The sequence below is a fragment of the Pseudomonas sp. TMW22090 genome, assembly GCF_022496665.1.
Lineage (GTDB): Bacteria > Pseudomonadota > Gammaproteobacteria > Pseudomonadales > Pseudomonadaceae > Aquipseudomonas > Aquipseudomonas gregormendelii.
On the sequence record NZ_SCFH01000004.1, the window covers coordinates 281,685 to 393,742 of the forward strand.

Below are 112,058 nucleotides of genomic sequence, written 5' to 3' on the forward strand. Positions count from 1 at the left end.
GCAGCGGGTTGATCTGGGCCTGAACCCGCAGCTCACCCAACTTGCCGCCGACGAAGTTCAGGTCGGTGTCGATGCGCTTGGGAGTCATTTTGCTGGTGAGCAGCAAGGCCTGGTACGGGAAGTCCAGCCACTGATCCTTGTCGCGCACTCGCAGTGTGCCGCCACTGGCATCGATGCTGATCTGGCCATTCGGACCGCTGGCCGGCAGATCCAGCTGCAGGTCGGCGTTAAGCGCGCCTTTCCAGGCGAAGTCCTTGGGCAACCACTGCGCCAGGCTTTCGATCGGGAACTGCTTGAGGTGATAGCGCAGCTTCGGCTCGGGCATCAGGCGCTGGTCTTCACCGCACAGGCTGGCCGGGCCGGACCGCCAGCAATGGGCGCCGAAGTTGATTTTACCGTCGGCCAGGCGTTCGAGCTTCGCCGGGCCTTGCAGCCTCCAGTCCTGGCCGCCGGCCTGGATATCGCCCGTGGCCAGGCGTCCGCGCCAGTTGCCTTGGTCCAGCGCGCCGTCCAGACCGAGGGCGAGCTTGAGCTGCGGGCCTTGCAGGGCAAGGCTGAGTTTCTGCTTCTTGATGTCACCCTGACCGCTTGCCGTCAGCGTGCCCAGCGCGGTATCGCCAGCCTGGATGCCGCTGCCCTTGAGGTCGATTTTCGCCCGCTGCGCACTGTCCAGGGTCGCGTCCAGGTTCAGGCTTTGCAGGCGATTGTCCTGGAAAGCCAGCTGAGTGCCTTGCAGGCCGAGTTTGCCTTGTGGCGCCTTGAGTGTACCGGCGACGTCCACCCGGCCGTTGAGCTGACCGCGCAGTTGTGGCCACAGCTGCGCCAGACGCGGCATCTTGATATCGATCTGACCGGCGAGTTTCTGCTGCAGGCTGCCCTTGCCATTGATGCTGTTGTCGCCCAGGCGAATCTGCAAGGCACTGAGGTTCCATTGCTCGCCGGCGCCATCGGCCTTGGCCTGGATGACCGCAGGTTGACCACGCAGCTTGCCCTTGAGGTCGAGGTCGGCGTTAAGGCTGAGCTTGTCATTTTTCATCTCACCGGTACTGCGCAGCGGGCCGGCCAGCGTGCCCGGCAACTCCGCGACCCAGTACGCCGGATCGATTGCCGACAGATCCAGCGCGGTATCCCAGGCGATGCCATCGGCAAATTGCAGGTTCAGGTGTCCCTGGGCCTTGCCCTGCCCGGCTTCCAGCTGGATTTGCTGCAGGTAGATTTTACTCAGGTCGCCTGCGAACGGGCTCTGCAGGCTGAAGGCACCGGCCGGGCCATCCAGCGCAGCCTTGAAGTGCCCCAGGTATTTGCCGTCGGTGTAGGAGACTTCGCCGTTGAAGCTGCGCAATGCGACTTGTGGCTCATCGATCAGCGGATAGACGCGGTGCCAGGGGAAGTCCAGCCAGTCGATCTTGGCATCGGCGCTCAGGCCTTTGCTCCAGTCCAGCTGGCCGGTGAGTTTGAGGTACTGTTTGTCGTTTGCGCTCAGGTCCAGACCGGCAATCTGCGCGCCCTGTGCGTCGACCTTGCCTTGCAGCGCCAGGGCGACCGGGCCTTGTTCCGCCGGCAGCGTAGCCGTGCCGAGGAGCTGGTAGCCGTTTTTCAGGTCACCGGCGCCCGAGAGTTCAAGCCTATTGAGTTGCAGGGTATCCGGAAGATCCGCGCTGGCCTTGAAGCCGTCCGCCGTAATGCGCACCTTGGCTGGCAGGTTCTCCACCAGCGGCTGCAGTTCACCCGTCAACTGCCCGTTCAGATAGCCGCTGCTGTCGGCCTTGAGGTTGAGGGTTTTGAGCAGGTCTCCGTCGATTTTCAGGGCCAGGGCCCAAGGACCGGTGCCAGGCGCGGGCAGCGTCAGGCTGCCTTCAGCGGTCAGGGGCCAGTTGCCGCTGGGTTGCAGCAGGCCGGACAGATTCAGGCTCAGTTCGTCGCGCTGCAGCTTGACCGAGTCAATCTTCAAGCCCTGGGCGGTCCAGTGGGCGGCCAGTTGCAAGCCCCTGAGTTCTTCGCTGCCGTTGAACAGCAGGCTCCCGACCTTGACATCACCCAGCTCGATGGCCAGCGGCAGGTCCAGGTCAGGCAGGCTGATTGGCCCGCTGCTGTCTTGGTCGGTGCCCGGTGGAAACTGCAGGCTGACCTGCTCGGCCTGCAACTGCTCGATGCACAGGGTCCGGCGGGCCAGGCAACCGGGTGACCAGGCGAAGATCGCCTTGCTCAACTCTACCCGGCTGCTGTCCTGCTGCCATACCAGGTGATCGGCGCTCCATTGACCGCCCAGGCGACCCTGGAAATTGTCCACACTCAAGCCCGGCACGAAACCCAGCGTCCAGCGACTGCCCGCCGCCGTCCCAAGCATGGTGGAAACAGCCAGAATAATCAGCAGCAACAGGCCGAGGATGGCCAGCAGCGTTATCTTCAAACCACGATTCACAACTCGGGCCCCATGGAAAAGTGCAGTCGAACACCACCGTCGTCATCCAGCGCGTGGGCCAGGTCAAGGCGGATCGGCCCCACCGGCGAGATCCAGCGCACGCCGATGCCGACGCCGGTCTTGAGGTTCGGCAATTCGAGCTTATTAAAGGAGTTGCCCTGATCGACAAAGGTCGCCACCCGCCATTTTTCGGCGACCGAGTATTGGTACTCGGCACTGGCGGTGACCATGTACCGGCCACCAATCCGGTCGCCCTCGGAGTTTTCCGGGGACAGGCTCTGGTAGTCGTAACCACGTACGCTCTGATCACCCCCGGCGAAGAACCGCAGCGACGGTGGTATCGACTTATAGCCGTTGGTGGCGCTGCCGCCGACCTGGACCCGGCCAAGGAAGCGGTGTTTGTCGAATACCGTGGTCAGGCCTTTGACCAGCGCCGTGCCGTACAGCAGGTTGTTGTCCGAGCCCAATCCCTCCTTGGCCACCTTGGTCTCGAATTGCAGGCGATAGCCGTTGTGCGGGTCGATGCGGTTGTCGCTTTTCAAATAGGAATAACTGACCCCGGGCATCAACAGGGTACTGAGACCCGAGTCGTCGCCGAGTCGATATTCCTCGCGCTGCCACTTCAGCGACACCACGCGCTGCCAACCGCTGGGCAGCTTGCTGTGCCACTCGGGACCTATGGTCAGCAGCTTGCTGAGTGAGTCCTTGTCGGCGATTTCTTCGCTCTGGTAGCCACCAGCGAAACGTAGCTTGTCCGTCAGGGGCGGGTCCAGGGGGATGTCGTAGAAAATCCCGACGTTCTGCCGGGGTGCCGATATTTCGGTTTCCCAGCCGTAGCTGTGGCCCTGGGGATTGACCCAGTGACGCGTCCAGTTGGCTTTGACCCGCGGGCCGACGTCGGTCGAATAACCCAGGCCCAGTCCCATGGTGCGCGGCTTGCGGGTGTCGAGCTTGACGTCGACCGGGATCACATTGTTTGTCGAAGCGGTGGGGGCTGCATCGACCCGCACACTTTCAAAATAGCCACTGGACTGCATCGCCTGATTGAGTTCGGCGATCAGCTCGGAGTCGTACGGAGCGCCTTCCTTGAAGGGCACCATGCGCCTGAGCAAATCTTCGTCGAATGGCGTGTCGCCCTCGAAACTGACCTTGCCCAGGGAGTAACGCGGGCCGCTCTGGTAGACCAGATCGATATCGGCTACGCCGGCTCTGGGGTCGACCGACAGAGTCTGGCGGGAAAAATGCCCACTGAAAAAACCGAAACGCGAAGCCTGGTTCTGGATCAGGCGCTTGGCGTCTTCGTAATTGCCATGGTTGAGCACTGCGCCGGTTTTCAGCGCAGCACTTTTGGGAACACGAAAGGATTTCAGCGACGCCGCCGGTCCTTCGACTCGAATAGTGACATTGCGCAGGTGAATCGGCTCACCCGGATCGACGTTGAGAATCAGCCGAGGGCTCTTGCCGCCCTTCACGTCCGTCTCGATCTGCGGCTGGTAATAACCCAGGGCCTGGGCAGCCTTGCGCGCCTGCTCCTCGGCACCGCGGCTGAAGCGCAACAAGGCTTCTTCGTCACGATCGCCGAGGCTGCCGATATAGCCCTCTATATTGGCCTTGAGTTCATCGTTGGACGGTTTGACCCGCACATCCAATTCACTTTGCGCCAGCGCTGTGCAGCTGGTTATCAGCATCAGCACGCTACTGGTAATTCTTCCTGGAAACTTCATAGGCGCGGATGCTATCACGAGCTTGGGAGCGTGATAGAGCCTGGTTTGCGCGCAAAGTTCGTCCTTTATGCGGTGGCGGTTTGCAGGACCTGGGGGTTGGCGTGAAAAAATACGTGCTCACGTACCGGGCCAATAGCCACTTCACCGATCTCCTCATAGCCCTGGCGCTTGTAAAATTCCAGGTAACGCGGGTTGCCGGTGTCCAGCACAACGCCCTGGGAGTTCTCATCGACGGCGCACCAGTTGTGCACAGCCTGTAACAATTGTTCGCCGAAGTGCTTGCCCTGAAATTGCGGATGAATACCCAGCAAGGGCAGCAGGTGCACAGAGTCGGACGGCACGCACGCCATGACCGCATCGTGGTATTCCAGGTAGCGGCGGGTGCAGCGGAACCCGGTGCTGAGGACCATGCGCAAACGCCATGCCCAACTTTCGGTGATCCCCAGGCGACGTTGCGGTGGCGCGATCAGGGCGATGCCAATCAGGCGATCGTTGACCAGCAGGCCAATGGCGGGCAAGTCCTGGAGGAAATGCTGCTTGACCAGCTCGCGCACGGTGGCGCGCACTCGCTGCTCGTAGCCGGGACGTTCGGCTTCGAACAGATAGCTGAACGTCGGCTCGTGACGGTAGGCCTGGTACAGCAATGAGCGGGCTTCGCGGGAGTAACCACTGTCGAGCATGTGGATATCGGCAATGGCGGTCGAGGTTTCGGGCATAACGGCAAATCTCCCCGGGGCACCGCTCAAAATGGCGGCGCTCTTGTTGGTACGAGCCTCTGGGTGCGGGCACAGTTCCTTGCTGGTTTGAAAACAGCAGGTGCGCTGGGTCTAACAAGGTATAGACCAAGTGGATCGCAGGTGTGCGCGGGGCTCGCCGCCCCGCGAGCCGCAGGATGGACAAGTACAGCCGAAAACACACCAACGGCTGGCCCCTGGAAGGCATGTCAGTTAGCATCGCCCTTTTGCGCCAGGACTGCCGACCATGAAGATCGTCTCCTTCAACATCAACGGGCTGCGTGCTCGCCCGCATCAGCTGGCGGCGCTAATTGAGAAGCATCAGCCCGACGTGATCGGGCTGCAGGAAACCAAGGTCCACGATGACCAGTTCCCGCTGGCCGACGTGCAAGCGCTGGGGTACCACGTGTATTTCCATGGGCAAAAAGGCCACTACGGTGTGGCCCTGCTCTCTCGCCAGGAACCCCTGGAGCTGCACAAAGGTTTCGCCACCGATGACGAAGACGCCCAGCGCCGATTCATCTGGGGCAAGTTCGCTGATGCCAACGGCGTGCCGGTGACGATCATGAACGGCTACTTCCCACAAGGTGAAAGCCGCGATCACCCGACCAAGTTCCCGGCCAAGGAACGCTTCTACAATGACTTGCAGCATCTGCTGGAAAGTCAGTTCAGCAATGAGCAGCCGGTTGTAGTCATGGGTGACGTCAACATCTCCCCGGAAGACTGCGACATCGGCATCGGGCCGGACAACATGAAGCGCTGGTTGAAGACCGGCAAGTGCAGCTTCCTGCCGGAAGAGCGTGAGTGGATGGCGCGGTTGAAGAATTGGGGGCTGGTGGACAGCTTCCGGCACCTGAACCCGGACGTGGCTGATCGCTTCAGCTGGTTCGATTACCGTAGCCGTGGCTTTGAAGATGAACCCAAGCGGGGGCTGCGGATCGACCTGATCATGGCGTCCCATGGCTTGTTGCCACGGGTGAAGGATGCGGGTGTGGACTATGAATTGCGCGGGATGGAAAAACCGTCGGATCATGCGCCGATCTGGCTTGAGTTGAGTTGAGTTGAGTTGATATTTAAAAGATCGCAGCCTCGTTTCACTCGACAGCTCCTACACAGCTCCTACACAGCTCCCACGCAGCTCCTGCACAGCTCCTGCGTACGCTGCGATCTTTTGAGCTGTCATCTTTGTGAAACCCTACTGACTTAATCTGCGGGCACTTCCTTTGCTCTTGTAGGGTGCCAGCATGCCGCTGCGCGTATTGTTCCTGTTGCTGCTGGGCATTGTCACGCCCGTATCGGCGCTGGCGGTTGCGTTACCCCTGCCCGAGCACGGCCCGGTATTGCGCATCCAGGGTTCCAACACCATCGGCGCAGCCTTGGGCCCGGCGCTGGTCGAAGGGCTACTGCGCGAACAAGGTGTGCTCAAGGTTCATCGCGAAGCGCCAGGCAAGACCAACGAAGTGCGCGTCGTCGGCGAAACCGCCGAGGGGCGTCGGGTGGAGGTCGAGATCGCCGCGCACGGTTCCAGCACCGGCTTCACTGCGCTGCATAGCGCCTCTGCCGACCTCGCCGCCGCCTCGCGCCCAATCAAGGACAGCGAACTCGCCAGCCTGCAATCCCTGGGCGACCTGAAGAGTGCCGGCGCCGAGCAGGTCATTGCGATCGACGGCCTGGCGATCATCCTGCATCCAGACAATCCGCTGAAACAACTGACTACCGATCAACTGGCGCGCATCTTCAGTGGTGACATCCGGACGTGGGAAGAAGTCGGTGGCAGCGGCGGGACGATCCATCTGTATGCGCGAGATGATCACTCCGGAACCTACGACACTTTGAAGGAACTGGTCCTCAACGGTCGTGGGAAAACCCTGAGCACCAGCGCACAACGCTTCGAGTCCAGCGAGCAATTGTCGGACGCCGTCAGCCAGGACCCTCAAGGGATCGGGTTTATCGGTTTGCCTTACGTGCGCCAGGCCAGAGCCGTGGCGATTGCCGACGGTGCCTCCCAGGCGATGCTGCCACTGAACAATCTGATCGCCACCGAAGACTATCCGCTGTCACGTCGACTGTTCCTTTACCTGCCGCCCAAGGGCAACAATCCCTGGGCACAAGCGTTGGTGAAATTCGCCCAGGGCAGCCAGGGCCAGGAGATTGTCGCAGCCAACGGGTTTATCGCGCAGACCGTCCAGGCCATGTCGGTGATACCCAATGCGTTGATGCCAGAGGAGTATCAAACCCTCAGCCGACATGCGCAGCGCCTGACCGTGAATTTTCGCTTTGAAGAAGGCAGCGCCACTCTGGACAACAAGGCGCGCCAGGACTTGTCGCGGGTGCTGGATTACATAAAACAGCGCGACAAGGCCGATCGGCAGGTGACACTGGTGGGATTTGGCGATGCCAAGACCGACCCGGCACGCGCCGACCTGTTGTCGAAGCTGCGGGCCATGGCGGTGCGGCGGGAGCTGGCCAAGCGCGGTGTGGTGCTGCGCGAGATCCGCGGTTTTGGCGCGCAGATGCCCGTGGCGGCGAACAGCGCGGATGAGCGACGGATCAGGAATCGGCGGGTTGAGGTCTGGGTTTACTGAATGTAACTGGAATCTGTCACAGCCCCCGTGGCGAGCTGGCTTGCTCGCCACGGGTTTTTCGACCGGCTTGAGCCATTAGCTCAGCAACTTCTCCAGCTGCGCCGTGGTGTCCACTGCGCCCATCGTCTTCGCAGCATCCAGCGCCGATACGCCATTGGCATCCTTGGCCTTCGGATCAGCGCCTTTGCTGATTAGATAGTCGACGATGGCAACTCGGTTGAACATGGCCGCCATCATCAGCGCGGTACGGCCGTCGAAGGATGAGCCTTCGACTTGCGCGCCACCGTCGACCAACGCGCTGACCACGGCCAGATCGCCCTTGAACGCGGCGCCGGCAATCGGGCTCTGGCCATTGTCGTTGCGGATTTCCGGGTCGGCCTTGTGCTCGAGCAGCACTTTCACCGTGTCGACATGGCCATGGTAGGCCGCAAGCATCAACAGGGTGTCACCCTTGTGGTTGCGCAAGTTCGGCGGCAGGCCTTTGGACAGCAATGCGGCCATCATGGCCGCATCGCCCTCGCGCGCCTTGTTGAATACCTGTTCGGCGAATTCAGCAGCTTCTTCGGGGGTCATCTGGCGGCTTTGGTCTGACATGGTGGCTCCACTTTCTGTGTAAGTGCAAAGGGCGACAGTTTCCCGAGCAGCCTGGAGACTGTCACTTCTTTTTTCTGATCAAGGGTCATAGCCAGATTCAATAACGGTGTTTGCCATCATGAATCTCGGCCAGCACCTGTTCAGTCACCTGCACATAGGTGTGAGTTCCCGGCAACCAGGCATAGATGGGATCGTCGCCGGTTTTACCGGGGTCAAACCCTTCGTCCTTGAGGCGGGTCTTCTGGTACTTGAAGGTGCCGGTGGTTTCCATTTTCACCTTCACCCGCAGGAACAACGGTACGGCATACGCGGGCATCTGTTCGCGGGCGAATGCCAGCAGCTCACTGAAATCCAGGGTCGCCAGGGATTCGGCCGGGGTGATCGCGGCCATGCCGGCACGGCCATTGGTGTTGTGTATTTCCACCCCGTAGGCCACCGCCTCGGAAATATTCGGATGCTGCAGCAGGATGTTTTCCACCTCGGTGGTCGAGACGTTCTCGCCTTTCCAGCGATAGGTATCGCCCAGTCGATCGACAAACTGGGCGTGACCGAAGCCGATGTTGCGCAACAGGTCGCCGGTATTGAAGTAACGGTCGCCCTTTTCAAACACGTCGTGCAGCACCACCTTTGCGGTCTTCTGCGCGTCGGTGTAGCCATCCAGTGGCGCCTTGTCGTCGATTTTCGCCAGCAGCAACCCTTGCTCGCCTTTGGCAACCTTGCGCATGAACCCCTTGGCGTCACGCAGAGGCTGGCCACTGTCGTGGTCGTAGGCAGCCAGCTCCCAGGACATCAGAGAAAAACCTACGGTGTTGTCGAAGTTGAGAACGTTGGTGAAGCCGATATTGCCGTCACTGGCAGCGTACAGCTCGCAGATGTGCGGCACCGCAAAGCGAGTCTTGAATTCAGCCCAGGCGCCGGGGCGCAGGCCGTTGCCGATCATCTTGGTGACCCGGTGCTGGCTGTCTTGGGCAGTGGGCGGCTGATCGACCAGGTAGCGACACAGTTCACCGACGTAGCCGAGGGTGGTCGCACGGTATTTGCGCACATCATTCCAGAACTGGCTGGCGCTGAACTTGCGGCGAATGGCGAAACCTGAGGCGCCACTGATGGCCGAGCCCCAGCACACACACAGCCCGGTGGCGTGGTACAGCGGCAGGGTGCAGTAGACGATATCGTCCGGGCCCATGTTCAGCGCGATCGTGCCAAAACTGGCGGAGCTGCGCATCCAGCGACCGTGCTTGAACACCCCGGCCTTGGGTAACCCGGTGGTGCCTGAGGTGTAGATGTAGAAGCAGGGATCGTCGCAGAATACCTGCTGGCTGGTCACCGGGTTTGCGCTTGGGCTGTCGGCGATGGCCGCCATCAGGTTGATGAAACCATCGGGCGCAATGCCCGGGTGCCGCCAGGTGTCCTGATCCGCTACGAACCAGGTGCGGGCGGGCTCCAGCGCCACGCGCTCGCGAACAGCGGAGAACGCCGGCACCAGTTCTTCGCCGACAATGATCGCCGCAGGCGCTACCAGGTTCAGGCTGTGCACCAGGGTGTCACGGGTTTGCGAAGTATTAAGCAGCGCGCTGATCGCACCCGCCTTGGCCACCGCCAGGATAGTCACCAGCAGTTCCGGACGATTCTCGATGAACACCGCCACCACATCACCCTTGCGGATGCCCTGCCCGCTCAAATGGTGGGCCATGCGATTGGCCCACTCGTTCACCTGGGCGTAGGTCAGGAGCACATCGCCCTGAAGCAATGCCGGGCCGTCGGGATTGCGCAACGTCGCTTGCTCGAAGCTCCAGCCCAGGCCACAGGACTGGGTTGGATCCTTGACGTTGGCAGCTTTCATGCCCCGGACCACTCGTGGCAGGGCCTTGGCGATGGTGGGCAGTTTGCGCAGCATCATGCCCCAGGTAATCGTGTCGTTCAGCGCGCGGCTCATCGTTACTCCCGTTCGATCTTTTTATTGTCGGGTGGTGGCCGAAAGTACGTGAGTGATTCAGGGGCTGTACACGCAGTTTTTGCAATGTTTTGTATCCGCATAACAGACCGGCGACAACGTGAGCCCGGTTTTGGCGATTGGTTCCATTGAAACCGCACGAATCTCGCAAAATGCAGGATGCACGATGGCCTTTCATGCAGATTGCACGAAAGCAAAAATTGGCTGATTTTTTATCTTATTGATTTATAAGGATTTTATTATTTTCAAATGCTGGCACAAAGGGTGCAACTACCTCTCCATGCTTGCCAATCAAGTGCTAACGGAGCTGATAGACATGAGCCTGATCCAAGAAAAATTTACCTCCCTGTTCTCCAACTTCGAAGTGAACACTCAGCCACGCCCCGACGGCGGCATCCTGCTGACACTGCGCAGTCAGGAAGGCAAAGTCTTCAAACGCTCGATTTCCTACCAGCAACTGCATGCTGGCGACCAATTGTCCTGGGTGATCAGCGCGATCCGTCGTGACCTGGCTGAGCAAGCCAGCGAGTTGCCACAGATTTCGATGCTGCAAAGCCAGCAACGGTTCGCTCTGCCGACTTATCATTCGGCGTAAATTGTTGCTGGGCTGCAAACAGACAGGCCGTGAGAGCTTTCGCTTCACGGCCTGAGTTGTTTCTGGTGTTTGTAAGGCTAAACACGCCCCTGCCTGACTCCTTAGACGCGCCCTGTAGGAGCGAGCTTGCTCGCGAAAAACTACCAGGCGCCTTGGCCACTCAGGCTTGCCGCGTCATCGTTGACGACCATCGCGAGCGAGCTCGCTCCTACAGGCAATAGTCTATCCGGAGACTGTTTAGTATCTGGTCGGATCGATGCTCGCGAAGCTGTCGACAGTCACGTGACCAGTCAGCGTCCCGCCTTCACGTGCCAGGCCGCAGGTGGCCATGCCGGCTTCTCGCGCCGCGTCCAGTTCCTCGACGATATCCGACAGAAACAGAATTTGCGCCGCTTCAAGGCCAATCGCCTGGGTGATGCGCTGATAAGACTGCGCCTCACGCTTTGGCCCCGAGGTCGTATCGAAGTAACCGCTGAATAACGGCGACAAATCCCCTGCCTCCGAGCAGCCGAAAATCAGCTTCTGGGCCTGAATCGAGCCTGACGAATAAACAAAAAGTTGAAAACCCGCCTGATGCCACGTCTTGAGCGCTTCAACAGCATCCGGGTACACATGCCCCTGCAACTGCCCTGCCTTGTACCCCTGCTCCCAGACCATCCCTTGCAACGCCTTCAACGGCGTGGCCTTGCGGTCTTCGGCAATCCAGCCCAGGAGTATCTCGATGACACGCTCGACATCCGCCTGCGGCTCATGGCTGTCCTGGCGCACTGCATCCAATTGCTCGGCCACATCGGCGCGCCCGGCCTGTTGCCGTACGAAATCCGGCAGGTGCCTGGCCGCATAGGGAAACAGCACGTCGAACACAAAGCTCACGGCGCTGGTGGTACCTTCGATGTCGGTGAGGATTGCTTTGATCGGCATCGGCTCAGTCCTCGAGTCGCGGGAAGCGATTGGCGATGTCTTCGCCGGTGAAGTTGGCCACCCAGCCTTCAGGGTTATTGAACAGGCGGATTGCCACGAAGTGCGGATGTTCGCCCATGTCGAACCAATGCGCGGTACCGGCCGGCACCGAGATCAGGTCGTTCTTCTCGCACAGCACGGCGTAGACGTAATCGTCGATGTGCAGGGTAAACAACCCGCGGCCGGCGACGAAAAAGCGTACTTCGTCTTCGCCATGCCGGTGTTCGTCGAGGAACTTGGCGCGCAATTCGGCCTTCTGCGGGTGATCGCTGTTGAGGCTGATAACATCGACCGTCACGTAGCCTCGTTCGGTCATCAGCTTGTCGATCTGCTCCTGGTACGCCGCGATCACTTCTTCCTGGCTGGCGCCGGGCTGGATCTTCGCCGCCGCTTGCCAGCGGTCGAAGCGCACGCCCTGCTCGGCCAGGGTCGAAGCGATGTCTTCGAAATGGGTCAGCACCTTGTTCGGAATGTCAGGGCTTGAGACGTGGTAAACGGACAGGCTGCTCATCAGGGCAACTCCTTAACGGTTCATGCGTTACGGTTGGAGAGCGAGCGCATCTTCAACTCGCACTCAAACAAAAATTCGAAGGCCTCGATCTGCCGCAACGCGTCGCTCATGCGCGCGCCCCAGGTGTAGAGGCCGTGGCCGCGAATCAGGTATCCCACGCAATCAGGGTGCGCCTCCAGCCAAGGCTGAACCTTGGCGGCGAGGCGCGCAATGTCCTGGTCATTGTCGAAGACAGGCACGCGCACCCGGGATTCGTGGGTCGATACGCCACTGAAGGCTTTTTGCAATTCGTAATCTTCGAACTCGATGAAGGCTTGCGGCGTCAGGCGCGACAGCACCGTGGCGTTCACCGAATGGGTGTGCAGCACCGCGCCGATGTCCGCGCGCCAGCTGTAGAGCTGGGTGTGTAGCAGGGTTTCGGCGGAGGGTTTCTTGCCCGGTTCCAGGCTGTTGCCCGACAGGTCGGTGGCCAGCACATCGTTCAGGCTCAACTGGCCTTTGTGCTTGCCGGACACAGTCAGCAGCGCCTCGGTGGGCGACAGACGGGTCGAATAGTTGCTGCTGGTGGCCGGCGACCAGCCGCGGCCATAAAGAAAACGCCCGGCATCGATGATTTCCTGGGCGAGGTGTTCACGGGTAAGGCTCATGGCCGGTCCTCTTGCATGCGTGTGGCTATGATAACGGCAGCGGCGAAGGCTGCGAGACTGGCGATACTAAAGGTGAACGTGGCCCCGAGGGCATTCCAGCTGTAGCCGGAGTACAGCGCACCCAATGCGCCGCCAGTGCCAGCCAGGGCTGCGTACAACGCCTGGCCCTGCCCTTGCTGGCGCGCACCGAAACTACGTTGCACGAATTGGATGGCAGCGGCATGAAAACTGCCGAAGGTGGCCGCGTGCAGCACCTGGGCAAACAGCAGCACCCACACATATTCGGCGAACGAGCCCAGCAGCACCCAGCGCAGCGCCGCCAGCAGAAAACTCGCCAACAGCACCCGGCGCACGGAGAACCGCGCAAGGATCTTGCTCATGCCCAGGAACATCAGGACTTCGGCCACCACCCCCAATGCCCAGAGCATGCCGATCAGGCCACGGCTGTAGCCCAACTGCTCAAGGTGCAGGGTGAGGAAGGTGTAATACGGGCCATGGCTCAGTTGCATCAGGCCCACGCAGGCGTAAAACGCCAGGACGCCCGGGCTGCGCAGCTGTTGCAGAAAACCGTCGCCGGCGATCCGCTCGCTCTGCACCGGCTCGGCATTGGGCACCCACAGGCTGCTGATCACGATCCCGGCCATGATCAGCACCAGCGCCAACGGATAAATGTCCAGGCTCAGCCACTCGAACAAGCGCCCCAGCGCAACGACGGTGATGATAAAACCGATGGAGCCCCACAACCGGACCTGGCTGTAGCGCGAGGTCTGGCCTTTCAAGTGCGCCAGGGTAATGACTTCGAACTGCGGCAGCACCGCGTGCCAGAAGAACGCGTGCGAGGCCATGACCATGGCCAGCCAGGCGTAGGTCTTGCTGACGAAAATAAGCGAGAACGAAAGCAGCGTGCAGACCGCACCAAAGCGCACGATCGCCAGGCGCCGGCCGCTGTAGTCGCCCAGCCAGCCCCAGATATTGGGCGCCACGCACCGCATCAGCATCGGGATGGCCACCAGCTCGCCGATGCGCGCGCTGGAAAACCCCAGGTGATCGAAGTACAGCGCCAGGAACGGCGCCGTCGAACCGAGCAAGGCGAAATAGAACAGATAGAAACTGGAAAGCCGCCAGTACGGGAGTGCCGCTGTCGTCATCAGACAGCAGCGGCCATGAGGCCAGCCATTAAAGCTGACCCAGCACCGGCGTGCTCACTCGCACATCGGCATTCTGCCCACGGTGGCGCAGCAGGTGATCCATCAGCACGATGGCCATCATCGCTTCGGCAATCGGCGTGGCGCGGATGCCCACGCACGGGTCATGACGGCCCTTGGTAATTACATCCGCCGGGTTGCCGTGGACGTCGATCGAACGGCCTGGCGTGGTAATGCTGGACGTCGGCTTCAACGCCAGGTGCGCAACGATCGGCTGGCCGGAGGAAATGCCGCCCAAAATGCCCCCGGCGTTATTGCTGAGGAAACCTTCGGGGGTCATCTCGTCGCGGTGTTCGGTGCCACGCTGGGCGACGCTGGCGAAGCCGGCGCCGATTTCCACACCCTTGACCGCGTTGATGCTCATCAGCGCATGGGCCAGCTCGGCGTCGAGACGGTCGAAAATCGGCTCGCCCAGGCCTGGCATCACCCCTTCAGCAACCACGGTGATCTTCGCGCCGACCGAATCCTGATCGCGGCGCAACTGGTCCATGTAGGCCTCCAGCTCCGGCACCTTGTCCGGGTCCGGGCTGAAAAAGGCGTTGTCTTCCACCGAATCCCAGGTCTTGAACGGGATCTCGATCGGGCCCAGCTGGCTCATGTAGCCCCGAATGACGATACCCTGGGTCGCCAGGTATTTTTTCGCGATCGCGCCGGCCGCCACGCGCATCGCGGTTTCACGGGCAGAACTGCGACCGCCACCGCGGTAATCGCGCTCGCCGTATTTGTGGTGGTAGGTGTAGTCGGCGTGGGCGGGACGGAACAGATCCTTGATCGCCGAGTAGTCCTTGGACTTCTGGTCGGTGTTGCGAATCAACAGGCCGATCGCACACCCGGTGGTGCGGCCTTCGAACACGCCAGAAAGGATTTCCACCTCATCGGCTTCCTGACGTTGCGTGGTGTGACGGCTGGTGCCGGGTTTGCGGCGATCGAGGTCGCGCTGCAAATCCTCCAGGGAGATTTCCAGGCCCGGCGGGCAGCCGTCGACAATGGCGACCAACGCCGGACCATGGCTTTCGCCAGCGGTGGTGACAGTGAACAGCTTGCCGTAGGTATTGCCGGACATGCAGGACGCTCCGTGAATTGAACGTGAATACGTAATGCGCGCCAGTATACGCAGGCTACCCAAGTAGTTCATCCTCGAACCTTATGGGTGCCCGCGAGTCCAACCGGCACCTTTGTGAATGATGGCGTGATGATGCTGCGAGTTCTAGCCTTGAGCCTTACCTTGTTTACCGGATTTGTGCAGGCCACTGTCCTGCAACGTCCCATCTCGCTGGACACCGGCAGCGGCGAACTGTTTGGTTCGTTGTTGTTGCCAAAGTCCGACACCCCCGTGCCCGTGGTGCTGATCATTTCCGGCTCCGGCCCGACCGATCGCGACGGCAACAACCCCGACGGCGGGCGCAACGACAGCCTCAAGCGCCTGGCCTGGGTGCTGGCCAAACACAACATCGCCAGCGTGCGCTACGACAAGCGCGGCGTTGCCGCGAGCCTGCCCGCCACCCCGGACGAGCGCAATCTGTCAGTGGAGGGCTACGTGTCCGACGCCCAGGCGTGGGGGCGCAAGCTCAAGGCCGACCCGCGATTCGGCCAGTTGATTCTGCTGGGGCACAGCGAAGGTGCCTTGATCGCCAGCCTCGCCGCGCCCGATGTTGATGCCGCGGCGGTGATTTCCATGTCCGGCAGCGCCCGGCCAATTGACCAGGTACTGCGCCAGCAATTGAGCAACCGTCTGCCTGCGCCCTTGATGTTGCGCGCCAACGAATTGCTCGACAGCCTCAAGGCCGGCCACACCGACGACAACGTGCCGCCGCAACTGCAGGTGATTTTCCGCCCGAGCGTGCAGCCGTACCTGATCTCACTGTTTCGCCAGGATCCGGCAGCGGCGTTCGCCAAGCTGGCGATGCCGGCGCTGATCATCCAGGGCAGTAACGACATCCAGGTCGGCGTCGGTGACGCCAAGCTGCTCAAGGCGGCCAAGCCGGACGCCGAACTGGCACTGATCGAAGGCATGAACCACGTGATGCGCATCGTACCCAACGACGTGAAGCGCCAGTTGGCGTCTTACAAGGATCCGAATTTGCCGCTAGCCGCGGAGCTGGGCTCACGCATCATCGGGTTTATTGACGGACTTCGTGCCAGCTAAGCGCTATTGACCCTCCAGTCCTGCAGAAAACGGCCGATAAGCCGGTGTCGCCAGCATTAAGCCTGGCGACACGCCGAGCTTGGACAGGACCTTGCCGTTATGACTGACACCCCGACTTCACCCGCCACCGCAGCTGAACAGGACGCGCCCCCAGCGGTCGAGCTGCCGTGGGCGGACGTGCACGCCGAGCATCGCCAGATGCTGCGCCTGGCCCCCCTGCAGACTGATCGCAACACCGGCGGACGACCGCTGCGCTTTGTCGAATTCGGCTACGCCGAACGTCATGACAAGGAACGCAGCCTGATGCGCATGAGCATCACCCTGCCCGGCCAGCGAGTGCGCAAGGAGCAGAACCTGCTGGATGTGTGGGTCGATCACCAGGACAAAAGCGTGCACTTCGGCCCCGACAGCGGCTTGCAGATAGAACCGATGAATCGTGGCGTCGGTCGCTTCATGGCGACCCACGGCATCACCTGGCTGAAGCAACGCTGGCCCGGGTACAAGGTCAACGGCCGCGATCTCAATAACAAGGACGCGCTGAACGAAGACACCCGCCTGCGTCGTGATGACTTCCTCAAGGGGCACGGTTTTGAAGTGGTCTATGCCGATGCCCAGCATCTCAAGGGCAGCGTCAAGGAGGTGCCGGTCGGCGACCTGAAGGCGCAGTGGAACAGCGAGAAGGTGCAGGTGGTGGAAATTCTCGAGGCGGCGCAGATGCTCCAGCAGGCCGAGCAGAACCTGGCCGAGCAGGAGGTCAAACTCAAGCAACACGAGGAAAAGGTCAGCAAGTACCGGCGCGAGGACACGGCGCTGCGCTTTACCATCTCATGCCTGGTGGCATTTGCGGTGTTTCAGGCGGGGTTGTTGATCTGGATTGCTACGCACAGGTAGGGCTTGGGGGCTGTGGTGCCGCCATCGCTGGCAAGCCAGGCTCCCACAGGATTCCCGTCGCTCCGATAATGACTGAGCGACACAAAAACCCGGGAGCCTGGCTTGCCAGCGATGGCGTCCTCAGGTTTTCCTGTCGCTCCGATACTGGCTGAGCGACACAAAAACCTGTGGGAGCCTGGCTTGCCAGCGATGGCGTCCTCGGGTCAGACGCGGGACGCGAATAGCGCCTGATGCTCCCGGCACTGCTGCGCCGTCAACATGAACACCCCGTGTCCACCGCGCTCGAAGTCCAGCCAGGCGAAATCGACTTCCGGGTACAACGCCTCGACGTGCACCTGGCTGTTACCTACTTCGACAATCAGCAACCCCTTCTCGGTCAAATGCTCACCGGCTTGCGCGAGCATGCGGCGCACCAGGTTCAAGCCATCGTCGCCGCAGGCCAGGCCGAGTTCCGGCTCATGCTGGTACTCGTCCGGCATGTCGGCAAAATCTTCGGCATCGACATAAGGCGGGTTCGACACGATCAGGTCAAAGCGCTGCCCTGGCAACCCATCGAACCCATCGCCCTGCACCGTGTACACGCGCTCATCGACGCCATGGCGCTCGATGTTCTGGTTGGCCACTTCCAGCGCTTCGAAGGACAAATCAGCCAGCACTACCTCGGCGTTCTGGAATTCGTAGGCGCAGGCAATGCCAATGCAGCCGGAACCGGTGCACAGGTCGAGGATTCGTGCAGGCTCGCTGCCCAGCCATGGTTCGAAACGTTTTTCGATCAGCTCGCCAATCGGCGAGCGCGGGATCAGCACGCGTTCGTCCACGATGAACGACATGCCGCAGAACCAGGCCTCACCGAGCAAATAGGCAGTGGGAATACGTTCTTCGATGCGCCGTTTGAGCAACCGCTGGAGGTTGACCAACTCGTCATCTTCCAGGTTGCAGTCGAGGTAGCTGTCCGCCATTTCCCACGGCAGGTGCAATGCACCCAACACCAGTTGACGAGCTTCGTCCCAGGCGTTGTCGGTCCCATGGCCGAAGAACAGATCCTCCCCATGGAAGCGGCTGACGGCCCAACGGATATGGTCGCGCAGGGTACGAAGTCGGGAAGTGATCACGGGGGCAAACTCTCTGAAAAAACGACTGGCGATTCTACCAGCCAAAACGCCCTGCGACGACGCCGTAAAAACATCCCGGCAAATGTAGGACTTTTCTGTTTTTATGCCAGGTCAATGAACAAATTGTGAGTATTGACAAGGCTGCAAGCCAGTAAAGACGGCATCTGCGATGGTAGCGATTCACAGAAGCGCTCAGCCAGAGGACAATGTCGCAAAAGCCCCACCCGAAGGAGCCCCAGAATGTCCGTTCCAAAAACGATGTTTCAACTCAGCGGCCGCGGTTATGCAGCAGCCAATCTGAGTCATGCGACCCTTGTCATCATCGATGCCCAGAAGGAATACCTCAGTGGTCCCCTGGCCCTGAACGGCATGGATGCTGCCGTCGCGAACATCAAGCAACTGGTAAGCGCTGCCCGCGCCGCCGGCCGGCCGATCGTGCATGTGCGCCACCTTGGCACCGTGGGTGGGCTGTTTGACCCCCAGGGCGAGCGCGGTGAATTCATTCCGGGCCTGGAGCCCCTTGCAGACGAAACCATTATTGGCAAATTGCTGCCAAGCGCGTTTCACGGCACCGAACTGCTGGAGCGCCTGCAGAATCTGGGCTCGCTGGACCTGATCGTATGCGGCTTCATGAGCCATTCCAGCGTCAGCACCACCGTGCGCGCGGCGAAGAACCTGGGCTTTCGCTGCACCCTCGTCGAAGACGCCTGTGCCACCCGCGACCTGCCCTACAAGGGCACAGTCCTCAGCGCCGAACACGTGCAGCAGACAGAAATGGCGATCATGGCGGACAACTTCGCCACCCTCGCCCTGACTCACGAACTGATTTGACCGATGCCTGACGAGCGGTGCATATCGCCGCTCATCCGCAAAAGCCTCTCGTTTGCTGTAATTGTCTTAGCCTCAGGAACATCCCGGTCAACTCCCGGTCGAAGGGCCGATACCCATTGAGGAAGGTCGGAATGAAGTTATCCGATGGTTTTGACGCTCGGCGCCTGCGCCCCAAAGGCCAGAGCAACTGGCGTTTTCGTTTTGGCGCCGCGTTTGCTGCGCTGCTGGCCACCTGCGGCGTGCTGCTGGCGATGGCCGGCGCTGCCAGCCTGCTCGGCCGCCCGCCCGCACTCGGCGAACTGAATGCAAGCCCCCTGGGCTCGACGATCATCCTGGTTGTCGGGCTGTTCGTTTTATACCTGGGCGTATGGTTGTGGCGCCGCTGCCGTCGTCGCGCGCGGCAATCACGGGAACTGAACATGTCGCCGCACCTGATGAAAAAACACGATTGATGCAAAGGCCCGCCTGCTGACGGGCCTCAATTGTTATGGCTCAAGCCCCGACTTGGGTAAACTGGCCGCCCTTCGCGGAGGCTGACATGCAAGACGACGATTTTTCCCTGTTCAAAAGTGCGATCCAAGGCGTCAAGCCGATCAAGCACGATCGCGCCGAAACCGGCAAACCCAAGGCTGACCGCGCGCAGATCGCCAAGCTGCGCCAGGCCGCCACCGTGCGCACCGATGCCACCACCGTTGACGGCCTGTCCGACCAGTTCGTGATCGACGTCGGCCCCGAAGACGAGCTGATGTGGGCCCGTGACGGGGTGCAGGAAAGCCAGATGCGCAAGCTCAAGGTCGGCCAGATCCCTTTCGAAGGCAGCCTCGACCTGCACGGCATGACCGTGGAAAAAGCCCGGGAAACCCTCTGGGCCTTCCTCGCCGAAGCCACCAAGTTCGAAATCCGCTGCGTGCGCGTCACCCATGGCAAAGCCGTGCGCCTGGACGGCAAGCGCCCGATGATCAAAAGCCACGTCAACACCTGGCTGCGCCAGCATTCCCAGGTGCTCGGCTTCACCTCGTGCCAGGCCCGACACGGCGGTGCCGGAGCGGTTTATGTGATGCTCAAGCGCACCATGATGGAAGGTCGCGACGAGTAAACCTGTCGCTTCACGCTTGCAGCGCCGTGTCCGCCACCGTACCCTTGCCCTTTGCGTAGAATCCCACAGGTAGTTTCATGTCCCTGGAACAGAATTACACCGCGATTCTAAAGGGGTAAGGCAAAGTACTAATAGTCAATGAATCCGGGCACTTACCTACTCAGGAGTACCCGGTTTTGACCTGCTTTACATGGTCATTGGTACAAAAATTGGTACAAGCCCCTCCCTTTCTCTGGCGTCCTGCCAATCGCTCACATCTCTTTCATACTGCCCCACCCCTAGGGACTCGAACGTCCTCATGCCCCGAACTATTGCAACCGGCCAAAAGCGGTCGCTAGGCTCGACAACCTGTACGATCCATTAGGAAATCACTAGGCATGGAATTCAAAGCGCTTTCGCTACCCCATCTCGAAGAGCTTTCCACGGAAATCTTGGCGAGCACGGACATTAAATTCGTGAGAGAGAAGTTGAGCTTCCTGCTCGATTATTACCAAGTGATCAACTACGAAATGAAATATGATCGGGCATTTTGGCGGGCTCGAAGATGCCCGACCGACACAGGCTTTGAACACGTCGGTGAACTGGACCACCCTCCTTTGAAATATACTGTCGCTGGCCGACTGAATGAGAAAAACGCCCCCGTTCTCTATTTGTCATCCAACCTGATGTCCACTTTCGAAGAAGTAGGAGCCTCTCCGGGTGATTTCTTGCATGTGGCCGCGTTTGAGCAATTGCCTAACCAATTGTTGAGATGTGCAATGATCGGTGAGATCACCCATGTTCATCGCTGGGGCTCAGGATTGACCTCAGAGATGGTTGGGCAATTGATTAATAAGCAGCTGAATCAGATGCCCCATGATTTCGGAAAGAGCTTCGTTTTCACTGACGCATTTCTTTCCGCAATTCTCAAGGACAGATCAGCCCGACAAACACAGTATCTTCACTCAAGAACGCTTGCCAGCCTTCTCTTCCAGCGCAATCCTAGCATTGATGCCATCGCCTACAGTGGGGTGGCCTCCGAGGCATCAAGAAACTATGCGATCAAGCCAAAGGCAGCTGAGAGAACCTTGCGGATCTCGGCGAGCTTCGTCATCAAAATCATAAAAAAATACAAGTATGGAATGTATGATTTTGAGGTACTTCAGAACGCTAAGGGGGTTGAGTCAGATGGCCGCATTATCTGGTAATGTCAGTTGTAGGTAGCGAAATGAATCGCCCCAGTTTATGTAGACGCCCGACGGCCGTTTATGACCGACTCCTGCCTATTGCTACCTATAAGTCCCGGCCAGAAGCTGTCGCCAAGGGCGCTCCAATAGTCCTGGAGCGAATCCTGATAATACTCTCACCCAGAATTAAATACTTATATTAACGACGCACCACTCTTTTTCATTTCCAGTAATCGTTCCGCCAATAGCGTTGGCCACGGTCTCCCAGAGTTCATGTTGCTGAATGTGCCACTGGGTTGGAACTGTTTGGATGGTGGTGTCGAAGACTATAATTTCCCCTCCGACATCTAGCCAGCGGGCAGCCTGAGAAATCACGTTTTCAACATGTTCGGCCATAATCTGAGATTTCTTTCCGCCTTTATTAATGGCTGACACACCAATAACCTGGCCAAATAGGATGTAGTCATACTTCTGGTTAAGATTAGGCCAGGGGCTACAGATATCAAAAATGTAGCTGGTATGGCTAGACCATTTTTCATCGAGATGTAGGTCGGCACAATGAATTGAAGAGCGAGATATTCCATGTGTATTTATTAAGTATTCTTCATAGTAGCCTAGCCCTATGCCGACAGAAAGCAATTTAGATCCATTTTTAATGGCCTGTATGACGCTAGGCTTCAAAACCGTGTATCTATTATATTGCTGCAAATTAAAATCAAGGTAAGACATTTTTTTTCTCGAAATATTTACCACTATTATTTCATGAGGTTTATAGGTCGTAAAGTGCTGGTCGCTCTGAAGTGATATTTGAATCAATAGCCGTCGATGCCTCAGTCCGGATGACGATTATGGCTGATCTCTGGCATTCATCAATGGCAGATTTGGGTCGAATGCGGACATGGATTACCTCGTTGTTAGCGATTCGATCGCTAGCACCCAATGCTGGGGACTGTATCGACTTAACCTATTTATTTCAAACGGATAAAACCCATTTCAAAGGGGGCAAAACATCCCCTTTTTGTGCTTATGCAAACGGAAAGACGCGGCCTGCAGGGGAGGTTTTGCACAAGGCGTACAATTTCTGCGAGGTGGTATATGCTGGCGCAGCCCGGATCACCCCACACCATCAAAAGAAGAAAGGACTCAAGAATGACTAACGCAGAACCTCTGAAATACATTGAAACCGTAAATGCGTATTTAGGGGACGACGCACTTTCAAAATTGGAGCCCTTGACCGGGGCCGACGCAGCGTTAATCGGAAACCTTATTCAGTCCTTCAATTTTCTGGAGTTCAATCTCAGGCGCTCAATTGAGGTTTTTGCTCATGCTGGTCTGATACCTGCTTTGAAGAAAAACCCTCACACTTCAGAGCTTGCTCAGACTGTAAAAGCGGGTGTAGCTGACATGGGGCTCGATGCCGCCACCGCTAATGTGATCTGTCAATCGATCGATGACATTGAATTGCATCGCGATATACGTAACCACCTAGCGCACTGGGCTGCGAAGCGCGTCAAAGGCCATGACGCGTTGTATTTGATGTCCTTTGATCAGAAAGATGCCATTCGCAGAACTGGTTCCAAAGGTGATCATCAGACAATCATATATTGCATAATGAACCTAGCAGACCTTCGCGGGCTTTTGCTGCGTATCTCTAAGCAAGATGCTTGGCTAGCCGAACTCACGGCGCAATGGTTCATTAAATACGCGGTGTAGCGCTACCCGGCCGTAGGGAAAAACTCGCCGGTAACTTCCTGCGGCAGGAACCACCATGTCAAGGTGACCCCGAAATCAGCGCAACCTATTGATATAGAGAGAGAAATAGCTAATTTAAGATAGAAAAAAACCGCTACATACCACCATAAGAATCAATAACTTAGCGTTGTATATTCCTACAGTAGTGCCCCCTTCCCAGGCGTTCTGCGAATCCAACACCAGCCCTTTGCCCCTTTGCACAGATCACTTTTCCAGATGCTACGCGACCACTTCACGGAGGTTTCGCGATGCCAAACTCGGACCTGCACCCTTCCCTGCTGTTCAAGATCAACGAAAACCAGCTCGCACTGGAGGCCGCCATCATGGAGCTGATGCTTTGGGTCGGGCAGCGCGGAGCGATCGCGGTCGGTTGAAATGTCTTCGGCGATTTGGAAACCATCACTAAAAACGAAGAATTCATCAAGATGACGCTCGCGGTCATGATGGCGCCGGAGTGACGCTCCGATAATGGTTTGGACCATCTAATCCCGAAGGCCTTAGAGATAAACACCTACAGAAAGCATAGTTTTTCAGCGTACATCTTTCGAACCACGCTCTTGCACCTTCCCGAACATAATTGGTCGCCATTGGCAAATTTTTCGTCAGTGGGTGTCGTTACAAGATTGCACCGACACAACATTCACTCAAGGACTCAAAGACGGAAAGCTCCGCCCCCTAGTTAAGGCAACGGAGCTTTGATGTGCGTCACTGAAAATGAATATGGAATCGAACCCCTGTATCAGGTAGCCGCTGTTGATTCTACACCTTCGACTTTTGGAACCCAGATGGCGTCCTCCAAGCTGGAAATGAAAACATCTAATGAAACAGAAGAAGCTCTAACATTAGTGTATATTTCGTCGAAATCCAGATGTGAAACCATGCTATGTGTTTCAGCCTCTCTCTTTCTATATAGCCGCCCAACCAAGCCATAAATCTGTTTCAACTTGCCAGTTGGATGCGCCACTTCTGTCTCGATACCACCACTGGAAGGGTCGAAACCAAGCTCCGCTTGGATTCTCTCCAAGTTGAGAGCGGGATCTACTCTTTCAAAATGAGTATATTCACTTAAGAACCAGGCCTCTACCTCCGCCACCGCTAAGAAAATCTGTATATTCTGATTCGGAAAGTTTAATCCTCGGCTTAGGCCAGCTTCAAATCTCTCTCGTTCGTCAGGAGTTTTCGGGTACAAATCTTGAAGCCCCATGATTACTTTGAAATCTTGAGATTCCAAGAGCTCTCTTCGCTCTAAAATCGAGCTTTTGACTGACCCGTCTCCTCCACAATTAACGATCATTACCAATACAGATGCGACATCTTCTGGCGGTCCTTCACTTCGAAGCTTACTCAGCGCTCCGCCACGATGGATCCATAGATCAACTCTTGCGACTCCATAACCAGCTATTTCAGTAACTAGCTTGTGGACAAAGTGTAACTCCGTTTGCCCCTCAACAAATATTGCAATTTTCCTCATACAGCACTACCCTTGGAGTAATGCTCACCAGAGAAAAAGTCAAAATTACTTAAGCCAGAATATGAAAAATCTTCAAATATTTCCTTTGCATTGTGAATATTTATCGCCTCCACGACTCCGCCAACTCTAGTGAGCACGGTCCAATACTTCAATGAGACGTAGTTCATTACGTACCTGTCATTGGTTGACATAATGAGCTGGATATTGCTTTGCAGACACTTACTCACAAGCAACCGAATTAAGTTCCTAGAACGCTCATGATCTAGCCCTTCACCAATATCATCAATTAACAACATTGGACTATCCCCCAGCTTCGGGACACGCCCCACCATCGCGGCCTGAGTCCAAATAACACTTGCGTTGAATTGAATCAAAAGTGCTAGCGCCCTATACATACCTTGAGAGAGGTCCCCTTGCCGAACATACAAATCAAGACCTTTTTCCCGAACCGCAATAGAGAGGGCAGCTATACCATTTAAATTAATCTCAGCCATCGGTATCAATGCAATATCTTCACACGGATATCCAATTTCCGCCATATCATTTATAACTGAACGTTTTAACGCATCGCCAAAACGCTCACTGGTCCTTAAGAAGACTCCACTTACATCCTCAGGCATCAAACTAAAATCGAGTATGGATGAAGCGTCTAGTGGGGGTTGATTCCCCATAGTTAGATTGCCTCTACCAAATTCAGTACCGAACCTATACGTGCACGCACCTCTTCCCCAGCGCTGTAAACTTTCGAACTGCGGATGCTGAAAAGGATCACTTCTAACCACAGCCATAAGTTGCTGCGGCTCAACTTTATACCGCACGCGCTCCGCGCCTTTCTTCTTTAAAACGAACCCCTCACCTGTTTCATATCTTTCCATTACAACTTGATTTTTAATTGTGAATTTTTCATGAACTACACGCTGAGACTTATAGGACAAATAATAAGCTTGAGACTCGACAGCTTCTCCTTTATAGCGCTCAAACTCCGCCTCCCAAGCCGCACTATTAAATGCAGGAATGCGAGCTGCTACCGAATGCGCGAGGGATGAGATAACATTGATAACTCTTGTCTTACCTGTGGAATTTTTACCAACTATCAAATTAATCGGCCCAAGGTGTAAACCTCGAATCGACCAGAACATATTTGTGCCTTTATGCTCGCTATACTCAATTTTTTTTAAAAACATAAATTTCCCTAATTGTATGTTTCATAAACACCTCATTTGATACCAAATCGCCACTGTCGTCTACCCCGTTTAGAGCCCGGCTAAGGCAACGTTTACACCCTTGACCCAGGACAGGTGGCTCTCAATTCACAATCATCAACTTTTTGCTAGCCTTAGCATGACCTTGACGCTGATCGTTAGCGATGTCACGGATATACATCGTGTCCCATCCAAACATCGAAAATACGCCGATGATGCAGCAGTGCTAGCGGGATTTGGCTACAGACCACGCATTTCAACGGTGCGCAAAGACAATTGTCTAAAACCCTTGCCCGACTTGGGCGCGTTCTAGACCAATGAAACCGAGCAAGGCCGAGTTAGTTTTAGACAGCTTCTCAATCCAGCGGCGTCCTGCCACACCCTAGCAACCCATGCTTGCAGGGGCGCTAAAAAGCTTTAAAGAACAGTCCATTGGAACGGCGCCCACTGCAATCAATGCCTGACCATGACTAACTGTGTTTTACGAATCCCCGCAAAAGTCCCTGCAGGGTTTCGACAAGAAATCCCCTGCATCCCGGCGTCATGCCGACCGAACACAATCCCGCCCCCTACGGCTCATCGCATCACGCTCGCCCAATCCAGCCTCCTGGATTACTGTATATACAAACAGCATCCGAAAGGCATCACCGTGAACCCGTACGACATCGAAGACACCAGCGACTGGCTCGGAAGCCCTACTGAGCTCCAAACCCTGAAGCATTACGCGGGCATGCTGGAGGAAGATATCGAGGCGCTGAAGCTAGAGCTTCGTGCAGCCAAAGGAAAATATCACTGGGCTCATCACAATGAACGATGAATTGTCCGCCGACCTCCAAAGAAAGCGGACTTGGATCGCGAACCTCGAATCGGAGACCACCGTTCAGTTATCTGATATCCGGCGCCTGAATCAAATTCTTCACCAGAGAGAAGTCGTCATTCGCGAGCTGCAGGCGCTCAAGCTGAATCACAGGAGATGATCATGTGCGGAAGACTCACCCAGTATCGCGGCATTCACGACTTCGTTGAGGCGCTCGCGTTTCCGAACCCGCTGATCAACAACACCAGGGAGGAGCCGTTCGAACGCTACAACGCAGCGCCGTCTACTCAGCTCGCCCTCTTCCACCAGGAAGGTGAGTTTCTGCGCGCTGATATGGTTCGATGGGGGAGGCGGCCGCACTGGGCGAAAGATCGCGCGGCACCAATTAATGCCAGGGTCGAGAAAGTCGCTCAACGCCCATTCTTCCGCGCTATCTGGCCGCGCCGGGCAATCATCGCGATCGACAACTGGTTCGAGTGGGTTGATGAGGGCGGACCGAAGAAGCAGCCCTACCTCATCCGGCACCGCGATCAGTCGCCGATCCTTTACGCTGCAATCGGCCAATACCCGAACGTAGAGCATGAGCCAGGTGAGCATGACGGCTTTGTCATAATCACTGCAGACAGCGCGGGCGGCATGGTGGACATCCACGACCGGCGCCCGGTGGCGCTCACGCCCGAACTTGCCTCCGGCGCCTGGCATCAGGTGAAGGTCGCTGCATGAGACGCGCTCGAGTACAGCAGCGCCGACGACAGACATGGCTGGATATACCGGCCCAGGAATTGAAGAGGCAGGCCATGGCCAAGAGCAACGCGGAGATTCAGAAGGCCAAGCGCGCCAAGGAGAAGGAACTGCTCGATCGGATCGGCGCCGAGGAGCGCACGCTGATCGTGTCGAAGGCATTGGATGATGCCCTTAATATTCTCGGCGACCGTCATGAATTCGAAGAATGGCAAGAGACGTTATCGACCTTGCTGATCAACCTGGCAAAGGCAACGTCCTACGAATCGGCCAAGTTCGCCAGCTTGTCGCGACCTGAAATAGTCGTTACAGAAAAGCAGTCGCGACAGCTTGAAACCTTCGCCAAGACTGGGGTCGAAGCTTAATACGGCTTTAGCTATTGCTTTGAGATTTCCTCAAATCGTTGCCAGCTCAATTCACATACCCGGCACTGGGTGAGGACTTCCATGCGCATGCACGCAAACTCGTGTTCTTGAAATGCTGAAGCGGTGAAGGCCCGCTCAACAACGAATGCGATCGTGTGAATGCTGCCGGTCACTCCCAGAAAACTGTCGACGAGCTCATAACGTCCCAATTCGTGAGCGGGTATTTGACTTAAAGAATTCTTCGACATGTTAATGATTTGAGAAAATAAAACTTTCCAGCTTTCCTCGATTACTGGCCAAGAGTTGTTCGACTCTAAATGTTTGCCGAAAGCCATTGCGTTATGAGCTGCGTTTTGAATGACAGCGTAAAACGCTTTGGCCCTCGTCCGATCATTTTCTTTGCGTACCTGGATTTGTTTCCTGATCTGTTTGTTTCCAATCAGGAATGCGGCCCAGATTGAAGCAATTGATCCAAACGCCTGAACCCAAGACGCCAGTCCCGGGTGCGCCTCAATCCAGCCCAACATGGCTGACCAATCCATTTCTACTCCTTGATCCGACCTCATGCCGGGCCGAACACAAATACCCCACTTCAACGAATAGTGCCATCCAGCTTGGCCTCGGCCACTTATAAAAATTAAATCTAATCAGCCCCATGTTTAGCCTGAATCAATTTGATTAGGTCATCCATATCCATTTCTTCAAAATCAGCATACGCCAAATGACTATATAGCTGTTTGACATCTGTGTTTTCAGAAAGCAATGTGAAATCCAAGGTTTTCAGTAACGAATATTTCTCAACGTAATAACGAAGACCATGACCTTGAGTGGTCATGCAATTCATAAACAAACACGCAACCTCGTTACTACTTAATTGCGCCCTTAACATATTTGCATAGTCCCGCTGCCTTCTATACAACCTAAGCGTGCGCCTAAGCTCCATACCAACTACCGCTTTCCCTGTGATATTCATCGAAGACTTACCAAGACCATCAATATATTTCATGATTTGATAGAGATTTCTAAAATAATGACCAACACTGGCAACATGATTATCAAGAAATAGCTGACTATTATCAGTCAATATTTTCAACTTCATATCTTTATCAAGATAATCCGCCCCCAACATTTTGGTTGGGAAGTATTTACGGACTGCGTAGGAAAAGGCATCATCACCAGTATGTGTATTATATTGATTGCCAGAAGCTAGAGTTATCTTTGTCGCGATAGCGAGCCTAGAATGCACATCAAGCAACCTAAAGAATACCGACTCAAAATTTTGAGTTTCGAAAATCGCACTTTGCTTATTTTGGATTATGTGAGCATCTCTCGCATCTTTTCTTGCAAGCGACAACTCCTCACGCTGCAAAGAAAGATTATATAGTACTGCCACAAGCGCGCAAAAACTCAAAAGAGGATTGAGCACTCCGCCGATAAAATCTCCGACTTGCCCCCAATACTGTGCAGATTCAGCATTACTTATTTTTAGCAGCCAGATATCAAAACCAAACTGAAAATGAGCAATCACCAATCCTCCAACTACCAAGGAGAACGCCAAGGCAAAAATCCCCAGAAGATATATGTAATTAGCTTTTCCCCGGTCCATCAGTGTGGGTTTGGATCTAGCTCTGACTGCGTACACGGAAACTTCCCTTCACACTAAATCAAGCATCTTACAATCAGAGTGCCACTATGACCATCACCTACGGAAGCGTTTGCAGCGGTATTGAGGCCGCGACCATGGCTTGGCATCCGCTCGGGATGCGTGCCACCTGGTTCGCCGAGATTGAGCCATCCCCAGCGCGGTGCTGGCCCACCACTACCCAGACACGCCGAACCTCGGAGACATGACAAAGCTCAGGGCCCTGGTCCTAGCCGGCAAAATCGCCGCACCCGATGTGCTGGTAGGCGGAACCCCGTGCCAGGCCTTCAGCGTCGCCGGCATGCGCCTGGGTCTTCTCGACCCACGCGGCGCCCTCACCATCAAATACGTGGAGCTTGCAGATGCAACTGACTATGTTCGCGCCGGCAACAGAAAGCCGCCCAGTGTCATCGTCTGGGACAACGTCCCCGGTGTCCTCAGCGACAAAGGGAACGCCTTCGGATGCTTTCTTGCCGCGCTTGCTGGGGAAGACTACGAACTGCAGCCTTCAGGGAAAAGGTGGCCAGACCCTGGTTGTGTGTATGGACCCAAAAGAACAATCGCGTGGCGGGTCCTGGACGCCCAATATTTCGGCCTGGCCCAACGACGCCGCCGCCGTGTGTTCGTTGTCCCAAGTGCTCGAGACAGATTCGATCCCTCCGAGGTACTTTTTGAGCGAGAAGGCGTGCGCCGGGATACTGCGCCGCGCCGAGGCGAGGGGCAAGACGTTACCGGAACAGCTCCTTTCGGACCTGCGCTCCAGTGCGGATGCGGAGAAATCTTCGGAGAAGAGCTCGGGCCGTACGGCTGCATGAACTGCGAGGGCGATGAAGGCCCTGCGGTGTCGATGTTCGGCGGCATACCGGTGTTCGGCGGCCACAGCCTGTCCGGATCGGTCGAACGCTCGGCCACGCTAACCGCGAAGGACACCCGGTTGGACATGGAAAGCGTGACGTTCCTCGTACAACTGGACGTGATCGGCGCACTGACCAGTCACGCCTACAGCGGCGGCGCCGGGGGCCGGCCTGATGGCGCAGCTGCAGGCCACTTCCTTGCTGTTGCTCCCTCGCTTCGAGCACAAGCACAGAGCAGCCAGCGCGCCGACTCCGAAGCATTCATCGTGGCTGGCACACTCCAGGCCAATGGTAAGGCCGCCGGCAGCGCAACTCAGCAAGATGCTGAATCCGGCTTGCTCGTGGTGCACGGTACGCAAAACCCTAGCGTCAGCAGCTCCACCGCTTTTGCGCTGGGCCGAAACCAAGGGCAGGAAAACGCCGTCCTCGCATTCTCCTGCAAGGATCATGGTGCGGACGCTGGATCAATTTCCCCAACGCTTCGCGCCATGAACCACTCCGGAAGCCATGCTAACGCTGGCGGCCAGCTTGCGGTGTGCATTACGGGCGATGTCACCCATACGCTGAAAGCTGACGGCTTCGACGGCAGCGAGGACGGTACCGGGCGCGGCCAGCCAATCGTCGCATGTCGAGAGGTCGCTCAGACCCTGACAAGCAATTACGGCAAGAAGGTCGACAACACTGACTCAGCCCTGGGCCCCAACGTTGTGTCTGGGGCGAGTTCGGTTCGGCGGCTAATCCCGCGTGAGTGCGAACGGCTTCAGGGCATGCCCGACGATTACACGCTCATCCCATGGCGCGGGAAGCTCGCCGAGGAATGTCCGGACGGACCGCGCTACAAGGCAATCGGGAACAGTAAGGCGGTTACCGTTGTTCGCTGGATAGGCAGCAGGCTTCTGCGACAACTGAATTGACCGCCCTAAAATTTCGGCAAATCAGTGACCTCTCTACCTGGCCCTCCGCGCTCCGCACGAACCGAACCGTTCCCATCCGGCACGACAAGACCGCCAGAACCGGTACTTCCGGTATCGGTTATGAATGCCAAATCAAACTTATCGCCATGAGCAATAGAGTCAAGTACCTCGGGGACACTGAATTCTCGCTGAGAGCCAATGGAGCCCCTGGTAAACCCATTCGTCTCGATGCCTTTTAATGCTTGGATTTCACCATGCTCGCTGATCCGAACTGCGTTCACGCTGTAAAGGGTCATATAGCACCTCCGCTGGCTGAACGCTCAACTGTAGTTGATCCCTCACAACTCGACACCGTCTGAGCATGACCCGGCATAGGATGCCCATGTCTCCCTACGAAATATCCGGGACAACGGTCTTCAGCTTTTCCGGCGGTAGAACCAGCGTCTACATGCTTCGCCAAGTGCTGGACAAGAACGATGACCTGAGTGATCTGGTCGTTACCTTCGCCAATACTGGAAAGGAACACCCAGCCACGCTGGAGTTCGTTCGGGAGTGCGCCGAGCGCTGGGCGGTGCCGATCGTTTGGCTTGAGTTCCGCAATAACGAGGCCGGGTTTGAGGTTGTCGACTTCGCCAGCGCCAGCCGCCGGGGCGAGCCATTCGAAGCGCTGATCCGCAAACGGAAGCACCTGCCCAACCCGGTGACTAGGTTCTGCACCATCGACCTGAAGATCAGGATCATTCACAAGTACCTCCGCAGCCTGGGTCTGTCGACCGAGAAAACGCCGGTAGACATGATGACCGGCATCCGCGCCGACGAGCCCCGGCGGGTCGTGAAAATCCGTCACCGGAAGAGCACCAGCGAAAGCAAGTGGGCCACGATGGTCATGCCCCTGGCCGATGCTGGTGTAGGCGTGCAGGACGTAACTGACTTCTGGGCTGTCCAGCCATTCGACCTGATGCTGCCTACGATCAACGGCCGCACGCTGGAAGGGAACTGCGACCTCTGTTTCCTCAAGGGAGCGAAGCAGGTCTACTCGATCATCGCCAGCGACCGCCCCAAGGCTGAGTGGTGGGCACGCATGGAAAGCTCAGTGATATCTGGCGGGAAGTTCACCGGTGACGGCGCTCGGTTCCGAAGTGACCGCCCCAGCTATCAGCAAATGCTCGACTACTCCGATACCCAATTCGACATGTTCGCAGGGCAAGACGAGGCCATTGCCTGCTTTTGTGGCGATTAGCTGTGTTTTAGCGCTGCGATAATCCCGGTGATCATACCCGCGGACCCGAAGAATATCGGCACCCAAAAAGCGATAGCCTCCCTCTTTGCCTTCTGTTCCTCTCTGATAAGCCTTCTCGCCTCGACAAGTCCCTTTTGAGTTAAATACTTTGGCTGCGATGGATCATTGTCGAACTCCACCGTCTCCCAGAGCGACTTGTCACTGCGATCTGGAAGCGGAACATGCAATTCATCTGCTTTTCGCGATATGTATTTGGTCAGAACCAGCTGGCGCCATTCAAAAATATTATCGGACTCTTCAACATAGTGTTGCCAATCATCACCCGGTTCCCGAGGATATTTCTGTTCAACTTCTTGTTCCGCTTGGCGAATTTTCTTCAGTACCCGCCTGTGCTCCAACCAATCTAAAAGTTGCATCCCTTCCCCTCCATAATAATTTTTCCGGACTATACCGGCGAGGTGCCAATGTGCCCATCACTTACGCGGGCGTTGGCAGCGGCATCAGAACCAGCCGGCTCGGCTGATCACATCGGCCAACCGGAGTAACCAGGTTCAGCAATTTGATCAGTCGTTTCATGCGTTAGCGCGCCGGTTCGATTGATACCGGAATCATCGGAACGCACAGTACCTGGCCAATGGTCACGCGATACATGCCCGAGATACCCCAATTTCAACTCCACCGCCCGGGCATGACCCGGCATAGGACAAGCTCATGCTCGACTTCTTCTGGTGCCTGGTTGCCAAGGTGCTAGCCCGCCCAGCCCTCGCCGCCTGGCTCATCGCCCGCGGCCAGCGCACGCCCTACCTGCACATCATGTCCGCCGACGGCGCCGAGACGTACATGGGCCGCTGGTGGCTGTTCAACCCCTACGACCGAGACAGTCACAGGTCGCGGTCTGGTGGTGCCCATGGTCAGTGCGGATCCACCACATCAAGCGCCCGGACAATGACCGCGACCTGCACAACCACCCGTGGAACGCCCGGACGATGATCCTGCGCGGCCGTTACACGGAGCAGCGCCTACTCGAACACGAAGACTCGGCGTTGGCCGGACTGAACGTTCCGGCCTCTGCCCAAGCCACCGAGTACATCGACCGACGCCCGGGCGACACCGCTTCACTGAGCTACGCCGAGTACCACCGGATCGACAGCGTTGCCGAAGGCGGCGCCTTCACCTTTTTTATCAGCGGCGCCTACCACGGCACATGGGGTTTTCTGGTCAACGGCATCAAGGTGCCTTGGCGCACCTACACGTGTACGGACAATTGAAGGGGTTCAAAGTGAGCGAGCCAAAAATCAACTATATCGACCCAGCGTGCGAGGCTGACACAAGAGTTAGCAGGATGAGCGAAGTAAAACGGTATTGGATCGAACCCAGTAGGCTGTTGCAGGAAGGCTGGCACCTGGACGATACCTGCGTAGTGAAGGACTGGGCATATGACCGCGTTGTCGCCGAGCGTGACGCCCTGCAGCTGCTGCTGAACGACCGTGACGAGCAACTGCATACCCTTGAGCAATCACGCCGGTCGCACTTCGAAAATTCCCAGGCCGCAGAGAGTCGGATTGATGAGCTGACCGCGGAACAGTCGGCGCCCGTATCGGTGGCGGTAGCATCTCGAGACGAGTCTATCTACTGGCTGAAGCGTATCGGCGGTATCGACCAGAGCCGCGCAGATCTGATCTATTCGATGGGCTTCCGGCGGCAGGATATCCCTCAACCTTTATTGGATGCCGCACCTGGCGCTGCTTCCGATTGATCAGATTAATTCGGCAATGCTTCGAAAAATCGTCAGTGAAACGCAATGGAAATCGTCGACGGTAAAACGCTCGGCAATTCAGCGCCTGCACACGATGTTTGAATGCGCGGTAAATGATGAGCTGATCACCAGGAACCCGGTCGGCTCGATTGAGTTGCCAGCCAAGGCGAAGAAACCGGTGGACCCGTTTACGGTGCAGGAGGCGCATTTGATCATCGGGCACCCATATAAGGTGCTGACCGGGTCGATGCAGGTGTACGCGGCCTACTTTGAGTTCGCGTTTTTTACCGACATGCGACCAAGTGAGATAGCGGCGTCGCGCTAGGATGAAGTGGATACAGAGGGGCGTGTCGCCAACGTGTGCAGAATCTTGGCTGACTACAAAACCCGCGAGACGCGGCGCGTCAGGCTGAACAGCAGTGAATTGCATGCGGTTGATGTGGCCAAGGCCGTGGCCGAGTTGAGGGCAAAACAGAGCCGGCGCCAGCACAAACTATCGCCCTACGTTTTCCCACCGACCAAGAACTTTGAGTTCATCCAACAGGCCAGCGTGACCGACAAGCATTTCAAGGCGGCGCTGGTCGCTTTGAAGATCAGGGCCAGACGGCAATACAACTGCCGCCACACTTACGCTACCATGTGCCTAATGGCAGGCATGAACCTCGGGTTCATTGCGAATCAGCTCGGCCACAGCGTGCAAATGCTGCTGTCGACGTACGCCCGGTGGATGAACTCCAGTGAAGACTGGAGCGAAGTCGGGAAGCTGGAGCAAAGCCTGATTGGTACAAAATTGGTACAGACAGAAACCGTACCCCTCTAGAACCCATACGGAATAAAGCTCTGTGACATTGGAACAGAATTACACCGCGATTCTCGGCCAATTGGGCGAGGACGTATCCCGCGAGGGCCTGCTCGACACGCCAAAGCGTGCCGCCAAAGCCATGCAGTACCTCTGCCGCGGCTATGAACAGACGCTGGAAGAAGTCACCAATGGTGCCTTGTTCAGCTCCGACAACAGCGAAATGGTGCTGGTGAAGGACATCGAGCTCTACTCGTTGTGCGAGCATCATCTGCTGCCGTTCATCGGCAAGGCCCATGTTGCCTACATTCCGAGTGGCAAGGTGCTGGGGCTGTCGAAAGTCGCGCGGATCGTCGATATGTACGCCCGCCGCCTGCAGATCCAGGAAAACCTCAGCCGCCAGATCGCCGACGCGGTAATGGAAGTCACCGGCGCCCTGGGCGTTGCAGTGGTGATCGAGGCCAAGCACATGTGCATGATGATGCGCGGTGTGGAGAAACAGAATTCGTCGATGATCACGTCTGTGATGCTCGGTGAGTTCCGTGAGAACGCCGCGACTCGCAGCGAATTCCTCAGCCTCATCAAGTAATTCGCAGCACGGAGAAAACCGGCATTCATCGCCGGTTTTTTTTCGTCCGGCAAAAATCAGGTAAGCTGCGCGCCTTTATCAATTCCCACCGTGAGGCTTGTACCGTGTTCGTAAAAGCGCTTCGTGTCGGCCTTGGCCAACTGATCATTTTCATCGACTTCATCACCCGCCCGGGCAAGAAGCAGCGCCCAGCCGAGGTTCAGGCCAAGGTCAACTCCGCCGCCAGGGACCTGACCCTGTATCAATTCCACGCCTGCCCGTTCTGCGTGAAAACCCGCCGTACCCTGCGCCGCCTGAATGTTCCGGTCGCGCTGCGCGATGCGAAGAACAACGAACAGGATCGCCAGACCCTGCTGGAACAAGGCGGCAAGATCAAGGTGCCGTGCCTGCGCATCGAAGAAAATGGGCAGACCACCTGGATGTATGAGTCAAAGGTGATCATTGATTATCTGGATAAGCGATTCGCGGCGGCTTGATCCATTTTGGTGTTTGATCTGGCGCCTTCGCGTACTCGTAAGTGGGCCAGCACAGCCAAGCCTGATTGCGCTCGCGCGCAACACGACCTGCATTGCGCACACAAGTAAAAGCCCACCAGATTGTGGGCTTTACTTGCGTGCGGCACGAAAATAAATTCGGCTTCAGGATACGGGGCTGAGGCGTTGCAAAACCATAATCTCTTCAAGCAATTTCGTTCGCTCCCGCTCAAGCTCGGAAATAGAGACCTTAAAGTCTGTAATTTTTTGCTCACGGTTTTCATTCTCTTCCTTGAAAGTAGAGATAGCATTATATTTTTCAGTAATTTCTTGCTCAGAAATTTTTTTATCCGGAATTTTCGCTTGACGCGTCATTAATTCAGCTTGTTGCCTATATCCATTCTCAAGCTTGGTTTTTTCCGACTGCAACTTATCTAGTTTAGCTGGCGAACCCATAAAGTCTTTCACAAGTATTTTCCACATTTCACCCTCAGCATTAGGGACTTTAATGCGTTCTTCATCTTTCCCGTAGCCCTCTATACAACCGAATTTCTTCATAACAAATTCATCGCTTTGTATGTGAGAGGACCACATGGGCCCAAAACCAGTATTTTCAGGATCATGGATCTTGCCAGCGATGGCCAAATCCAGAGGAACCCTTACCGCGACGCCATGATTTGACGCATGCTCCACAGCCCGATCTTTGCTATTTGTCCGACTCTGAATGTCCCTGTCTTTCTTGGAATTTCTATTTTCCCATCGTTCCAGGGCTTCAGCATTGAGCTCATTGGCTCTCTCCCGACGTCTGTTGCGAATAGATTCCAAGTCGCTATCGCTGGTTTTTGCCCATCGAATATCTTGTTCAAGGCGTAATATTTTTTCTCCGTTTTTGCGACTTTCACCATCAAGCTTTCCAATTTCTTTTTTTGTGACGCGAATCTTACGGTCAATATTATCAATTTTAAGCCATTTTTCTTTTGAATCAATTTCCTTGGCGACCGGCATGATTATTTTCTCGATAGATTTTAACTGCCGCTGTTTTTTATCAAACATACGAGAGTTCTGACGGGCGAGTACCCCATTCAGCAAACCAAACAGCGCCATCAGATCTTCAGTACTTTTGCCCATTGATTTAATTGCATTTCTCAATTCGTAAGAATTATTTCGGACCCCACCAAGTACACCGACTAATTTACCGAGCTCACCCAAGTGTTTTTTTGAGACTTTATTGGCAGTGCTCAGCTCATGTAATTTAAGACTGAGTATTCCTTGTGGACCGGACAAACCTGAAGACTGCATAATTACCCCACCCTTGAAATGTTTTATAAGCAATTACATAAAAATCTTAAGGGTATATAAGGTGCAATAGATAAGAGCATCTTGCAAAATACGCTCCTTATCATTCTGAGCGCCATCATGGTCAGTTAACTCCATCCCTCCAGGTGGTTTGAGCGCTATCGCGTGCTCGTAAGCAGCAGGTGGAGATATTCCGCTCCCAAGTGCCGCCAGACGCCTATGAGTGTGATTCGTTGACCCCTCGGGGACTCTCGATGCCATGGCATGGTCAGGCACCTCCTGACCGCATTTTTGCACCTGTATACGATGTCGCTGGTTTAAAACGTGAAGGAAGTCTCCGGTTTCTACCCGGGCAAGCCTGCTCCCACGGGGTTTTGGTGGTGGACGCTGTATTCATGTTCGGTGGATCACTGTGGGAGCCAGGCTTGCTCGCGAAGGCGGCGTGACAGGCGATATACTCCGATCGAAAATTTTTTCGTCTACAAAAGCAAAAACAATATTTGCTTTATTTGTACACAAAAGCATAATCCACCTCGTGCGAGTTCCTGACCAAGCGGTCAACAAATTCGCAAGTGCCTCAAAGGACCGCTGCCGCCCTCATGGGTCCGGTCCTGGAAATAACAATAAAACTCTTGAGGAGTACTCGCTGTGGAAAGCCGCAAATCCGAAGCATCGACGCTGGACCTCTCGCCGCCCGCCCCCACCGGCTGGCTGGAGCGTCTGTTTAAACTCAGCTTGCATGGCACCACGGTGAAGACCGAATTGATTGCCGGTCTGACAACCTTCATCACCATGGCTTACATCATTTTCGTCAACCCCAACATCATGGCCGATGCGGGGATTGATCACGGTGCGGCTTTTGTCGCCACCTGCATCGCCGCTGCGCTGGGCTGCCTGCTGATGGGCCTTTATGCCAACTGGCCGGTCGGCCTGGCGCCGGGCATGGGGCTTAACGCGTTCTTCACCTACACCGTGGTCGGCACCATGGGCTACAACTGGGAAACGGCTCTTGGCGCGGTGTTCGTGTCTGGCGTGCTGTTCATGTTCCTGACCTTCTCGCGGATCCGCGAATGGCTGCTCAACAGCATTCCGGTGAGTTTGCGCTACGCCATGGGCGCCGGCGTTGGGTTGTTCCTGGGGCTGATCGGCCTGAAAACCGCGGGCATCGTCGTCGATAGCCCGGCCACCCTGATCAAACTGGGCTCCCTGCGCGAACCTGGCCCGCTGCTGGCAGCCATCTGCTTCCTGATGATTGCTGTTCTCAGCTACCACAGGGTATTTGGCGCAATTCTGATCAGCATCATCACCGTGACACTGGCCGGCTGGGGCCTGGGCCTCGTTCACTACGAAGGCATCATGTCGGCCCCGCCGAGCCTGGCTCCGACCTGGATGGCCATGGACGTCGCCGGCGTGTTCAACGTCAGCATGATCAGCGTGGTACTCGCCTTCCTCTTCGTGCACATGTTCGACACCGCCGGCACCCTCATGGGCGTGGCCCAGCGCGCCGGCCTGGTGAATGCCGACGGCAAGATCGAAAACCTCTCCCGCGCCCTCAAGGCCGACAGTGCTTCCAGTGTCTTCGGTGCGGTAGTGGGTGTGCCGCCCGTCACCAGCTATGTGGAAAGTGCCGCTGGCGTTGCCGCTGGTGGTCGGACTGGTCTTACCGCAGTCACCGTAGGTGTGCTATTTATTGCCGCGATGTTCTTCGCACCGCTGGCCGGGATGATTCCCGCTTACGCCACAGCCGGCGCGCTGATCTATGTCGCCATGTTGATGATGGGCGGCATGGCTCACATCGAATGGGATGAAGCGACCGACAGTATCCCGGCGATTGTCACCGCGATCATGATGCCCCTGACGTTCTCGGTTGCCGACGGTATCGCCTTGGGTTTCATCACCTACGTGGCACTGAAGGCCGGCACGGGCAAGTACAAGGAAATTTCCGTCAGCCTGTGGGTGTTGTGCGCGATCTTCATCGCCAAGTTTGTTTTCTTGTAAGCGTTACGCAGTAAGCGTTACGAACCAGCCTCACCCCGTCGGGTGGGGCTTTTGCGCAAATGGAGGAAAGTGATGAGTCTGGAAACCTGGCTGCTGTTCAGCGGCGCTGCACTGGTGGTGATCCTGATCCCGGGACCGCTATCGTTGCTGATGATCAGCAACAGTCTGAATTACGGTCTGCGACGGTCTTACCCCGCCTTCCTCGGGGGAGTGATTGCCTCGATCTGCCTCCTCAGCGCTTCGGCATTGGGCCTGGGCGCCCTGCTGCTGGCTTCGGAACAGCTGTTCAGCGCGCTGAAGATTGTCGGCGCGCTGTACCTGTTCTACCTCGCCTGGCAGAGCTGGCAGCAATCGCGCCAACCGTCGGTGGGCGCTGAAGTGCCCCAGGCGGCGGCTGTTCCGCGCTTTCGCGCACTGTTCGGGCGCGCATTTGTATTGGGCGCAAGTAATCCGAAGGACATTCTTTTCTTCGCTGCGTTTCTGCCGCAGTTTTTGAGCGCCGAACAACCGTTCCTGCCTCAGTTGCTGGTGATGATTGCGACGTGGACGGTGCTGGATCTGCTGTGCAAGTTGGCTTATGGGCTGGGTGCGCACGGCGCGGCGCGGTATCTGCGAAGCGGCAAGGGGCAGAGTTGGTTTAACCGGATCAGTGCCGGCCTGTTCAGTGGTGCGGGTGCGGCGTCGCTGTTGAGCCGTTAGCAAGGCAAAATCAAAAGATCGTCCGAACGCGGCCCGAGCCTTCGGACGATCTGGAGGTGATGTTGCCTGTTGGGGCCTCATCGCGGGCAAGCCCGCTCCCACAGTGGATTGTGGTGCTCTTTTGACTTTCCAGCAGGCAAAAAAAAGCCCGCAGTGTGAGCGGGCGAAAGACCAAAGAAGCTATATGCGCAGTCGCTTCCCGGTTGGGGCAGCTGCTTGGGGGATCAGCTGCCGCGATACGTGGAATAGCTGTACGGCGAGATCAGCAGCGGTACGTGGTAGTGATCCTGTTCGGCAGAGATGCCGAACCGCAACACCACGACGTCCAGAAACGCGGGCTCCGGCAACTGCACGCCACGGGCGCGGTAGTAGTCGCCTGCATGAAATTGCACCTGATAAACCCCGGTACGGTAGTCATCACCTTGCAGCAGAGGTGCATCGACCCGCCCGTCGCTGTTGGTTATCGCGCTGGCGACCAATTCCAGCTGCGAGCCTTCAACGCGGTAGAGCTCGACCTTGATCGAGCTGCCCGGGCAACCGTGTGCTGCATCCAAAACGTGAGTAGTCAAACGTCCCATTGATTCTGCGCGCCTGTGGTGTTGAGCCATCAGGCCTCGCGCCTCCCGAAGTCAGTTAAAAAGGAGACCGCACCGATTCGGAGCACGAAACGCTGCGGCGAGGAACTGATTAAGACACTTTTAAAAAAAATTGTACACAATAAAAACGACATTTTTCGTGTCACTCCTGCCCACTGCCGATCAGTGCCGTATCTGCCTGCTCAGCAGGCCACCTCAGGACCTTCGATCCATTAGCTGACCAATCAGGCAGGTTTCTTGCACTACCACTGCAAGATGACAGCGAGTGAAAAATGCGAAAATTCAGACTTACAATGTGGATATAAAGTTGTATACAATCATCCAATCGCTGTGACGCCAGCCTGTGATTCCACCGCCAGGCCGCCACACAACCTGTTAACGAACAAGAAGGAAGACTGCAGTGAGCGCTGACTACCCACGCGACCTGGTCGGTTACGGCAGTAACCCTCCGCACCCACACTGGCCGGGCAATGCCCGCATCGCCTTGTCCTTCGTGCTCAACTATGAAGAAGGTGGCGAGCGCAACATTCTGCATGGCGATAAGGAGTCTGAAGCGTTCCTCTCGGAAATGGTCTCGGCGCAGCCGCTGCAAGGCGAGCGCAACATGAGCATGGAATCGCTTTACGAGTATGGCAGCCGCGCCGGCGTCTGGCGGATCCTGAAACTGTTCAAGGAATTCGACATTCCGCTGACGATCTTCGCGGTGGCCATGGCCGCCCAGCGTCACCCGGACGTGATCCGCGCCATGGTCGACGCCGGCCACGAAATCTGCAGTCACGGCTATCGCTGGATCGACTACCAGTACATGGATGAGGCCCAGGAGCGCGAGCACATGCTCGAAGCGATCCGTGTGCTGACCGAGATCACCGGTGAGCGCCCACTGGGCTGGTACACCGGCCGCACCGGCCCGAACACCCGGCGCCTGGTCATGGAAGAAGGTGGTTTCCTTTACGACTGCGACACCTACGACGATGACCTGCCCTACTGGGAACCGAACAATCCGACCGGCAAGCCGCACCTGGTGATCCCTTACACTCTGGACACCAACGACATGCGCTTCACCCAGGTCCAGGGCTTCAACAAGGGCGATGATTTCTTCGAATACCTCAAAGACGCGTTCGATGTGCTGTACGCCGAAGGCGCCGAAGCACCGAAAATGCTCTCGATCGGCCTGCACTGCCGCTTGATCGGCCGTCCGGCGCGCCTGGCTTCGCTCAAACGCTTTATCGAATACGCTAAAAGTCATGAACAGGTGTGGTTCAGCCGTCGCGTCGACATCGCTCGCCACTGGCACGAAACCCACCCGTACCAAGGGCCTGCAAAATGAGCACTTTTCAAACTCTCAAACCCTCGACCCTGAGCCGCGACGGCTTCGTCAAAGCCTTTGCCGACATCTACGAACATTCGCCATGGGTGGCCGAGAAGGCCTTTGACCTGGGCCAGGACGCCTCGATCGACCAGATCGAAACCCTGCACCAGCGCATGAGCGACATCCTGTTGAGCGCCGATCACGCCAGCCAGCTGGCGTTGATCAACGCTCACCCGGACCTGGCCGGCAAAGCTGCCGTCCAGGGCCAGTTGACCGAAGCCAGCACCAATGAACAGGCTGGCGCCGGTATTCACCAATGCACGGCAGAAGAGTTTTCTCGCTTCACCGAGCTGAACGACGCCTACAAAGCCAAGTTCAAGTTTCCCTTCATCATGGCGGTAAAAGGCAGCAACCGGCATCAGATCCTCGCGGCGTTCGAAACGCGCATCAACAACTCGGTCGACACCGAATTCAAATGCGCGCTGGCGGAGATCAACAAGATCGCCCTGTTCCGATTACTGACCCTATAAGCGAGCCTGGCCCAGGTGTTTTCAAACGCAAATGACACCCGGGGCCTTGCAAGCATCCCAAGCCAACTTATTAAAGGCAGACAAGAAGAATGAAAGCTTACGCCGTACCTTTCGAGAAGTTCGTCAACCTGGCCGATGCCCGCCTGGGCACCAAGATCATCTCGGTCACCGATGACTGGTTCGCAGACGCCAACCGTCTGTTCCAACCGACCCCGGCCGTATGGAAGGAGGGCGTGTTCGATGACAACGGCAAGTGGATGGACGGCTGGGAGTCGCGCCGCAAGCGCTTCGAAGGTTACGACAGCGCCGTGATCCGCCTGGGTGTACCAGGTTCGATCAAGGGCGTGGACATCGACACTTCATTCTTCACCGGCAACTTCCCGCCATCGGCCTCACTGGAAGCCTGCTTCCTGGCCTCGGGCGAGCCAGACGACAACACCCAGTGGACTGAAGTGCTGTCGGCCGTCGAGCTGCAGGGCAACAGCCATCACTACCACGAAATCAGCAACGACCAGTCGTTCAGCCACCTGCGTTTCAACATCTACCCGGACGGTGGTGTGGCTCGACTGCGCGTGTACGGCATTCCATTCCGCGACTGGTCGGCTGTGGGCGACAACGAGCAAGTTGACCTGGCTGCAGCCCTGAACGGCGGCCGCGCCCTCGCCTGCTCTGACGAACACTTCGGTCGCATGAGCAACATCCTGAACCCGGGCCGTGGCATCAACATGGGCGACGGTTGGGAAACCGCACGTCGTCGTACCCCGGGCAATGACTGGGTCATCGTCGCGCTGGGTCATCCGGGCGAGATCGAAAAAATCATCGTCGACACCCTGCATTTCAAGGGCAACTACCCGGACACCTGCTCGATCCAGGGCGCATTCGTGAAAGGCGGTACCGACAGCCAGATCGAAACCCAGTCGCTGTTCTGGCGTGAGCTGTTGCCGGCGCAGAAGCTGGAAATGCACGCCGAGCACACCTTCGCCGAGCAGATCAAGGCACTGGGCCCCATCACCCACATCCGCCTGAACGTCTTCCCGGACGGTGGTGTGAGCCGCCTGCGAGTTCTCGGCAAGGTCGCTAAATAAGCGCTGAACCCAATCGCCAGCAGGCTGGCTCCCACATTTGCAATGCATTCCCCTGTGGGAGCCAGCCTGCTGGCGATAGCAACAGAACCAACAACACAGAATTCGGAAAAGAACAGCATGCGCACACTGACGATTGAACCGCTGACCAAAGAAGCCTTCGCCCCTTTCGGTGACGTCATTGAAACCGACGGCAGCGATCACTTCATGATCAACAACGGTTCGACCATGCGCTTCCATAAACTGGCGACGGTTGAAACCGCTGCGCCGGAGGACAACGCCATCATCAGCATCTTCCGCGCCGACGCGCAGGACATGCCACTGACCGTTTGCATGCTGGAGCGCCATCCGCTGGGCAGCCAGGCTTTCATTCCGCTGCTCGGCAACCCCTTTCTGATCGTGGTCGCGCCAGTTGGCGATGAACCTGTATCAGGCTTGGTCCGCGCCTTCGTCACCAACGGCAGGCAGGGCATTAATTACCATCGCGGCGTTTGGCACCATCCGGTGCTGACGATCGAAAAGCGGGATGACTTCCTGGTGGTTGATCGCAGTGGCACAGGCAATAACTGCGATGAGCATTTTTTCAAAGAGGATGAGCGTTTGATCCTTGCCCCCCACCAATAAGAGAAGGTCTGATCACTCGACAACAGAGTGACAGGCGAGAGGTAAAGACTGTGGAAGCACATCTGTTGGAATGGCTGAACCTGAGCGTGCGCTGGGTTCACATGATTACTGGCGTGGCCTGGATCGGTGCGTCGTTCTATTTCGTCTGGCTGGAAAACAACCTCAATCGGGTCAACCCGAAAAGTGGCCTGGCCGGTGATTTGTGGGCGATCCATGGCGGCGGTATCTACCACCTGGAAAAATACAAACTGGCTCCACCGACCATGCCGGACAACCTGCACTGGTTCAAATGGGAAGCCTACTTCACCTGGATGTCGGGGATCGCGCTGCTGTGCGTGGTGTTCTACTCCAACCCGACGCTCTACCTGCTGGCACCCGGCAGCAGCCTGACAGGTCCTGAAGGCGTTCTGCTGGGCATCGGCTCGCTGTTCGTCGGCTGGTTCGTCTACTCCTTCCTCTGCGATTCGGCCCTGGGCAAGCGCCCTGCACTGCTGGGTTTCATTCTGTTCGTGCTGATCATTGGCGCCGCCTACGGCTTCAGTAAAGTGTTCAGCGGCCGTGGTGCGTACCTGCACGTCGGCGCGATCATCGGCACCATCATGGTCGGCAACGTGTTCCGCATCATCATGCCAGCACAACGTGCGCTGGTGGCGGCGATTGCCGAGAACCGCACGCCCGATCCGGCACTGCCGGCCAAAGGCCTGCTGCGTTCACGGCACAACAACTACTTCACCTTGCCTGTGCTGTTCATCATGATCAGCAACCACTTCCCGAGCACCTACGGCAGCCAGTACAACTGGCTGATCCTGGCCGGGATCGCGGTACTGGCAGTGCTGGTACGTCACTACTTCAACACCCGTCACGACAGCCACAAATTTGCCTGGACCCTGCCGGTGGCAGCGGTGGGCATGATTTGCCTGGCCTATGTGTCCGGTCCGAAGCCGATGTCCAGCGCGCCTGAAGTCGCCAAGGCCGCCATCGAGTACCAGCCACTGCCGGAAACCGCCCTGGGCGGTGACAAGAAGCCGGCCGCAGCTGCACCGGTGACAGCTCCTGAACCGGCACCGACCCAGGCAGCGAATGCCGGCCCGGGTTTTGACAAGGTGCACAACGTGATCCAGGAACGCTGCACGGTCTGCCATTCCGCCAAGCCGACCAGCCCGTTGTTCAGTGCTGCACCGGCTGGCGTGATGTTCGACACCCCCGACCAGATCCGCCAGAACGCCCCGCGTATCCAGGCGCAAGCGGTCACCAGCCAGATCATGCCACTGGGCAACATCACCCAGATGACCCAGCAGGAACGTGACCTGATTGGTGCCTGGATTGTGCAGGGAGCCCAGACCAATTAACCGCTGAAAAGCATCGCGAGCAAGCCTTGCTCCCACTGGATTCCCAGGAATTCTGTAGGAGCAAGGCTTGCCCGCGATTGGCCGCGGCGCGGTCGACCTGATGCACAAAATCACAAGAATAAAAAAGATCCGAGGTGTTGCATGTCCGAGCTATCCGAAGCGCGCATCCCCGACGCACCCGCTATTCAGCGTTTGCCCCTGTTGCAACTGATCCTGGTCGGACTGCAGCACGTTCTGCTGATGTACGGTGGCGCCATTGCGGTGCCGCTGATCATCGGACAGGCCGCAGGCCTGAGTCGCGAAGAAATCGCCTTCCTGATCAACGCCGACCTGCTGGTTGCCGGCATCGCCACCATCGTGCAGTCCCTGGGCATCGGCCCGATGGGCATCCGCATGCCGGTGATGATGGGCGCCAGCTTTGCCGCCGTCGGCAGCATGGTTGCCATGGCAGGAATGCCTGGCATCGGCCTGCAAGGCATTTTCGGCGCGACCATTGCCGCGGGCTTTTTCGGCATGATCATCGCACCGTTCATGTCCAGGGTCGTACGTTTTTTCCCGCCCCTGGTGACCGGCACGGTCATCACCTCAATCGGTTTGTCGCTGTTCCCCGTGGCCGTCAATTGGGCCGGCGGTGGCGCCGGTGCGGCGCAATTCGGCTCACCGATCTACCTGGCCATCGCCGCCCTGGTGCTGGGCACCATATTGCTGGTGCACCGTTTCATGCGCGGCTTCTGGGTCAATATCTCGGTGCTGATCGGCATGTGCCTGGGTTATGTGATCTGCGGCCTGATCGGCATGGTCGACCTCAGCGGCATGGCCCAGGCGCCCTGGGTACAGATCGTCACTCCGCTGCATTTCGGCATGCCGAAATTCGAGCTCGCACCGATCCTGTCCATGTGCCTGGTGGTGGTGATCATCTTCGTCGAGTCCACCGGCATGTTTCTCGCCCTGGGCAAGATCACCGGGCAGGAAGTTTGCCCGCGGATGCTGCGACGCGGCCTGTTGTGCGACGCCGGTGCTTCATTCTTTGCCGGTTTTTTCAACACCTTCACCCACTCCTCGTTCGCCCAGAACATCGGCCTGGTGCAGATGACCGGCGTGCGCTGCCGCTCGGTCACCATCGTCGCCGGCGGCTTGCTGATCGTACTGAGCTTGCTGCCCAAAGCGGCGTTTCTGGTGGCGTCCATTCCACCGGCGGTATTGGGCGGTGCAGCCATCGCCATGTTTGGCATGGTTGCGGCCACCGGGATCAAGATTCTGCAGGAAGCCGACATCGGTGACCGTCGCAACCAGTTGCTGGTGGCGGTGAGCATCGGCATGGGGTTGATCCCGGTGGTCCGGCCGGAGTTTTTCGCCCACCTGCCCTTGTGGATGAGCCCGATCACCCACAGCGGAATTGCGATGGCGACGTTGAGCGCGCTGTCGCTGAACCTGCTGTTCAACATCCTCGGCGGCAAGGAACGCGCCGCCATTAACGACTGCCACGCGCACTGACAAACAAGTACACGCCCGGCCAGGTGGAAGCGAGCCTGCTCGCGATGACGTTATCAGACTCAACACTTCATTGACTGATACACCGCCATCGCGAGCAGGCTCACTCCCACAGGGTTGGAGCCCCCGTGCCTTGAACAATAAAAACAAGAAGGAGCACCAGATGATCCGGACTCAGAAAAACCTGCTGTTGGGCGCCGCCCTGCTGACCACTAGCCAGGTCATGGCCGGCGACTTGTTGCTGTGGCAGACCAACAGCCTGAGCTATCTCTATGGCAAGGACTTTGCGGTCAACCCGTCGATCCAGCAGACGGTGACATTCGAGCACGCCGATGGCTGGAAGTACGGCGACAACTTCATGTTCATCGACAGCACCTACTACAACGGCGAGCAAGACCGCAACAAAGGCGTTCACGCCTATTACGGCGAGTTCAGCCCGCGACTGTCCTTCGGCAAGATCCTGGACCGACGCTTCGAACTCGGCCCGATCAAGGACGTGTTGCTGGCCATGACCTACGAGAATGGCGAAGACGACAGCGAGGCCTACCTGATCGGCCCCGGTTTTAACCTCGCAATACCGGGCTTCAACTTTTTCACCTTGAATTTTTACTATCGCCAGACCGAAGGCTCGCGCCCCGGCAGCGATGTCTGGCAGGTCAGCCCGGCCTGGTCCTACACCCTTCCACTCGGCAATTCGAGTGTACTGATCGACGGCTACCTGGACTGGGTGGTGGATAACGACCAGAACGCCCGTGGCACTTATCACGCCAACGTGCACTTCAACCCGCAGATCAAGTACGACCTGGGCAAGTCCATGGGTTGGCGGGAGAAACAGGTGTACGTCGGCATCGAATACAGCTATTGGAAAGACAAGTACGGCATCGAAAACAGCGCCAATTTCGACACCAATGAAAACACCACCAGCCTGCTGGTGAAGGTGCACTTCTAAGATGACCCGCAACCGTGCCCCAAACCTGTCGTCGGTGCGCTGTTGCGGGGCACTTGAGACCTGGCCAAGGAGTCAGTATTCTCCGCGGCCGCCTGAATCCGCTTTAAAAAAAAGCCCGGATTTAATTCCTGACCAGAAAGCCAACTTATCCCGGCTCTGGACGGTATCAAGGCCTCCCCGAACCACTCTCAATCGACTGTTTTTGAGCAGCCGAGCGGGAGTTTTTTGGTTTTCGCAAAGCCTTGGCGCAGCTTTTGCTAACAGCAATAAAGCTGACCGAATGGATGATTTTTGCAGCTTGAGAAAAAGGCGCCACACCAGAGCGCCGACCTTAAAAAAATAACGTGATACCACTACTTTTTGGGAGCAACCGAATGAAACGTACGTGCACTAGCCTGATGCTGGCAGGATCGTTACTGGCGGGGGGCCAGGCCATGGCCGGCGACTTGCTGCAATGGCAGGACAACAGCCTGACTTATCTGTATGGCAAAGACTTCCAGGTCAACCCGCGCATCCAGCAGACCGTGACATTCGAACACGCCGACGGCTGGAAATACGGAGACAACTTCTTCTTCATCGACAAGATTTTCTACAACGGCAAGGAAGACTCTTTCGCCGGCAAGAACACTCACTACGGCGAATTCAGCCCGCGCTTGTCATTCAACAAGATTTTCAACCAGAAGCTGGAGTTCGGCCCGATCAAGGACGTGCTGCTGGCCATGACCTATGAGTTCGGCGAAGACGACACCGAGTCGTACCTGATCGGTCCGGGTTTCGACCTGGCCATCCCCGGCTTCGACTACTTTCAGTTGAACTTCTACAACCGTCACACCGAAGGCGACCGTCCGGGTGACGACGTCTGGCAGATCACGCCAGCCTGGTCCTACACCATCCCGGTGGGTGACTCGGACGTGCTGATCGACGGCTTCATGGACTGGGTCGTCGACAACGACGTGAACGACAAAGGCGAATACCACGCCAACCTGCACTTCAATCCGCAAATCAAATACGACCTGGGCAAAGCCCTGAGCCTGGGTGCCAAGCAGTTGTACGTCGGTGTCGAGTATGACTACTGGAAAAACAAATACGGTATCGAAGACAGCCAGGGCTTCAAAACCGATCAGAGCGTGACCAGCTTCCTGGTCAAGGTTCACTTCTGATTTTGTAAAAGTGAGGCTGCTCGCGAAGGACAGAGAGCGCCACGATTTGTAGGAGCGAGCTTGCTCGCGAAGGACCAGAGAGCGCCACGGGGTGTCAGGCTCCCAGCGTCATCGTTAACGTCCATCGCGAGCAAGCTCGCTCCTACAGCAACCCCAGAAACCGGGACAACTCCTCACGCTTGGCCAGCGCATCCCGGCGCCCCAAATCAATCAACTCGCTGCAATACCCCGCCTCGAACAACAGATAACTCAACACTCCCGCTCCACTCGTCTTGGTCGCCCCCGGCCCGCGCAGGAACAGGCGTAGCGCCGCTGGTAATTCCTGCCGGTGCCGCGCAGCGATCTCATCGAGCGGCTGGCTCGGTGAGATCACCAGCACCTCCACCGGCGCCACGCCGAGCGCTCGGGTGGGTGTGCCATTGGGCATCAGGTGACTGAACTGGTTGAGACGTTGCAGCAGCTCGATGTCGCTTTCCAGGCTGTCGATGAACGTGCTGTTGAGCATGTGCCCGCCAATTTGCGCGAGGGTCGGCTGCTGGCCGGTATAGGCGCGTTGCAGCGGCTGCTCGGGATCGACCCCGCGCGGGTTGCCGCTGACCCCCACCACCAGCACGCGGCTGGCCCCAAGATGCAGGGCCGGACTGATGGGGGCCGATTGGCGTACCGCGCCGTCGCCGAAATACTCTTCACCGATTTTCACCGGCGCAAACAGCAGCGGAATCGCGGAACTGGCGAGCAGGTGCTCAATGGTCAACTGCGTAGGCACGCCGATGCGACGATGGCGTAACCAGGCGTCGATGGTGCCGCCGCCCTGGTAGAACGTGACGGCCTGACCCGACTCATAGCCGAACGCAGTGACCGCCACGGCCTGTAACTGTTTCTGCGCGATCGCCTCAGCGATCCCGGACAACTGCAGCTTGTCGTCGAGCAGCCCGCGCAATGGCGAACTGTCAAGCAAGGCCACCGGCACCTGGGCACCGATCCCGAGCAGGCTGTGGCCGACAAAGCGGCTGGCCTGATGGATCACCCCAGGCCAGTCGCTGCGCAACACCAAATGACTGCGAAAGCCTTGCCAGAACGCCGTCAGGCGCTCGATGGCAGCACGGAAATCCAGCGCGCCACTGGCCAGGCTGACCGCATTGATCGCACCCGCCGAGGTACCGACAATAACCGGGAACGGATTACGTGCACCCTGCGGCAGCAACTCGGCAATCGCCGCCAGCACTCCCACCTGATAGGCCGCCCGAGCCCCACCGCCGGAAAGAATCAAGCCTGTAACCGGTTCAACGGGACTCATCGCAACGCTCCATGGTGCTTGTTGGTAGTCCGCTCCTGCAGGGGATCATGTTTCAACCGCGCTTGGCGTACAGTTTGGGTTCACCGGGTGGGCGGCTCTTGAAACGCCGATGCGCCCACAGGTATTGCTGCGGACAGTCGCGCAGCACGCCTTCGACCCACTGATTGATGCGAATGCAGTCGGCTTCCTCGGTTTCCCCCGGAAAGCCTTCGAGCGGCGCATGGATCATCAGTCGATAGCCGCTGCCGTCCGCCAGGCGCTCCTGGGTGAACGGCACCACCAGTGCCTTGCCCAACCGTGCGAACTTGCTGGTGGCCGTCACAGTTGCGGCCTGAATGCCAAACAGCGGCACGAAGATACTTTGCTTGGCGCCGTAGTCCTGGTCCGGTGCATACCAGATCGCGCGCCCGGCCCGCAGCAGCTTGAGCATGCCGCGCACGTCGTCACGCTCCACGGCCAGCGAGTCGAGATTGTGGCGCTCGCGGCCGCGGCGCTGGATGTAATCGAACAGCGGGTTCTTGTGCTCGCGGTACATGCCATCAATGGTGTGCTGCTGGCCGAGCAACGCCGCCCCGATTTCCAGGGTGGTGAAATGCACGGCCATCAGGATCACCCCCTTGCCTTCGCGTTGGGCTTTTTGCAGATGCTCCAGGCCTTCGACATGCGCCAGCTTCGCCAGCCGCTCGCGCGACCACCACCAGCTCATGGCCATTTCAAAGAAGGCGATGCCGGTGGAAGCGAAATTTTCCTTTAGCAGGTGTTTGCGCTCGGCGGCGGATTTTTCCGGAAAACACAATTCGAGATTGCGCTTGGCGATGCGCCGTCTGTCGCCCGCCAGGCGATACATGACGGCGCCCAGGAGCCGACCGATGGACAGCAACGCCGGATAAGGCAGTTGGACAATCAGCCACAATAGCCCCAGACCACACCACAGCGGCCAGAAACGCGGGGAAAGAAATGCTCTTCGAAAACGCGGGCGATCCATTAAAGGTTCCGTCAAGACAATGGCCGCGCATTCTACATCGTTAGACCCGGCTTGCGGCCTGCGGGCGTTCTCGTTATAAGTCTCGGCACTTTTAGTGACAAGTCGTTGTATGCCGACCATGAGCCAAACCGAACCGCTAGACAAAGATCCCGTGTTCCAGTTGAAGGGCAGCATGCTCGCCATTACGGTGCTGGAACTGGCCCGTAACGACCTCGAGAACCTCGATCGACAACTGGCCGCCAAGGTCGCCCAGGCGCCTAACTTCTTCAGCAACGCGCCACTGGTGTTGGCCCTGGACAAACTTCCACCGGGTGAAGGCGCCGTTGATCTGCCGGGCCTGATGCGCGTGTGCCGCCAGCATGGCCTGCGCACCCTGGCGATCCGCGCCAGTCGCATCGAGGACATTGCTGCGGCCATCGCGGTCGACCTTCCGGTGCTGCCACCGTCCGGTGCCCGTGAGCGAGCCCTGGACCCGAATGAAGGCGTTGTCGTGAAAAAACCGGAGAAACCACCGGAGCCGACGATCAAGCCGACCAAAATCATCACCTCCCCCGTGCGCGGCGGCCAGCAGATTTACGCCCAGGGTTGCGACCTGGTGGTGATCTCCTCCGTCAGCCCGGGGGCGGAACTTCTCGCCGATGGCAACATCCATGTATACGGCCCGATGCGCGGTCGCGTGCTGGCCGGGGTCAAAGGCGACACCAAGGCCAGGATTTTCTGTCAGCAGATGAGCGCTGAACTGGTCTCCATTGCAGGCCACTACAAGGTTTCGGAGGACCTGCGACGCGACCCTTTATGGGGTTCAGGCGTTCAGGTCAGCCTGTCGGGCGATGTGTTGAACATCATTCGGCTTTAACGGATACTGCCGCATTTTCCAAGCATCTCTAAAACGTAGCGAAAACGGCTTGAACGAAGTGGGAAAATGGCCAGAAAGCAGTGTTTACCGAAGGTAAGCGCCGTTCAGGGCCGGATTCCAGCCAAGGCTGTCCGACTGCAGTAGTTTTCCAGAGATGTTTTTTCAGGGGCTAAATGTCCTTTTTCCTTAGGGGTGAAACACCTTGGCCAAGATTCTCGTGGTTACATCCGGCAAGGGTGGTGTGGGTAAGACCACCACCAGTGCCGCTATCGGTACCGGCCTCGCACTGCGCGGCCACAAGACAGTTATCGTCGACTTCGACGTGGGCCTGCGTAACCTCGACCTGATCATGGGTTGCGAACGCCGCGTGGTGTACGACTTCGTCAACGTGGTCAACGGCGAAGCCAACCTGCAACAGGCCCTGATCAAAGACAAGCGCCTGGAAAACCTTTACGTACTGGCCGCCAGCCAGACCCGCGACAAAGACGCGCTGACCGTCGAAGGCGTGGAAAAAGTCCTGATGGCGCTCAAGGAAGACTTCGAATTCGTGGTCTGCGACTCCCCGGCAGGTATCGAGAAAGGCGCTCACCTGGCGATGTACTTCGCTGATGAAGCGATCATCGTGACCAACCCGGAAGTGTCCTCGGTACGTGACTCGGATCGCATGCTGGGCCTGCTGGCCAGCAAGTCACGCCGCGCTGAAAAGGGCGAGGATCCGATCAAGGAACACCTGCTGCTGACCCGCTACAACCCGCAACGCGTGAATGACGGTGAGATGCTCGGCGTCGAAGACGTCAAGGAAATCCTGTCTGTCACCCTGCTGGGCGTGATTCCGGAATCCCAGGCTGTACTCAAGGCCTCCAACTCGGGTGTGCCCGTGATTCTCGACGACCAGAGCGATGCCGGCCAGGCATACAGCGATGCCGTCGATCGTCTGCTGGGCAAAACCGTGGAGCATCGTTTCCTCGATGTCACGAAGAAGGGATTCTTCGAGCGCCTGTTTGGAGGTAGGTAATGAACATTTTTGACTTCTTTCGAGCCAACAAGAAGCCAAGCACAGCCTCGGTAGCGAAAGAGCGTCTACAGATCATCGTGGCGCATGAACGCGGCCAACGCAGTACACCGGACTACCTGCCAGCCTTGCAGAAGGAACTGGTGGAGGTGATCCGCAAGTACGTCAATATCGGGTCCGATGACGTGCATGTCGCTCTGGAAAACCAGGGCAGCTGCTCGATTCTGGAACTCAATATCACCCTGCCTGATCGCTGAGTCGATCCGGCTGGAGCCACGGCGGCTCAGGCCCTTCGGGACCGTGTAGGTGCTGCCGCAGGCTGCGATCTTCTGATCTTGTTCTTCATGCAAAATCAAAAGATCGCAGCCTGCGGCAGCTCCTGCGGGGACAATGAAGGGCGTGAGTCGCCGTTGGCGTTTGTTACGAGGCTGTTTTAATGCCGCTGTCCAACATCCAGATCATCCACCAGGACGCCGGCGTCCTGGTGGTGAACAAACCGACCTTGCTGCTCTCCGTCCCTGGCCGGGCCGAGGACAACAAGGACTGCCTGATCACCCGCCTGCAGGAAAATGGCTACCCCGAGGCTCGCATCGTCCACCGGCTGGATTGGGAGACGTCCGGCATCATCCTGCTGGCGCGTGACCCGGATACTCATCGCGAGTTATCCAGGCAGTTTCACGACCGCGAAACGGAGAAAGCCTACACAGCCCTGTGCTGGGGCCAGCCGGAGCTGGACAGTGGCAGCATTGACTTGCCCCTGCGCTACGACCCGCCGACCAAACCCCGCCACGTGGTGGATCACGAATTTGGCAAGCACGCGCTGACGTTCTGGCGAGTGCTGGAGCGTTGCGGTGACTGGTGCCGGGTCGAACTGACGCCCATCACTGGCCGCTCCCATCAACTGCGCGTGCACATGCTGTCCATTGGTCATCCACTGCTGGGCGACGGGCTCTATGCCCACGAACAGGCACTGGCCGCCTGGCCAAGGCTGTGCCTGCACGCCAGCATGCTGAGCTTCACCCATCCGCAATCCGGCGAACGCCTGCGCTTCGAGTGTCCCGCACCGTTCTAGGCTAATGCGTGCGACAGCCAATCGCGGGCAAGCCCGCTCCCACAGGGATCGGCGCCATAGGCACATTAGCCGCCCAATACGTTAAACTGGCGCCACTGCTGTCTGGAGCTTTTTATGCGCGAAGAGTTGAACCAAGGCCTGATCGACTTTCTCAAGGCCTCCCCTACCCCCTTTCATGCCACTGCCAGCCTTGTACAGCGCCTGGAAGCGGCGGGCTACCAGCGCCTTGACGAGCGCGAGTCTTGGAACACCGAAGCGAACGGTCGCTACTACGTCACCCGCAATGACTCTTCAATTGTCGCGATCAAGATGGGCCGCCACTCCCCACTCAACAGCGGTATCCGCCTGGTGGGCGCTCACACCGACAGCCCGTGCCTGCGGGTCAAGCCGCAGCCGGAGTTGCAACGCCAGGGTTTCTGGCAACTGGGCGTGGAAGTCTACGGCGGCGCCCTGCTGGCCCCCTGGTTCGACCGCGACCTGTCGCTGGCCGGGCGGGTCACTTTCCGCCGCGACGGCAAGGTCGAAAGCCAGCTGATCGATTTCAAGCTGCCGATTGCCATCATTCCCAACCTGGCCATTCACCTCAATCGTGAAGCCAATATGGGCTGGGCGATCAATGCCCAAACCGAACTGCCGCCGATCCTCGCGCAGTTTGCCGGCGACGAGCGCGTGGATTTCCGTGCGGTGCTCACCAACCAGCTGGCCCTGGAACATGGCTTGAATGCCGACGTGGTGCTCGACTACGAGCTGAGCTTCTACGACACCCAGGCCGCTGCGATCATCGGCCTGCATGGCGACTTCATTGCCGGTGCGCGCCTGGACAACCTGCTGTCGTGTTATGCCGGCTTGCAGGCATTGCTCACCGCCGAGACCGATGAAACCTGCGTGCTGGTGGCCAACGACCACGAAGAAGTCGGCTCCTGCTCGGCCTGCGGTGCCGACGGTCCAATGCTTGAGCAAACCTTGCGCCGCTTGCTGCCGGAGGGTGACGAGTTTGTCCGCACCATCCAGAAATCACTGCTGGTATCGGCCGACAACGCCCATGGCGTGCACCCCAACTACGCCGACAAGCACGATGCCAACCACGGCCCGAAACTCAACGCCGGCCCGGTCATCAAGGTCAACAGTAACCAGCGCTACGCCACCAATAGCGAAACCGCCGGGTTCTTCCGTCACTTGTGCATGGCTGAAGAAGTGCCGGTGCAAAGCTTCGTGGTGCGTAGCGACATGGGCTGCGGCTCGACCATCGGCCCGATCACCGCCAGCCACCTGGGTGTGCGCACGGTCGACATCGGCTTGCCGACGTTCGCCATGCACTCGATCCGCGAGTTGTGCGGCAGCCATGACCTGGCGCACCTGGTGAAAGTACTGAGCGCGTTCTACGCCAGTCACGAATTGCCATGACACCTGTGTAGGCGCCTGGCTTGCCGGCGATGGCCATTTCAATGCTCCATCGCCGGCAATCCAGTCTCCCACGGCCCGTGCTCGACCCACCAAACCCGCCTAGAATTCAAGTAATCCCTTTCGACAAGGCCGTCGCCATGATCACAATGCAATCCTTCCACGCCATGCTGATCCCGATCCTCACCGGGATGATCCTGCTGGCCATCGGATTTAATTTCCGCGACAAGAATGCCGGCGTGTTCGCAATGTGGATTGGCATGCTGACGATCCTTGGCACCGTGGTGTTCAAGATCCTCGCCAAACTCAACGAATAAATACTCGCCCCGACTCGCATTGATTTTGGCGGGCTCGTACACTCGGGCAATCTGATCTCCCAAGGTTGACCGCCTAGTGTTTGTTCGTCTTTTTGCCCTGCCGTATTTCCTCTTCGTCTGCCTCATGACGCTGCTACCGCTGGCGTCTGCAGAGGCGGTCGGCCTGCCCGGGCTGCTCAATGGCTCGGCGAAACCCCAGCCGGAGGCACAAGCGCCTCTCGGGCAGTCCCTGGACGATGTCATCAAGTCGCTGGAAAACGACCAGCAACGCGGCAAACTGCTGGCCGACCTGAAAAAACTCCGCGATGCCACCAAGCAAGCCCAGCCAGCCGCCGAACAAGGTGTGCTTGGTTTGATCGGCGGCACGCTGGCCAGTTTCGAGAAACAGTTTTCCGGGGAGGACAGCCCGATTACCCGCTGGTCCCAAGAGTACGACCTGGCCAAGGACGAGCTGCAAGCGCTGATTCTGCCGGCCAACGAATGGCTGCCGATCATCTTCGCCTTCGCCATGATCCTGATGGTCTGGAGCCTGCTTGCTGCCGTGCTGATCTGGCTCGGCCACCGCGTGCGCATGCGCTTCGGCCTGACCGAAGAGCTGCCCCAACACCCCAAGGCCCTGGATATGTTGCGCTTCGCCCTGCGCAAACTCGGGCCCTGGTTGATCGCCCTGGTCATGACTGTCTACATGACCTACGCCCTGCCCTCGTCACTGGGCAAGAGCCTGGCCATGGTCCTTGCCTATGCGCTGGTGGTGGGCACCTGCTTCTCGGCTATCTGCGTGATCGCTTTTTCCGTTCTGGACGGCCCGCACCGGCACCGCGCCTTGTTCATCTTGCGGCACCAGGCCTTCCGGCCACTGTGGCTGATCGGCAGTTTTGCCGCGTTTGGTGAGGCGCTGAGCGACCCGCGCCTGGTGGTAAGCCTTGGCACTCACCTGGCCCACACCGCCGCGACCATAGCCAATGTCCTGGCAGCCCTGTCCACGGGCCTGTTCATCTTGCGTTTCCGCCGCCCGATCGCCCACCTGATCCGCAACCAGCCACTGTCGCGCCGCCTGACCCGCCGCGCACTCAGCGACAGCATCGATATCCTGGGCACCTTCTGGTATGTACCGGCGCTGGTGCTGGTGGCGATCTCGCTGTTTGCCACGTTCGTATCCGCCGGTGATACCAGCACCGCCCTGCGCCAGTCGCTGATCTGTACCGTGCTGCTGGTGTTGTGCATGGTGATCAACGGCCTGGTGCGGCGTCACTCACTCAGGCCGCAACGCGGGGTCAAGCGTCATGCACTGTATTCAGATCGTCTCAAAAGCTTCTTCTACACCCTGGCCCACCTGGTGGTCTGGCTGGCGTTCATTGAATTGGGCCTGCGCGTCTGGGGCATGTCGCTGATAGCCTTCACCGAGGGTGAAGGCCACGAAATCAGCGTCAAGCTGTTCAGCCTCGCCGGCACGCTGATTTTCGCCTGGCTGATCTGGATTCTCAGCGACACCGCGGTGCACCACGCCCTGACCCGCTCGCGCAAAGGCCTGGCCAACGCCCGGGCGCAGACGATGATGCCGCTGATTCGCAACGTGCTGTTCGTGGCCATTTTCATCATCGCGCTGATCGTCGCCCTGGCCAACATGGGCATGAACGTCACGCCGCTGCTGGCGGGTGCCGGCGTAATCGGCCTGGCCATCGGTTTTGGCGCGCAGTCCCTGGTCGCCGACCTGATCACCGGCCTGTTCATCATCATTGAAGACTCACTGGCCATTGATGACTACGTGGACGTCGGCGGGCACCTGGGGACCGTCGAAGGCCTCACGATCCGCACGGTACGCCTGCGGGACATCGACGGTATCGTGCACACCATCCCGTTCAGCGAAATCAAAAGCATCAAGAACTACTCCCGGGAGTTCGGCTACGCGATTTTCCGGGTGGCGGTGCCATCCAGCATGGACATCGACGAAGCGATCAAGCTGATGCGTGACGTCGGCCAGAAAATGCGCACCGACCCGCTGCAGCGGCGCAACATCTGGTCTCCGCTGGAGATCCAGGGCGTCGAGAGTTTCGAGTCAGGCAACGCGATCCTGCGCGCCCGGTTCAAGACGGCACCGATCAAGCAGTGGGAAGTGTCGCGGGCGTTCAACCTGTCGCTCAAACGCCATCTGGATGAGGCAGGAATGGATCTGGCAACGCCGCGCATGAGTGTGCAGGTGGTAACGGCGGGCGGCGGACCGATAGCGCAAACAACCTCGACTGACTAACCTACCCCGTAGGAGCTGCCGCAGGCTGCGATCTTTTGATTTTGATTTTGGGCAATTGAAGATCAAAAGATCGCAGCCTGCGGCAGCTCCTACAGTGAGTCCGAGCGGCAGCAGCAGCGGCAGCGGCAGCGGCAGCGGCAGCGGCAGCGGCAGCGGCAGCGGCAGCGGCAGCGGCAGCAGCAGCAGCGGCAGCGGCAGCGGCAGCGGCAGCGGCAGCAGCAGCAGCGGCAGCGGCAGCGGCAGCGGCAGCGGCAGCAGCAGCGGCAGCGGCAGCGGCAGCGGCAGCAGCAGCGGCAGCGGCAGCGGCAGCGGCAGCGGCAGCAGCAGCGGCAGCGGCAGCGGCAGCGGCAGCGGCAGCAGCAGCGGCAGCGGCAGCGGCAGCGGCAGCAGCAGCAGGCACCTCTTCAAAGGCAAAAAAAATCCCCGAACCAGTCGGGGATTTTTTATGTTCGATCAATCAACCCAAGGGCCGATCAATCTTCGCGATAGCGACGCAGCTTCAACTGCTTGCCAGCAACGCGAGTGTCCTTCAGCTTGGTCAGGAGCTTTTCCAGACCATCTTCCGGCAACTCGACGAGGCTGAAGCTGTCACGCACCTGAATGCGACCGATGGCTTCGCGGGCCAGGCCGCCTTCGTTCAGGATGGCGCCCAGCAGGTTCTTGGCAGCGATACCATCACGCGCACCCAGCGCGGTACGGCAACGAGCACGACCTTCAGCCAATGGAACCGGAGCGCGACGCTCACGATCACCACGGTCCGGACGATCACCGGTACGCTCTGGACGATCGCCACGCGGTGCATTGTTCGGCACCAGTGGACGTTCTTTCTCGATCGCGGCCAGGGTCAACGCCTGGGCGTTGGTTGCCTTGCGCAACAGGGCAGCGGCCAGGGCACGCGGAGTGCAACCGATGTCGGCGGTCAGGCGATCCAGCAGATCACCGTGGGTTGATTCGGCGTCAGCCACCAGTGGCGACAGGCTGTTGGTCAGTTTCTTGATGCGGGCATCAAGAACAGCTTGTGCGTCCGGCAGGCGAACTTCGGCAACCTTCTGACCGGTTACACGCTCGATCACTTGCAGCATGCGGCGCTCACGTGGAGTCACCAGCAACAGCGCACGACCTTCGCGACCGGCACGGCCAGTACGGCCGATACGGTGGACGTAGGACTCTGGATCGTACGGCATGTCAACGTTGAACACGTGAGTGATGCGCGGAACGTCCAGGCCACGAGCGGCAACGTCGGTCGCCACAACGATGTCCAGACGGCCATCCTTGAGGGAGTCGATCACGCGCTCACGCTGGTTCTGGGCAATGTCACCGTTCAGCGCAGCGGCTTTGTAGCCTTTGGCTTCCAGGGCGCTGGCCAGGTCCAGGGTTGCTTGCTTGGTGCGTACGAACATGATCAGGGCGTCGAAATCTTCAACTTCCAGCAGGCTCAATACAGCCGAGGTCTTCTGGTCAGCGTGAACCAACAGGTGAGCCTGTTCGATCGCGGTAACGGTCTGAGTCTTGGTCTGGATCTTCACGTGTTGCGGATCGCGCAGATGGCGTTCGGCAATGGCACGGATCGACTGCGGCAAGGTTGCCGAGAACAATACGGTCTGGCGGGTTGCAGGCAGGGACTTGAAGATGACTTCGAGGTCGTCCATGAAACCCAGTTTGAGCATTTCGTCAGCTTCGTCGAGAACCAGGTGGTTCACGGTCGACAGGACTTTTTCGTCGCGACGCAGGTGGTCGCACAGACGGCCCGGGGTGGCGACAACGATTTGTGCGCCGTTACGGATTGCTTTCAGTTGTGGGCCCATAGGCGCGCCGCCGTAAACGGCCACAACAGTAACGCCCGGCATTTGCTTGGCGTAGGTTTCGAAAGCGGTTGCTACTTGCAGCGCCAACTCACGGGTTGGCGCCAGGATCAGGGCTTGCGGCTCGCGCTTGGCAGGATCGATGCAATGCAGAATAGGCAGGGCGAACGCAGCGGTTTTACCCGTACCGGTTTGCGCCTGGCCAATCATGTCCTGGCCGGCCATGATGATCGGGATCGATTGCTGCTGAATAGCCGAAGGTTCTTCGTAGCCAGTCGCAATGACGGCTGCAAGGATATTCGGATTAAGATTAAAAGCGGCGAAGCCGCCGGTTTCCTGGGTCATGGGTCTGCCTCTAAGTGCATCCGCAAAGACCCATGCTCCAAAGCTGCGCATGCCGTGTAAGACTCAAGAGTCGCCCTGGCTGCTTTGTCGGCGGGGATTTGCGAAAACGAATGAATGAAAAAGATTCGTCAAGGGAGAGTCCGCTGTGCGGACGTGCAGCCGAAGCTGACTTCGGGGAATTGCGCTACCTAAACGCGGCCTGGTTAAAGGCCGGCGCGCACTATACCGGAATTCGGGCAAAAAGGGAGCATTATTTGTCGGAAAACTGACGTATACGCCGTTGTGTCACAGGCTTTGCGCAGAATCCAACCAGGGTCTACTTTTCAAAGGCCCGGCCCTGCTGGAGATGGCGCTAAAACGGTTCACCCTGCTAAGCCGCCGCCTTTGCCCTGCGCCCGGCAACCGCCCCCTTCCCGCCCGAGGAATTGCCCCATGAATCAGCCCTGCTCCAGTCGAGTCAGCCGCGAACGGCGCGGTCATGTGCTGTTGATCGGTTTGAACCGGGCGGCCAAGCGCAATGCGTTCGACCTCGACCTGCTGAATGAACTGAGCCTGGCCTATGGCGAGTTCGAAGCCGACCGCGAAGCGCGGGTAGCGGTGGTGTTTGGCCACGGCGAGCATTTTACCGCCGGGCTCGACCTGGTCAGCGCCAGTGCCAGCCTGGCCGAAGGCTGGCAGGTGCCCGCCGGTGGCTGCGATCCATGGGGAATCCAGGCCGGCCCTCGGGTGAGCAAGCCGGTGATCGTCGCCGCCCAGGGGTACTGCCTGACCATTGGCATCGAATTGATGCTGGCCGCTGATATCAACCTGTGCGCCAGCAATACCCGCTTCGCCCAGAAAGAAGTGCAACGGGGAATTTTCCCGTTCGGCGGCGCCACCTTGCGCCTGCATCAGGTTGCCGGCTGGGGCAATGCAATGCGCTGGTTACTTACCGGGGATGAGTTCGATGCCCATGAGGCGTTACACCTGGGCCTGGTCCAGGAAGTCATGGCCAGTGAGGATTTGCTGCCACGGGCGCTGGAGTTGGCTGAACGGATCGCCCGTCAGGCGCCGCTTGGGGTGCAGGCGACCCTGATGTCGGCCCGCCAGGCGCGCTATGAAGGAGAAACGGCGGCAGCGCTGGGGCTGGCGCCGCTGGCGAAGAAGCTGCTGGGCAGTGAGGATGCCAGGGAGGGGGTGCGGTCGATGATAGAGAAACGACCTGGCGTGTTTAAGGGGCTGTGAGGCAGGTATTGACTGTGAGGCCTTCATCGCGGGCAAGCCCGCTCCCGCAATGATTTGCGTCGTACTCGAAACCTGTGGGAGCGGGCTTGCCCGCGATGAGACCCTCACAGACGCCGACTCATGTCGCCGGGCGAATCGCCTTGATCAGCGATTGCAACGAATACCCCAATCGCGGCGCCAGCCCTTCGGCCCGGGCCACCAGGGCGTCCATGTCCAGCTCCTGATCCAGCTCTGACGGCACCAGCAAAATCACATTGCCCTCTTTCACCGGCAACTCCCAGTAATGGCGGTGATACAGCCCGCGCAACAGCGCAGCGCCCAGCGGCTTGCCATCGTCGGTGGCCCACTGATTGATCACCAGCCATCCGCCCGGATTCAGGCGCTTTTGACAGTTCTCCAGGAAACTCCAGGCCAGGTGGCCGACCCCAGGCCCGACATCGGTATACAGGTCGACGAAAATCAGGTCTGCAGGCTCAGCAGTGTCCAGCAACTCCAGCGCGTCGCCGACCCGGATATACAGGCGCGGATCATCATCCAGCCCCAGGTATTCAATGGCCAGGCGCGGCACATCGGGCCTCAGTTCGATGGCTTCGACGTCTTCCAGCGGCAGGAATTTCAGGCAGGCCTGGGTCAGCGTACCGGCGCCCAGCCCCAGGAACAGCGCGCTTTCCGGCTGCTCGTGGCACAACGCACCGATCAGCATCGCGCGGGTGTAATCGTATTCGAGCCAGCTCGGGTCGGCGGTGAACACGCAACTCTGTTCGATGGCGTCACCGAACTCGAGAAATCGGTAATCCGCCACTTCCAGCACGCGTATCACGCCGAACTCATCCTGTACCTCGGCGAGCAGATGCTCGACGCGCTCCTCGGTCATTTCGTCTCCTGGTCGTCTCGGGCCTGCAGCTTGGGGAAACAGCGGCGCAGTCAACCGCTGATGCGGCTGCAAAGGCGCGATTGTCAGCGATGCAACGGGAACAGGTCACGCACTAATTGCTGATAACATGAGGGTCCGAGCGTAAAACTACCGAGACCGTGATGAGCCAACCCTGGAGCCCTGACAGCTGGCGCGCCCTGCCGATCCAGCAACAACCCGCCTACCCCGACGCTGCACATTTGCTGCAGGTCGAGCAGACCCTGGCCAGCTATCCGCCGCTGGTGTTTGCCGGTGAAGCCCGGGAGTTGCGTCGCCAGTTCGCCGAAGTGACACAGGGTCGGGCGTTTCTGTTGCAGGGCGGCGATTGCGCTGAAAGTTTTGCCGAGTTCTCCGCAGCAAAAATTCGCGACACCTTCAAGGTGCTGCTGCAAATGGCCATCGTCATGACCTTTGCTGCCGGCTGCCCGGTGGTCAAGGTCGGTCGCATGGCCGGGCAGTTCGCCAAACCCCGTTCGGCCAATGACGAAACCATCGACGGCGTCACCTTGCCGGCCTACCGTGGCGATATCGTCAACGGCATCGGCTTCGATGAAAAAAGCCGCGTGCCGGATCCGGAACGCCTGCTGCAGTCCTACCACCAGTCCACCGCCACCCTCAACCTGCTGCGCGCGTTTGCCCAGGGGGGCTTTGCCGACCTGCATCAGGTGCACAAGTGGAACCTGGACTTCATCGCCAACTCGGCACTGGCTGAGAAATACAGCCACCTGGCCGATCGCATCGATGAAACCCTGGCCTTCATGCGCGCCTGCGGCATGGACAGCTCGCCACAGCTGCGCGAGACCAGTTTCTTCACTGCGCACGAGGCCTTGCTGCTCAATTACGAAGAAGCTTTTGTTCGTCGCGACAGCCTGACCAACGATTACTACGACTGTTCGGCGCACATGCTGTGGATCGGCGACCGCACTCGCCAACTGGACGGTGCTCACGTCGAGTTTCTGCGTGGCGTGAACAATCCGATCGGGGTCAAGGTCGGCCCGAGCATGAACCCCGACGACCTGATCCGCCTGATTGATGTGCTCAACCCGGACAACGACCCTGGCCGCCTGAACCTGATCGCCCGAATGGGCGCCAACAAGGTCGGTGACCACCTGCCCGCCCTGATCCGCGCTGTGCAGCGTGAGGGCAAGCAGGTGCTATGGAGTTGCGACCCGATGCACGGCAACACCATCAAGGCCAGCAGCGGCTACAAGACCCGCGACTTTGCGCAGATCCTGGGCGAAGTGAAGCAATTCTTCCAGGTTCATCAGGCCGAAGGCAGTTACGCCGGCGGGATTCATATCGAGATGACCGGGCAGAACGTGACCGAATGCATCGGCGGCGCGCGACCGATTACCGAGGACGGTTTGTCAGACCGTTACCACACCCATTGTGACCCGCGGATGAATGCGGATCAGTCGCTGGAATTGGCGTTCTTGATTGCCGAGACGTTGAAACAAGTCCGGCGGTAAACCACTTTGAAACAATTGCTAGCGGGCTAGCTCCCACATTTTGACCGCGTTGTTCTGCCAAACGCGGCCAACTGTGGGAGCGAGCCTGCTCGCGATGAGGCCAGCTCAGGCACCCTCAATCCCAGCCAATGCCACTCTTAATCTGGCTGCACTCACCCGCTGGCAATTCAACTGCACCTGCGCCAGCCCCAGCCAATCGGCCATCCGCCGCAAATTGACCGCCAACGCCAGCATCCCCTCATCATCCAGCCCCGGCTCTTCCTCGTGCACGGCATGCACCGCCAAGCGGCCGTGCGCGCGCTCCGCGCGCAAATCTACCCGCGCAGATATTCGTTCGTTGTGCAAAAACGGCAGCACGTAATAGCCATAAACCCGTCTATCCTGGGGCGTATAAATCTCGAGCCGATAGCGAAAATCAAACAACCGCTCGGTACGGCCGCGCTCCCAGATCAGTGAATCGAAGGGCGACAGCAAGGCGCTGGCCTCGACCTTGCGTGGCACTTTCGGCTCGGGCAGGCAAAAGGCGGGTTGTCGCCAACCCTGGACCTCACAGGACAGTAATGCGCCCGCCTCCAGCAGTTCCGCCAGGCGCGAACGCGCATCGCCCGGATTCAGGCGAAAGTAGTCACGCAGGTCCTTTTCCGTCGCGATGCCCAAGGCATTGGCCGCATGCAGCAACAGGCCACGCTGGGCCTCATCTTCCGAGAGCATCGGCTGCTGGAGGATGACCGCGGGAAGCACCCGCTCCGGCAAGTCATACAACCGCTCGAATCCACGTCGTCCGGCGACAGTCACTTCACCGGCGGCAAACAACCATTCCAGCGCGTGTTTTTCCGCGCTCCAGTCCCACCATGGCCCGGCTCTTTCCTGGCGAGTCGACAGGCTGCCTGCGCCCAACGCCCCGAGTTCCTGAACCGAGCCAAGGACGCGGCGGATGATGTCCTGGTGCTCGCGACCGAAACGCGCCAGTTGCTGATAAATATCTTCGCCCCGCCCTGCCCGCGCCATCCGCCAGCGCATCAAGGGGAACATCGACAAGGGCAGCAGGGACGCTTCATGCCCCCAATATTCAAACAGCGTGCGCTGCCGCCCCTGACTCCAGGCCGCCTGATCAAGCAAGCCGGATGAATAACAGCCCAGGCGCGAAAACAGGGGAAGGTAGTGCGAGCGCACCAGCGCATTGACCGAATCGATCTGCAGGATACCCAGGCGTTCGATCAAACGATTGACCTGGATCGATTTGACCAGCGCTGGCGGCTGGCGCCCACCGAACCCCTGGGAGCTCAACGCCAGGCGCCTGGCCTGCAGCAAGGAAAAATACGAGGAGGTAGACATTCAAAGGCTCATGCAGAGGTCTGTGTCCACCTTAGCGGCCCACGCATGAAACGCCAATGGCGTGACCTCATCGCCTGTTCAGCAGGTGCCCGCCCGGCTCCAGCAAACGAATACGACCGCCTGTTCCCGCCCATGAAAAACCCCATGACCCGGGCTTGCGCCACGCGTGATGGGGTTGTGACCAGGCATGTGCCATCGGTGTTTCCAACCTTATTTGCCGCCGCCCAGTGGGTCTTGCCAGAAGTGACGCTCCGCTTCCTGCGCCACATCCGCGCGAGTCAGGCCGATGTCCTTCAAGGCCTCATCGCTCATGCCCGCCAACATTTCCCGTTCGCGGTGCAGTTCATACCAGCGGGTCAGCTTGTGCAGCAGATCCGAGACGACGTGAATGGAGTGTTTTTCTACTGCGCTGACATCGTGTTGACCTTTCATCTTGTTGCCCTCCGTTTGGGATGGCTCAAGTGTCGCGCCGGGGCTAAGATCAATCCAACGAATGTTTCTTATGCAATACATCTCGGAGATTGATGTATGTCTGCCTACCCCAGTATCGACACTGAAGTGCTGCGCACCTTCGTCGCCATCGCTGACCAGGGTGGCTTCACTCGCGCAGGCGAACTGGTCAACCGCACCCAGTCTGCGGTCAGCATGCAGATGAAGCGGCTTGAAGAGGACGTGCTGCAGCGCCAGTTGTTTCAACGTGACGGGCGCCAGGTGCGGCTGACAGCCGAGGGCCAGGTACTGCTTGGTTATGCCAGGCGCATCCTCAAGCTGCACAGCGAAGTATTCAATACCCTGCGCGAGCCGCATATGGTCGGCATGGTCCGGATCGGTACGCCGGACGACTACGTGATGCGTTTTCTACCCGGGATTCTGCGGCGTTTTGCGCAATCCTATCCGCTGATCCAGATTGAGGTGCATTGCGAGTCATCAAAACAATTGCTGCTGCGCCAGGACCTTGACCTGTCCATCGTCACCCGCGAACCCGGCAACGAGATCGGCCAACTGCTGCGCAAAGAACGATTTGTCTGGGCCGAAGCGCAATGTTTCAGCGCCCACGAGCAGACGCCTTTGCCGCTGGCGATGTTCAACAGCGATTGTTTCTGCCGCCTGTGGGCGTGCAATGCACTGGATGCCATGGGGCGTGATTATCGGGTGGCGTATAACAGTTCCAGCCTGTCGGCGATCATGGCGGTGGTCAGCGCCGGCCTTGCAGTGACTGCGCAACTGGAAAGCCTGATCACCCCCGACATGCGCATCCTGGGTGAGGCCGAGGGTCTGCCGGTGTTGCCCGAGGCCAGCATCATGCTGGTGCGTAACTTACACAACCCCTCGCCTATCACTGAGTGCCTGGCGGAACACATCGTCGATGGTTTCAAACTTTAAAGGCGAGCATCACCGCGCACATCACCAGAAAGCCGCAAAACAGCCCGCGCAGGAGGCGCTCCGGCATCGCGTGGGCGATTTTAACGCCCCAGCTGATGCTCAGCAGGCCGCCGATGGCCAATGGCACGCCGATCATCCAGTCGACTTGATGGTGCACGGCGTAGGTCACAAGTGTCACACCGGTGCTGGGCAGCGCCAGGGCCAGGGACAACCCTTGGGCAACGACCTGGGTGGTGCCGAACAGGCTGGTCAACACCGGTGTTGCCACCACTGCCCCGCCGACGCCGAACAGCCCCCCCATGGTCCCGGACGCGGCGCCGAGCACGCCCAGCCATGGCCATGAATAGCGCATTTGCGCCGTTGCCGGCGGGTTGGTCGTGAACATCCGCACAAGGTTGTAGGCAGACAAGGCCACCAGGAATGCAACGAATCCGGCGCGCATGGATTGCGCATCAATGCCCACCGCCCAGATCGAGCCGATCCAGGCAAAACTGAAGCCCATCACTGCCAGCGGCAACGCGTGGCGCAATTCAATGCGATTGCGCTGGTGATAACGCCACAAGGCGAGCATTACGTTCGGCACCACCATGACCAGCGCCGTGCCTTGGGCAATTTGCTGGTCGAGCCCGAAAAATACACCCAGCAACGGAATAGCGATCAATCCGCCGCCAATGCCAAATAATCCGCCCAAGGTGCCCAGGGCGGCGCCGAAAACCAGATACACCAAAAACTCAATCACAGTGACATTCCTATCCGAATCATGGGCCCATGCTACGCATTCGGGATTGGCAGTGAAACGCATAGCAACGCACAATGGCTGTGCCAACTTCGCACAAGCGCATCGCCATGAACCCCAATCAGTTAACCGAGCAGCTTGCGCTGTTCCTCGACGTACTGGAGACCGGCAGTTTTTCTGCCGCTTCGCGTCGTTATCCGCTGACACCCTCCGCTGTCGCCCGGCGTATCGACAGCCTGGAAAACGCCGTGGGCAGCCAGCTGTTCATCCGCAGCACCCACGCGGTGCGGGCGACACCGGCAGGCCTGGCGTTTGCCGAGCGCGCGCGGCGGATCGTCGCCGAACTGCGCCTGGCCCGAGCCGAGGCGGTTTCCCTGAGCAGCGCACCGGAAGGCCTGATTCGTATTGACGCGCCTGCCGCGTTCGGGCGCCGACACCTGGCGCCAGTGATTGCCGACTTCCTGATGCTCTACCCGGGCCTCGATGTGCAACTGCACCTGATCGACAGTTTCGTCGACATGCAGGGCCTCAACCTGGGCAAGGTCGACCTCGTGCTGCGCGCCGGACAAATGGCCGACACCCGCCTCGTCGCCACACCTCTGGCGCGGATGGTTCGAATTGCGTGCGCGAGCCCAGCCTACCTGAAGCTCCGTGGCGTGCCGGCGGAACCGGCGCAGTTGATCGAGCATGATGGCCTGGACTGGGACGGCCTGGCGCCGCCCTTCGCCTGGCGCTTTGAACAGCACGGACAGATGCAACTGCACCGCCCGGCGCGCATCCGCATGAGCGCCAACAATGCCGAAGCACTGGTGTGCGGTGCGCTGGCCGGGCTGGGCATTGCCCATCTACCCACCTGGCTTGCCAGCGAATACCTGCTGCGCGGCGAACTGCAACCGTTGTTTTGTGACAACGGACTGCCGCCGCCGGAAAGCACCGGGATCTACGCATTGCGCCTGGAGCAGCAACCCAACCCACGCAGTCGCCTGCTGCTTGAATACCTGAAGACCCGTTTCAGCCCGATCCCGCCTTGGGATCTGGTGCTGCAAAACACCTTGGGTCGTCACTGACCGCGAATTATCTGGCGCATTAAAGATTCGCCCACTAGATTGATGACGATGACTGATCAAGGCTTTGAAATGACTGACAAGCGCAATACTCCGGATAACTGTGACCACCTGCTGCTGGACAATCAGGTGTGTTTCGCCCTGCACTCCACGTCACTGATGATGACCAAGGTCTATAAACCGCTCCTGCAGGCGTTGGGCCTCACCTATCCGCAGTACCTGGCGATGCTGGTGTTGTGGGAGCGCGACGGCTTGACCGTGAGTGAAATCAGCGCCCGTCTGTTGACCGATCCCGGGTCACTGACGCCGCTGCTCAAGCGCCTCGAAGTCGAGGGCTTGCTCAGTCGTACCCGCAGCCGTGAGGATGAGCGGGTAGTGATTGTCGAGTTGACCGGGCCAGGCCGCGCATTGCGGGACAAGGCCCGCGATATTCCACAGTGCATCCTGGGGGCGAGTGGCCAGACCTTGCAGCAGTTGCAGAAGCTGCAGGCCGAGTTGCAAGCGCTGCGTAGTCATCTGCAGGACAGCCTCTGAAGGTGAGAGCGAACGCCTCTGAAGGTGAAGCCCATTGTAGGAGCAAAGCTTGCCCGCGATAGCGGTATAACATCCAACATTGATGTCGACGGGTACTGCGCTATCAGGCGCTTTAAAATTTATCTTGCGCGCAAACTATTAGCGCGATACATTCATCTCGCACTTACTTGGCGCGCTAACATTTAGCGCGAAACATATCTGATCTGGCGAGGCCTACATCATGCAAACGCTCTACACCGCAATCGCAACTTCCACTGGCGGCCGTGATGGTCGTGCGGTTTCCAGCGACAACGTCCTCGACGTCAAGCTCGCCACGCCTAAAGAGCTGGGCGGTGCGGGTGGCGCAGCAACCAACCCCGAGCAGCTGTTCGCGGCCGGCTACTCCGCCTGCTTCATCGGCGCACTGAAATTCGTTGCCAGCCAGACCAAGCGCAGCATCCCCAACGATGCCTCGATCACGGCCCATGTCGGCATCGGCCAGATCCCCGGCGGTTTTGGCCTGGACATCGACCTGCACATCAGCCTGCCGGGTCTTGAACAAGCCGACGCGCAATCGCTGGTAGAGGCGGCTCACCAGGTGTGCCCTTACTCGAACGCCACCCGCGGCAACGTTGAAGTGCGCTTGCACGTCACGGTTTAAAAGCAAAAGATCGCAGCCTCGTTCCACTCGACAGCGCCTACAGGAAGAACCAGGAAGAACGTGATTCCCTTGTAGGAGCTGTCGAGTGAAACGAGGCTGCGATCCTGTGATTTTGCAGGCACAAAAAAGCCCGACTCAATGGTCGGGCTTTTTCATCCCTGAAGCTGTGCTTATTTAGCACGGCCTTTGTAGGAACCGCCTTCGCGGGTGTCGATCTCGATGCGGTCACCGATTTCGATGAAGTCGGCCACTTGCAGCTCGGTACCGTTGCTCAGCTTGGCAGGCTTCATCACCTTGCCGGAAGTGTCGCCACGAGCCGAACCTTCGGTGTAGTCAACTACGCGCACGATAGTGGTCGGCAGCTCTACGGAAACCAGACGCTCTTCGAAGAAGATCGCTTCGCAAACATCGGTCATGCCTTCTTCAACGAAAGGCAGAACGGCTTCGATGTCTTCAGCGTTCAGCTCGTACATGGTGTAGTCGGTGGTGTCCATGAACGTGTAGGTGTCGCCGCTGATGAAGGACAGGGTCGCTTCTTTGCGGTCGAGGATTACGTCGTCCAGTTTGTCGTCGGCGCTGTAAACGATCTCGGTCTTGTAACCGGTCAGCAGGTTTTTCAGCTTGGTCTTCATGATCGCGCTGTTACGACCGGATTTGGTGAATTCAGCTTTCTGAACCAGCCAAGGATCGTTTTCGAGACGGATCACGGTACCGGGTTTCAGTTCTTTACCAGTTTTCATTGCGAATATCCGAATTTGGATGGGATTTACAAAAATCTAGGCCGCGTATCATATCCAATTTACATAAAACTGTACCAGCGCCGCGGCAAGATCATCCTGCAAGGCCTGTTCCAGACACCACGCCTCGGCGTGTTGCTGCAGTTCTGGCGAGTGTTTACGGGTGGCCAGCCAGTGATCGGTCATTGTTACACCGGTATTCCAGGCTCGCCATAGACCGCTGATCGCCTCGCTGGCCGGCCGCGTCAGGCCTTTGGTGTACAGCGTGAGGAAGGCTTCGAGCTTGTCCAGGTGAATATCTTCGTCCTGCCGATAGATGTGCCACAGCAGCGGGCGCCCGGCCCATTGGGCACGCACGAACGAGTCCTCGCCGCGCACCGCATTAAAATCGCAGCTCCACAGCAACAGGTCGTATTGATCCTGTCGGACGAATGGCAGCACCTGCACGGTCAAACCGTCGCGAACGTGCACGTCCCCCGCCGCGAGCCCCTCGACCCCAAGCCAGCGCTCGACGTCGCCGAGGATCCGTCCTTCCGGCACCAGCATGTGCGACGGCGTGGAATCGCTCGCCAGGCAATCAAGCCAGCTGGCCAACCCGGCATTCTCATAGGCGAACAGAGAAATCAACTGGCTGCCAGGGGCGCGATCGACGCCCAGGCCCTGGAGGAATTCGCGCTGCGCTGAAGCATCCTGCTGGAACTTGCGCCGTCGCTCGAGCAAGCCACGCTCGCGCAGCAAGCCGCCCGTGTCCTGGCGGAAACCGGGGAAGAAAAAGTACTTCTGTACGTGTCGGTATTTGACCGACGGCAAGCCGTGACAACCCACCACCCAGTCTTCGGCGCTCAGGTAATCCAGGTTCAGCCACAGCGGTGGTTGTGCCCGCGCGGCCATGGCGTCCATATAGGACGCCGGCAATTGGCAGGCAAATGCGGCGATGACCACATCAGCGGCATCAACCGGCAGCCATTCCACCAGCCATTGTCGCACCTCGACGCCCTGCTGCCATTGCTGCGCCAGCTGAGTGTCGATCTCCGGGCACAGGCGCTCGAAGGCGCGCAGGTCGTCGACCCACAGGCGCACTCGCACCGAGTGCTCGGCCACCAGTTGCCGGGCCAGCCGCCAGGTCACCCCGATGTCGCCAAAATTGTCGACCACGGTACAGAAAATATCCCAGCGGGGGTTCGTTTCAGGCATTCCAGGCTCCCGTTGGCAAAGGTAGCGATTGTCCGCATAAATTACCCCGCGCAGAAGAGCCGACGGCGATTAATCTTCATGCGACAATCGCCCTTCGCTTGCAACCACCCGCCAGGAGGCCGCCATGCCCTACCGCCCCAACCCGCGCCGCCCACTTGCCGTACGACTCAATGTGCTGCAACTGAGTGCCAGCATCGCCCTGGGCCTGTGGCTTGGGTTCATGGCGATTGCCCTGACTTGCTGGCTCGCCTCACGCCTTTTGTTCAGCGAGCAGTTGGCGCCCGTGGCCACGGCGGTGGAGCAACTGGCCAGGCCGCCCGTTCCAGCCCAGGCGCAACCACGACCTGACATTGCGCCGCAGAGTCCACTGTTCGAACAATACGAAGAAAACCTGCGCAAGAACGAGCAGCAGCAGCGACTGGATCAGGCCCGAGGCAGCAGCCGCAACCTGGCCAATCCGAAGTGCCAGTTCTGGCTGCAACAGGACCAGAACGCACCGAGTGAAAAGAGTCGCGCCAACGTCCAGCAATTTTGCGATTGATGAAGCCAGCCATGCACAAGAAGACCGTCCACCAACTCATACTCGACAAGCTGCGCATTGATCTCGACATCGCCGAGCGCGCGGCGCAGACCGCCTATGAGACCGCGACTCACGAAGAGAACATCGCCGAGAACAAGTACGACACCCTGGGCCTGGAAGCGTCCTACCTGGCAGCCGGCCAGGCCAGGCGTGTGGAGGAGATCAGACAGTCACTGACTCTTTGCCAGAACCTGGCCCTGCGCCCCTACGACGAGCAACGCGGCATCGAAGTCGGTGCGCTGCTGGGGCTGGAAGACGAAAAGGGTCGCGAACAATGGCTGTTCCTCGCACCCGACGCGGCGGGGTTGAAGATCGATATGGTGGGGCAGATCATCACCGTCATCACCCCCCGCTCGCCCCTGGGCAAAAGTCTGCTGGGCAAGTTCGAAGGGGACGAGGTAGACATTCTGGTGGCGGGAACCCGGCAACAGTTTGCTGTTACCGAGGTGATCTAGACCGGGATCAATGCACCGGCAATTCGACTCCGTCGAACAGCTCTTCGAGCTCCTGCTTGTTATGGCACTGGATGGCCTTGGCCATGACTTCGCGGGTCAGGTGCGGCGCGAATTTCTCGATGAAGTCGCACATGAAACCGCGCAGGAAAGTACCGCGACGGAAGCCGATCTTGGTGATGCTGGACTCGAACAAATCGCTGGCATCGAGCATCACCAGGTCACTGTCGAGCTTGGCGTCAACGGCCATCTTCGCCACGATGCCCACGCCCAGGCCAAGCCGCACGTAGGTCTTGATCACGTCAGCATCGGCGGCGGTGAACACCACTTTAGGTGTCAGGCCACGGTGACTGAAGGCCTCGTCGAGCTTGGAGCGACCGGTGAAACCGAACACATAAGTCACGATCGGGTATTCGGCCAGCGCTTCGAGGGTCAGCTTCGACAGCTTGGTCAACGGGTGGCCCTGGGGCACTACAACGCAGCGATTCCAGCGGTAGCATGGCATCATTACCAGGTCGCCGAAAAGCTCCAGCGCTTCGGTGGCAATGGCAAAATCCACTGTGCCGTCGGCGGCCATTTCGGCGATCTGCATCGGCGAACCCTGGTGCATGTGCAGGGCCACATCGGGGTATTGCTTGATGAAGTTGCTGATCACCGGCGGCAATGCGTAGCGCGCCTGGGTGTGGGTGGTGGCGATCGACAGGGTGCCCTTTTTCTCGTTGGAGAATTCCTGGGCGATCTGCTTGATGCTTTCGACCTTGCGCAGAATTTCGCCTGCGGTGGTGATGATGCGCTCGCCTGCCGGGGTAACGCGGGTCAGGTGCTTGCCGCTGCGGGCGAAGACCTCGACGCCCAATTCGTCCTCCAGCAGTCGGATCTGCTTACTGATGCCCGGTTGCGAGGTGTAAAGGCTTTGGGCTGTAGCTGAAACGTTGAGGTCGTGGTGCGCCACTTCCCAGATGTAGCGCAATTGTTGAAGCTTCATATGAATCCCTCAAAGCAGGTAGACGCCACGGGCATCAGCGACGGTATATAACTATATTAATGGTTTGAAGAATAAATCTAGAACTTTTTATCAGTTCGCCACTATTCGTGTTCTAGCGATCTCCCAGGCGCCGACGCTCAACCAGCGGTACCAGGTAGACCGGCACCCTCGCCAGTTGCAACACCCGTGCAGCGGTGCGGCCCAAAGGTGTTTCCGCGCCGGCCCCGTGGCTGTGACTACCTACGATCAGCAAATCCACAGAGAGTTTCTGCGCCTGGTCAAGAATCACCTGTGAGGGATCTCCCTGGATCACCCGCACCGCCTGGATCCGCGCCAGGTCCTGGTCCCCCTCCTCACCCAGCTCCTCGCGAAAGCTGTCGAGCACCCGCTGCTCGATGTTGGCAATCACCGTATTCAGGCCCTGGCTGTGGAAATCGTTCAACGCCTGCTCATCAAGGTAGCTCTGCAATACCGACTCGGCGAACAGCCCCATCGGCTCCACCGCATGCACCACATACAACTGCGCATCAAATGTCCGGGCCAGCGCCAGGGCATGCTGCATCACCAACGGTGCGTAAAGGCCGAGGTCAGTGGCATACAGCATCGAACGAATCATATGACCTCCTCGTGTGCCAACATGGCGGAGATGGGTTGAGCTTAGCAGTGCCTTGGCGAGTACGGCGGCCGGTGTAACGCATTGAACGGCGGGCTTAAACCTTTTGCTCGTTGCTTATGCCATGGGGCACATGGCCGGTCGCAACCACTTCACGGGCCAACTCGCAGTGCCCGGCTTGATCGTCGAAAAATACATCGGCAGCGAACGCTTCGAGAAAAGCCGACTTGGTCAGGCCGCCAAGGAACAGCGACTCATCGAGACGGATATCCCATTCGCGCAATGTGCGGATCACCCGTTCATGGGCCGGCGCCGAACGTGCCGTCACCAGGGCGGTGCGGATCGGACAGGCGTCGTCTGGAAATTCACGCTGTAACAAATTGAGTGCCGCGAGGAAGCCCTTGAACGGTCCACCCCGCAACGGTTCCCGGGCCGACTCCCGCTCGCTGGCCTGAAAGGCTTCCAGGCCACCGGCCTGGTAAACCCGCTCGGATTCATCGGAAAACAGCACCGCGTCACCGTCGAAGGCAATCCGCAATTCTTCGCTGGCCGCCCGGCTGGCACCACCGGAGAGGATGGTCGCCGCAGCGAAACCGGCGTCCAGGGCACTGCGCACGTCTTCGGCATGGGTCGACAGGAACAGGTCACAGCCGAATGCCTTGAGGTAGGGGTACGGACTGCGCCCGCCGACAAATGCTGCGCGCGAGATCGCCAGGCCGTAGTGGTGGATGGAGTTGAACACCCGCAGCCCGGTGTCGGCACTGTTGCGCGACACCAGGATCACCTCGACCCGGGCACGGCCCAGGCTGTTGTTGAGGTTGAGCAGTTTCTGCACCAAGGGAAATGCATCGCCCGGTTCGAGGATTTCGTCCTCGTGCTCGATCTGATATTGGCGGTAGGCCTCAACGCCACTGGACAGGTACACCTTGTGGCTGTCGCTCAGGTCGAACAGCGCTCGCGAGGAAATCGCCAGCACCAGCTTGTCATCGATAGTCTTTGCCATACCTTCCCTCACTGAATGACCGACTCAGGCAGGACGTCGATCGATGAAAGCCAAGCTGCGGAACAGGGCTTCGATTCGCGGCATTTCGCATCCCGCGGCTTTCGCGGCTGCCAGGGGCCGGGCGTAGATAGCCTCCAGCTCCAGTGGCCGCCCGTGCAGATGATCGTGATACATGCTCGGCCAGTAATCGGGCATCTTTTCGGTCATCATGAACAGATGCTCGGCGTATCCGGCGGGCACCTGATAACCGCAGGCGGTGGCGCCCTGCACCACTTCGGCCATCAACGCCTTGATCAGTTCCCGGCTATTGGTATCGGCCATCAAGGGCACAGTGCTCGCACGCAACAGCACCGAGAGTCCGTTGTAGGGGATATTCCAGACCAGTTTCTGCCAGCGTGCCTGATGCAGATTTGCCATGGCCTGGGAGTCGATGCCGGCGAAGTGGAACAGTCCGGCGCCTTCTTCGACTATTGCCTGGCGCGCCGGCAGGTCGGCGGCAGGACCGCTGTGGTAACCGACATGCACTGCGCCAAGGGCCTGATGAGTAATAACCCCGGGCGCCTCGCGATGAACACAGATGTAACAGAGACCTCCGAGCACGTGCAGCGAATCAGGCAGCGATTCGCGCAGAGTGTCTTCGACGCCCAGGCCATTTTGCAACAGCAGCACCTTGGCGTCAGGCGCGGCAGCGCGAACGATGGTGGAAGCCAGCTCGGCGTTACTGGTGGTTTTCGTCCCCACCAGCAACCAGTCGCAGGGCGGCATGTCGTCGACCGAGGAACAGGCTTGCACCGGGAAAACGTTTACTGTCCCATGCTGCGCACTGTCCACTTGCAGGCCACGTTCGGCAACGGCGTGGAACTCGCTGCGCACCAGGAAATGCACATCGAAGCCGGCATGCGCCAGCATCGCCCCGTAAAATCCACCGATCGCCCCGGTGCCGATAATGCCTATTGTCGGCTTCGCTGCCGCCCCCATCATGGCAACTCCTCTGCTGTTCGTGTCAGCGCCTTAGTCAGCGCCTCATTGAGTTCAGTAGTCTCAAGGCGCGAATTCAGTGCCCCGAGGAATTCACCGTCACGCACGACAAACAGTGCTGGCAAGTGAAAGACCTGGTAACGCTCGACCACGCCACCGTTGCTGCCGGCATCAATCCAGCACAGTCGGTCGACCGCCAGCGCCTGCCCGGGCAAGCGTGCCCTGGCATATCGGCAACTGGCGCAGCCGACACTGGTGAAAACCACCAGCGAAACGCCGCTCAGCGCCAGCAGCCGTTGGTCGGCATCGAAATCGGTCAATTCCAATTCGACCACTATACTGGGGGAAACGCTGTCAGATGACCGACACATGGAGTCTGTGTTCATGGGACGTTTTCTTCCTCACCCTGACGATGTGCCCGTTGAATTAACGTTGCTCAAACATGAATGCATATCGCGACAACGGCTGCACACTATCAGCCTCGGCGGCATGGCTTGCAATTATCACCGCGCCTGGCGCCACGGCACGGCGCTTGAAGTGCGCATGCCGACCCTCAACCCGGACCTGCGCTACCTGGGCTATGTAGCCTGGTGCCTGCGCCGCAAGCGCGGGTATCTGGTAGGCATAGCCTTTGTCGACGAGCAGATGCTCTTCAGCGCGAGAATGGGCGAGCAGATTTGCCAGATCGAACGCTATTGCCGCCTGCATGAACGGCACAGCGAGCGCCAGGACAATCAGGCGCTGGCGCTTGAATGGGTGCAGCAGCATGCCGATGAGTTCTCCCACGACACGGTGAGCAAGGCTTTTGCGCAGCCTGTGCTGGATTAAACCCACTTCTGCCCATTGTCGAGCCACGGTGTAACGCGCTAAGGTTCCGCTCCCCGACGCGCTTAATTTGCTGTGCTCCGCCGCGCGGGTTCGCTGGCGGCCGGCACCCGTGACCTGACGAGTAAACGATGGCTGATTTACCGATCAACGACCTAAACGTCGCCTCCAACGAGACGCTGATCACTCCTGACCAGCTCAAGCGTGATATTCCCCTGAGCGACGCTGCCTTGCGCACCGTCACCAAGGGTCGCGAAGTCATTCGCAACATTCTTGATGGCACCGATCACCGCCTGTTCGTCGTTATCGGGCCTTGCTCGATCCACGATATCAAGGCCGCCCACGAATACGCCGAGCGCCTCAAGGTACTGGCCGCCGAAGTGTCCGATACCTTGTATCTGGTCATGCGAGTGTATTTCGAGAAGCCACGTACCACCGTTGGCTGGAAGGGCCTGATCAACGATCCGTACCTGGATGACTCCTTCAAGATTCAGGACGGTCTGCATATCGGTCGTCAATTGCTGCTGGACCTGGCCGAGATGGGCCTGCCCACCGCCACCGAAGCCCTTGACCCGATCTCCCCGCAGTATCTGCAGGACCTGATCAGCTGGTCGGCCATCGGCGCGCGCACCACCGAATCCCAGACTCACCGTGAAATGGCTTCCGGCCTGTCCTCGGCTGTCGGCTTCAAGAACGGCACCGACGGCGGCCTGACCGTTGCGATCAACGCCCTGCAGTCGGTTTCCAGCCCGCACCGTTTCCTGGGCATCAATCAGGAAGGTGGCGTGTCGATCGTCACCACCAAGGGCAATGCCTACGGTCACGTGGTACTGCGCGGCGGCAACGGCAAACCGAACTACGATTCGGTTAGCGTCGCGCTCTGCGAGCAGGCACTGAACAAGGCGAAGATCAAGCCGAACATCATGGTCGACTGCAGCCACGCCAACTCCAACAAGGACCCGGCCCTGCAACCGCTGGTGATGGAGAACGTCGCCAACCAGATCCTCGAAGGCAACCAGTCGATCATCGGCCTGATGGTCGAGAGTCACCTGAACTGGGGCTGCCAGTCCATTCCGAAGGATCTGGCCGACCTGCAATACGGCGTGTCGATCACCGACGCCTGCATCGACTGGTCTGCCACCGAGACCACCTTGCGCAGCATGCATGCCAAGCTCAAGGACGTACTGCCGAAACGCGCTCGCAACTGAGCACGGCCAGGCGGGTCAGTAAAAGCCACGCATAAAAAAACGCCGGGGCAGCCCGGCGTTTTTTTGCGTTGCGTTTACTGGCTCAGCTTGGCGGCATGGCGCTGGTGACGCTCCATGTAGCGCTCCACATAGGAGCACGATGGAATGACCGTGTAGCCCATTTCCTCGGCGTACTGCAGCGCCTGCTCGGTCAACGCGGCGGCAATACCGCGACCACGCAACGCGTTGGGTACGAAGGTACGATAAATATCCAGGGTCTGTTTACCCAGGTCCATATAGGTCAGGTAGGCACGATGACCGTCCACATTGGTCTCGAACTGATGACCAGCCTGGTCATGGTGGATGGACAACGCCTCGCTCATCACTACTCCTCGCGGGTCTTGAATTTTGACCCCTACCTTACCGATGTTTTTCCGGCGAAGGAACATCTACGCCACCCCGTGCCTGAACGGACACCGAGAAGAGCTGCACCAATCTCGCGCAACCGGGCACGTACAAATAGTAGGCACCATTGGCAAAAATGCTCAAGGTACGCTCGTCATTACGCAGATTGGCGGGTGCTGCTCCGGGGGAGACGCAGGGACTTGAAGACCGGGGATTTCCCGCAGCCGATTACCTGAACATTGCCGGATGTTGAGACTTAAGACGAGCGCCCGTTGTTAAAGTCACCTCAACTAGCAGAAAGATAAGCGAAGCACTGCACAAATCCCGAACAAAAGTGTAGACGAAATCATTTAGACAGACTTTACCCTAGACCGCAAAAACAGCGCTGCGGATCGGGAACTTTTTCCGGGGGGCTCGCTCAGATCGGGGCTTGCAGCTGGATATTTTTTATACAACGCAGTTAAAAGTTGCTCGAAAAAGAATCAACGCCTACAATTTTTTTTGCTTCTTGCTACACGTCAGTTTACTTACTACAAGTAATGGGTAGTATGTACGCCGGCTATTTCCTCACTCTGAGGAGACAGCTACTTAATAGAAAGTCCTTGAAGGGGAACACGATGAACAACGTTCTGAAATTCTCTGCTCTGGCCCTGGCCGCAGTTCTGGCTACCGGTTGCAGCAGCGCATCGAAAGAAACCGAAGCACGTCTGACTGCTACCGAAGACGCAGCAGCTCGCTCCCAGGCTCGTGCAGACGAAGCTTACCGTAAAGCTGATGAAGCTCTGGCTGCTGCTCAAAAAGCACAACAGACTGCTGACGAAGCTAACGAGCGCGCTCTGCGCATGCTCGACAAAGCTAGCCGCAAGTAATAATCCCTCGGGATTGTTATCAAGCCGACCCATTTTTGGGTCGGCTTTTTTATTGCCCGGATTTCTGCGGGCAATAAAAAACCCGTCGACGCGATTCACGTCGACGGGCTTTTGCACAGGCCTACTGCTGCAGGTCGACAGGTGAGCTGGTCACCATCGGCGCCGCACCGTTGGGTATGGCAATCTCCACTGGCAAGCCATCTTCGGCTGCGACCACATCACGCACCACATCCCAGTTCATACGCAGGTTGTTGGTGATGTCCTCACGCTTGAGCATCGCGTTGATCACCGCCGTGTGCTTGTCGACCACCGACGGGTTGCCATTGTCGTCGAGCGGCGTGTGCGCCTCAAGGTAGACCTTGCCGCCACTCACGCCGAACTTGTACGGGTCGTTGATGATACGCACCGAGGTACCCACCGGGACCATGCTCGCCATTTCCAGCACGTTATTGTTGAACATGCGGAAACAGCCATGGCTGGTGCGCATGCCGATACCGAATTTCTTGTTCGAGCCATGGATCAGGTAGCCCGGGGTACCCAGGTTGAACTTGAACGGCCCCAGCGGGTTGTCCGGACCGGCCGGTACGACGTTGGGCAGCGGATCGCCATCGGCGAGGTGTTCGGCCTTGATCGACGCAGGCGGCGTCCAGGTCGGATTGTGTGTCTTGGCGGTGATGGTGGTATGCGCAATCGGCGAGCCCCAGCCTTCACGGCCAATGCCCAGCGGGAAGGTGTACACCACGTCCCGGCCTTTGGGGTAGTAATAAAGGCGGTACTCGGCGAGGTTGATCACGATGCCTTCACGCGGCCCCGGGGGCAGGATGAAGCGCGTTGGCAGAATGATTTCGGTGCCCACGCCAGGCAGCCAGGCGTCGACGCCCGGGTTGGCGGCGACCATTTCCGAATAGCCCAGGTCGTAGGTAGTGCCAAGGTCGGCGAAGGTATCTTCGTACTTGGCCTTGATCACTTGCACCTGGCCAATGATGTCTTCACCGGGTGGCGGAAGAGGCAACTCCAAGGCTGCCACGGGGCCTGCGGCACAGAGCGCGGCAAGAGTCAGGCAGCGGGTGACGGCGGGAAAGCGCGGCAACATCCGGAAAATCCTTCGCATGATCGACAAGGTATAAGAACGCGATTGTACACTGGCGCTTCGGTATTCGGGGAGACGCACCGATAGAGCGCGCATTGGCTGGGGGGCTTGGCGGGTGGGGGGTTCGGTTTATCTCGAAACCCCTGCTAACGAATTCGGCCTGAGGTCAGGGTGTCCTTGAGGTCCGGTGGAGCTGGGTAACTGCGGGAGCTGGGAGCCGTATGGGCTGTCGAGTGAAACGAGGCAGCTCCTACAGCTCAAACCGCAACTCCGGCCAGATCGGCGAAGTCCCGCGTTTCTGCGATTCCAGAATCGCACGACACAACGAACACAAGCGCTGGTCCTGAAACACCCGACGATCCACACTCGACCAGCGTGGCTGCGCCGGCAAGAGGCTGCCGCAGAGTGTCCGGTCTGCCGAGCCGCCCAGTTCAAGCTGTCGGGTCACCAGATGCACACGCACTTCCTGGCAGGCGAACAGATCCAGCTGCTCGTCAGGCTCGATCAGTTGATAGGCGAAAAGTGACCAGGCGGGACGCGGCATCGGGGGCTCCAAATCGGGGGCGCCACCTTAGCCGAAACGCAGCCAGTAGAAAAGCGTCAAAGCAGCGGTTTCAGTGTCGGCCAGACATTTTCCAGCAACTTGCCCTGAGCCCCTGCAGCCGGGTGCAGGCCGTCGCTTTGCATCAGGTCCGGATGCCCACCCACCCCCTCCAGAAAAAAGGGTACCAGCGGGATTTTTTTCTCGTCGGCCACAGTGCTGTAGACCTCGGCAAAAGCCTTGGTGTAGCGAGCACCATAATTGGGCGGCAATTGCATACCCAGCAGCAACACTTTTGCTCCGCTGGCGCGCGAGCTGTCGATCATCGACGCAAGATTTTGTTGCAATTGAGTTGGGAGCATCCCGCGCAAGCCATCATTGCCACCCAACTCGAGGATCACCAACTCCGGCTTATGCTCTGCAAGCAGCGCCGGCAGGCGCGCCTGGCCCCCGGCACTGGTGTCGCCACTGATGGACGCGTTGACCACCTTATCGTCGAAACCTTCGCGCTTGAGCCGCTGCTCAAGCAAAGACACCCAGCCTAAGCGGGTATCCAGGCCGAAACCCGCGCTGATACTATCGCCAACGATCAGGACTGTACCCGCCGCTGCGTTCTGGGCCATGCACATCAAGGCCAGGCCAGCACTCAAAAACCACACTCGCATCGGTTTCTCCATGGGCGCAAGCATTCTCACCGCGAAGAACCTCAGCAAAGTGGTACCCAGCGCGGAAGGTGAACTGACTATCCTGCACGAACTCAGCCTGGAACTGAACAAGGGCGATAGCCTGGCTATCGTCGGCGCCTCCGGATCAGGCAAATCCACCCTCCTCGGTTTGCTCGCCGGCCTCGACCTGCCCAGCAGCGGCGAAGTCACACTGGCCGGCCAGGCCCTGAGTAATCTTGACGAAGACCAGCGCGCGCGCATCCGGGCCGAGCACGTCGGTTTCGTGTTCCAGTCGTTCCAGCTGCTCGACAGTCTCAACGCCCTGGAAAACGTCATGCTGCCGCTGGAGCTGGACGGTCGCAAGGACGCCCGCGAACGGGCCACGCAGTTGTTGCAGCGGGTAGGCCTGGGCCAGCGCCTGACCCATTCTCCGCGCCAGCTCTCTGGTGGCGAACAGCAACGCGTGGCAATTGCCCGCGCGTTCGCAGCCGAGCCCGACGTGCTGTTTGCCGACGAGCCCACGGGCAACCTCGACAGCCACACGGGCGAGCGCATCAGCGACCTGCTGTTCGAACTCAACAAAGAGCGCGGCACCACGCTGGTGCTGGTGACTCACGACGAACGCCTGGCACACCGGTGCCGGCGCCTGATCCGCCTTGAAGCCGGCCTGCTGGTCGCCCCTCTGGAGCCTTGATGGCACGCCTGCCGCTATTGCGCCTGTTCAGCCTTGCCCTGCGCCAACTGCTGCGCGACGCCCGCGCCGGTGAGCTGCGGGTGTTGTTCTTCGCCTTGCTGGTCGCCGTGGCGGCGAGCACGGCCATTGGTTACTTCGGCGCCCGCCTGAACGGCGCCATGTTGCTGCGGGCCACCGAGTTCCTCGGCGCCGACCTGCTGCTCGAAGGCAGCTCGCCAGCGCGACCGGAACAGATCACCAGCGGCGTCGAGCTGGGACTCGAACACGCCCAGGTGGTCGAGTTCTCCAGCGTGATCGCCACCGACAACGGGATCCAGCTGTCGAGCATCAAGGCGGCAGATGACGTCTACCCATTACGCGGCGAACTGAAAAGCGCGGCAGCGCCCTTTGCCCCGGAGGAGTCAGGTGGTGGTCCGAAACCCGGCGAAGCCTGGGTCGAAGCGCGGCTGCTGACGGCCCTGGACCTGAAGATGGGCGACAGCATCGACGTCGGCATGAAGACGCTGAAGCTCGCCAGGGTGCTGACCTATGAACCCGATCGGGCGGGGAATTTCTACAGCCTGACGCCACGTGTCTTGATCAACCTCAGCGACCTGGCGGCCACGGGCGTGGTCCAGCCCGGCAGCCGGGTCAGTTATCGGGAACTCTGGCGCGGCAAGGCCGAGGCACTGGAAAGCTATCGACAAGCGATCAAGCCCGGCCTGGCGCCGAATCAGAGGCTGCAGGATGCCCGCGATGGCAATCGGCAAATCGGTGGTGCGCTGGGCAAGGCCGAGCGCTACCTGAACATGGCCAGCCTGGTCGCCGTGCTGTTGTCCGGAGTCGCAGTGGCCCTGTCGGCCACGCGCTTCGCCACTCGCCGCTTCGATGCCAGCGCACTGCTGCGCTGCCTGGGCCTGTCACGCCGGGAAACCCTGCTGCTGTTCAGCGTGCAGCTGACTGTGCTGGGTTTGCTGGCGAGTATCAGCGGCGCGGTGATCGGTTGGGCGGCGCAGCTCGGGTTGTTTGCGTTACTGCATGACCTGCTGCCCACCGATGTCCCGCCTGGCGGCCTGTTCCCGGCCATCGCCGGGATCGGCACCGGGCTGGTGGCGTTGGCCGGCTTTGCCCTGCCGCCCCTGGCGGCGTTGGGGCGGGTGCCGCCGCTGCGCGTGTTGCGTCGAGACATGCTGCCCATACCGTCCAGCACCTGGATGGTCTATGGCGCGGCCTTGGGGGCACTGGGGCTGATCATGTGGCGCCTGAGCCTGGACCTGGTGCTGACCTTCGCCCTGCTCGGCGGCGGCGTCATTGCCGCGCTGGTCCTGGGCGGCTTGCTGTTGCTGCTGCTCAAAAGCCTGCGGCGCATGCTGGCACGCGCTTCCCTGCCCTGGCGCCTGGGGCTGGGCCAGTTGCTGCGCCACCCCCTGGCCGCTGCGGGGCAGTCCCTGGCGTTCGGCCTGATCCTGCTGTCCATGGCGTTGATCGCCCTGTTGCGCGGCGAGTTACTCGATACCTGGCAGAACCAGCTGCCGAAAAATGCCCCTAACTATTTTGCGCTGAACATTTTGCCGGCAGACAAGCAGGCATTCACCGACCGCCTGATCGAACTCTCGGCACAGGCAGCGCCCTTGTACCCAGTGGTGCCCGGAAGGCTGATCAGTATCAATGGCGAACCGGTGCAGCAAATCGTCAGCAAGGATTCAGCCGGAGATCGGGCCATCCAGCGCGACCTGAGCCTGACCTGGGCGGCCGACCTGCCAGCGGGCAACAAGCTCACCGCCGGCAACTGGTGGACTGAACAGACACCCGACGAGATTCCCGGAGTGTCGGTGGAGGGCAAGGTTGCCGACAGCCTGAAGCTCAAGCTGGGCGATCACATGGTTTTCACCGTTGGCGGGGTCAATCGCGAAGCGAAAGTCACCAGCTTGCGTGACATCAACTGGGACAACTTCCAGCCCAATTTCTTCATGATCTTCCAGCCCGGCACCCTGAAGGACCTGCCGGCCACCTACCTGACCAGCTTCTACCTGGCCGCCGGGCATGACCAGCAGATCGTCGACCTGTCCCGAAGCTTTCCGGCAGTGACCATCCTGCAAGTCGAAGCCCTGCTGGAACAACTGCGCAGCATCCTCGCCCAGGTCACCCTGGCAGTGGAGTACGTCCTGCTGTTCGTCCTGGCGGCTGGCATGGCGGTGCTGTTTTCCGGATTGCAGGCAACGCTGGATGAACGCATTCGCCAAGGCGCACTGCTACGTGCGCTGGGCGCGGAACGGAAGCTGTTGGTCAAGGCCCGGCGGATCGAGTTCGGTCTGCTGGGGGCCGTGAGTGGCCTGCTCGCGGCACTGGGCTCGGAACTGGTCAGCCTGGTGCTGTACCGCTATGCATTCGACCTGCCGTGGCAGCCGCATCCATGGCTGCTGGTAATGCCATTGATCGGTGCCGTGCTGATTGGCGGCGCGGGCGTATTCGGGACCCGTCGGGCCCTGAACGCCAGCCCGCTGACCGTGTTGCGCGAGGGTTGATCGACGCCTGGGCGGTCGCCCTACCCCGGGCGATCGTTTGGCGTTTGCCCGTAGGAGATGGCGTTGATCCACCACAACGTTTCGCCCCCCGGGGTCTGCACCACCGCCTCGTCACCCACTTCCTTTTTCAGCAATGCGCGCGCCATCGGTGAATCGATCGAGATGTAATCGTTGCGCCCGTAGATTTCGTCATACCCCACCACGCGAAATTTCTTGATGTCCCCGGCCTCGTTTTCAATCTCGACCCAGGCACCGAAAAACACCCTTCCCTCCTGCTCCGGCGAGTACTCGACCACCCGCACATCCTCCAGCCGCTTGCGCAGGTAGCGAACCCTGCGATCAATTTCGCGCAGCAGCTTCTTGTTGTACTGGTAATCGGCATTCTCACTGCGGTCGCCCAGGGAGGCGGCCCAGGTGACCTTGCGAGTCGTGTCCGGACGCTTCTCCCGCCACAGGTAATCGAGCTCCTGTTTCAGGGCGTCATGCCCTTCCTTTGTGATGATGTTGGTACTCAAGTCGAGGGCCTCCTTGGGGCAAGTTGCGAATGGATGTCACTGAAAAAAAATTTTCCCGACTATCCAGGCTGGCGGGAAATGAACCTCTGACAACTCAGATAGTTAGCTGCAAGTACTCAACTGACTCTACGGAACGTCTGTCGGATATCGCTAGTTTTATGACGCTTTGCCGGGCAAACGCAAAATACCTTGCTAACATCCTGTTACAAAGGCCAATAAATTGGCAGTTGGAAGTCACGCAAATTCCCTTTCATAAACAAGATCCATTGGGAGGACGGCATGATCGTGCAGCAGCTGCTTGAGAAAAGCCAAACGAAGATTCGAAAGATCGGGTTGTCCAGCGCGAGTCATCAGCTCTTTTTGAAGACGGTCAACGCCTTCATGCTGTTCAAGATACTGCGCGGGGTCACGCTGCAGAAAGTCGACCCGGCGTTCCTCGACTACCCATCGCACTTCAAGCCGATGTTCCTCAGTGAACAGATGATGCGCCACTACGCGCGCGATCCAGTCAATGAGATGCCCGAGAGCTTTATCGAAGAATCCCTGGCCAAGGGCGATCAATGCTTCGGCATCTTCGATGGCGCGGTATTGGCTTCTTATGGCTGGTATTCGCGCAAACCGACGCACATCGACCCGCCAGAACTGTTCCTGCACTTCAGCCCCTCTTACATCTACATGTACAAGGGCTTCACCCATCACGACTATCGAGGCCAGCGCCTGCACGCCATAGGCATGAACCTTGCGCTCAGGCACTACCTGGAGAAGGGTTACAAAGGACTGGTCTCTTATGTGGAGTCGAGCAACTTCGATTCGTTGAAGTCCATTTACCGGCTGGGCTATCTGAACGTCGGCTCGATCTACCTGATCCGTCTGTTCGGTAACTACCAGAGCTTTGCCAGCAAAGGCTGTGAAGCTTTTGAGTTGGCCCTTAAGACGCTCGTCTGATTGATTCGCGCGAATACCGACGCCAGCGCCAGCCGCTGGCACGCGCCGTCAATCGACAAAATGGTAACATTCAGCGTCGTGTAATCAGGCCCTGGCGGGCCACGCGGATCAATTGGCTGATCATTTCGCTGGCCCCTTCAACAGTCGGTGACTGAATCACCGCCAAGTCGAAGCTGTCGCTGGCGAAACGCGCCAGGGACTCACCGTCTTCGACGAACTGGATTAGGAAGGCCGCAGGACCACCCGTGCGGCGAGGCCAGCCATCGAGATAACGCAGGAGCGTTGGCTGATGTTTGCCGCCAAGCAGGATTTTGGGATTGCGCTGGGTGAGGTGTGCCGTGATCGGCGCGGGGCGTACAACGGGGCTTAGTGCATTCATCGTATCGTGTCTCTGCCTCAAAGGTCTGCATGGCAGGTGAGAGGCAACACCGAACCAGCGCTTTAGCGGAATTTCGAAGCCTGTTTCCAAGCTTCTGTCGGTAACTGATCGAGTCACCTGGCGCCCCGCAAGTAGCTGTTTAAATCGGCGCATGAGCAGCATCCTAGAGAAGCCGACACGGCAGTGTCAAGAATTGCGAGCAACAAAAAAGGCCCGCTTGATGCGGGCCTTTTTATTGATCCAGAGCGGTTAGCCGGCGATGGCGCGGTCTGCCGACAGCTTGCCGGCGCCTTCGATCAGCACCGCGATGGAGCCACCGAGCAGGGCCAGGGCAAATTCGTAACCGTTGTTGGCCATGAACAGGCCGTTGCTGATGTGCACGCTGAAGATGGCAACCAGCGACAGAAACGTCAGGCCCAATGCCGCCGGGCGCACCAACAGGCCGATGATCAATGCCAGGCCGCCAAAAAACTCGGTGCCTCCGGCCAGCGTCGCCATCACATAGCCAGGCGTCAGGCCCAGGCTTTCCATGTACTGCGCAGTGCCGGCCAAACCGTAACCGCCAAACGCACCAAAAAGCTTCTGCGCGCCATGGGCGGCAAAGATGATGCCGACGAAAATCCGCAGGACAGTCAAGCCGTAGCCGGCGCGGGTAAACAGGACCTTGTTGATCAGTGTGCTCATGCTGTGTCATCCATTCTTGGTTTGAGTGTTGGTTGGCCGCTATATTAATCGGTTATTTTTATGTTAAAAGCGTAAATAACTCACCATAACAATCAGGTTAGTAGATCATTTCCGTGTGACAACCTGCTGCCCCTGAGGCTCCAGCGACTCTCGCTCCCGATCGAACGCCAGGTAATACTTGTTCACGCTATTAACATAGCTGACCGGCCCCATTCCAACCTGCTCCATGGCAATGCGCTCAACCTGGAAAAACCATTGATTGGGGTTCAAGCCTCGACGTCGTGCCTCGGCGCGCATGCCCTGGACCCGCTCCGGCCCAATGTTATAAGCGGCCAGCACAAACGCCATGCGCTCACGCTCATTGAGCTTGGGGCTGGCAAAGAACTTGCGGCGAATCATCGCCAGGTACTTGGCCCCGGCCTGAACATTGGCATCCAGTTCCTGAATGTTATTGACGCCTACCCGTTGCGCCGCCGCAGGGGTGATCTGCATCAGCCCGGTCGGGGCACCGCCGCTGCGGGCACTGGGTTGCAGCCCGGATTCCTTGAATGCCAGCGCCGCCAGATTCAGCCAGTCCATGCCTTGGGCCGCCGCGTGCTTCTGCAGCACCGGACGCAGCTTTTCCAGGCGCTGACGATTGGCCTTGGCCAAGGGATAGTGCACTTGATACAGGCGACGGTAGATGCGCAGGAAGGCCACATCCTGGTCCGAGGGTTTCTTATAGGTGAGTAGAAAGCGGTCGATGCTGGCCCGCAGCATTGAAGCATCGCGCCGCACGAACCAGAACTCTTCTCCTGGCTCACTGATCAGCACCTTTCGGTCGAGGCGCAACTTGGGCAGAATCTTGCCCCAGCGCTCGGCAATCGGTTGTTCGACTATCGTCAGGTGGAAAATGCCGCCCTGGACCATTTCCAGTACATCCTCGACCGCGAGGCTGGGGTCGACCCACTCGACGTTCACCGGCGGCAATTTATGCAGCGCCAGTCTCTGATTGATCTGGCTGACCGCATCCCCGGCAGCGCTGCCCGTTGGCAGGGCCAGGGTCTTGCCGGACAACTGCTCCAGGCGGGTGTAACTCCGCTCGCCCTTGATCCCGACCAACACCAACGGAATATTGCTGGCAATGGGTTGACTGGTGCTGATGGCGTGGCCGGGCTGCAGGTCGAGCAGTTCCCCTGGCGCCACCAAGTCACCCTCCCCGCGCTGCAATGCGCCGATGAGCTGGTCTTTGCCTTTAGGGATTATCTTGAGGGTGATTTCCTGACCGTCACGGGCGTGACCGTTGAGGTATTGCTCAAAGGCGCGCAGGCGGTGGTATTCGACGCCGATCGCCTGGCCTTCGACTTCCCCGGAGCTGTTGCGACTTTGGTTGACCAGCACCCGCAGCACACGGCTGCTGCGGATTTCCACCAGGTCACGGACCTTCGCGGCGGGTACGGCTTGCAGCGGGCCGGCCAGACGCGCAACCGCCGGCATCGGCAGTAGCAACGATAAACACAGCAACAGCAACACCGAGGGACGGGTCATCCACTCTCCGGAAAGAATACTGGGCCGATTTCAAGGAGTGAGTGAAATCGAACGTCAGAAACAGCGCTGACAAGGCGCGAGAAACTGGCTTCATGCGGGTCAACTGACCAGCATGACCTGCCTCGCGGCATCAAGAGACAGCTACAACTGATTGTAGTTCTTGGCTTTTCTTATAAATCTGCAGCTCTGATATGCTTTCCGGCCTTTGGTCCGAGGTAGCACCATGCAACTCATCGATATCGGCGTCAACCTGACCAACCCCAGTTTTGCCGACAAGCACCAGGCGGTACTCGACCGTGCGTACGCCGCCGGCGTGTGCCAACTGGTCCTTACCGGCACCAGTGTCGAAGGCAGCGAACAGGCCTTGGAGCTGTGCCAGCAGCTGGACGACAGCAATCAGCGACTGTTTGCCACTGCCGGCATCCACCCGCATTCCGCCAGCGACTGGAACGCCGATAGCGCCCGGCGCCTGCGCAGTTTGCTCAAGGAACCCAACGTGGTCGCCGTGGGCGAATGCGGGCTGGACTTCAATCGCGACTTCTCGCCGCGCCCGCAACAGGAGAAGGTGCTGGAGGAGCACCTGGCAATGGCGGTCGAACTGCAATTGCCGGTGTTCCTGCACGAGCGCGATGCCAGCCAGCGCCTGCTGGACATCTTGCGCGACTATCGGGATCAGTTGCCGGCTGCCGTGGTGCATTGTTTTACCGGAGAGAAAAAGGCCCTGTTCAGCTACCTCGACCTGGACTTGCACATCGGCATTACCGGATGGATCTGCGACGAGCGCCGGGGCACGCACCTGCACCCACTGGTAAAGGAGATCAAACGAGGTCGATTGATGCTGGAGAGCGATGCGCCGTACCTGTTGCCCCGCAGCTTGCGGCCCAAGCCGAAAAATGGCCGTAACGAACCGGCGTATCTGACGGAGGTGTTGCGTGAGGTGGCATTGCATCGGGGGGAAAGCGAGGAAGACCTGGCAGCACACACCACCGCGTGCGCCCGGACGTTCTACGGGCTGCCCGAGGTGGATACTCACTGAACTCGCCCTCTGCAGGAGCGAGCTTGCTCGCGATGAACTCAGAGGCGCCGCGTTAATCCAGCATTAACGCGTCATCGTTGACGATCATCGCGAGCAAGCTCGCTCGTACAGTGAATCTCGTGGGTCGGTGCTACACGTTTGTTCAGTGACCGCTGCGCAGCATTTCCTTCGGCACATACTTGCCGATTTCGAACTTGCCAATGGCAGCGCGGTGCACTTCGTCCGGGCCATCGGCCAGGCGCAAGGTGCGTTGCATCGCGTACATGTAGGCCAGCGGGAAATCGTTGGAAACCCCGGCGCCGCCGTGAATTTGAATCGCGCGGTCGATCACGCGCAAGGCCACGTTGGGTGCAACGACCTTGATCTGCGCGATCTCGCTCCTGGCCACCTTGTTACCGACAGTGTCCATCATATACGCGGCCTTCAAGGTCAGCAGACGCGCCATGTCGATTTCCATACGCGAGTCGGCGATCTTGTCGATGTTACCGCCCAGGCGCGCCAGTGGCTTGCCGAACGCGGTACGGCTCACTGAACGTTTGCACATCAATTCCAGCGCACGTTCGGCCATGCCGATAGAACGCATGCAGTGGTGAATCCGTCCCGGGCCAAGTCGACCCTGGGCGATTTCAAACCCGCGGCCCTCGCCCAACAGGACGTTTTCAAACGGCACCCGGACATTTTCAAACAGCACTTCGGCGTGACCATGCGGTGCATCGTCGTAACCAAACACCGGCAGCGGACGCAGGATCTTCACGCCAGGGGTATCCACCGGCACCAGGATCATCGAGTGCTGGGCATGCCGCGGTGCGTCTGGATTGCTCAGGCCCATGAAGATCAGGATTTTGCAGCGCGGATCACAGGCGCCGGAGGTCCACCACTTTTTGCCATTGATGACCCATTCATCGCCGTCACGCACGGCGCGGGCGGCCATATTGGTAGCGTCGGAGGACGCCACGTCGGGTTCGGTCATGGCGAAGGCTGACCGAATTTCGCCACGCAACAGGGGCTCGAGCCAGCGCTGCTTCTGCTCTTCGTTGGCGTAACGCACCAGCACTTCCATGTTGCCGGTGTCTGGAGCCGAGCAGTTGAAGGGCTCAGGGCCTAGCAAGGAGCGACCCATGATTTCCGCCAGCGGCGCGTATTCCAGGTTGGTCAGGCCGGCCCCCAGCTCGGACTCGGGTAGAAACAGATTCCACAAGCCCTCGGCCTTGGCCTTGAGTTTGAGTTCTTCCATGATCGCGGTCGGCTGCCAGCGATCGCCTTCGGCGACCTGACGCTCGAACACGGCTTCAGCGGGATAAACGTAGGTGTCCATGAACGCGGTCACGCGCTCACGCAGTTCTTGCACCTTGGGCGAATAAGCGAAATCCATGGGCAGCTCTACCTTTTAACGGGGGTTTTAATGAGTTGTTCAGGTCATGGATTTGATGCTAGAACAGTGACGAAAATTTACCTAGCCTATTCTCGGCGTGTATTAACATTCATCACCGATATATGATCCACTGATCGCCAAGGCCACCGAGCCCACACAATAAGAGTGCAGCGCCATGAATCTGAGCAAGGTCGACCTCAACCTTTTCATCGTCTTTGACGCGATCTACACCGAAGCCAACCTGACTCGCGCCGGACAGATCGTTGGCATCACCCAGCCGGCGGTGTCGAACGCCCTCGCCCGCCTGCGCGAGACATTCAACGACCCGTTGTTCGTGCGCACCGCCCAGGGCATGGTTCCGACGCCCATGGCGCAGAACATCATCGGGCCGGTGCGCAATGCGCTCTCGCTGCTGCGTGTATCCGTTCAGGAAAGCCGCATATTCAACCCGCTGCAGGCAGTCAAGACGTATCGCATCAGCATGACCGACCTCACCGAGGCGGTGATCCTGCCCCCGCTGTTCCAGCGCCTGCGTCGCCTGGCGCCAACCGTGATCATCGAGAGCTTTCTGTCCAAGCGTCGCGAGACCACCAAGGAACTGGCGGCCGGGCGTCTCGACTTCGCCGTCGATGCCCCGCTCAATACCGATCCCCAGGTACGCCATGTCAAGTTGATGGAGGACCGCTACGTGTGCGCCATGCGCAAGGGGCATCCGCTGGCGAACAAGGAAAAATTCAGCCTCGATGACTACTTGTCGCTGACCCACATTCATATCTCCAGCCGCCGCAGTGGCCTGGGCCATGTCGACCTGGCGCTGGGCAAGATGGGCATCCAGCGCAAGATCGCCCTGCGCTCGCAGCATTACCTGATGGCGTCGCAAGTGCTGCAGCAGACGGACATGGTCATGACCGTGCCCGAGCGCTTTGCCCGTCGCAACGATCTGCAGGCCTTCAGTTTGCCGGTCAACGATGTGCCCCCGGTGGAGACCCACCTTTACTGGCACGAAAGCACTGACCAGGACCCGGCCAACCGCTGGATGCGCGAGCAGATGATCGAGTTGTGCCAGCAGGTGACGGCACATGAGAAGAAACTGGATAAGGTGTAGGGCGCTGGCCCTTGACGTAAACGTCAACCTGCCTTTAGCTTAGCGCCATGACCCTTTTTCGAGCGCGCCCATGAGCAGCCTGACCTACAGCATCTCCGACCTCGCCCGCGAGCTGGACATTACCACCCGGGCGATCCGCTTCTATGAGGAACAAGGCCTGCTCAGCCCCGAGCGACGCGGCCAGGAACGCATCTACTCGCCCCGGGACAAGGTCAGCCTGAAGCTGATCTTGCGCGGCAAGCGCATCGGGTTTTCACTGGCCGAATGCCGCGAACTGATCGAACTCTACGACCCTGCCGGGGGCAACCAGAAACAGTTGCAGACCATGTTGAACAAGATTGCCGAGCGTCGTGATCAACTGGAACAGCAGATGCTCGACATCGAGCAGATGAAGCTGGAACTGGACACGGCGCAGGAGCGCTGCACCCAGGCCCTGGAACAGACGATCAAGAGCCAGCAAACTCAATAATCCCACCCATCTCCCCCTGCAGGAGCAAGCTTGCTCGCGATGGAATCAAGGTCAACGCGTTTAATCAGGAAACCCGCGTTATCGTTAACGACCATCTCGAGCAAGCTCGCTCTTGCAGGGCTATCAGCACAGGTCAATTCCCATGTCCCTCCCAACTCACGTGCGCCTGATCGAAGTGGGTCCCCGCGACGGTTTGCAAAATGAAGCCCAGCCCATCAGCGTCGCCGACAAGGTGCAACTGGTCGACGCACTGAGCGCCGCTGGCCTTGGTTACATCGAAGTTGGCAGTTTCGTTTCGCCCAAATGGGTGCCGCAGATGGCAGGTTCGGCAGAAGTCTTTGCGCAGATCCAGCGCAAACCAGGCGTCACCTACGGCGCACTCGCCCCCAATCTGCGTGGGTTCGAAGACGCCATTGCTGCCGGGGTCAAGGAAGTGGCGGTGTTCGCCGCCGCCTCCGAAGCCTTCTCCCGGCGCAACATCAATTGCTCGATCAGCGAAAGCCTGGAGCGCTTCGTTCCCATCATGGACGCAGCCCGACAACACGGGATAACGGTGCGCGGTTACGTGTCCTGTGTGCTGGGCTGCCCCTACGAAGGAGATGTAGCACCCGAGCAAGTCGCATGGGTTGCTCGCGAGCTGCACGCGATGGGCTGTTACGAGGTCTCCCTGGGCGACACCATTGGTACCGGCACCGCAGGCGCCACTCGCAGAATGTTCGAAGTGGTTTCGGCCGATGTCCCTCGAGACAAACTCGCCGGGCATTTCCACGACACCTACGGGCAGGCCATGGCCAATATCTACGCCAGCCTGCTGGAAGGCATCTCGACCTTCGACAGCTCCATCGCCGGCCTCGGCGGCTGCCCCTATGCCAAAGGCGCCAGCGGTAACGTGGCCACCGAGGATGTGGTCTACCTGCTCAACGGCCTGGGCATACACACCGGTATTGACCTGGACGCCTTGATTTTGGCAGGCCAGCAGATCTGTACAGTGTTGGGCCGCCCTACCGGATCGCGGGTGGCCAAGGCACGCAGTGCACAGTGAGCGAGCGGTTGTGTCGGGGTGTTACCGCCAGCCGTGAAATGTGGGCGCAATCGAGTAACACGGAAACAGATTACGAGAGTCAGAGCCTTTGCCAAAAAGAAGCTAAATCATAAGTATCTGTTTTTAAAGCTTTTTTAAAAGTTGGCACGGCTCCTGCTATCTCTATGGCATAACAAGAATAAAAAGCAGCAAACCAATAAAAATAAGACGTAACGACTCTGACATAACAAGAACAACACGGCAGAGACGCAGCTAACAGATTTTTTTGGAGAAGGTGTGCTTTTCAGGGTGCTTTTCGGAGTAACCCGCAACCGGGCAGAGAACAATAAAACTACCTTCAGGTAGCTCCCGAACTGGTTGGATCGCTTGGCGAAAAAGCAGATCAGCGCTCAAAAAAATACGTTTGCTCTTGATCCCGGATGGGGATCGACAAAAACAGCGGTAAAGGGTCACGGTTACCAAAAACAACAACAGACCGCCCCTCAATAATAAAAAAAGAGCACGCGCAACGACAAATTAAAGGGGAGCTTCGGCTCCCCTTTGTGCTGTCTGGGATTCGGGTTTTCGACATCACCAGCACCGACACTGCATTACCCTGTGGGAGCGGCCTTGCTCGCGAAAGCGGTGGGCCAGTCGACATTCAAATTGAATGGAACACCGCCATCGCCGACCTGCCAGCTCCTACAGTACCGCTTTGAGCTCCACGATACTGATCTCGCGCATGCGGAATTTCTGGATCTTGCCCGTTACCGTCATTGGGAACTCTTCTACGAACTTGAAGTGACGCGGCGTCTTGAAGTGGGCGATGCGCTCCTTGCACCAGAGCTGCAGCTCCTGTTCGGTGGCGCTGTAGCCGGGATGGAACTTGATCCAGGCGACGATTTCCTCGCCATAGCGTGAACAGGGAATCCCGATCACCTGCACGTCGGCAACGGCTGGATGAGTGAAGAAAAACTCCTCCAGCTCACGCGGATAGATATTCTCGCCGCCACGGATGATCATGTCCTTGTTCCGGCCGGCGATGCACACGTAGCCGTCATCATTCATGCTGGCCAGGTCACCGGTGTGCATCCAGCCTGCCTGGTCGATGGCTTGCGCCGTGCCTTGCGGGTTGTTCCAGTAACCAAGCATCACGCTGTAACCGCGGGTACAGAGCTCGCCGATGGTACCGCGCGGCACCAGATTGCCCGCCTCGTCGATGATCTTGCTTTCCAGTTGCGGCTGGGTGCGACCGACAGTGGTCACTCGCAGTTCCAGTTCGTCCGAAGGCCCTGTTTGCAAGGAAACCGGGCTGGTTTCCGTCATGCCGTAGGCAATCTGCACCTCGCTCATGTGCATCTCGCTGATCACCCGTCGCATCACCTCGATGGGACAGGTTGCGCCAGCCATGATGCCGGTGCGCAAGCTCGACAAATCAAATTCCTGACGCCCTGGCTGGTCGAGCAGGGCGATGAACATGGTGGGCACACCGTAAAGCGCGGTGGCTTTTTCTTCGGCGACGGTGGTCAGGGTCAGCAGCGGGTCGAATCCATCATTGGGGTAGATCATGGTGGTGCCGTGGGTGATGCACCCCAGATTGCCCATGACCATGCCGAAACAATGATAGAGAGGCACCGGGATCACCAGCCGATCATCGGCAGTCAGCCCCAGGCTTTCGCCAACCATGTAACCGTTGTTGAGAATGTTGTAATGACTGAGGGTCGCGCCCTTGGGGAAACCGGTGGTGCCAGAGGTGTACTGAATGTTCACGGCCTGATCGAAATTCAGGCTGTCCTGGCGTTGCAGCAATTGTTGCGCCGGTATGCTGGCCGCCAGATCAGCCAGTTGCGACCAAGGCAGGAAACCTGACGGCGGCTGCGCGTCGAGGCTGATTACCCCGCGTAGATCCGGCAGGCGTTCGCTGTGCAATTTACCAATGGACTGCTCGACCAGTTCAGGCAGCAGTCCCTGGAGCATTTCGTGATAGTTGGATGTCTTGAAGGCACCGGCACAGACCAGCCACTGGCAACCGGATTGCTTGAGCACATATTCCAGTTCGGAGCTGCGATACGCCGGGTTGATGTTGACCAGAATCACGCCGATCTTCGCGCTGGCGAACTGGCTGATGCACCACTGGGCGCAGTTGGGCGCCCAGATACCGAGCCGGTCCCCAGCCTGCAAACCCAGCGCCATAAGGGCCCGGGCATGCACCTCGACAGCCGCGGATAATTGCTGCCAGGTGTAGCGCAGCTGTTGATGGCGCACTACCAGCGCCTCGCCGTTCGGGTAGCGGGCGACCGTGTCATCGAACGCCTGGCCGACAGTCATCGCCAGCAAGGCTTTGTCCTGGGAACCGCGGGTATAGCTGCGCTGCGGGCTTGCACTGGGTTGATCCATGACGACCCCTATTGTCTTTATTAGTGGGTGTTACCGCAGCCCTACTGTCGCTCAAGTTGACGTTAACGTAAAGGGCGATTGACAGCGCTTCGTCACAGGCTTACGTTAACGTAAAGGTGAGAGCTGCAGCACTGCCCTCCCCACCCAACAAAAAAGCCAAAAGGTGCCCCATGAGCTACCCATCCCTGAACTTTGCCCTCGGTGAAACCATCGACATGCTGCGTGATTCGGTTCAGTCCTTTGTTGCCAGCGAGATCGCCCCGCGCGCCGCCCAGATCGACATCGACAACCTGTTTCCAGCAGACCTGTGGCGCAAGTTCGGCGACATGGGCCTTTTGGGCATCACTGTTAGCGAAGAATACGGTGGCGCTGGCCTGGGTTACCTGGCGCACGTGGTGGCCATGGAAGAAATCAGCCGCGGCTCGGCTTCAGTTGCGCTGTCCTACGGCGCGCACTCCAACCTCTGCGTCAACCAGATCAACCGCAACGGCAATCATGAGCAGAAGACCAGGTACCTGCCCAAGCTGATCAGCGGCGAGCACATCGGCGCCCTCGCCATGAGCGAACCGAACGCCGGGTCCGACGTGGTATCGATGAAACTGCGCGCCGACAAACGTGGTGATCGCTACGTGCTCAATGGCAGCAAGACCTGGATTACCAACGGCCCTGACGCCAACACCTACGTGATCTACGCCAAGACCGACCTGGAAAAAGGCCCCCACGGCATTACGGCTTTCATCGTCGAACGCGACTCGAAAGGCTTCAGCCGCAGCAACAAGTTCGACAAGCTCGGCATGCGGGGCTCGAACACCTGCGAGCTGTTCTTTGATGACGTCGAGGTACCGGAGGAAAACATCCTGGGCGTACTCAACGGCGGCGTGAAAGTACTGATGAGCGGTCTCGACTACGAGCGCGTAGTACTGTCCGGCGGCCCGACCGGCATCATGCAGGCCTGCATGGACCTGATCGTTCCCTACATCCATGACCGCAAGCAATTTGGCCAGAGCATCGGCGAATTCCAGCTGATCCAGGGCAAGGTCGCCGACATGTACACCCAACTCAACGCCAGCCGAGCTTATCTGTATGCAGTGGCCCGGGCCTGCGAGCGCGGCGAGACCACGCGCAAGGACGCTGCCGGCGTCATCCTGTACAGCGCCGAACGTGCCACGCAAATGGCCCTCGACGCGATTCAGATTCTTGGTGGCAACGGCTACATCAATGAATTCCCCGCGGGCCGTCTGTTGCGCGACGCCAAGCTCTACGAAATCGGCGCGGGTACCAGCGAGATTCGTCGCATGCTCATCGGTCGTGAACTGTTTAACGAAACCCGATAACCGGAGTTGTCCATGGCTATCCTGCATACCCTGCTCAACCCCCGCTCGGCGGAGTTCGCGGCCAACAGCGCGGCGATGCGCAAACAGGTCGACGCCCTGCATACCCTGCTCGCCCAGGTGCAGCAAGGTGGCGGCCCCAAAGCGCAAGAGCGCCACACATCAAGGGGCAAGTTACTGCCTCGTGAGCGCATCAACCGGCTGCTCGATCCCGGCTCGCCCTTCCTGGAAATCAGCCAGCTGGCAGCCTACGAGGTGTACGGTGAGGATGTTCCGGCGGCTGGCGTGATCGCCGGAATTGGCCGCGTGGAAGGCGTCGAATGTATGATCGTCGCCAACGATGCCACGGTAAAAGGTGGCTCGTACTATCCACTGACCGTGAAAAAACACCTGCGCGCCCAGACCATCGCCCAGCAAAATCGCCTGCCCTGCATTTACCTGGTGGACTCCGGTGGCGCGAACTTGCCGCGCCAGGATGAAGTGTTCCCGGACCGCGAGCACTTTGGTCGAATCTTCTTCAACCAGGCCAACATGAGTGCCATGGGCATTCCGCAGATCGCCGTGGTCATGGGCTCCTGCACCGCTGGCGGTGCCTATGTTCCGGCCATGGCCGACGAGGCGATCATGGTGCGCAACCAGGCGACCATCTTCCTTGCCGGCCCGCCTTTGGTGAAAGCCGCGACGGGTGAAGTGGTCAGCGCCGAAGACCTTGGTGGCGCCGATGTGCACTGCAAGGTTTCCGGTGTCGCCGATCATTACGCCGAGAGCGACGAGCACGCCTTGGCCATTGCCCGGCGCAGCATTGCCAACCTTAACTGGCGCAAGCTCGGCGAAGTGCAGCAACGCACCCCGATCGCCCCGCTGTATGCCAGCGACGAGCTTTACGGCGTGGTATCGGCTGACGCCAAGCAACCTTTTGATGTGCGTGAAGTCATCGCACGGCTGGTGGACGGCTCGGTGTTCGACGAGTTCAAGGCGTTGTTCGGCACGACACTGGTGTGCGGTTTTGCCTACCTGCACGGTTATCCGATCGCGATTCTCGCCAACAACGGCATTCTGTTCGCCGAAGCCGCGCAAAAAGGCGCGCACTTCATCGAACTGGCCTGTCAACGCGGCATTCCATTGCTATTCCTGCAGAACATCACCGGCTTCATGGTGGGCCAGAAATACGAAGCCGGCGGCATCGCCAAGCACGGTGCCAAACTGGTCACCGCCGTAGCGTGCGCCAAGGTGCCAAAGTTCACCGTGATCATTGGCGGCAGCTTCGGCGCCGGCAACTACGGCATGTGCGGACGCGCATACGACCCACGCTTCCTGTGGATGTGGCCAAATGCGCGGATTGGCGTGATGGGTGCCGAGCAGGCTGCCGGCGTGCTGGTGCAAGTCAAGCGCGAGCAGGCCGAGCGAGGTGGCCAGGCCTTCAGCGCCGAGCAGGAAGCCGAGATCAAGCAACCTATCCTCGATCAGTACGAACAGCAGGGACATCCCTACTACTCCAGCGCCCGGCTGTGGGATGACGGCGTCATCGACCCCGCGCAGACCCGCGATGTGTTGGCCCTGGCCTTGTCGGCCGCGCTGAACGCGCCAGTAGAACAGAGCCGTTTCGGCGTATTCCGGATGTGATTTTCTGTGTGAGCGGGCTTGCTGGCGAAGGATTCACCGCGGTCTTCCATGTACCGCATTAGCGTTCTTCGCCAGCAGCCCGCTCACACATGAGTTGTGGAGACAGACAAAATGAGCGACTTCAACACCCTCCAATTGCACACCGACCCCCGGGGTTTCGCGACCTTGTGGCTCGCTCGCGAAGACAAGAACAACGCCTTTAACGCGCAGATGATCCGCGAGTTGATCATCGCCCTGGATAAGGTCTCGGCCGATACCAGCCTCAGGTTCCTGCTGTTGCGCGGCCGCGGCAAGCATTTCAGCGCCGGCGCCGACCTGGCCTGGATGCAGCAGTCCGCCGAACTGGATTACCACACCAATCTCGACGATGCCCGCGAGTTGGCCGAGTTGATGTACAACCTCGCCAAACTGAAAATCCCCACCCTGGCCGTGGTGCAAGGGGCGGCGTTTGGGGGAGCACTGGGTTTGATCAGCTGCTGTGATATGGCCATCGGTGCCGATGACGCGCAATTTTGCCTGTCGGAGGTCCGCATCGGCCTGGCGCCTGCCGTAATCAGTCCGTTCGTGGTGCAGGCCATCGGCGAACGCGCAGCGCGTCGCTACGCCCTGACAGCCGAGCGCTTCAGCGGCCAGCAGGCACGGGAGATCGGTTTGCTGTCAGAAAGCTACCCCCTGGCAGAGCTGGAATCGAAGGTCGAGCAGTGGATCGACAACTTGCTGCTCAACAGCCCCGCCGCCATGCGCGCCAGCAAGGAGCTACTGCGCGAGGTGGGGAACGGCGCGCTGACACCGGCGCTGCGGCGCTACACCGAGAATGCCATTGCGCGGATCCGCGTCAGCCCTGAAGGCCAGGAAGGCTTGCGTGCCTTCCTGCAAAAACGCCCGGCGAACTGGATCGCTACCCCAAACACGAAGGAGCCGCGTTGATGAGCACGCCCGTCATTACCACTTTACTGGTGGCCAACCGCGGCGAAATCGCCTGCCGGGTGATGCGCACCGCCAAGGCCCTGGGCCTGACCACCGTGGCCGTGCACAGCGCTACTGATCGTGAGGCCCGGCACAGCCGCGAGGCAGATATCCGGGTGGACCTGGGTGGCAGCAAAGCCGCCGACAGCTACCTGCAGATCGACAAACTGATTGCTGCTGCACTGGCCAGTGGTGCCCAGGCGATTCATCCGGGGTATGGTTTCCTGTCGGAGAACGCCGGATTTGCCCGGGCCATCGAGAATGCCGGCTTGATCTTCCTCGGCCCTCCCGCCTCGGCGATCGATGCGATGGGCAGCAAGTCCGCCGCCAAGGCGCTGATGGAAACCGCCGGCGTGCCACTGGTGCCTGGTTATCACGGCGAGGCCCAGGACCTGGAAACCTTCCGCACAGCCTGTGAACGCATCGGTTATCCGGTGCTGCTCAAAGCCACGGCAGGCGGCGGCGGTAAAGGCATGAAAGTGGTCGAAGATGTCAGCCAACTGGCCGAAGCCCTGGCCTCGGCGCAGCGTGAAGCCCAATCGTCATTTGGCGACTCACGCATGCTGGTAGAAAAATACCTGCTCAAACCGCGGCACGTGGAGATCCAGGTCTTTGCCGATCAGCAGGGCAATTGCCTGTACCTCAATGAGCGCGACTGCTCGATCCAGCGTCGCCACCAGAAGGTTGTCGAAGAAGCCCCTGCTCCAGGCCTGAGCGCGCAATTGCGCCGCGCCATGGGCGAAGCCGCCGTACGCTCGGCACAGGCCATTGGCTACGTCGGGGCCGGTACAGTGGAGTTCCTGCTGGACTCGCGAGGCGAGTTCTTCTTCATGGAGATGAATACCCGTCTGCAGGTCGAGCACCCGGTGACCGAAGCCATTACCGGGCTCGACCTGGTCGCCTGGCAAATCCGCGTGGCCCGGGGTGAAACCCTGCCGATGACCCAGGAGCAGGTGCCCCTGATCGGACACGCCATTGAAGTCAGGTTGTACGCCGAAGACCCGGGTAATGACTTCCTGCCAGCGACCGGACGTCTGGAGTTGTATCGCGAGTCGGCGCCCGGCGACGGACGTCGAGTCGACAGCGGCGTGGAAGAAGGTGATGAGATCTCGCCGTTCTACGACCCGATGCTGGGCAAGCTGATTGCCTGGGGCGAAGACCGCGAACAGGCGCGGCTACGCCTGCTGGGCATGCTCGACGAATTCGCGATTGGCGGGCTCAGGACCAACATCAACTTCCTGCGCCGGATCATCGGCCATCCAGCTTTTGCCGCCGCAGAACTGGATACCGGGTTCATCCCGCGATACCAGGAGCAGTTGCTGCCAAAACCGGCAGCGCTGGGTGAGGATTTCTGGCAAGCCGCTGGCCAGGCATTTGCCCAAAGTCAAACCACCGCGCCGCGCACTGACGACCTGGCGTCCCCTTGGGCGAGCGGCAACGGTTTTCGTACCGGACTGCCAACGCAGATCAGCCTGCACCTGAGCTGCGAAGGCCAGGACCGTGCTCTTACGCTGGGCGCAGTCGATGCCAGCACAGCACAGCTCAAGGACGAGCAACTGCTGATCAAGGAAGAAGGCCTGCGCCGGCAGCACCGGGTCATTCGCCGCGACGGCGTGGTCTATCTGCAATGGGATGGGGAGCTTCGCCGCATCGAATCCTACGACCCGATCAGTGCCGTGGAAGCCAGTCATAGTCATCAGGGCGGCCTGACCGCACCCATGAACGGCAGTATCGTGCGGGTCCTGGTAGAGGTCGGGCAATCGATTGAAGCCGGCGCGCAACTGGTGGTGCTGGAAGCCATGAAAATGGAACACAGCATTCGTGCGCCGCACGCTGGAGTGATCAAGGCGCTGTACTGCCAGGAAGGCGAAATGGTCAGTGAAGGCAGCGCGCTGGTCGAGCTGCAAGAGGCTTGAAACAAGGAACGGCCCTACCCACTGGCAGGGTCGATCTGATCAGAACTTGGCGGTGGCCTGTACGACCACGCCGATGATTCGGCAGTCGGCAGTGTACAAAGCTTTCGGATAAGTCGGGTTGAGCGGCACCAGGTAAAGTTGGCCGCCCTCCTCGATCAATTGGCGGAAAGTGGCTGCGGCGCTGCCGGGCCATTGGGCAATCACCAGCTTGCCGGGCAGCACCTCAACCTCCGGATCGACCAGGATCAGCATGTTGTGGGCAATGCTCGGCCCACTGGGCGCGTTCATCGCATCACCCTCTACCTTGAGCCAGAACGCGCCGCCGCGAGCGTGGTAGTCGGACAGCTCGAACTGCGTCGCACCGTACACAGGCAACTCCCCATCGCGCAGCAGCTGTGCGTCTTGCCAGTCAGTGATCGGGTAGCGAAATGAAGGGCTATAGCGCTGCGCCAGGGGAGGATTATCTTCCTCGCAAGCCTCGACCTCCCGGAGCACCATTGCCACTTCGAGGAAATCCAGGCCCAAGGCTTGCAGTACACGGTTCATGTCGTCGACAGCGGGCTGACGTCGTTTATTCAGCCAGTGTCCAACACCACCCTGCGACATCCCAAGACGGTCTGCGAGTATCTCCTGAGTGATACTGAGCTCACTCATCTTGGCCTTGACCAGTTCAATCCATTTATCCATGTCGGGCACGATACGCGGGCTCCTGCCTGCGCTCAAAACACAATCTGTATTATTTCACTGGTCGAAACAAATACGTTTTGTACTAATCTGCTCTCACGGATTTGACCATAAAAAAGGAGTTTACGTCACAATGGCAATCACCAGCACTGAGCTGCCCAACGAGCCAATGAATACCACCCTCAACTCGCCACAGGGCTTCGCTGCCGCACAGCGCGCGCTCGATCACTACTTGAAACCAGCCGTGTCAGCAGAGCCCGAACAACCGCGCTTTTTTGCTGTAAACAAGAACGTCAGCAGCGAGGAGGCACTTGTACATGCCTCTGACCTGATGCGGTGCGCGGCCTCCATTGCCTATGAGTCGGCCAGTAACCTTCAAGGCGCCAGCCGGGACCTGACGCTGTCGACGGTGCACCTGATCGATATGGCCAGGGCCTTGGTGAATCAGTCGCTTGACGAAGGTAAGAAGGGTTGAAACCAAAGGCACCAGGAAAGAATTTCCCTGGCGAACAGCGAAAAGCGTTTGACTTGCAAACGAGAATGATTATTATTGCATCAGCTGGTCGCGAGATCAGTCGATGGACCAAGAGACCTTAGGTCGGTCTCCTGGACTATCTCCTCATCAGGCTAATCACGGTTTTTGACCCGGCTTTTTGCCGGGTCTTTTTTTGCCAGTTAGTCTGGCTTTGGCTTCAGGCTAATGAAGTCTTCAGGCACTGCACATTCGATGGCGCGGATGATATCAAAAGAATGTTCCTTGGCAAGAGAGGCCCGGTAACATTGGGCCAAACTATTGATAAATAGCACTTGAGAATCAATCGCACAGTCTCTAAGCTGCGTCGGCGTCAAGGAGGACGCCCCCCAAATTCCTGGCAATTTCCCCGATTTTTCCCTTCCCTGCGTGTAAAGTAACAGCCATAAAAATCATATTCAGGAATCGACTATGACCGTGGCTAAATCCTCTTTCGACATCAGCGCAAATTTCGACAGCGGCAATATTGAAGTGATCGATATCAGCAATCCGCTGCAAGCGTTGCTGGCCATTCGACCCGATACCCGCAGCCCGCACTTCCAGTGGTTCCACTTCAAGGCCAGCGGCCTGCACGTGGGCCAGGAGCACTGGTTTCGCCTGAGTAACGCCAGCAAGTCCTCCTATAACAAAGCCTGGGACGGTTACCAGGCCGTTGCCTCGTATGACCACGTGAATTGGTTCCGGGTACCCACCATCTTCGAAGGCGACTGCCTGCGCTTCAGCCTGGAAGCCACTGCTACCCATGCCTGGTTCGCCTACTTCGAACCCTACAGTCGCGGGCGGCACGACTGGCTGATCGAGCAGGCGCTGACCAAGGCCGGCACCGAGCTGCTGGCTACCGGTAAAAGCGTCGAAGGCCGGGACATCCAGCTTCTGCGCAAAGGCACCGGAGCCGAGGGTCGACGCAAGGTGTGGATGATTGCCCAGCAGCACCCGGGCGAACACATGGCCGAATGGTTTATGGAAGGTGTGATTGAGCGCCTGGAAAAACACGACGACCCGGTCCTGAACAAACTACTGGCCAGTGCCGATCTGTACCTGGTGCCGAACATGAATCCGGACGGCGCCTTCCATGGTCACCTGCGCACCAATGCCATGGGCCAGGACCTGAACCGCGCCTGGCAGAGCGCCAGCCAGGACATCAGCCCTGAAGTGCTGTTCGTGCAACAACAGATGGAACGCTACGGCGTTGACCTGTTCCTCGACATTCATGGCGACGAAGAGATTCCCTACGTGTTCACCGCCGGCTGCGAGGGCAACCCTGGTTACACCCCGCGGCTCGCCAAACTCGAAGAGCAATTTCGCAGTCATTTGAAGCACCTTACCAAGGACTTCCAGACCAAGCACGGCTACACCCGCGATGAGCCGGGCAAAGCCAACATGACCCTGGCGTGCAACAGCGTCGGCGAGAAATTCGACTGCCTGTCGCTGACCCTGGAAATGCCCTTCAAGGACAACGACGATGCGCCGAACCCGCTGACGGGCTGGTCGGGCAAGCGCTCCAAACAGTTGGGCAAGGACGTGCTGACGACTGTTGCCGAGATAGTTGACGTGTTGCGCTGATTGGCTGTGGCCGCAGCTGCAGCTGCGGCCATCGAAGTCAGGCGCGGTCCTTGCCACGCAGCATGCTGTCGAGCACCTCGTCACGGCGCACCCAGCCATGGAACAGCGCCGCCGCCAGGTGCAGCAACACGGTCAGGAACAGCAGGTAGGCCAGGTAACCGTGGGCCTTGCGCAGAAAGGCGAATACCTGCGCGTTGGCCGGCACAATCGAAGGCAGCTGCAACGAACTGCTGAGCATTACCGGATCGCCCGCCGCCGAAATCATTGCCCACCCCAGTAGAGGCAGTACCAGCATCAGTGCGTATAGCAGCAGGTGCGAGCCTTTGGCCGCGAGCACTTGCCATCCCGGCAAATCGGCAGGCAGTGGCGGCTGTCGAGTGGAAAAACGCACGACGATGCGCACGATCACCAACACCAGAATGGCGATGCCCAAGGGTTTGTGCAGGTGGATCAGCCACTCATGACGCTCGGACACCGAGGCAACCATGCCTGCCCCGATAAACAGCATGGCAATAACCATCAGTGCCATCAGCCAGTGCAGCAACCGCGCCAATGGCGCGAAGTGGTTCGGTTGAGTGCTCATTGGCGAGCCTCCTGTTTGGCGGCGGGCAACTGGCTGACTTCACTGGTACGACGCAAGTAGGAACTGGCATAACCGGCTGAACGAGCGGCGAGCAGTGGATCGCCCGAGCCCTCGATGCCGGCAGGTAGTACCAGCGGGTCATAGTTGATGTCCCGGCACTCGCCACTGAGTTGCGGCTGGACGTTTTCGAGCACCAGAGTCCCGGCATTTACCACCTTGCGCCCTTCGGGCCAGGCCTTGCTGGCATCGTCTACCGGATCACCGGGGTTGGCCAGGGTGATGTTCAGCTGCCAGCGCAACGGCCCGGCGCCCATTCGCTGGGCCAGGTCCTGCTCGAGAAAATCGGTGCCTTGCGGCGCCGTCGCACCGGGTGAGTCCTGGGCAACCGGCACCATGCTCCAGCGCACCGCCTGGCGCTGACCGGCGGCGTTGACCAGGTAAAACGCGTTCACGCTGTTGTAGGTTTCAGTCACGTAGCTGGCCGACGGCTTGGCGGTTTTGATCCACGCCAGAAACGGCGCAGCTTCCGGATGCGCGCCGAAGAATGCTGGTACCGCCGCAGGGTCGGGTTTCCCAGTGGCGGGTACGGGTGACTGGGCCTGCTGCAATTGATAGAAGGCTTCGGGGGTGCCTACCGGGAACACCGGCATGCTGTTCATCCCGGTGCGCCATTGTTGACCATTGGCCTGGGTAAAGCGCAGCGCCATGCTGCGGATCGGCACGCTGCTGTCCGGTGCGTAGGGATTGCCAGCCGGCAGCGCGAACCGCCCGACCACCGGTGTGCGTGCTTCATTGAATACCTCGGCGCTGGAGTAGCTGCGCGCCTCGCCGCTGCTCTCGAAATGCCCGATCACGCAAACACCTTTGGAGTGGTTGCGCCGGTACCCCGGGTGCACGCCGTTGTTGGTTTCCAGCACGTTGATCAGTTTTTTCGGCGTGAGCCGCTGTGGGTCAAATGTGCCGTTGACGTAGGCAAAGGCCCCGGCAACAGCGGCGACCACCAAAGCGATACCGCCAAGGCGCAACACCAGGCTGGTGGCGCTCAGCGGTGGCCGGATGGGCGGTGATGCGCGATCTACCATGAAAGACTCCAGGGCCTGTGGCCGCAAGTGAGAAGAATCAAGCAGACGAACCCCCGGACGGTTTATTCCATCACCGGGTGTTTATTTGTTCGCGCGTGGAATAACCTCGAACGCCGAGCGTCTTCCTGGTCCACAGCGTAGTGACTAGTCAGAACTTCATGAACGATATCGACGAACAACTGAGTGAAATCATTCCCAGGTTGAGGCGATTTGCGCTGTCCCTGACGCGTAATCCCAGCAGCGCCGATGATCTGGTGCAGACCTGCCTGGAGCGCGCACTCTCACGCTGGAGCGACAAACGCCCGGAGGGAGACTTGCGCGCCTGGTTGTTCTCGATTCTCTATCGACAGTTCCTCGACGCCCACCGGCGCTCCCGGCGTTATGCGCGAATGCTCGAATTTTTTACCGGCCGTGAAGAAGCCGAGCCGTCTGCAGAGCGCACGGTGATCGCGCAATCGACGCTCAAGGCCTTCGACCAGCTCACCACCGAGCAACGCGCACTGTTGCTGTGGGTATCAGTCGAAGGCTTGAGCTACAAAGCGGTGGCCGAGATTCTCGAAGTGCCGATTGGCACCGTGATGTCCCGCCTGTCTCGCGCCCGCCAGGCGTTGCGCCAGCTCAGCGAAGGTGAAATCACCCGCCCTGCCCTGCGGAGACTCAAATGATCAGCATGCCCCCTGACGAGCGTGATCTGCACGCCTACATCGACTGCCAGCTCAGCGCGGCGGACCGACTTCTGGTTGAAACTTATCTGACAAACAATCCGCCCGTGGCCGCCACCGTGCGCGCCTGGCAGCAGGATGCCCAACAGTTGCGAGCTGACCTGAGCGGCGCGCTGCAGCAACCGGCCAATCCGCAGCTGCAGCCGGCGTTCATTCGCCAAGGGCTCAAGCGCCAATCCCGCCGTCACCTGGCCAGCGCCGCCGTACTGCTGCTGGCCGTCGGTGTTGGCGGTTTCAGCGGCTGGCAGGCCCGGGAAATGACCCTGCTCAGCGCTGCGGCACCAATGGCCGATGCCATGCAGGCGTATCGCCTGATCGCACAGCAAGGCCTGTTGCCGGCGGACTTCAAAGTCGGCGAACAGGGCGACATGCAGGCCTGGCTGGACCGTTATTTCACCCAGGCCAACCGTCTTCCCGACCTCGCTCACGCCGGCTTCAAACCGGTCAGCGGGCGCCTGCTCAGCACCGAGCAAGGGCCGGCGGCGATGGTGGTCTACGAGAACCGGAACGGACAGAAGATCAGCTTCTACGTGCGCCCGCCAGGGCCGAAGAACTTCCTGCTACCCCGAGGCAGTCGCCGCGATGGTGAGCTGCAGGCCGAGTACTGGTCAGGCGCTGGGTATAACTATGCAATGGTCAGCCCCAGCGATACGCCGGCGGCGCAGTTGCTCAGGCAAACGAAAACGTTTTGACCCACAGCGCTGGAAGCAAAACTACCCATTTGGTTAAACTGTGCCGCCGCCGCGCGGGGCGCCGGCGAAAAAATCACGGGGTGACATTCCAGTGGCTGTTCGACCACCCAAGCGTTTGCGACTCACACCACGTTGGCCGGCCCTGCGTCGCCTGTTTGCCAAGGCATCGACTACCCCGGTGGCCAGCGCAAGGGTGATCCACGACTACTTTCGCCACAAGGCGCATGCCCAAGGCTATACCCTCAGCCACAGTCAGCAGCGCGTGATCGATTGCATGGCGCACTACGCCCCCTTGCTGGCAGGCTCAGCGCAGCAAAAACTTCCCGGGCTGTATCTGCACGGCGCCGTGGGGCGAGGCAAGAGCTGGTTGCTGGACGGGTTTTTCCAGGCCATCCCGATCGCCGAAAAAAAGCGGCTGCACTTCCATCAGTTTTTTGCCCAACTGCATCAGGAAATGTTCACTCATCGCGAGCAGAGCGATGCCATGGAGCTCAGCCTTGACCACCTGCTGGACGGTTGTAGGGTGTTGTGTTTTGACGAGTTTCACGTCCACGATATCGGCGACGCGATGCTCATCACCCGCTTGTTCCAGGCGCTGTTTCGCCGAAGCATCCTGCTGCTGGTCACCTCAAACTATCCGCCGGAAGGCTTGCTGCCAAACCCGCTGTACCACGCACGTTTCAAACCGGTCATCGACCTGATCAACTCGAAAATGCAGGTCATGGAAGTCGGCGGGCCCCACGACTACCGCAGTCAGGCGCGGCACCACGCCCAGCAAGTCTTCACCCATGGACATTACCTCTGGTCGGACACACTGCAGATCAGACGCCGGTTGAATTTCCCCGAGGCTGATGCTGCGCCCCTGCAACTGTCTGTCGGCACCCGTCAAGTGCAGGCCCGCTTCAGCGATCGGCGCACGATCGGATTCACTTTCGCCGACCTGTGTGAACACCCCACGGCCGTCATGGACTACCTGGAACTGTGCCGACAGTTCGACCACTGGATCATCGTCGACCTGCCTCTGCTCGCCGACACCACCATCGCCGCGCAGCAGCGGTTCATCAACCTGGTCGACGTGCTTTACGATCAGGACAAACACCTGACGTTGGTCAGCCAGCATTCGCTGAGTGCGAGCCTGGGTGGTGATGCAATCGACCTGGCGCGAACCCGCAGTCGGCTGGGGCAGTTGATGGAAATCAATGAGTTGAATTGATCATTCTTCGCCTTGAATGCCAATCGCGAGCAGGCTCGCTCCCACAGGTGCTCGGAAATCATTGTGGGAGCGAGCCTGCTCGCGATTGGTACAGTCACCACATGTCTCGCTATCATGCGGGCGCCCCTCTCCAAATGAATAGCGAATCGATTTCATGGACACCCTTGACCAACTGCGCGCCGGCCAACTGGCGGGCAGCACCCGCCTTGATCTCGCCTGCGGCCTGAGTGACTTCCCCCGGGAAATATTCGACCTGGCGGACTCCCTTGAAATGCTCAACCTCAGTGGCAACGCGCTCAGCCAACTACCAGACGACCTGCATCGACTGACCCGCCTGCGGGTGTTGTTCTGCTCGGACAACCTGTTCACCGAACTGCCCGCATGCCTGGGCCAGTGCAGTTCATTGACCATGGTCGGTTTCAAGGCCAACCGCATTACGCAGGTCCCGGGCAGCGCACTCCCGCCATTGCTGCGCTGGCTGATCCTGACTGACAACTGCATCAGCGAACTGCCCAGCGAACTGGGCGCGCGCCCGCACCTGCAAAAACTCATGCTCGCCGGTAATCAGCTCAAGCGCTTGCCTGACAGCCTGCAACACTGTCATCGACTGGAACTGATCCGGGTCGCCGCCAACCAGCTAACCGAACTCCCCGAATGGCTGCTCACCCTGCCAAGCCTGACCTGGCTGGCGTACGCCGGTAATCCGCTGGAAACCGAGGCCGATGCTGCGCTGCTTGAATCGACTGCCGTCATCCCCTGGCCGGCATTGCGCCTTGAGCAGCAACTGGGCGAAGGTGCTTCCGGGGTGATCCATCGAGCGACCTGGACCCGACCAGGCGCTGGGGAGCTGCCAGTGGCGGTCAAACTCTACAAAGGTGAAATGACCAGCGATGGTTCGCCCTTGCATGAAATGAACGCGTGCATCACTGCAGGCGAGCACCCCAACCTCATCAGGGTCGAGGGACGAATCGTCGACCATCCACAGGCTCAGGCCGGACTGGTCATGGAGCTGATAGAGCCGAGCTTCCGCAACCTGGCGGGTCTGCCGAGCCTGGATTCCTGCAGCCGCGACGTCTACGCCGATCACACCCGCTTCAGCGCCAGTGTGGCCTTGCGCATCGCTGGCGCCATCGCTTCGGTGGCCGAACATCTGCACCGCCAGGGCATCACCCACGGCGACCTCTACGGCCACAATATTCTTTTTAACGAGCGCGGTGATTGCCTGCTGGGAGACTTTGGCGCGGCGTCTTTCCACGCGAAGTCAGACAGTGTCCAAAGCCGTGCCTTGCAGCGACTTGAAGTACGTGCCTTTGGGGTACTGCTGGGGGAATTGCTGGAGCGGATCGATTCGGACATGACCGCGCAGGGCCGTGAACGACTGGAGCAATTGCAACAGCGTTGCTGTCAGGCGCAGGTGCTGGAGCGGCCCGGGTTTGGCGAGGTGGTACGGGCGCTGCAGGATCTGTGACCGGCACAGAGCCTGCAGAACCAAACTTGCTCCCACAACCCGGGGGAGCAAGCCTGCCCGCGATAGCGGTATTACGAAAGAAACCGATTAACCCGCCAAGCCGACAAACATGTCCTGCACATCATCATGGTTGTCCAGGCCTTCAAGGAACGCCTCGACTTCAGCCATCTGTTCGTCGCTCAAACCACTCACCGGGTTCTTCGGCTGGTAGCCCAGCTTCGCCGACAGCACGGTAAAACCTTGCTCAGGCAAGGCTTTCTGGACCGCATCGAGGTCCGCAGGCTCGGTCAGGAACAGGGTCGTGCCCTCTTCTTCACCCGGCTCGAAATCCTGTGCACCGGCTTCGATTGCGGCCATTTCCGGATCAGCATCCGGGCTGTCCGGGGACGCCTCGATCATGCCGACATGGTTGAAATCCCAGGAGACCGAACCCGAAGCGCCCAACTGGCCCTTGCGAAACGCAACACGAATCTCGGCAACGGTACGGTTGATGTTGTCGGTCACGCACTCAACGATCAGCGGCACCTGATGGGGGGCAAAGCCTTCGTACGTCACACGATGGTACTGCACGGTTTCGCCGAGCTGGCCCGAACCTTTCTTGATCGCACGCTCCAGGGTTTCGCGAGGCATGGACGCCTTCTTCGCCTGCTCCACCACCAGGCGCAAATGCGCGTTGGTCGCGACATCGGCACCATTGCGCGCGGCAATGGTGATTTCCTTCACCAGTTTGCCGAAGATCTTGCCCTTGGCATTGGATGCCGCTTCTTTGTGTTTAACCTTCCACTGTGCGCCCATTAATCACTCTCTTGTCTGTGGCGCCGAAACATCTATTGGCCGACGCTTTGCGCAAGTTTATACGGCCTAAAGTCGGCAATCGACCAAAAATTCCACCGGTTTGATCACCATGAGGGTCAGGCTTTTCCAATGATGATTGGCTCCGACAAGGAAATGCGCTAACCGGCAGTGGGAGCAAGGCTGGCCCGTGATAGCCGCGCTGCGGTCTAGCGGCCCGACGCCAATTCAAAGAATGCCTGGATCAAGCGCAAATCCCGCCGCCGCTCCATGCATCCCATCATGTGCCGATTCACCAACCCCTCGCCCATGATCGGCAGCGCAGTCACCCGCGGGTCATGGCTGACTTCCACCGACGACACCACACCAACGCCCAGCTCAGCCGCCACGGCTTCGGTCACTGCCTCGCGGCTGTCCAGCTCCAGTAATACCCGCGGACTGACACTGGACTGGAGACAGGCATCATCAAAGGTTCGACGGGTGATCGAACCCGGCTCGCGCAACACCATGATCACCTCGTCCAGCTCCTTGAGCGACACCTTCAAACGTTGCGCCCAGGGATGATTGTGCGGCACCAACGCGCACAGCCGTGATTCGCTCAACGCTTGCAAATGC

Annotated in this window: 112 protein-coding genes and 5 pseudogenes (2 of these 117 cut by a window edge); 67 read left to right on the top strand and 50 right to left on the bottom strand. The window is 58.9% G+C overall.

The genetic code is table 11. The features are described from left to right. The 3 genes from EQV97_RS13795 to EQV97_RS13805 all read right to left on the bottom strand — a co-directional run. Positions 1 to 2,422: the 5' portion of a translocation/assembly module TamB domain-containing protein gene (locus EQV97_RS13795; protein ID WP_240889083.1), read on the bottom strand. Its footprint begins 1,253 nt before the window's first position; the window shows 2,422 of its 3,675 coding nt (coding positions 1-2,422); the start codon lies at positions 2,420 to 2,422; its stop codon lies beyond the left edge, outside the window. Continuing rightward, positions 2,419 to 4,146, bottom strand: coding sequence for an autotransporter assembly complex family protein (locus EQV97_RS13800; RefSeq protein WP_122839272.1), 1,728 nt, complete (start codon positions 4,144 to 4,146; stop codon positions 2,419 to 2,421). The genes EQV97_RS13795 and EQV97_RS13800 overlap by 4 nt, the downstream gene beginning before the upstream one ends. Before the next feature lie 65 nt (positions 4,147 to 4,211). Next, the gene (locus EQV97_RS13805; protein WP_122839273.1) at positions 4,212 to 4,862 is read right to left on the bottom strand and encodes a GNAT family N-acetyltransferase; all 651 of its coding nucleotides are present in this window, start codon (positions 4,860 to 4,862) and stop codon (positions 4,212 to 4,214) included. 265 nt (positions 4,863 to 5,127) lie between these two features. On the opposite strand from EQV97_RS13805, the gene xthA reads away from it, so the two are divergent. Both xthA and EQV97_RS13815 read left to right on the top strand, forming a co-directional pair. After that, a complete protein-coding gene (gene xthA / locus EQV97_RS13810) occupies positions 5,128 to 5,940 on the top strand; it encodes an exodeoxyribonuclease III (protein ID WP_240889084.1) in 813 nt (270 codons plus the stop codon). A 184-nt stretch (positions 5,941 to 6,124) separates the two neighbouring features. Next, a complete protein-coding gene (locus tag EQV97_RS13815) occupies positions 6,125 to 7,465 on the top strand; it encodes a phosphate ABC transporter substrate-binding/OmpA family protein (protein WP_122839275.1) in 1,341 nt (446 codons plus the stop codon). 75 nt (positions 7,466 to 7,540) lie between these two features. Here EQV97_RS13815 and EQV97_RS13820 read toward each other — a convergent pair whose 3' ends face one another. Both EQV97_RS13820 and EQV97_RS13825 read right to left on the bottom strand, forming a co-directional pair. Continuing rightward, the gene (locus EQV97_RS13820; RefSeq protein WP_045059163.1) at positions 7,541 to 8,059 is read right to left on the bottom strand and encodes an ankyrin repeat domain-containing protein; all 519 of its coding nucleotides are present in this window, start codon (positions 8,057 to 8,059) and stop codon (positions 7,541 to 7,543) included. A gap of 97 nt (positions 8,060 to 8,156) precedes the next feature. Next, a complete protein-coding gene (locus tag EQV97_RS13825) occupies positions 8,157 to 9,995 on the bottom strand; it encodes a long-chain-acyl-CoA synthetase (RefSeq protein WP_240889085.1) in 1,839 nt (612 codons plus the stop codon). A 334-nt stretch (positions 9,996 to 10,329) separates the two neighbouring features. Here EQV97_RS13825 and EQV97_RS13830 point away from each other — a divergent pair, with 334 nt between their 5' ends. Beyond that, the gene (locus EQV97_RS13830) at positions 10,330 to 10,608 is read left to right on the top strand and encodes a DUF3509 domain-containing protein (protein WP_045059161.1); all 279 of its coding nucleotides are present in this window, start codon (positions 10,330 to 10,332) and stop codon (positions 10,606 to 10,608) included. Between the two features lie 237 nt (positions 10,609 to 10,845). On the opposite strand, the gene mtnC is transcribed toward EQV97_RS13830, so the two are convergent. The 5 genes from mtnC to aroC are packed head-to-tail and all read right to left on the bottom strand — an operon-like array spanning position 10,846 to position 14,994. Then, positions 10,846 to 11,529 (bottom strand): acireductone synthase, encoded by a 684-nt coding sequence (gene mtnC, locus EQV97_RS13835; RefSeq protein WP_240889086.1) that lies wholly within the window; start codon positions 11,527 to 11,529, stop codon positions 10,846 to 10,848. A 4-nt stretch (positions 11,530 to 11,533) separates the two neighbouring features. After that, positions 11,534 to 12,079 carry an acireductone dioxygenase gene (locus EQV97_RS13840; RefSeq protein ID WP_122839278.1) on the bottom strand — a complete coding sequence of 182 codons (546 nt, stop codon included), beginning with the start codon at positions 12,077 to 12,079 and terminating at the stop codon, positions 11,534 to 11,536. A gap of 20 nt (positions 12,080 to 12,099) precedes the next feature. Next, entirely contained in the window at positions 12,100 to 12,726 is a 627-nt protein-coding gene (locus EQV97_RS13845) for a methylthioribulose 1-phosphate dehydratase (RefSeq protein WP_122839279.1), read from the bottom strand. Next, positions 12,723 to 13,874, bottom strand: coding sequence for an MFS transporter (locus tag EQV97_RS13850; RefSeq protein ID WP_240889087.1), 1,152 nt, complete (start codon positions 13,872 to 13,874; stop codon positions 12,723 to 12,725). Before EQV97_RS13850 ends, EQV97_RS13845 begins: the two co-directional genes overlap by 4 nt. Before the next feature lie 28 nt (positions 13,875 to 13,902). After that, on the bottom strand, positions 13,903 to 14,994 hold the full coding sequence (gene aroC, locus EQV97_RS13855) for a chorismate synthase (RefSeq protein ID WP_225568617.1): 1,092 nt from the start codon (positions 14,992 to 14,994) through the stop codon (positions 13,903 to 13,905). A gap of 129 nt (positions 14,995 to 15,123) precedes the next feature. On the opposite strand from aroC, the gene EQV97_RS13860 reads away from it, so the two are divergent. After that, on the top strand, positions 15,124 to 16,077 hold the full coding sequence (locus EQV97_RS13860) for an alpha/beta fold hydrolase (protein ID WP_122839281.1): 954 nt from the start codon (positions 15,124 to 15,126) through the stop codon (positions 16,075 to 16,077). A 99-nt stretch (positions 16,078 to 16,176) separates the two neighbouring features. Beyond that, positions 16,177 to 16,968: a hypothetical protein gene (locus EQV97_RS13865; RefSeq protein ID WP_240889088.1), complete on the top strand. Its 792-nt coding sequence runs from the start codon at positions 16,177 to 16,179 to the stop codon at positions 16,966 to 16,968. Positions 16,969 to 17,171: 203 nt separating this feature from the next. On the opposite strand, the gene prmB is transcribed toward EQV97_RS13865, so the two are convergent. Beyond that, the gene (gene prmB, locus EQV97_RS13870; RefSeq protein ID WP_122839283.1) at positions 17,172 to 18,080 is read right to left on the bottom strand and encodes a 50S ribosomal protein L3 N(5)-glutamine methyltransferase; all 909 of its coding nucleotides are present in this window, start codon (positions 18,078 to 18,080) and stop codon (positions 17,172 to 17,174) included. A gap of 240 nt (positions 18,081 to 18,320) precedes the next feature. Here prmB and EQV97_RS13875 point away from each other — a divergent pair, with 240 nt between their 5' ends. The 4 genes from EQV97_RS13875 to EQV97_RS13890 all read left to right on the top strand — a co-directional run bounded on the left by EQV97_RS13875 (position 18,321) and on the right by EQV97_RS13890 (position 21,194). Beyond that, positions 18,321 to 18,911, top strand: coding sequence for a cysteine hydrolase family protein (locus EQV97_RS13875; RefSeq protein ID WP_045059152.1), 591 nt, complete (start codon positions 18,321 to 18,323; stop codon positions 18,909 to 18,911). A gap of 131 nt (positions 18,912 to 19,042) precedes the next feature. Next, positions 19,043 to 19,363: a hypothetical protein gene (locus EQV97_RS13880; RefSeq protein ID WP_122839285.1), complete on the top strand. Its 321-nt coding sequence runs from the start codon at positions 19,043 to 19,045 to the stop codon at positions 19,361 to 19,363. Positions 19,364 to 19,449: 86 nt separating this feature from the next. Beyond that, complete coding sequence (locus tag EQV97_RS13885; RefSeq protein ID WP_122839286.1) at positions 19,450 to 20,007, top strand: Smr/MutS family protein; 558 nt, start codon at positions 19,450 to 19,452, stop codon at positions 20,005 to 20,007. Between the two features lie 377 nt (positions 20,008 to 20,384). Continuing rightward, entirely contained in the window at positions 20,385 to 21,194 is an 810-nt protein-coding gene (locus EQV97_RS13890; RefSeq protein ID WP_240889089.1) for an RES domain-containing protein, read from the top strand. Positions 21,195 to 21,359: 165 nt separating this feature from the next. Here the strand turns inward: EQV97_RS13890 and EQV97_RS13895 are convergent, their stop codons facing one another. Beyond that, a complete protein-coding gene (locus EQV97_RS13895) occupies positions 21,360 to 21,902 on the bottom strand; it encodes a hypothetical protein (protein WP_240889090.1) in 543 nt (180 codons plus the stop codon). A 420-nt stretch (positions 21,903 to 22,322) separates the two neighbouring features. On the opposite strand from EQV97_RS13895, the gene EQV97_RS13900 reads away from it, so the two are divergent. Together EQV97_RS13900 and EQV97_RS13905 are read left to right on the top strand one after the other, a co-directional pair. Then, positions 22,323 to 22,886, top strand: a complete 564-nt coding sequence (locus EQV97_RS13900) for a hypothetical protein (protein ID WP_240889091.1) — start codon at positions 22,323 to 22,325, stop codon at positions 22,884 to 22,886. Positions 22,887 to 23,173: 287 nt separating this feature from the next. Further along, a pseudogene (locus tag EQV97_RS13905) lies at positions 23,174 to 23,383 on the top strand (hypothetical protein). A gap of 281 nt (positions 23,384 to 23,664) precedes the next feature. On the opposite strand, the gene EQV97_RS13910 reads toward EQV97_RS13905, so the two are convergent. Both EQV97_RS13910 and EQV97_RS13915 read right to left on the bottom strand, forming a co-directional pair. Further along, complete coding sequence (locus EQV97_RS13910; protein WP_240889092.1) at positions 23,665 to 24,396, bottom strand: hypothetical protein; 732 nt, start codon at positions 24,394 to 24,396, stop codon at positions 23,665 to 23,667. Continuing rightward, on the bottom strand, positions 24,393 to 25,580 hold the full coding sequence (locus tag EQV97_RS13915; protein ID WP_240889093.1) for an AAA family ATPase: 1,188 nt from the start codon (positions 25,578 to 25,580) through the stop codon (positions 24,393 to 24,395). Before EQV97_RS13915 ends, EQV97_RS13910 begins: the two co-directional genes overlap by 4 nt. Positions 25,581 to 26,247: 667 nt before the next feature. Here EQV97_RS13915 and EQV97_RS13920 point away from each other — a divergent pair. The 3 genes and pseudogenes from EQV97_RS13920 (at position 26,248) to EQV97_RS13930 (ending at position 27,521) form a co-directional block, all read left to right on the top strand. Then, positions 26,248 to 26,415 (top strand): hypothetical protein, encoded by a 168-nt coding sequence (locus tag EQV97_RS13920; protein ID WP_240889094.1) that lies wholly within the window; start codon positions 26,248 to 26,250, stop codon positions 26,413 to 26,415. Positions 26,416 to 26,577: 162 nt separating this feature from the next. Further along, positions 26,578 to 27,102 (top strand): annotated as a pseudogene (locus EQV97_RS13925) (SOS response-associated peptidase); the annotation flags it as partial. A 110-nt stretch (positions 27,103 to 27,212) separates the two neighbouring features. Beyond that, positions 27,213 to 27,521, top strand: a complete 309-nt coding sequence (locus tag EQV97_RS13930) for a hypothetical protein (protein WP_240889095.1) — start codon at positions 27,213 to 27,215, stop codon at positions 27,519 to 27,521. Between the two features lie 11 nt (positions 27,522 to 27,532). Here the strand turns inward: EQV97_RS13930 and EQV97_RS13935 are convergent, their stop codons facing one another. Further along, the gene (locus tag EQV97_RS13935; protein WP_240889096.1) at positions 27,533 to 28,063 is read right to left on the bottom strand and encodes a hypothetical protein; all 531 of its coding nucleotides are present in this window, start codon (positions 28,061 to 28,063) and stop codon (positions 27,533 to 27,535) included. Positions 28,064 to 28,164: 101 nt separating this feature from the next. Continuing rightward, positions 28,165 to 29,163: a putative phage abortive infection protein gene (locus tag EQV97_RS29000; RefSeq protein ID WP_240889097.1), complete on the bottom strand. Its 999-nt coding sequence runs from the start codon at positions 29,161 to 29,163 to the stop codon at positions 28,165 to 28,167. A 50-nt stretch (positions 29,164 to 29,213) separates the two neighbouring features. Here EQV97_RS29000 and EQV97_RS13945 point away from each other — a divergent pair. Next, positions 29,214 to 30,931, top strand: a pseudogene (locus tag EQV97_RS13945) (DNA cytosine methyltransferase). A 5-nt stretch (positions 30,932 to 30,936) separates the two neighbouring features. On the opposite strand, the gene EQV97_RS13950 reads toward EQV97_RS13945, so the two are convergent. After that, positions 30,937 to 31,227 carry a hypothetical protein gene (locus EQV97_RS13950; RefSeq protein WP_240889098.1) on the bottom strand — a complete coding sequence of 97 codons (291 nt, stop codon included), beginning with the start codon at positions 31,225 to 31,227 and terminating at the stop codon, positions 30,937 to 30,939. An 86-nt stretch (positions 31,228 to 31,313) separates the two neighbouring features. Here EQV97_RS13950 and EQV97_RS13955 point away from each other — a divergent pair, with 86 nt between their 5' ends. Continuing rightward, positions 31,314 to 32,171, top strand: a complete 858-nt coding sequence (locus tag EQV97_RS13955; RefSeq protein WP_240889099.1) for a phosphoadenosine phosphosulfate reductase family protein — start codon at positions 31,314 to 31,316, stop codon at positions 32,169 to 32,171. Here EQV97_RS13955 and EQV97_RS13960 read toward each other — a convergent pair. Continuing rightward, positions 32,168 to 32,587 (bottom strand): hypothetical protein, encoded by a 420-nt coding sequence (locus EQV97_RS13960; protein ID WP_240889100.1) that lies wholly within the window; start codon positions 32,585 to 32,587, stop codon positions 32,168 to 32,170. The genes EQV97_RS13955 and EQV97_RS13960 overlap by 4 nt on opposite strands. A 295-nt stretch (positions 32,588 to 32,882) precedes the next feature. Here EQV97_RS13960 and EQV97_RS13965 point away from each other — a divergent pair. From EQV97_RS13965 to EQV97_RS13990, 6 genes and pseudogenes are all read left to right on the top strand, one after another. Further along, a pseudogene (locus tag EQV97_RS13965) lies at positions 32,883 to 33,439 on the top strand (hypothetical protein). 74 nt (positions 33,440 to 33,513) lie between these two features. Then, positions 33,514 to 33,927 (top strand): hypothetical protein, encoded by a 414-nt coding sequence (locus tag EQV97_RS13970; RefSeq protein WP_240889101.1) that lies wholly within the window; start codon positions 33,514 to 33,516, stop codon positions 33,925 to 33,927. 16 nt (positions 33,928 to 33,943) lie between these two features. Next, positions 33,944 to 34,252 carry a hypothetical protein gene (locus EQV97_RS13975; RefSeq protein WP_240889102.1) on the top strand — a complete coding sequence of 103 codons (309 nt, stop codon included), beginning with the start codon at positions 33,944 to 33,946 and terminating at the stop codon, positions 34,250 to 34,252. Positions 34,253 to 34,258: 6 nt separating this feature from the next. After that, entirely contained in the window at positions 34,259 to 34,747 is a 489-nt protein-coding gene (locus tag EQV97_RS13980; protein WP_346769734.1) for a tyrosine-type recombinase/integrase, read from the top strand. A 22-nt stretch (positions 34,748 to 34,769) separates the two neighbouring features. Then, positions 34,770 to 35,315, top strand: coding sequence for a GTP cyclohydrolase I FolE (gene folE / locus EQV97_RS13985; protein WP_240889104.1), 546 nt, complete (start codon positions 34,770 to 34,772; stop codon positions 35,313 to 35,315). A gap of 104 nt (positions 35,316 to 35,419) precedes the next feature. Beyond that, the gene (locus EQV97_RS13990) at positions 35,420 to 35,791 is read left to right on the top strand and encodes a glutathione S-transferase N-terminal domain-containing protein (protein WP_122839287.1); all 372 of its coding nucleotides are present in this window, start codon (positions 35,420 to 35,422) and stop codon (positions 35,789 to 35,791) included. A gap of 162 nt (positions 35,792 to 35,953) precedes the next feature. Here EQV97_RS13990 and EQV97_RS13995 read toward each other — a convergent pair whose 3' ends face one another. Further along, complete coding sequence (locus tag EQV97_RS13995; RefSeq protein ID WP_240889105.1) at positions 35,954 to 37,087, bottom strand: hypothetical protein; 1,134 nt, start codon at positions 37,085 to 37,087, stop codon at positions 35,954 to 35,956. Positions 37,088 to 37,732: 645 nt separating this feature from the next. On the opposite strand from EQV97_RS13995, the gene EQV97_RS14000 reads away from it, so the two are divergent. Together EQV97_RS14000 and EQV97_RS14005 are read left to right on the top strand one after the other, a co-directional pair. After that, positions 37,733 to 39,082 (top strand): NCS2 family permease, encoded by a 1,350-nt coding sequence (locus EQV97_RS14000; protein WP_045060233.1) that lies wholly within the window; start codon positions 37,733 to 37,735, stop codon positions 39,080 to 39,082. Positions 39,083 to 39,154: 72 nt separating this feature from the next. Continuing rightward, entirely contained in the window at positions 39,155 to 39,781 is a 627-nt protein-coding gene (locus tag EQV97_RS14005) for a LysE family translocator (RefSeq protein WP_122839290.1), read from the top strand. Between the two features lie 224 nt (positions 39,782 to 40,005). Here EQV97_RS14005 and uraH read toward each other — a convergent pair whose 3' ends face one another. Further along, positions 40,006 to 40,359: a hydroxyisourate hydrolase gene (gene uraH / locus EQV97_RS14010; RefSeq protein WP_008031462.1), complete on the bottom strand. Its 354-nt coding sequence runs from the start codon at positions 40,357 to 40,359 to the stop codon at positions 40,006 to 40,008. 418 nt (positions 40,360 to 40,777) lie between these two features. Between uraH and puuE the strand changes: the two genes are divergently transcribed. The 8 genes from puuE to EQV97_RS14050 all read left to right on the top strand — a co-directional run bounded on the left by puuE (position 40,778) and on the right by EQV97_RS14050 (position 48,871). After that, positions 40,778 to 41,704 (top strand): allantoinase PuuE, encoded by a 927-nt coding sequence (puuE, locus tag EQV97_RS14015; RefSeq protein WP_045060231.1) that lies wholly within the window; start codon positions 40,778 to 40,780, stop codon positions 41,702 to 41,704. Then, positions 41,701 to 42,216, top strand: a complete 516-nt coding sequence (gene uraD / locus EQV97_RS14020) for a 2-oxo-4-hydroxy-4-carboxy-5-ureidoimidazoline decarboxylase (RefSeq protein WP_240889106.1) — start codon at positions 41,701 to 41,703, stop codon at positions 42,214 to 42,216. The genes puuE and uraD overlap by 4 nt, the downstream gene beginning before the upstream one ends. 89 nt (positions 42,217 to 42,305) lie before the next feature. Continuing rightward, on the top strand, positions 42,306 to 43,301 hold the full coding sequence (gene alc / locus EQV97_RS14025) for an allantoicase (protein ID WP_045060229.1): 996 nt from the start codon (positions 42,306 to 42,308) through the stop codon (positions 43,299 to 43,301). 117 nt (positions 43,302 to 43,418) lie between these two features. Beyond that, entirely contained in the window at positions 43,419 to 43,922 is a 504-nt protein-coding gene (locus EQV97_RS14030; protein ID WP_122839292.1) for an ureidoglycolate lyase, read from the top strand. A gap of 50 nt (positions 43,923 to 43,972) precedes the next feature. Then, on the top strand, positions 43,973 to 45,271 hold the full coding sequence (locus EQV97_RS14035; protein ID WP_122839293.1) for a urate hydroxylase PuuD: 1,299 nt from the start codon (positions 43,973 to 43,975) through the stop codon (positions 45,269 to 45,271). A 141-nt stretch (positions 45,272 to 45,412) separates the two neighbouring features. Beyond that, positions 45,413 to 46,765, top strand: a complete 1,353-nt coding sequence (locus tag EQV97_RS14040; RefSeq protein ID WP_045060227.1) for a nucleobase:cation symporter-2 family protein — start codon at positions 45,413 to 45,415, stop codon at positions 46,763 to 46,765. 160 nt (positions 46,766 to 46,925) lie between these two features. Further along, on the top strand, positions 46,926 to 47,711 hold the full coding sequence (locus tag EQV97_RS14045) for a hypothetical protein (protein ID WP_122839294.1): 786 nt from the start codon (positions 46,926 to 46,928) through the stop codon (positions 47,709 to 47,711). A 374-nt stretch (positions 47,712 to 48,085) separates the two neighbouring features. Further along, positions 48,086 to 48,871 (top strand): outer membrane protein OmpK, encoded by a 786-nt coding sequence (locus EQV97_RS14050; protein WP_122839295.1) that lies wholly within the window; start codon positions 48,086 to 48,088, stop codon positions 48,869 to 48,871. A 47-nt stretch (positions 48,872 to 48,918) separates the two neighbouring features. Here the strand turns inward: EQV97_RS14050 and EQV97_RS14055 are convergent. From EQV97_RS14055 to EQV97_RS14065, 3 genes and pseudogenes are all read right to left on the bottom strand, one after another. Further along, positions 48,919 to 48,996: pseudogene (locus tag EQV97_RS14055) on the bottom strand (outer membrane lipoprotein carrier protein LolA); the annotation flags it as partial. A 17-nt stretch (positions 48,997 to 49,013) separates the two neighbouring features. After that, the gene (locus EQV97_RS14060) at positions 49,014 to 50,168 is read right to left on the bottom strand and encodes a patatin-like phospholipase family protein (protein ID WP_122839296.1); all 1,155 of its coding nucleotides are present in this window, start codon (positions 50,166 to 50,168) and stop codon (positions 49,014 to 49,016) included. 52 nt (positions 50,169 to 50,220) lie between these two features. Beyond that, a complete protein-coding gene (locus EQV97_RS14065) occupies positions 50,221 to 51,153 on the bottom strand; it encodes a lipid A biosynthesis lauroyl acyltransferase (RefSeq protein ID WP_240889107.1) in 933 nt (310 codons plus the stop codon). A 118-nt stretch (positions 51,154 to 51,271) separates the two neighbouring features. Here EQV97_RS14065 and minC point away from each other — a divergent pair, with 118 nt between their 5' ends. From minC to EQV97_RS14100, 7 genes are all read left to right on the top strand, one after another. Further along, the gene (gene minC, locus EQV97_RS14070) at positions 51,272 to 52,009 is read left to right on the top strand and encodes a septum site-determining protein MinC (protein ID WP_045060241.1); all 738 of its coding nucleotides are present in this window, start codon (positions 51,272 to 51,274) and stop codon (positions 52,007 to 52,009) included. 202 nt (positions 52,010 to 52,211) lie between these two features. Further along, entirely contained in the window at positions 52,212 to 53,024 is an 813-nt protein-coding gene (minD, locus tag EQV97_RS14075) for a septum site-determining protein MinD (protein ID WP_045060222.1), read from the top strand. Beyond that, positions 53,024 to 53,278, top strand: a complete 255-nt coding sequence (gene minE / locus EQV97_RS14080) for a cell division topological specificity factor MinE (RefSeq protein WP_007944431.1) — start codon at positions 53,024 to 53,026, stop codon at positions 53,276 to 53,278. The genes minD and minE overlap by 1 nt, the downstream gene beginning before the upstream one ends. Before the next feature lie 179 nt (positions 53,279 to 53,457). Further along, on the top strand, positions 53,458 to 54,093 hold the full coding sequence (locus EQV97_RS14085) for an RluA family pseudouridine synthase (RefSeq protein WP_122839298.1): 636 nt from the start codon (positions 53,458 to 53,460) through the stop codon (positions 54,091 to 54,093). 114 nt (positions 54,094 to 54,207) lie between these two features. After that, entirely contained in the window at positions 54,208 to 55,497 is a 1,290-nt protein-coding gene (locus EQV97_RS14090; protein WP_045060220.1) for a M18 family aminopeptidase, read from the top strand. Between the two features lie 137 nt (positions 55,498 to 55,634). Continuing rightward, entirely contained in the window at positions 55,635 to 55,811 is a 177-nt protein-coding gene (locus tag EQV97_RS14095) for a hypothetical protein (protein WP_163019418.1), read from the top strand. 76 nt (positions 55,812 to 55,887) lie between these two features. Further along, entirely contained in the window at positions 55,888 to 58,059 is a 2,172-nt protein-coding gene (locus tag EQV97_RS14100) for a mechanosensitive ion channel domain-containing protein (protein WP_240889108.1), read from the top strand. A gap of 473 nt (positions 58,060 to 58,532) precedes the next feature. Here the strand turns inward: EQV97_RS14100 and EQV97_RS14105 are convergent, their stop codons facing one another. After that, the gene (locus EQV97_RS14105) at positions 58,533 to 60,206 is read right to left on the bottom strand and encodes a DEAD/DEAH box helicase (RefSeq protein ID WP_045060217.1); all 1,674 of its coding nucleotides are present in this window, start codon (positions 60,204 to 60,206) and stop codon (positions 58,533 to 58,535) included. 432 nt (positions 60,207 to 60,638) lie between these two features. Here EQV97_RS14105 and EQV97_RS14110 point away from each other — a divergent pair, with 432 nt between their 5' ends. Continuing rightward, on the top strand, positions 60,639 to 61,430 hold the full coding sequence (locus tag EQV97_RS14110; RefSeq protein ID WP_225568625.1) for a crotonase/enoyl-CoA hydratase family protein: 792 nt from the start codon (positions 60,639 to 60,641) through the stop codon (positions 61,428 to 61,430). Between the two features lie 118 nt (positions 61,431 to 61,548). Here the strand turns inward: EQV97_RS14110 and EQV97_RS14115 are convergent, their stop codons facing one another. Next, a complete protein-coding gene (locus EQV97_RS14115) occupies positions 61,549 to 62,304 on the bottom strand; it encodes a spermidine synthase (protein WP_045060215.1) in 756 nt (251 codons plus the stop codon). Between the two features lie 161 nt (positions 62,305 to 62,465). On the opposite strand from EQV97_RS14115, the gene EQV97_RS14120 reads away from it, so the two are divergent. After that, entirely contained in the window at positions 62,466 to 63,812 is a 1,347-nt protein-coding gene (locus EQV97_RS14120; RefSeq protein WP_122839301.1) for a 3-deoxy-7-phosphoheptulonate synthase class II, read from the top strand. Between the two features lie 105 nt (positions 63,813 to 63,917). On the opposite strand, the gene EQV97_RS14125 is transcribed toward EQV97_RS14120, so the two are convergent. Together EQV97_RS14125 and EQV97_RS14130 are read right to left on the bottom strand one after the other, a co-directional pair. Beyond that, on the bottom strand, positions 63,918 to 65,147 hold the full coding sequence (locus EQV97_RS14125; protein ID WP_240889109.1) for a winged helix-turn-helix domain-containing protein: 1,230 nt from the start codon (positions 65,145 to 65,147) through the stop codon (positions 63,918 to 63,920). A gap of 210 nt (positions 65,148 to 65,357) precedes the next feature. Then, on the bottom strand, positions 65,358 to 65,579 hold the full coding sequence (locus EQV97_RS14130) for a DUF1127 domain-containing protein (protein WP_122839303.1): 222 nt from the start codon (positions 65,577 to 65,579) through the stop codon (positions 65,358 to 65,360). Between the two features lie 96 nt (positions 65,580 to 65,675). On the opposite strand from EQV97_RS14130, the gene EQV97_RS14135 reads away from it, so the two are divergent. After that, on the top strand, positions 65,676 to 66,530 hold the full coding sequence (locus EQV97_RS14135; protein ID WP_045060211.1) for a LysR substrate-binding domain-containing protein: 855 nt from the start codon (positions 65,676 to 65,678) through the stop codon (positions 66,528 to 66,530). Here the strand turns inward: EQV97_RS14135 and EQV97_RS14140 are convergent. Continuing rightward, entirely contained in the window at positions 66,520 to 67,269 is a 750-nt protein-coding gene (locus EQV97_RS14140; protein ID WP_045060210.1) for a sulfite exporter TauE/SafE family protein, read from the bottom strand. The two genes, EQV97_RS14135 and EQV97_RS14140, sit on opposite strands and share 11 nt — an antisense overlap. A gap of 107 nt (positions 67,270 to 67,376) precedes the next feature. Between EQV97_RS14140 and EQV97_RS14145 the strand changes: the two genes are divergently transcribed. The 3 genes from EQV97_RS14145 (at position 67,377) to EQV97_RS14155 (ending at position 69,504) form a co-directional block, all read left to right on the top strand. Beyond that, positions 67,377 to 68,333, top strand: a complete 957-nt coding sequence (locus EQV97_RS14145) for a LysR family transcriptional regulator (protein ID WP_122839409.1) — start codon at positions 67,377 to 67,379, stop codon at positions 68,331 to 68,333. Between the two features lie 69 nt (positions 68,334 to 68,402). Then, positions 68,403 to 68,864 (top strand): MarR family transcriptional regulator, encoded by a 462-nt coding sequence (locus EQV97_RS14150; protein WP_045060239.1) that lies wholly within the window; start codon positions 68,403 to 68,405, stop codon positions 68,862 to 68,864. Between the two features lie 220 nt (positions 68,865 to 69,084). Beyond that, a complete protein-coding gene (locus tag EQV97_RS14155) occupies positions 69,085 to 69,504 on the top strand; it encodes an organic hydroperoxide resistance protein (protein WP_045060209.1) in 420 nt (139 codons plus the stop codon). A gap of 170 nt (positions 69,505 to 69,674) precedes the next feature. Here the strand turns inward: EQV97_RS14155 and EQV97_RS14160 are convergent, their stop codons facing one another. Together EQV97_RS14160 and earP are read right to left on the bottom strand one after the other, a co-directional pair. Then, positions 69,675 to 70,244 carry an elongation factor P gene (locus tag EQV97_RS14160; protein ID WP_032626910.1) on the bottom strand — a complete coding sequence of 190 codons (570 nt, stop codon included), beginning with the start codon at positions 70,242 to 70,244 and terminating at the stop codon, positions 69,675 to 69,677. Between the two features lie 48 nt (positions 70,245 to 70,292). Further along, positions 70,293 to 71,435: an elongation factor P maturation arginine rhamnosyltransferase EarP gene (gene earP, locus EQV97_RS14165; protein ID WP_240889110.1), complete on the bottom strand. Its 1,143-nt coding sequence runs from the start codon at positions 71,433 to 71,435 to the stop codon at positions 70,293 to 70,295. A 124-nt stretch (positions 71,436 to 71,559) separates the two neighbouring features. Here earP and EQV97_RS14170 point away from each other — a divergent pair, with 124 nt between their 5' ends. Both EQV97_RS14170 and EQV97_RS14175 read left to right on the top strand, forming a co-directional pair. Next, positions 71,560 to 71,976 (top strand): hypothetical protein, encoded by a 417-nt coding sequence (locus tag EQV97_RS14170; protein ID WP_225570776.1) that lies wholly within the window; start codon positions 71,560 to 71,562, stop codon positions 71,974 to 71,976. Positions 71,977 to 71,987: 11 nt separating this feature from the next. Further along, a complete protein-coding gene (locus tag EQV97_RS14175) occupies positions 71,988 to 72,470 on the top strand; it encodes an elongation factor GreAB (RefSeq protein ID WP_045060238.1) in 483 nt (160 codons plus the stop codon). Positions 72,471 to 72,477: 7 nt separating this feature from the next. Here EQV97_RS14175 and cysB read toward each other — a convergent pair whose 3' ends face one another. The 5 genes from cysB to EQV97_RS14200 form a co-directional block, all read right to left on the bottom strand. Then, positions 72,478 to 73,452 (bottom strand): HTH-type transcriptional regulator CysB, encoded by a 975-nt coding sequence (gene cysB / locus EQV97_RS14180; protein WP_008148549.1) that lies wholly within the window; start codon positions 73,450 to 73,452, stop codon positions 72,478 to 72,480. A gap of 112 nt (positions 73,453 to 73,564) precedes the next feature. Continuing rightward, entirely contained in the window at positions 73,565 to 74,068 is a 504-nt protein-coding gene (locus EQV97_RS14185) for a universal stress protein (RefSeq protein WP_045060206.1), read from the bottom strand. A 94-nt stretch (positions 74,069 to 74,162) separates the two neighbouring features. Next, the gene (locus EQV97_RS14190; protein ID WP_240889111.1) at positions 74,163 to 75,068 is read right to left on the bottom strand and encodes a 5'-nucleotidase; all 906 of its coding nucleotides are present in this window, start codon (positions 75,066 to 75,068) and stop codon (positions 74,163 to 74,165) included. Positions 75,069 to 75,092: 24 nt separating this feature from the next. Further along, on the bottom strand, positions 75,093 to 76,049 hold the full coding sequence (locus EQV97_RS14195; RefSeq protein WP_240889112.1) for a putative 2-dehydropantoate 2-reductase: 957 nt from the start codon (positions 76,047 to 76,049) through the stop codon (positions 75,093 to 75,095). Next, the gene (locus tag EQV97_RS14200; RefSeq protein ID WP_240889113.1) at positions 76,046 to 76,432 is read right to left on the bottom strand and encodes a thioredoxin family protein; all 387 of its coding nucleotides are present in this window, start codon (positions 76,430 to 76,432) and stop codon (positions 76,046 to 76,048) included. The genes EQV97_RS14195 and EQV97_RS14200 overlap by 4 nt, the downstream gene beginning before the upstream one ends. Between EQV97_RS14200 and EQV97_RS14205 the strand changes: the two genes are divergently transcribed. Together EQV97_RS14205 and EQV97_RS14210 are read left to right on the top strand one after the other, a co-directional pair. Beyond that, positions 76,431 to 76,874: a PilZ domain-containing protein gene (locus EQV97_RS14205; RefSeq protein WP_240889114.1), complete on the top strand. Its 444-nt coding sequence runs from the start codon at positions 76,431 to 76,433 to the stop codon at positions 76,872 to 76,874. The genes EQV97_RS14200 and EQV97_RS14205 overlap by 2 nt on opposite strands. 128 nt (positions 76,875 to 77,002) lie before the next feature. Continuing rightward, positions 77,003 to 78,079, top strand: coding sequence for a 3-deoxy-7-phosphoheptulonate synthase (locus EQV97_RS14210; RefSeq protein WP_122839312.1), 1,077 nt, complete (start codon positions 77,003 to 77,005; stop codon positions 78,077 to 78,079). 74 nt (positions 78,080 to 78,153) lie between these two features. Here the strand turns inward: EQV97_RS14210 and EQV97_RS14215 are convergent, their stop codons facing one another. Further along, complete coding sequence (locus EQV97_RS14215) at positions 78,154 to 78,441, bottom strand: GNAT family N-acetyltransferase (protein ID WP_020800382.1); 288 nt, start codon at positions 78,439 to 78,441, stop codon at positions 78,154 to 78,156. Positions 78,442 to 79,080: 639 nt separating this feature from the next. Between EQV97_RS14215 and oprI the strand changes: the two genes are divergently transcribed. Then, positions 79,081 to 79,332: an outer membrane lipoprotei OprI gene (gene oprI / locus EQV97_RS14220; protein ID WP_003199355.1), complete on the top strand. Its 252-nt coding sequence runs from the start codon at positions 79,081 to 79,083 to the stop codon at positions 79,330 to 79,332. A gap of 121 nt (positions 79,333 to 79,453) precedes the next feature. Here the strand turns inward: oprI and EQV97_RS14225 are convergent, their stop codons facing one another. The 3 genes from EQV97_RS14225 to EQV97_RS14235 all read right to left on the bottom strand — a co-directional run bounded on the left by EQV97_RS14225 (position 79,454) and on the right by EQV97_RS14235 (position 81,628). Further along, positions 79,454 to 80,425, bottom strand: a complete 972-nt coding sequence (locus EQV97_RS14225) for a L,D-transpeptidase family protein (RefSeq protein WP_122839313.1) — start codon at positions 80,423 to 80,425, stop codon at positions 79,454 to 79,456. A gap of 247 nt (positions 80,426 to 80,672) precedes the next feature. After that, positions 80,673 to 80,966: a hypothetical protein gene (locus EQV97_RS14230; RefSeq protein ID WP_003226812.1), complete on the bottom strand. Its 294-nt coding sequence runs from the start codon at positions 80,964 to 80,966 to the stop codon at positions 80,673 to 80,675. Between the two features lie 56 nt (positions 80,967 to 81,022). After that, a complete protein-coding gene (locus tag EQV97_RS14235) occupies positions 81,023 to 81,628 on the bottom strand; it encodes an arylesterase (protein ID WP_045060199.1) in 606 nt (201 codons plus the stop codon). Between the two features lie 10 nt (positions 81,629 to 81,638). Here EQV97_RS14235 and EQV97_RS14240 point away from each other — a divergent pair, with 10 nt between their 5' ends. Together EQV97_RS14240 and EQV97_RS14245 are read left to right on the top strand one after the other, a co-directional pair. Further along, entirely contained in the window at positions 81,639 to 82,322 is a 684-nt protein-coding gene (locus EQV97_RS14240; RefSeq protein ID WP_028619977.1) for an ABC transporter ATP-binding protein, read from the top strand. Further along, on the top strand, positions 82,322 to 84,826 hold the full coding sequence (locus EQV97_RS14245) for an ABC transporter permease (RefSeq protein WP_240889115.1): 2,505 nt from the start codon (positions 82,322 to 82,324) through the stop codon (positions 84,824 to 84,826). The genes EQV97_RS14240 and EQV97_RS14245 overlap by 1 nt, the downstream gene beginning before the upstream one ends. A gap of 20 nt (positions 84,827 to 84,846) precedes the next feature. Here EQV97_RS14245 and greB read toward each other — a convergent pair whose 3' ends face one another. After that, the gene (gene greB, locus EQV97_RS14250; protein WP_045060197.1) at positions 84,847 to 85,341 is read right to left on the bottom strand and encodes a transcription elongation factor GreB; all 495 of its coding nucleotides are present in this window, start codon (positions 85,339 to 85,341) and stop codon (positions 84,847 to 84,849) included. 279 nt (positions 85,342 to 85,620) lie between these two features. On the opposite strand from greB, the gene EQV97_RS14255 reads away from it, so the two are divergent. Continuing rightward, complete coding sequence (locus EQV97_RS14255) at positions 85,621 to 86,286, top strand: GNAT family acetyltransferase (RefSeq protein ID WP_122839315.1); 666 nt, start codon at positions 85,621 to 85,623, stop codon at positions 86,284 to 86,286. A 70-nt stretch (positions 86,287 to 86,356) separates the two neighbouring features. Here EQV97_RS14255 and EQV97_RS14260 read toward each other — a convergent pair whose 3' ends face one another. The 3 genes from EQV97_RS14260 to EQV97_RS14270 form a co-directional block, all read right to left on the bottom strand. After that, entirely contained in the window at positions 86,357 to 86,665 is a 309-nt protein-coding gene (locus EQV97_RS14260) for a class I SAM-dependent methyltransferase (protein ID WP_122839316.1), read from the bottom strand. A 249-nt stretch (positions 86,666 to 86,914) separates the two neighbouring features. Further along, positions 86,915 to 87,349: a DoxX family protein gene (locus EQV97_RS14265; protein ID WP_122839317.1), complete on the bottom strand. Its 435-nt coding sequence runs from the start codon at positions 87,347 to 87,349 to the stop codon at positions 86,915 to 86,917. A 105-nt stretch (positions 87,350 to 87,454) separates the two neighbouring features. Next, entirely contained in the window at positions 87,455 to 88,876 is a 1,422-nt protein-coding gene (locus EQV97_RS14270; protein WP_122839318.1) for a transglycosylase SLT domain-containing protein, read from the bottom strand. A 223-nt stretch (positions 88,877 to 89,099) separates the two neighbouring features. Between EQV97_RS14270 and EQV97_RS14275 the strand changes: the two genes are divergently transcribed. Continuing rightward, the gene (locus EQV97_RS14275; protein WP_045060193.1) at positions 89,100 to 89,912 is read left to right on the top strand and encodes a TatD family hydrolase; all 813 of its coding nucleotides are present in this window, start codon (positions 89,100 to 89,102) and stop codon (positions 89,910 to 89,912) included. Between the two features lie 142 nt (positions 89,913 to 90,054). On the opposite strand, the gene EQV97_RS14280 is transcribed toward EQV97_RS14275, so the two are convergent. Next, positions 90,055 to 91,284, bottom strand: coding sequence for an acyl-CoA dehydrogenase (locus EQV97_RS14280; protein WP_122839320.1), 1,230 nt, complete (start codon positions 91,282 to 91,284; stop codon positions 90,055 to 90,057). A gap of 175 nt (positions 91,285 to 91,459) precedes the next feature. Between EQV97_RS14280 and EQV97_RS14285 the strand changes: the two genes are divergently transcribed. The 3 genes from EQV97_RS14285 to EQV97_RS14295 all read left to right on the top strand — a co-directional run bounded on the left by EQV97_RS14285 (position 91,460) and on the right by EQV97_RS14295 (position 93,900). Beyond that, on the top strand, positions 91,460 to 92,389 hold the full coding sequence (locus EQV97_RS14285; protein ID WP_240889116.1) for a LysR family transcriptional regulator: 930 nt from the start codon (positions 91,460 to 91,462) through the stop codon (positions 92,387 to 92,389). Between the two features lie 70 nt (positions 92,390 to 92,459). Next, a complete protein-coding gene (locus EQV97_RS14290) occupies positions 92,460 to 92,858 on the top strand; it encodes a MerR family DNA-binding transcriptional regulator (protein WP_122839322.1) in 399 nt (132 codons plus the stop codon). A 142-nt stretch (positions 92,859 to 93,000) separates the two neighbouring features. Beyond that, positions 93,001 to 93,900 carry a hydroxymethylglutaryl-CoA lyase gene (locus EQV97_RS14295; protein WP_122839323.1) on the top strand — a complete coding sequence of 300 codons (900 nt, stop codon included), beginning with the start codon at positions 93,001 to 93,003 and terminating at the stop codon, positions 93,898 to 93,900. A 681-nt stretch (positions 93,901 to 94,581) separates the two neighbouring features. Here EQV97_RS14295 and EQV97_RS14300 read toward each other — a convergent pair. Continuing rightward, complete coding sequence (locus tag EQV97_RS14300) at positions 94,582 to 96,276, bottom strand: AMP-binding protein (RefSeq protein ID WP_122839324.1); 1,695 nt, start codon at positions 96,274 to 96,276, stop codon at positions 94,582 to 94,584. Positions 96,277 to 96,446: 170 nt separating this feature from the next. Here EQV97_RS14300 and EQV97_RS14305 point away from each other — a divergent pair, with 170 nt between their 5' ends. The 4 genes from EQV97_RS14305 (at position 96,447) to EQV97_RS14320 (ending at position 102,112) form a co-directional block, all read left to right on the top strand. Then, positions 96,447 to 97,610 (top strand): isovaleryl-CoA dehydrogenase, encoded by a 1,164-nt coding sequence (locus EQV97_RS14305; protein ID WP_240889117.1) that lies wholly within the window; start codon positions 96,447 to 96,449, stop codon positions 97,608 to 97,610. Positions 97,611 to 97,622: 12 nt separating this feature from the next. Then, positions 97,623 to 99,230: a carboxyl transferase domain-containing protein gene (locus EQV97_RS14310; RefSeq protein ID WP_122839326.1), complete on the top strand. Its 1,608-nt coding sequence runs from the start codon at positions 97,623 to 97,625 to the stop codon at positions 99,228 to 99,230. Positions 99,231 to 99,341: 111 nt separating this feature from the next. Beyond that, positions 99,342 to 100,157 carry a gamma-carboxygeranoyl-CoA hydratase gene (locus tag EQV97_RS14315; RefSeq protein ID WP_240889118.1) on the top strand — a complete coding sequence of 272 codons (816 nt, stop codon included), beginning with the start codon at positions 99,342 to 99,344 and terminating at the stop codon, positions 100,155 to 100,157. After that, positions 100,157 to 102,112: an acetyl/propionyl/methylcrotonyl-CoA carboxylase subunit alpha gene (locus EQV97_RS14320; protein ID WP_240889119.1), complete on the top strand. Its 1,956-nt coding sequence runs from the start codon at positions 100,157 to 100,159 to the stop codon at positions 102,110 to 102,112. The genes EQV97_RS14315 and EQV97_RS14320 overlap by 1 nt, the downstream gene beginning before the upstream one ends. Positions 102,113 to 102,151: 39 nt before the next feature. Here the strand turns inward: EQV97_RS14320 and EQV97_RS14325 are convergent, their stop codons facing one another. Beyond that, positions 102,152 to 102,799, bottom strand: coding sequence for an XRE family transcriptional regulator (locus EQV97_RS14325; RefSeq protein WP_240889120.1), 648 nt, complete (start codon positions 102,797 to 102,799; stop codon positions 102,152 to 102,154). A 130-nt stretch (positions 102,800 to 102,929) separates the two neighbouring features. Here EQV97_RS14325 and EQV97_RS14330 point away from each other — a divergent pair, with 130 nt between their 5' ends. Next, positions 102,930 to 103,271 carry a DUF3077 domain-containing protein gene (locus EQV97_RS14330; RefSeq protein ID WP_240889121.1) on the top strand — a complete coding sequence of 114 codons (342 nt, stop codon included), beginning with the start codon at positions 102,930 to 102,932 and terminating at the stop codon, positions 103,269 to 103,271. 468 nt (positions 103,272 to 103,739) lie between these two features. Then, the gene (locus EQV97_RS14335) at positions 103,740 to 104,891 is read left to right on the top strand and encodes a M14-type cytosolic carboxypeptidase (RefSeq protein WP_240889122.1); all 1,152 of its coding nucleotides are present in this window, start codon (positions 103,740 to 103,742) and stop codon (positions 104,889 to 104,891) included. 37 nt (positions 104,892 to 104,928) lie between these two features. On the opposite strand, the gene EQV97_RS14340 is transcribed toward EQV97_RS14335, so the two are convergent. Beyond that, positions 104,929 to 105,474, bottom strand: a complete 546-nt coding sequence (locus tag EQV97_RS14340) for a cytochrome b/b6 domain-containing protein (RefSeq protein WP_122839332.1) — start codon at positions 105,472 to 105,474, stop codon at positions 104,929 to 104,931. Then, positions 105,471 to 106,556 (bottom strand): catalase family peroxidase, encoded by a 1,086-nt coding sequence (locus EQV97_RS14345; RefSeq protein ID WP_240889123.1) that lies wholly within the window; start codon positions 106,554 to 106,556, stop codon positions 105,471 to 105,473. Before EQV97_RS14345 ends, EQV97_RS14340 begins: the two co-directional genes overlap by 4 nt. Positions 106,557 to 106,714: 158 nt before the next feature. Between EQV97_RS14345 and EQV97_RS14350 the strand changes: the two genes are divergently transcribed. From EQV97_RS14350 to EQV97_RS14365, 4 genes are all read left to right on the top strand, one after another. Further along, complete coding sequence (locus tag EQV97_RS14350; RefSeq protein ID WP_045060179.1) at positions 106,715 to 107,221, top strand: sigma-70 family RNA polymerase sigma factor; 507 nt, start codon at positions 106,715 to 106,717, stop codon at positions 107,219 to 107,221. After that, a complete protein-coding gene (locus EQV97_RS14355; RefSeq protein ID WP_240889124.1) occupies positions 107,218 to 107,970 on the top strand; it encodes an anti-sigma factor in 753 nt (250 codons plus the stop codon). The genes EQV97_RS14350 and EQV97_RS14355 overlap by 4 nt, the downstream gene beginning before the upstream one ends. Before the next feature lie 91 nt (positions 107,971 to 108,061). Further along, positions 108,062 to 109,183 carry a cell division protein ZapE gene (gene zapE / locus EQV97_RS14360; protein WP_240889125.1) on the top strand — a complete coding sequence of 374 codons (1,122 nt, stop codon included), beginning with the start codon at positions 108,062 to 108,064 and terminating at the stop codon, positions 109,181 to 109,183. 154 nt (positions 109,184 to 109,337) lie between these two features. Beyond that, positions 109,338 to 110,651, top strand: coding sequence for a leucine-rich repeat-containing protein kinase family protein (locus EQV97_RS14365; RefSeq protein ID WP_240889126.1), 1,314 nt, complete (start codon positions 109,338 to 109,340; stop codon positions 110,649 to 110,651). A gap of 87 nt (positions 110,652 to 110,738) precedes the next feature. Here EQV97_RS14365 and EQV97_RS14370 read toward each other — a convergent pair whose 3' ends face one another. Together EQV97_RS14370 and EQV97_RS14375 are read right to left on the bottom strand one after the other, a co-directional pair. Further along, positions 110,739 to 111,446, bottom strand: coding sequence for a YebC/PmpR family DNA-binding transcriptional regulator (locus tag EQV97_RS14370; protein ID WP_045060175.1), 708 nt, complete (start codon positions 111,444 to 111,446; stop codon positions 110,739 to 110,741). A 206-nt stretch (positions 111,447 to 111,652) separates the two neighbouring features. After that, a protein-coding gene (locus EQV97_RS14375; protein ID WP_240889127.1) for a LysR substrate-binding domain-containing protein crosses the window boundary here: on the bottom strand, positions 111,653 to 112,058 show its 3' end. It continues 455 nt past the right edge of the window; only the last 406 of its 861 coding nucleotides appear in the window; its start codon lies beyond the right edge, outside the window — the gene reads right to left on this strand; its stop codon occupies positions 111,653 to 111,655.

Bases quoted from the DNA above. Each gene is read 5' to 3' on its own strand.
- EQV97_RS13800 (WP_122839272.1), bottom strand. From the start codon at position 4,146: ATGAAGTTTCCAGGAAGAATTACCAGTAGCGTGCTGATGCTGATAACC.
- EQV97_RS13805 (WP_122839273.1), bottom strand. From the start codon at position 4,862: ATGCCCGAAACCTCGACCGCCATTGCCGATATCCACATGCTCGACAGT.
- xthA (WP_240889084.1), top strand. From the start codon at position 5,128: ATGAAGATCGTCTCCTTCAACATCAACGGGCTGCGTGCTCGCCCGCAT.
- EQV97_RS13815 (WP_122839275.1), top strand. From the start codon at position 6,125: ATGCCGCTGCGCGTATTGTTCCTGTTGCTGCTGGGCATTGTCACGCCC.
- EQV97_RS13820 (WP_045059163.1), bottom strand. From the start codon at position 8,059: ATGTCAGACCAAAGCCGCCAGATGACCCCCGAAGAAGCTGCTGAATTC.
- EQV97_RS13825 (WP_240889085.1), bottom strand. From the start codon at position 9,995: ATGAGCCGCGCGCTGAACGACACGATTACCTGGGGCATGATGCTGCGC.
- EQV97_RS13830 (WP_045059161.1), top strand. From the start codon at position 10,330: ATGAGCCTGATCCAAGAAAAATTTACCTCCCTGTTCTCCAACTTCGAA.
- mtnC (WP_240889086.1), bottom strand. From the start codon at position 11,529: ATGCCGATCAAAGCAATCCTCACCGACATCGAAGGTACCACCAGCGCC.
- EQV97_RS13840 (WP_122839278.1), bottom strand. From the start codon at position 12,079: ATGAGCAGCCTGTCCGTTTACCACGTCTCAAGCCCTGACATTCCGAAC.
- EQV97_RS13845 (WP_122839279.1), bottom strand. From the start codon at position 12,726: ATGAGCCTTACCCGTGAACACCTCGCCCAGGAAATCATCGATGCCGGG.
- EQV97_RS13850 (WP_240889087.1), bottom strand. From the start codon at position 13,874: ATGACGACAGCGGCACTCCCGTACTGGCGGCTTTCCAGTTTCTATCTG.
- aroC (WP_225568617.1), bottom strand. From the start codon at position 14,994: ATGTCCGGCAATACCTACGGCAAGCTGTTCACTGTCACCACCGCTGGC.
- EQV97_RS13860 (WP_122839281.1), top strand. From the start codon at position 15,124: ATGATGCTGCGAGTTCTAGCCTTGAGCCTTACCTTGTTTACCGGATTT.
- EQV97_RS13865 (WP_240889088.1), top strand. From the start codon at position 16,177: ATGACTGACACCCCGACTTCACCCGCCACCGCAGCTGAACAGGACGCG.
- EQV97_RS13875 (WP_045059152.1), top strand. From the start codon at position 18,321: ATGTCCGTTCCAAAAACGATGTTTCAACTCAGCGGCCGCGGTTATGCA.
- EQV97_RS13880 (WP_122839285.1), top strand. From the start codon at position 19,043: ATGAAGTTATCCGATGGTTTTGACGCTCGGCGCCTGCGCCCCAAAGGC.
- EQV97_RS13885 (WP_122839286.1), top strand. From the start codon at position 19,450: ATGCAAGACGACGATTTTTCCCTGTTCAAAAGTGCGATCCAAGGCGTC.
- EQV97_RS13890 (WP_240889089.1), top strand. From the start codon at position 20,385: ATGGAATTCAAAGCGCTTTCGCTACCCCATCTCGAAGAGCTTTCCACG.
- EQV97_RS13895 (WP_240889090.1), bottom strand. From the start codon at position 21,902: ATGTCTTACCTTGATTTTAATTTGCAGCAATATAATAGATACACGGTT.
- EQV97_RS13900 (WP_240889091.1), top strand. From the start codon at position 22,323: ATGACTAACGCAGAACCTCTGAAATACATTGAAACCGTAAATGCGTAT.
- EQV97_RS13910 (WP_240889092.1), bottom strand. From the start codon at position 24,396: ATGAGGAAAATTGCAATATTTGTTGAGGGGCAAACGGAGTTACACTTT.
- EQV97_RS13915 (WP_240889093.1), bottom strand. From the start codon at position 25,580: ATGTTTTTAAAAAAAATTGAGTATAGCGAGCATAAAGGCACAAATATG.
- EQV97_RS13930 (WP_240889095.1), top strand. From the start codon at position 27,213: ATGGCCAAGAGCAACGCGGAGATTCAGAAGGCCAAGCGCGCCAAGGAG.
- EQV97_RS13935 (WP_240889096.1), bottom strand. From the start codon at position 28,063: ATGGATTGGTCAGCCATGTTGGGCTGGATTGAGGCGCACCCGGGACTG.
- EQV97_RS13950 (WP_240889098.1), bottom strand. From the start codon at position 31,227: ATGACCCTTTACAGCGTGAACGCAGTTCGGATCAGCGAGCATGGTGAA.
- EQV97_RS13955 (WP_240889099.1), top strand. From the start codon at position 31,314: ATGTCTCCCTACGAAATATCCGGGACAACGGTCTTCAGCTTTTCCGGC.
- EQV97_RS13960 (WP_240889100.1), bottom strand. From the start codon at position 32,587: ATGCAACTTTTAGATTGGTTGGAGCACAGGCGGGTACTGAAGAAAATT.
- EQV97_RS13970 (WP_240889101.1), top strand. From the start codon at position 33,514: ATGAGCGAAGTAAAACGGTATTGGATCGAACCCAGTAGGCTGTTGCAG.
- EQV97_RS13975 (WP_240889102.1), top strand. From the start codon at position 33,944: ATGCTTCGAAAAATCGTCAGTGAAACGCAATGGAAATCGTCGACGGTA.
- EQV97_RS13995 (WP_240889105.1), bottom strand. From the start codon at position 37,087: ATGCAGTCTTCAGGTTTGTCCGGTCCACAAGGAATACTCAGTCTTAAA.
- EQV97_RS14005 (WP_122839290.1), top strand. From the start codon at position 39,155: ATGAGTCTGGAAACCTGGCTGCTGTTCAGCGGCGCTGCACTGGTGGTG.
- uraH (WP_008031462.1), bottom strand. From the start codon at position 40,359: ATGGGACGTTTGACTACTCACGTTTTGGATGCAGCACACGGTTGCCCG.
- uraD (WP_240889106.1), top strand. From the start codon at position 41,701: ATGAGCACTTTTCAAACTCTCAAACCCTCGACCCTGAGCCGCGACGGC.
- alc (WP_045060229.1), top strand. From the start codon at position 42,306: ATGAAAGCTTACGCCGTACCTTTCGAGAAGTTCGTCAACCTGGCCGAT.
- EQV97_RS14030 (WP_122839292.1), top strand. From the start codon at position 43,419: ATGCGCACACTGACGATTGAACCGCTGACCAAAGAAGCCTTCGCCCCT.
- EQV97_RS14040 (WP_045060227.1), top strand. From the start codon at position 45,413: ATGTCCGAGCTATCCGAAGCGCGCATCCCCGACGCACCCGCTATTCAG.
- EQV97_RS14045 (WP_122839294.1), top strand. From the start codon at position 46,926: ATGATCCGGACTCAGAAAAACCTGCTGTTGGGCGCCGCCCTGCTGACC.
- EQV97_RS14050 (WP_122839295.1), top strand. From the start codon at position 48,086: ATGAAACGTACGTGCACTAGCCTGATGCTGGCAGGATCGTTACTGGCG.
- EQV97_RS14060 (WP_122839296.1), bottom strand. From the start codon at position 50,168: ATGAGTCCCGTTGAACCGGTTACAGGCTTGATTCTTTCCGGCGGTGGG.
- EQV97_RS14065 (WP_240889107.1), bottom strand. From the start codon at position 51,153: ATGGATCGCCCGCGTTTTCGAAGAGCATTTCTTTCCCCGCGTTTCTGG.
- minC (WP_045060241.1), top strand. From the start codon at position 51,272: ATGAGCCAAACCGAACCGCTAGACAAAGATCCCGTGTTCCAGTTGAAG.
- minE (WP_007944431.1), top strand. From the start codon at position 53,024: ATGAACATTTTTGACTTCTTTCGAGCCAACAAGAAGCCAAGCACAGCC.
- EQV97_RS14085 (WP_122839298.1), top strand. From the start codon at position 53,458: ATGCCGCTGTCCAACATCCAGATCATCCACCAGGACGCCGGCGTCCTG.
- EQV97_RS14090 (WP_045060220.1), top strand. From the start codon at position 54,208: ATGCGCGAAGAGTTGAACCAAGGCCTGATCGACTTTCTCAAGGCCTCC.
- EQV97_RS14095 (WP_163019418.1), top strand. From the start codon at position 55,635: ATGATCACAATGCAATCCTTCCACGCCATGCTGATCCCGATCCTCACC.
- EQV97_RS14105 (WP_045060217.1), bottom strand. From the start codon at position 60,206: ATGACCCAGGAAACCGGCGGCTTCGCCGCTTTTAATCTTAATCCGAAT.
- EQV97_RS14110 (WP_225568625.1), top strand. From the start codon at position 60,639: ATGAATCAGCCCTGCTCCAGTCGAGTCAGCCGCGAACGGCGCGGTCAT.
- EQV97_RS14115 (WP_045060215.1), bottom strand. From the start codon at position 62,304: ATGACCGAGGAGCGCGTCGAGCATCTGCTCGCCGAGGTACAGGATGAG.
- EQV97_RS14120 (WP_122839301.1), top strand. From the start codon at position 62,466: ATGAGCCAACCCTGGAGCCCTGACAGCTGGCGCGCCCTGCCGATCCAG.
- EQV97_RS14125 (WP_240889109.1), bottom strand. From the start codon at position 65,147: ATGTCTACCTCCTCGTATTTTTCCTTGCTGCAGGCCAGGCGCCTGGCG.
- EQV97_RS14130 (WP_122839303.1), bottom strand. From the start codon at position 65,579: ATGAAAGGTCAACACGATGTCAGCGCAGTAGAAAAACACTCCATTCAC.
- EQV97_RS14135 (WP_045060211.1), top strand. From the start codon at position 65,676: ATGTCTGCCTACCCCAGTATCGACACTGAAGTGCTGCGCACCTTCGTC.
- EQV97_RS14145 (WP_122839409.1), top strand. From the start codon at position 67,377: ATGAACCCCAATCAGTTAACCGAGCAGCTTGCGCTGTTCCTCGACGTA.
- EQV97_RS14150 (WP_045060239.1), top strand. From the start codon at position 68,403: ATGACTGACAAGCGCAATACTCCGGATAACTGTGACCACCTGCTGCTG.
- EQV97_RS14155 (WP_045060209.1), top strand. From the start codon at position 69,085: ATGCAAACGCTCTACACCGCAATCGCAACTTCCACTGGCGGCCGTGAT.
- EQV97_RS14160 (WP_032626910.1), bottom strand. From the start codon at position 70,244: ATGAAAACTGGTAAAGAACTGAAACCCGGTACCGTGATCCGTCTCGAA.
- earP (WP_240889110.1), bottom strand. From the start codon at position 71,435: ATGCCTGAAACGAACCCCCGCTGGGATATTTTCTGTACCGTGGTCGAC.
- EQV97_RS14170 (WP_225570776.1), top strand. From the start codon at position 71,560: ATGCCCTACCGCCCCAACCCGCGCCGCCCACTTGCCGTACGACTCAAT.
- EQV97_RS14175 (WP_045060238.1), top strand. From the start codon at position 71,988: ATGCACAAGAAGACCGTCCACCAACTCATACTCGACAAGCTGCGCATT.
- cysB (WP_008148549.1), bottom strand. From the start codon at position 73,452: ATGAAGCTTCAACAATTGCGCTACATCTGGGAAGTGGCGCACCACGAC.
- EQV97_RS14185 (WP_045060206.1), bottom strand. From the start codon at position 74,068: ATGATTCGTTCGATGCTGTATGCCACTGACCTCGGCCTTTACGCACCG.
- EQV97_RS14190 (WP_240889111.1), bottom strand. From the start codon at position 75,068: ATGGCAAAGACTATCGATGACAAGCTGGTGCTGGCGATTTCCTCGCGA.
- EQV97_RS14195 (WP_240889112.1), bottom strand. From the start codon at position 76,049: ATGATGGGGGCGGCAGCGAAGCCGACAATAGGCATTATCGGCACCGGG.
- EQV97_RS14205 (WP_240889114.1), top strand. From the start codon at position 76,431: ATGGGACGTTTTCTTCCTCACCCTGACGATGTGCCCGTTGAATTAACG.
- EQV97_RS14200 (WP_240889113.1), bottom strand. From the start codon at position 76,432: ATGAACACAGACTCCATGTGTCGGTCATCTGACAGCGTTTCCCCCAGT.
- EQV97_RS14210 (WP_122839312.1), top strand. From the start codon at position 77,003: ATGGCTGATTTACCGATCAACGACCTAAACGTCGCCTCCAACGAGACG.
- EQV97_RS14215 (WP_020800382.1), bottom strand. From the start codon at position 78,441: ATGAGCGAGGCGTTGTCCATCCACCATGACCAGGCTGGTCATCAGTTC.
- oprI (WP_003199355.1), top strand. From the start codon at position 79,081: ATGAACAACGTTCTGAAATTCTCTGCTCTGGCCCTGGCCGCAGTTCTG.
- EQV97_RS14225 (WP_122839313.1), bottom strand. From the start codon at position 80,425: ATGTTGCCGCGCTTTCCCGCCGTCACCCGCTGCCTGACTCTTGCCGCG.
- EQV97_RS14230 (WP_003226812.1), bottom strand. From the start codon at position 80,966: ATGCCGCGTCCCGCCTGGTCACTTTTCGCCTATCAACTGATCGAGCCT.
- EQV97_RS14235 (WP_045060199.1), bottom strand. From the start codon at position 81,628: ATGCGAGTGTGGTTTTTGAGTGCTGGCCTGGCCTTGATGTGCATGGCC.
- EQV97_RS14240 (WP_028619977.1), top strand. From the start codon at position 81,639: ATGGGCGCAAGCATTCTCACCGCGAAGAACCTCAGCAAAGTGGTACCC.
- EQV97_RS14245 (WP_240889115.1), top strand. From the start codon at position 82,322: ATGGCACGCCTGCCGCTATTGCGCCTGTTCAGCCTTGCCCTGCGCCAA.
- EQV97_RS14255 (WP_122839315.1), top strand. From the start codon at position 85,621: ATGATCGTGCAGCAGCTGCTTGAGAAAAGCCAAACGAAGATTCGAAAG.
- EQV97_RS14260 (WP_122839316.1), bottom strand. From the start codon at position 86,665: ATGAATGCACTAAGCCCCGTTGTACGCCCCGCGCCGATCACGGCACAC.
- EQV97_RS14265 (WP_122839317.1), bottom strand. From the start codon at position 87,349: ATGAGCACACTGATCAACAAGGTCCTGTTTACCCGCGCCGGCTACGGC.
- EQV97_RS14270 (WP_122839318.1), bottom strand. From the start codon at position 88,876: ATGACCCGTCCCTCGGTGTTGCTGTTGCTGTGTTTATCGTTGCTACTG.
- EQV97_RS14275 (WP_045060193.1), top strand. From the start codon at position 89,100: ATGCAACTCATCGATATCGGCGTCAACCTGACCAACCCCAGTTTTGCC.
- EQV97_RS14280 (WP_122839320.1), bottom strand. From the start codon at position 91,284: ATGGATTTCGCTTATTCGCCCAAGGTGCAAGAACTGCGTGAGCGCGTG.
- EQV97_RS14285 (WP_240889116.1), top strand. From the start codon at position 91,460: ATGAATCTGAGCAAGGTCGACCTCAACCTTTTCATCGTCTTTGACGCG.
- EQV97_RS14290 (WP_122839322.1), top strand. From the start codon at position 92,460: ATGAGCAGCCTGACCTACAGCATCTCCGACCTCGCCCGCGAGCTGGAC.
- EQV97_RS14295 (WP_122839323.1), top strand. From the start codon at position 93,001: ATGTCCCTCCCAACTCACGTGCGCCTGATCGAAGTGGGTCCCCGCGAC.
- EQV97_RS14300 (WP_122839324.1), bottom strand. From the start codon at position 96,276: ATGGATCAACCCAGTGCAAGCCCGCAGCGCAGCTATACCCGCGGTTCC.
- EQV97_RS14305 (WP_240889117.1), top strand. From the start codon at position 96,447: ATGAGCTACCCATCCCTGAACTTTGCCCTCGGTGAAACCATCGACATG.
- EQV97_RS14310 (WP_122839326.1), top strand. From the start codon at position 97,623: ATGGCTATCCTGCATACCCTGCTCAACCCCCGCTCGGCGGAGTTCGCG.
- EQV97_RS14315 (WP_240889118.1), top strand. From the start codon at position 99,342: ATGAGCGACTTCAACACCCTCCAATTGCACACCGACCCCCGGGGTTTC.
- EQV97_RS14320 (WP_240889119.1), top strand. From the start codon at position 100,157: ATGAGCACGCCCGTCATTACCACTTTACTGGTGGCCAACCGCGGCGAA.
- EQV97_RS14325 (WP_240889120.1), bottom strand. From the start codon at position 102,799: ATGGATAAATGGATTGAACTGGTCAAGGCCAAGATGAGTGAGCTCAGT.
- EQV97_RS14330 (WP_240889121.1), top strand. From the start codon at position 102,930: ATGGCAATCACCAGCACTGAGCTGCCCAACGAGCCAATGAATACCACC.
- EQV97_RS14335 (WP_240889122.1), top strand. From the start codon at position 103,740: ATGACCGTGGCTAAATCCTCTTTCGACATCAGCGCAAATTTCGACAGC.
- EQV97_RS14340 (WP_122839332.1), bottom strand. From the start codon at position 105,474: ATGAGCACTCAACCGAACCACTTCGCGCCATTGGCGCGGTTGCTGCAC.
- EQV97_RS14345 (WP_240889123.1), bottom strand. From the start codon at position 106,556: ATGGTAGATCGCGCATCACCGCCCATCCGGCCACCGCTGAGCGCCACC.
- EQV97_RS14350 (WP_045060179.1), top strand. From the start codon at position 106,715: ATGAACGATATCGACGAACAACTGAGTGAAATCATTCCCAGGTTGAGG.
- EQV97_RS14355 (WP_240889124.1), top strand. From the start codon at position 107,218: ATGATCAGCATGCCCCCTGACGAGCGTGATCTGCACGCCTACATCGAC.
- EQV97_RS14365 (WP_240889126.1), top strand. From the start codon at position 109,338: ATGGACACCCTTGACCAACTGCGCGCCGGCCAACTGGCGGGCAGCACC.
- EQV97_RS14370 (WP_045060175.1), bottom strand. From the start codon at position 111,446: ATGGGCGCACAGTGGAAGGTTAAACACAAAGAAGCGGCATCCAATGCC.